Source organism: Paenibacillus ottowii, from assembly GCF_006874425.1.
Lineage (GTDB): Bacteria > Bacillota > Bacilli > Paenibacillales > Paenibacillaceae > Paenibacillus > Paenibacillus ottowii.
In genome coordinates this window covers 115,344-230,686 of record NZ_VIJZ01000007.1, presented here as the reverse complement: position 1 = coordinate 230,686, position 115,343 = coordinate 115,344, and the positions used below count along the sequence as shown (strand labels likewise).

Sequence of the window (115,343 nt, the reverse complement as noted above, 5' to 3'; positions counted from 1 at the left end):
GCGGGCAGGGCGGTAGCTCTCAGTGGTATCCTCATGGGCAAAGCAGCGGTCAGGGCGGTAGCTCTCAGTGGCCTTCTCATGGGCAAAGCGGTGGTCAGGGCGGTAGCTCTCAGTGGCCTTCTCATGGGCAAAGCGATGGGCAAGGCGGTAGCTCTCAGTGGCCTTCCGGTGGAACCCGTAGCGCTAATCGTAAAAATCGGAAAAAATAAATATCAGAACCGACCAGAGAGACAGCGCCCGCAGATCAAGGCGCTGTCTTTTGAACGGGTCATTGGCTATTGTTGTTCCACCTTACGGAAATTTTCTAAAACATATTTCCATCAGGCCTTGCTGGCCATGTCTGCAATCTGATAAAGCCATTCTTTACGCGTATGTTCATCAGATTGAGGTACCGACTCGAAAAATAGATGGTACATAACATCAAGTCCGCAATATTCAAATATGCCTTTGTCGGACGTCAAGCGAAGTGCTTGATCCATGCCGTTGCTGGCATATTCCGCATGTGATTTTCCTTGGGTGTTGAGGATAATAGCTTTCTTCCCCTTGAGCAGTCCCATCTGCACCCCGTTTACATATTTGTAAGCAAATCCGTAGGAGAAGACGCGGTCAATATACCCCTTCAATATAGCTGGCATTCCCGTCCACCAAATCGGATAAATAAAGGTGATCACGTCCGCCCATTGCAAGAACCTCTGTTCCCGCACAATATCTTCTCCAATTCCTCCAATGATCTCGCTACTGCTGAGTACAGGTTGAAAGCCGATATCATATAGATCGCGAACGACTACATCATGTCCTTTTTGCTTTAGCCCCTTTACTGCTGTAGTCAATATTGCATGATTAAAGCTTTCCCCAGACGGATGTGCGTAAATAATAAGATGTTTCATTCTTTCTCTCCTCCATTTGCTAACAAAGTGAGTGATTGATCAATTACAAAACTGTGTATTCCTTCAATGAACTGAATATGCTAAATTAATAGTTCCAATTAAGATACGTCCTGAGTAAACTTGAGCGGTATCCTGCTTATGAATATTACACTCGGTTTATTGGTTAGTGATTGATCAATCACAAATTGATTGATCTCAGTATAGTTTATTCCTTTTTACATGGCAAGTAGAAAGTGTTTTTTAATTTTTTATAAAAGATTGTAAAAAGGTCTGATCACGGCACTATTTCCTATAGAAATCTAAATTGTCCTCTATAATATGACACCCTGTAGTCATATTATCACTGCTATGATGAGTTTGAAATGATCGCTCACAACATACTCGGCATAGGAGGTTTAAATTACTTTCGCTCGCAATAACGAGGTGTTGATTATGGATAGGGATGACACGAACAATAAAATTTTCAAATAAGAAAGGGGATATGTATATGCCCGCTTATGTTGTTTTTATACGTGAACAGAGTATCGATCAAACTGAACTCCAACTCTATTCTGAGCTGGCACCGACAGGTTTGGCGGGACATTCCGCCAAACCCCTAGCAATGTATGGAGCGTATCAGGTCCTCGAAGGACCCGATATTGAAGGGCTGGCGATTCTGGAGTTCCCTACTTTTGAGGAAGCACAAGCTTGGTACTTTAGCCCAGCCTATCAAACGGCCCTAAAGCATCGACTGCGCGGAGGGCGATATCGAGGTGTCATTGTCGATAGTTTGCAAGGTTCATAAGACAAGTGAACTCGGAATGGAGATACCTAGAGGTACTTCTCAACCACATTGTGGAAATTAGGAGGAATTATTCACATGAGTTTTCAATTAGAAAGCATTTTAAGTGAGTTTAAAGGCAAAAAGGCCTTGGTCACAGGCGGTACCAAAGGAATGGGAGAGGCTATTGCTAAGAGACTTACGGCTGCAGGTGCTACCGTGATAACTACGGCTCGAACTACACCAGTTAATTTAGATGATCCAGACCTGTTTATTCCAGCCGATATTAGTACGCGAGAAGGTGTAGATAAAGTAGTAAACTGTGTTCTGGAGCGCCTAGGCGGTGTAGACATTCTTATCAACAATGTTGGAGGCTCGTCAGCCCCATCCGGGGGTGCTCTTATCTTGACAGACGAGCATTGGCAGCAAACTTTTAACGCCAATCTGTTTGCTGCTGTCCGTCTAGACCGTGGATTGCTGCCGGCTATGGTGGAAAAGGGGTCTGGTGTTATTATTCATATTTCATCCATTCAACGCCGTTTGCCGCTATATGATGCAACATTGGCTTATGCTGCGGCCAAAGCAGCTTTAACTACTTACAGCAAGGGGTTATCCAAGCAGTTTTCGCCTCAAGGTATTCGTATTAATACAGTTGCGCCAGGCTTTATCGAAACGAAGGCAGCACAAAATTTGATTGATCGGATTGCTAAGACGACAGGCGACCGAGAAAGTGCATTAAAGCAACTGATGGACTCGTTAGGAGGCATTCCAATTGGTCGTCCAGGACTACCAGAAGAAGTCGCCGAGCTTGTTGCTTTTCTGGTATCCGACCGGGCCGCTTCAATTACTGGAAGTGAATATAATATTGACGGTGGAACAGTTCCAACGGTCTAAAAATCTAGCCATATAAGCTTGATTCAAATGTTTTCCAGTATAGCACTTGATTTTCATCTGCACTCATGCAGAAAGCGTAAAAAAAGCCTATCGGATGGGTACTCTACGCAGAGCGTATTTTCAATGCCCATCCGATAGGCTTTCATATAACTACTTACCGTTTAATAATGACCAGCTTGGTTTCCAGCATTTCTTCCATGGCATACTTTACGCCTTCGCGTCCGGTGCCACTTTGCTTCACACCGCCATACGGCATATGGTCGACACGGAAGCTTGGAATATCATTAATCACCACGCCGCCAACCTCAAGCTTGTCCGCTGCATCCAGCGCGGTCGCGATATCACGAGTGTAAATTCCTGCCTGCAGACCATAGATGGAATCATTTACATGGCTTATAGCCTCATCTATAGAGCTAACGGAATGAATCAGCACAAGCGGGGCAAACACTTCGCGGCAGGACACCTTGGAAGTCGGGTCCACATCAAGCAATACGGTCGGCTCCAAAATCCCTCCTTCGGCATGACCACCCAGAGCAATCCTCGCGCCTGCTTGAACTGCTTCCTCCAGCCACTCACGAACACGCTCAACATCCTTGGCTGAGATGAGCGCCGATACGTCCGTGTCCGGATCTAACGGATCTCCCGTTTTTAACCGTCGAGTCGCTTCTATAAACCGCGATACAAAGGGATCATACAATTCATCAACAACGTAAATACGTTGAACTGAAATACATACCTGCCCCTGATTGGCAAAGGCTCCACTCACACAACGGTCTATGATGGCTTCCACATCCGTATCACGGTCAATAATAACAGCCGCGTTGGACCCCAGCTCCAGCGTAACCCGCTTCAAGCCAGCCTTGGAGCGAATTTCTGTACCGACCGCCGGACTACCAGTGAAGGTGATATAGCTGACGCGTGGATCAGTGACCAGTACGTCGCCAATTGTTTTGCCATCGCCGCTGATCACGTTAAGAGCCCCTGCTGGCAATCCAGCTTGCTCCAGCAGCTCCGCGATCAAGTAAGCCGACAGCGGTGTCTGCTCCGCAGGCTTCAATACGACCGTATTGCCCGCTGCCAGCGCAGGGCCCACTTTATGAGCGACCAAGTTCATCGGAAAGTTAAATGGTGTAATCGCTCCTACTACCCCGACCGGTTCCTTGAGCGTGTAGGCCATCCGGCCCTCGCCGCCCGGTGCAGCATCCAGCGGAATAGTTTCCCCGTGGATGCGCTTGGCTTCTTCGGCTGCGAACTTATAGGTTTGCACGGTCCGATCTACTTCGGCGAGCGCAGCCTTCCATGGCTTGGACGCTTCGCGTGCAATGATACGCGCTGCATCGTCTCGCCGCTCTTCCAGCAGGTCAGCCAGCTTCTCCAAAATAGCTGACCGTTGGTGCGCTGGCATGGCCCGCATCTGTGCGCGTGCATCCGATGCTGCCAGAATTGCGGCCTTGGCATCTTCGGCAGTAGCCTCTGCTACTTCAGCAATGACTTCCCCGGTATACGGTGACTTTAGCGTCATATAAGATGAAGCTGTTTTCCATTCACCACCAATAAATAACTGCTGCTGCATGCTGATCTCCTCCTTTTTCTCTATATCAATGCTCCATTTAACTGCTATTTTACCGTCAGCACCGGACAAGGTGCATGCTGAATCACATAATGACTCACGCTACCCAAAATCAGCTCCGTAACAAGTCCTTGTCCACGGGTTCCCATAATGATCAGATCTGCCTTTTCCTGCTGTGCAGTCTCGCAAATAATACTCGCCGGATCACCATGACCCGCCAACATACGGTATGAAATGCCCTCGTCCTTCAAATAGTCGGCTGCAGGCTCCAGGATATGGCGACCTTCCTCCTCGATCCGCTCCTCCACATCAATCCCAACCGGGGGTTCATTCATGGACAAAGCCGGATTTACATGCAATACGGTCAGATGCGAATCCCCCTGAAGCTGCTTGGCCAACGTTTTCGCTGACTCCAACGCCTTCATAGCGTGTTCCGAACCATCAATCGCGACCAGAATATGTTTGATTTCGCTCATACTCTTTTCCTCCCCAGAAGATCAATATTAGTGTGCATCTACCTGAATATCCTGCATATGTCGGCGACGTACGATCAGCACAGCTACACCGATCAATACCATCAATGCTCCGAAGTAAAACGGTGTTTCTGCTGAGTACCACTCTGACAGCTTCCCTGCAAGCCACGGCGAAATAGCCCCGCCTAAAAAGCGCATAAAGCTGTAAGCCGCAGATGCTGTGGAGCGCTCCACTGGAGCGGCCTGCATAACAGCAGTAGTAATCAATGTATTGTTAATTCCCAGAAAAATACCAGCCACAATGACGGCTACAATGACAGTCGTTGGCGAACCTGCTAAAGTCCCGATCGCCATACCCCCTAAATCAATGGCGAACAGTGTCAGCATGACACTAATGGAAGATACCACGCTAAAGCGTGCTTGAATCTTAGGAGCTACAAATACTGAAGTAAAGGCCAGCATAATTCCCCAACCAAAAAACACATAACCCAATCCATGTTCGTCTAAATGCATGACATATGGAGAATACGCCATCAACGTAAAGAATCCAAAGTTATATAACAATGCGACAATGCCGAGCGTGAACAAAGCGGGATAACTCAGTGCTTTGAATGGGTCCGCAATGGAACCTCGTTTTTTAGGCTTTGGAATCGAAGGCAGCATAAACGTAATGAACAAAAATCCGATAACCATCAGTCCGGCTACACCGAAAAATGGGCCGCGCCAGGAAATGGAACCCAGCTCACCGCCTAACAGCGGGCCGACTGAAATCCCAAGTCCCAAGGCCGCTTCATACAAAATAATCGCTTTAGCTGTTCCGGAAGTGGACAGACCTACAATCGCAGACAACGCTGTTGCGATAAACAAAGCGTTCCCCAGCCCCCATCCTGCCCGGTAGCCCACAATTCCACCAACCGTATTGGCCGTGCCACCCAGCCCGGCAAACACAATAATGAATAAAATACCGGTTAATAACGTCCATTTGACACCCAACCGACTAGATACGACGCCCGTAATAAGCATCGCGACGCCCGTCACCAGATTATAGCTGGTAAACAGCAATGACACCTGACTTTTCGTCGCATGAAGCTGATCAGCAATGGCCGGCAGGATTGGATCGACCAATCCCAGACCCATAAACGAAATAACACAGGCAAAGGCGACCGCCCATACGGCTTTGGGCTGAGACAGCAAGCCTGCGCGTTCCTTTAACTCTTCAGGTAATGCATGTTGTGAACTCATAATACAATGTTACCTCCACATCTGAATGTAAGTGTTCTTGTTATGATGGATTGTGATCAAGTTCCTCATCCAAAAGGATCTTGCGTTCACGAACCCTGACCCGCAGCTCTTCCAATTCAGTCTGGAGCATACGGATGCTGTTGATTTTTCCCTCCATTAGTTCCAACTGTTCGTTCAGTGTACGTTCCATATCCTCCAACATCGCCCGTCGCTCGATCGGCTGCAAATGCTCCGTTCGCTCGCGATATTCCTCCCGCTGCCCCTTGAGCATTTCTGCTGCGGTCATGTAACGCTGAAGCTCTTGCAAAGAAAAACCAAGCACTTCCTTGGCACTCACGATCTTTTTTAGTAAATCCACATCCTCCTGCGTATACAGCCGCATATTTCCTTCACTGCGCTGCGGGGAGGGCAACAAGCCGATTTCCTCATAATAACGAATGGTTCGCTTGGTCAAACCACTTTGCTTGGCGACCTCATCAATTTTATACGTAACCATGACACCCACCTTATGAAAAAGATTATATATAAAATATTACGCTTATATAACGTTAACGTCAACGTAAACTTTAAAACAAAAAGAAACCGCCTCTGTGAGAGACGGTTCCTCTTTGGGATTGTATGATCATAGACCCGAAGCATCGGCGTTCAAGTCCATGAATATCACATTAGATGAACAAAGTACGTGTGATGATAACCAGCAAAATGAAGAGCACCAAAATTACCCCAGTGGAAGTCCACATGCCGTAGCCGCCACCGCCACAACCTCTATCTACTTCACCCATCTCAGAATTCCTCCTCCCTCTGTCTCGTTTACAACAAATCGTCCGAAATCAAATTCTCGTACTGCGAATTAGATAACGAATGCTTTGGAAATAATAACGAGCAGAATGAAAAGTACCAGAATCGCTCCTGTAGATGTAAAAGCTCCATAACCAGCGCCTACTCCAGACATGGTGATTCCTCCCTTCATGGTTTACAAAAGCATCTTATGCTTATGCCGCCATCCATGATAGGGACAATTGCCGAGCCTGTCGCCCAAATGTGGGTGGAGATATATAATTCAGTTAATCTCCAGATGCGAGCATGCCATGATACAGGAGACTTCGTGCCTGCTTGGCTAGTACAGATGGGCTTTCACGTCCAGGCAGCAACTTCGTTAACGTCAGCCGTTCAATCAAGCCGATCACACATTCTGCTGTCAGTTCAGGGTCCAGCTCCTCACGACAGGAACCCCAGCGTTGGGCCGCCAGCAGATGCTTCTTGATGTGCTCCGCCATCTCTGCCTTGATGTGTACTGAGTCTGCTGCCTGGTAAAATCCGACACGAGTGATTGCCGGATTATTAGACAACATGCGAAAAATAGCTTCCAGAAAAGCTTGTCCCCGTCTCAAAACTTCAGCCTCGCTGAAGTCCGGGCCAATCTTCATGCTTTGTACCGTCTCATTCACTAAGGTACGGAAGCTCTTCACAAGCTCCTTATACATTTGTTCCTTGCTTTCAAAATGAATATAAAAATCCGGCTGCGTCAATCCTGCACGCGCCGCAATCGAACTTACCTTTGTTTGGTAAAACCCCGTCTGAGCGAACTCTTCAGCCCCTGCTTCTAGTAACAACCGCCGACTTTCCCGACTTCTGACTCCAGCTCTCATCACGGTCTTGCCCCCTTACACCACAAATCTATCGTATTATAAAATTCCTTTGCAGTAAGAACAATGGGCTTGAGGATGATATATACCTTTCCTTCAAAAGTCCTAATGCAGAAGGACTGAAAGTTTTGGAAAATCGAGGGTATCCCCTTTGAGGTATAATTAACCAATTAGACGGATGAGCGAGCAAAAATGAGCATATCGAAATCAAATTTTTACATCGGCATCGGCATTATACATATGTATCAATGATGAGGGCCATATTTACGCATCATTTCAATTGTTGTCAGATCATCATCCAGTCCCCGTTGGTGCAAACCATTGATAATCTGCTGACGTTCCTCCCCTTTAACATTTTGGCCAAATTTAAACTTGGCAGTCCACTCATGCGGGACGATCTTGATCAGAGCGACCCCTTTCAAACGTGAAGCATACCGTGAATCGCTGGCATCGATCAGATCATAACCGCCTTCCGGTTGCAGCTTTCTCATAAAAATGGAAAATGCCGATGCCTTTTCCTCCAAATCCACTACTTGCTCTGCATGACCACGCACGGTAATACTTTTAAAAAATGAAGTCGCCGGACATGCCATATGTTCATCGGTAAAATAAGACGGAATGAGCGCATACTCTTTGGCTGCTGAAAAAGTGACTCTATTGTCCTCCTTCATTCGTTCCATCTTTTCTCCAGCACGGCTGCCATGAATATAAAAAACGCCATTCCCATAAGCGAAATTCAAAGGAACTACACGCGGAAAACCATCCTCGCTGTTCATGCCTAAAAATCCGAAACTGACCTCGTTCAGAAACTCCTCTATTTCCTCTTGTTCGGCCACCGTAAATTCTTTTCTTCTCATAGCTATCTCTCCTTCCATCTATTGACCAATGATATATTTCAGATTATGTTGAAAATGGATTATTAAAAAGACCCAATATGAATGAAAATGACTGGACCAATCTAAGGAGAAAAGTATGGATATTACGATAGCTTATCAGCGTACGCTTCAAAAATATCATTTAAAATACTTGGCATTGTATCACGCTCTTCGAGAGGGAATTCTGACTGGCTCCCTTGCCAGTGGTACGCGCCTGCCTTCCAGTCGTGATCTGGCGGTGATGTATGGAATTTCGCGCGGGAGTGTTAAAGAAGCATACGATATGCTGCTGGCTGAAGGATATGTAAATTCGGTAGTAGGCAGAGGAACCTTTGTTATGGAACAGACTGCAATGCTGCCAGACGAATCTCGAATCAACCTGCAGAACCAAAACCCGCCTATTGCAAAACAAAAAGTCCCTGCTCTGTCAGCATGGGGACAACGAATAATGCAGCTCGAAAAAGAACGAGCCTTATACTCGACTCCTGTGTCTGCTACGGATCGAGACGATGCGCACCAGCCTATGATTTCTTTTCAAGCCGATGAAGTTGTATTGGAGGGCAGCTCACAGATCGCATGGAAAAGTGCATTGGCTGCCGCTGGCAAGGACTTGCAGAAGCCTTCGGATGATTCGACGCCTGCACCAGTGAACGGTGATCAATGGCTGCGTGAAGCGATTTGCCAGCATGTTGGCAGAACACGCGGAATTACGGCCACACCGGATCAAGTCGTATTATGCAGCGGTTCCATGGAAGCGATCACGCTGCTAACTCAGCTGCTTATTCATGAACAAGATAACATTGTACTGGAGAATCCCTGTTATTCCGGCATCTATCGTGCAGTTACCGCCTCAGGCGGACGGATACACGCTGCTGAACTAGATCAGCAGGGACTTATTCCACAGGATTGGGATGCCAAGCTCCTGTTCGTTACGCCTGGACGGCAGTTTCCAACCGGTGCTGTACTGCCATTAACACGCCGACAGCATATTTTGCAATGGGCGGCATCCAAGGGGGCGTGGATCATTGAGGATGATTATGACAGTGAATTCCGCTGGGCAGGACGTCCCATCGAACCGTTAAAAGCACTGGATCGCGCAGAATGTGTCATCTATGTTGGTTCCTTTTCCAAAAGTATGTTCAGCAGCCTTCGACTCGGGTATGCCATCCTGCCAGTTGAATTGGCGCAAGCGCTGACTGCAGCCAAACGACTATACGATCCCCTGCCGCCTGCCCGCTTGGAGCAGCGCGCGCTGGCACGTTTTATGATGCGCGGAGACTACGTTCGTCATTTACGGCGGATGACTCGAATATACAGATCACGCTATGACGTATTCCAGCATGAAATCCAGCCGTTAAGTGAGCTGTTTCACTGGCATCAGACTGATTGCGGTCTGCACGCCTATGCGATCTGGAAGTATGGGTCTGCCCAGTATCATCATTTCATGCAGTCAGCACGATTTTACGGAGTCACATGGCGTGATGCCGCTGATTACCAGCTAACACCAGGGCCTCCCTCAGCCTGCTTTAACTTTGCTCACATAACGGAGCAGCAAATTATCGAAGGTGTTAAGCGCCTGCGCCAGACCTGGGACAGTATCAAACATAGGATCATGGAGCTCAGCTGAGGCTTTAGAAGGGGACTTCATTTGCACTTTGTATATAGCAAATTAGACTAACGATAAAGAAGAATTGCCCTTCCCACTCCCTTACTTTTTCATATGATGCTAGTAATCTAAAAGAATTGGAGTGAGAGAAATGGCAGTTAGTCCGCTTTGTAAACGGTTTGCCGCTATATTAAAGGCAACCCCTCAAGTCGTTAACGGAGTTTGTACTGCTTCTAATGTCAGAAATAACATTAAGCCGATCATTTTAGGGAAAAAGACCAAATCCTTTCTTGCCATACCGCAAGCTTTTTCTTTCGAAAGTATTGGCCGCAACGGAAAAGGATTATGTCTTGGTGAAACCGTGATTTTGACCGCAGAAATTAATCCGTTTATTTCCCGGCTTCGCAAACATGGTGTCAAAGTGACAGCACTGCACAACCACTGGCTATTCGATAACCCCAATCTTTGGTACATCCACTTCGAAAAAGTAGAAAAGCCGCTTGTTTTCGCCGCAGAAGTGCGTGACGCGCTTAATGTCTTAACGACGAAGATTGTACGGCCGGTGGTTACAAAGAAATAAGCTATCAATAAATGCAAGAGATCCGCTTAGGCGGATCTCAGATTGTCGAGAAACCCCGTCATTTTGAGACGTGGGTTTCTTTTTCACATCATAATGCTCTGGTCTCTGGAGAAGCAGGGGGGGTTACCCCTGTTTCTCCTGGCGATCTAGGTGGATCGCCATCTTCTTCATGTTCTGCACGGCTGCCGTCATAAGGCTTTGTTCCCTGACGTTTGGAAGACCGCGCAAACGGCAATAGCGAAACCCATGGAGCTCTTTGGCATCCGCGAAGCTTCGCTCAATCGTCTCTTTTCGTTTGCGGTACAGCTTTTTACCAGATGGGCTCAGCCGGTTGCTCCGTACCCACTCTTTGCTGTCTTCCCAGACATGCCGAGTCACCACTTTGCGGTGGTTTCGAGACTGGGTACACTGACTTAGCAGTGGGCAATGCTGGCACTGAGCTGGGTCAGAGGCATACTGCCGGTATCCCTTTCGGTCCGTCGTTCGGTAGTGCAGTTCCTGTTGGGCTGGGCATCTATACACACTGCGTTTGGCATCGTATTCAAACTTCCATTTCGGAAACAGTCCTTGTCTGGGATGGAATCTTCGGTGAGCAATCACGGCAAAAATCTTTCGGTTCTGCAAACCTCGGCAAATCGGCGTCGTTAAATAACCTGAATCTAGTGCAACAGCTTCTACTTGAAAACCAAAACGTTCTCTTTGGCGATCCAAACGGGACAAATAGGGGACAGAATCATGTACATTTCCCGGCGTCACATGCACATCCGTAATCAGATTGTACTTCATATCCACCGTGCGGTGGTCCAGATAGAAGAAGCCTTCGGGCTTGCCATCACGGATCATATAGCCGCTGTCCGGGTCTGTTTTGCTCACTTTAATTTCTTTTTCTTCGTTCACTTCCTCTCGGGATTTTAAGGCTTTTTTCCGTGGTTTTTCCGGTCATCCTTCACCGCTTCGTTCAGCTCGCCCATATAGTCTTTGGTATTCTGCAACACTTGTTCTTTGGTGTACTGGTGCCTGTTAGCATTGGCTTTGACGTGTGTGGAATCGGTGACGAGAACACGCCCACCCACCATTCGGTGAGAGATCGCCTGCAGCACAATTTCATCGAAGATATCTTGAAAGATCGTGATGTCTTTAAAGCGAGTGCGACGATTCCAGCTAATCGTCGTATGGTCCGGAACTTTATCCGTTAAGCCCAACCCCAGAAACCAACGATAAGCTAGGTTCGTCTGAATTTCTCGCTCGAGTTGCCGTTCTGAGCGAATGCCATAGAAATAACCGAGAAAGATCATTTTAAACAATACGGTAGGATCAATGGCAGGACGCCCGTTGTCTGCACAATACAGTGGTCGAACTTTATCATCGATAAACGAAAAATCGATATACTTATCTACTTTGCGGAGCAAGTGATCTTGAGGAACCAGATCTTCGATGGAAACAAATTCGTAGGATTGTTGTTTTTCGCGGTTGGAACGTAGCATATCAACACCATCCGTTCTACAATAGTTACCTATATTATACAACATTAACGCGGTGTCGTCTTAAACAAAATTAACATAAAATAGGCTGTCGAGACTTTCTCGACAGCCTGAGATCCGCTTAGGCGGATCTTTTTTTGTTATGGATGGAACATAGGACAGAACAGATTAATATTCTACATTAGCCCATTTATCTATAAGGAGAGCTGTATGAAAAACAAATTAATCTATGATTATATTGTTGTAGGAACAGGCCCTGCGGGTGCTGTAATAGCGAAAACCCTTACGGATGATATGCAAACATCGGTTCTTGTGCTGGAAGCAGGGGAAAATAACGATAAGGACAAACCCATTAGGGACTCTACCTTTGCCCCGGAGCTGGAGGAACAATTTTCCCCTGAATACTTTTGGCAAGGGGAAGGCATTCCACAAAATGGAGTAGACGGTCGGTCATTCGAATGGACCACAGGACGGCTGCTAGGCGGCAGGTACGTATGATGTACTCATAGACGGCACCAAAACCGGCTCAGTCACAGCCGTTAAAAATGCTGCGACTATAGCCAGACTGAATATCGGTACAGCAGCCAACTACGATATCCGTATTCAGCCCAGTTCAGGCAATCCGGCTCCCGCCGGAGACATTATAGCCCATTATGAATTTAACGAAACGGCCGGATCAACCGCAGCCGATTCATCAGGTTATAGACAGCAGGCCAGTGTACATGGCGGCTCGTGGGGTGCGGGGCGGAATGGCAATGCTCTGCGGCTTAATGGCATAAACGCCTATGCCAGCCTGCCCAGCGGAATAGTTAGCAGCATTAATGACTTTACCATTGCCGCATGGGTACGGGTGAACACGCATAATGGCTGGGCTCGTCTGTTTGATTTTGGAGCAGGAACAGATCGGTATATGTTTTTGTCCCCGAAGGCTGAAGGAACAGGTATGCGTTTTGCCATCACTGTCTCAGGGAACGGAGAGGAACAGCAACTGAATGCCCCGGAACTGGCGACAGGTGTCTGGAAGCATGTAGCCGTGACTTTGTCAGGCACTACCGGAATTATGTATGTGGACGGCATAGAGGCGGCACGTAACACGAATATGCCGCTGAAGCCTGGCAGCCTTGGATTGACACATTGGAACTACATTGGGAAATCCCAGTTTGATGATCCTTATCTTAATGGTGCAGTAGATGAGCTGATCATCTACAACAGAGCTCTGACCGCCCAGGAAATCTGGGGCTTGGCCTCGGCAAGCAGCACCCTTACAGCCCATGATGCGGGAGTCCAGGCATATGCTGAAGGGGCTGATTAGAGTGTAAGTATGCTTTTATTTCATGCCATTAACGTTTTAGATTGTGAATGATTTGTATGATGAATGATTTGCATCGTGAAACATTTGCCTCATAAATGATTGGCATTGTGAATTTATTCTTGCTGGTGCTTCCCATCGCCTCCGCCCCGGATTTCTTGAATTCATTCTGTAATCAGGGGAGAAATCCGGGGAGATGATGCTTTCGAAGCATTTAGCTCCGTTTAATGCGGGTCGTTCTTGGTCTTAAGCGAACGAGCTCCTCACTGGTGAGCTGTCTAGTATAGGAGCCAGGGGAAGATCCTGTATTTACCGTGAGCACTTTGCCTGCCCCGCTGGGACGGGCTACTCGTGTGTTAAATACCTGCATGAACCACTGCACCGGAAAGGCTATGGATAAGCGACCATCTGCCGTGCCTGCATAGTTGACCGCAGCTGCATAATTATCAGACTGTCTAAGCCATACAGAGCCGGAATCCCCGGGTAGGGATACAGGAGTCGTACCTCTAATAACCGTCTGGTCTTCGAAGGTCAGCAGGCCCAACTCGCCGCCATAATTGATTTGCAGGTCTGTATAGACCGACTCTACTGTACCATTGACCCGCCCGGTCGTACGTCCTACCTTCTTCAATTTTTCCCCTACACGATAAGCGGTAACATGCCCCGGAATGACTCCTACTGTAGCATAACGCGGATTGAGCAGGTTGTTGCGGGTCGGAAGTGAAAGCGCCACGTCAATCAGGTTTGTTCCGGTGCGATTCAAGCGCACATAACGATACAGCCGTCCTATACGATCCTGGGCAACCGTTCCCCCATCGGCTCCGCCTGGCTGGATTGTAGCCTCCCGATTGTCTGTATTGGAGGGATTGAGGACATGGTTATTGCTAAAAAGATAACGCGTAGCCGGCGCTCCAGTTGGGGCGACGATGAGTCCGGTGGTACCGGAGCCTTCAATCGTCCCGACACTATAGCCGGCGATGACCGGGCGGATGCGCACTTTATAGTCCGTAGCATGAGCTCTGATCTTTCCAGTCTTTACAATTCGAACAGGAACACTCAATTTCTTTCCTAAGGCAGTGGCCGACAGGAGTCCAGTAGAGGCCGACACTAGACGGTCCGTGTACACAATGACAGCGGCTCCCTTTTTGGGATGGGCAGGGTCCCTGTAGCCTACGCCAATGCCGTGGACACCGGACATTTTTAAGACTCGCTTGGCCATCCGCTTTTTCACTTGAAGCGCGGCCGAGAAGGTAGCCAACATCATCATCTCCTTTTACATTCAGATGAAATATTGTATGGCTAAGGCCGCTCTGCGTTCCATGTGTTCTTATAATCACTATTGCAAAGTGATACTTGTTATTGAAAGTCATATGAACATATCCCAAAATATGGTATACTCATTCCCGAAATTGACATCTTATCATTGGATTTTAGGTGTTCAAGGAGGTACTTCATGTTCTTAACGATATTGACCTACAGCATACAAGCAATTGCAATTTTACTGATTATCTTTGCATGGGTGAGAAAAAACAAAAAGAACATAGGCCGTGGATCACTTTCACTGCTTTTATCTCTTCTTGGTCTAGCTGCTTCTTACAAACTTGGCAATTACACGTTTGGGGATCAGTTGTTTTCCTTTTTAGGCTTGCCCGCATGGTCTAATCGTGTTGACAATACTGGATTTCACTACAGCCTTCTACTATCCAGTATTTTTTTCATTCCCAGTATAATCATTGGATATAAAAATCCTACAGATTTTGGAGCTCTAATGGGAAAATGGATTTCTGGTATTTATCTATTTGTAATCATCATTTCGCTTTTACTTTTTATGATAAGTAATTTCTTGAAGTAACGTTGGATGTGCTGTTAATCCAAAACAAAAGCCTCCCTATAAACAAGGAAGGCTTTTTTAGCGATGAAAAGCACACCTTATCCCTTAACCGCTCCCTCTGCAATGCCTTCCATAATGAATTTCTGAAAAAAGGCATAGATCAGGATCACCGGGATGGAGGTCAGCACAAGTGCGGCCAAAATAAGCGACCAATCCTTGTTGTACTCTCCAAACAGCATATTGGTCGAAAGAATCAGAGTGTAATGGTTCACATCCGTCAACATCAAAAGCGGAAGCAAAAAGTCATTCCAAATCCACAGGAAATCCAAAATAGCAATCGTGACGGTAATCGGCAGCAGTAAAGGAAATATAATGCGGAAGAACGTTTGGAACTCATTGCACCCGTCCATTTGCGCGGATTCCTCCAGCTCACGCGGAATGGATTTGACGAATCCGTGATATAAAAAGATTGCCATGTTCACACCCAAGCCGATATAGATTAGAGCCAAGCCATACGTACTGCCTTGAACAGACAAATCCTTTGCCATCCGTGTAAGCGGTATCATTATGGAGTGAAACGGTACCAGCATGGAGGCGACAAACAGGAAGAAAATCGCGTTACTTAGTTTTCCACTGGTACGAGACAGCTTGTAGCCTGCCAATGCAGAACAGACCACGATCCCGCCAATGCCGATAAAAGAAATAATCGTAGAATTTAAAGCGCTGTTCAGCAGATGGATCTGTTGAAAGGCCTGTCTATAATTTTCAAAGTGAAGCTTCGTCGGCAGCGCCGTAAAGGATGCAAACATCTCGCCCTGTGTTTTAAACGAATTAATGACCGCCATGTAGATCGGGAAGAAGGACACGACTGCGCCCATGCACAGCAACAGCGTGATCAGCAAGGAATTAGCCTTTTTCAGCCTCATGCCTCCACCTCCCTCTTCTTCATGACTCGCAGCTGGATCAGAGTAAAGATGAGCACAATGGCAAACAAAATAACGGACTTAGCGCTCGCATAGCCATAACGGAAGTTGTTGGAGAACGCCTCTTCATAAATGTTCATCGTAATCACCTGTGTGCTGCGTCCCGGTCCTCCGCCAGTCAGTCCATACACGACCTCATACACCTTGAAGGCACCGTTGAGTGTCAGGAAGAAACAGATCGTAATCGCGTGGGTAATCATCGGCAACGTCACACTTCGCAATGTCTGAAAAGCATTCGCCCCGTCAATAATAGCGGCCTCCTTCAAGCTCTGCGGTACCCCCTGAAGCGCAGCCAGATAGATGATCATCATATATCCCACACCATTCCAGAGCGAGACAATAATGATAGAAAAGAAAGATACCTTCGGATCGCCCAGCCAGGATTGACCTAAAAAGGCGATGGCCGTCTTTTCAGCAATTTGCGGCAGCACGGAGGAGAAAACGAATGTCCACATAAATGCGCTAATAATGGTACTGATCATATTAGGCATAAAAAAGATCGTCCGAAAAAATCCTTTGCTGCGTGTGCGTGACTCAATCAACACTGCCAGTACCAGCGCAAGCGCATTTTGCAGTACGATCATAACCAATACGTATTTAAGTGTAAACCACAGGGAGTTAAGAAAGTCGGGGTCTTCCTTCAAAGATTCCACAAAATTTCCCAAGCCGATAAAATTGTAATTGGGATTCAATCCGTTCCAGTCTGTAAAGCTGTAGTACATGCCGCTGATCGTTGGAATGAGCAGGAAGATGGCGTAAAAGATCAGTGCCGGGGCAGTAAATGCCAGCAGCATGACGTATTTTTTGTAGATTTTAAAAGGCATGGAGTCTCTCCCTCCCGATGTCATTCTGTAGGTTACCGTCTACTTGTTCACTTTGTTATACGATTTCCATGCCTTATCCAGCGCCTTAATGACGTCATCCTGCGAGAGCTGGCCAGCATAATAGGATTGGAGCGATTTGCCTGCCTCGTCCTTGACCGCCTGCGGGATGGATGGATCTTGGTACGACTTGCCTGCTTTCACATATTCGGTAGCGTCATTAACCCAAGGATAGCTTTTAAATGTATGCACTTTGGAGATGGGATTAAATTTCAATGCTTCATAGAATGCGCTGGAATCCTTGTCGTCCAACACATAGTTAACAAAGTCGAGCGCAACCTCCTTATTCTTGCTTGAAGAGGATACGGCCAGCGAAGTCGAAGTGGACAGATTGATCAAGGTCGCATTCGGATCGTCATTGATCGGCAATGGTGCCACCCCAAAATCCATCTTCGGATCAGATTTTAAAATCGTTTCCGCAAACCACGGTCCCTGAATCCACATCGCCGCTTTACCTGAAGCAAATGCTGCTGATCCATCATCCCCGCCGATTTCCAGCGCCTTGTCTGTACCATTACTGTTCACCAGATCAATAATATCGAACATGCTCTTCATTTCGGAAAAAGAACCTTTGTCCTGATTCATCCGTTCGATAAAATCCTTATTCTGTGTGTTCATCATCGCACCTGCTGTGAGCGGCACAAACAGCTGTGGAATCCAGGATTCCTTGTAAGACAACAGGAATGGTGTCACATGATTCGCTTTCAGCTTTTCGACCACAGCCTTCATTTCGGTCAACGTTCCCGGCGGCTTCAAGTCCAAATCCTTAAATATTTTTTTATTGTATAAATAACCCCATGAAATTGTTTCCAAAGGAACCGCTACGACTTTGCCGTCTTTCGTCGTCACCGAAGGCTTCACACTGTCCATTAATTTGCTGACAAACGGCTGACCGGACAAGTCCTCCAAATAACCCGCTTTATAAAACGGAGGAATTTCATTCACCGCATGCAACGCGAATACGTCTGGTGCATCGTTGGAAGCGAGTCTTGTTTTCAAAATTTGCGCAGCATTGTCCGCAGGCGGCATCTCCAGTTGAACGGTAACGTCGATATTTTTATCTTTCTTTTCTTTGGCTATAAATGCATTAATGTATTTATCGTAGTGCTCCTTCAAACGGGGCTGAGCAATAAACATTTTGAGATTTACAGTTTTGCCGTCTCCACCGGAACCACTGCTGTCGCTGCCTGAAGAATTCGCTCCACATCCGGCCAACAACGTGCCAACCAGCATCGTACTCAATACACCTTTCCACATTTTCATGCAAAATGACCTCCCTAAGTTGAAAATTTCATCTTGTATACGCTTTCATTATAGGGTGGAAGGTCGCTTCTGCCATTGGACACCCTTAGCTTATTGGATTGGATTTTTTTAAACTTCCTTTCTCATTTCACCGGGGGCCATGCCAAAATGCTTTTTAAATACGCGATAAAAATAAGACACATCCTCATACCCAGCCATCTCTGCAACGGCTTTGATTGAAATCTGTTTATTGGCCAGCCATTCCCGTGCCTTTTCCATTCTCCGCTCTACAATATAGTCCGTTACATTCTGACCGTACTCCTGCTTGAATACCTTGCTCATATACTCTTTGCTCACAAAAAAGTTTTTCGCCAACTGCTCCAGTGTGATCGGCCCAGCAAAGTGACTATCGATATACCGCCGTACCTCCTCCAAATTCAGTTTATTTTTGTATTTCCGCTGTCGAATGAGCTGATCCAGTTCTTGAGCATAACATGACGATACGAATTCCAGTGCATGTTCTACAGAGGATAGGGCAGCCTGTGCAAGCGGAAATCCTCCCGTTGCCGTAGAAGTATCCAGCCCATTATCCGTCGCCAGCTCTTTCAGCAGAGAAAGCAGCTCCTGCACCAATCGGCCTAGCATATGTGGACTTGGTGCTCCATAGCTCTCCAGCTCCTGTACAACCTGACTGCAGGTTAAGATGACTCCGTCACGATTCAGCTCATTAAAATAAAGACGCAGCAGTTGCTTATACTGGGTTAACCTGTGAAAAAACTCATAATCCAGCTCTGTCGCTTCCTGCTGCTGTTCGGCTCCCTTGACCTCCAGATCGGTTTTGCATTTGAGCAGCACCGCATTTAGCTCGGCCGGATTGACAGGCTTAAGCAAATAATCGACAGCCTTGTAGCGGATCGCATGTTTGGCATATGCAAAGTCATCATATCCGCTCACGACAATGATTTTCACATCCGGACATTGGCTATTTAGCGCTTGCAGCAGCTCTACTCCGTCCGCACCTGGCATGTGCATATCCGTAATCACAATGTGGGGAGCTAACTCCCCGACCAGCCTAAATGCCTCGTCTCCGTCCTCAGCTTCACCTACCACCACCATTCCAAGCTTTTCCCATGTACCAAATGTCTTCAAAATATCGCAGTTCCACGGCTCATCGTCAACGATTAATACTCTGATCATACTTTGCCCTCCTCTGCTGAGGTGAATGGAATACGGATAGTGACACATGTACCGACTCCCTGCTCACTATCTATAGTCACTCCGTAATACACTCCAAAATTCATCTGTATGCGTGAAGCCACATTGCTTAATCCGATATGACTGCCCTGCGCCCAAATTGGTTCCTCCGATGCGTTTTCCAGCTTAGCCCGAACTTTCTCCAGCTTGTCCGGGGGCATACCGTTACCGTTATCGCTGACCGTAATGCACACTTCTTCCTTCATAATTTCCACGCGGATTGCCATTCGCCACGCCCCTGCCTTGCGATCAAGACCATGCTGAAACGCATTTTCCAACAATGGTTGAAGCGATAGCTTGGGCAAACGAATATCCATCGCCTGCTCTTCGGTCTCCACCTGAAACACTAATCTTTGAGGAAAACGACGCTGCTGGATACGCATATAATGCCCCACATGGTCAAGTTCTGCACGTAGTGAGGCCATATCCTGAGGCTCCCGTACCACGTAACGGAACATCTCACTCAGCGAACGAATGACTTCATAGGTATCCTCCGGCTTTTGCGAAAACACCATACTTCCGATCATTTGCAGCGTATTTTGCAGAAAATGCGGATGAATCTGCGCCTGAAGCGCTTTCAATTCAGCCGTCTTTTTTTGCAAATTGATACGGTATTCCGTCTGGATATGCTGGCGGATTCGGCCTGCCATCCCATGCAGACTTCTTTCCAGCAGCCCTATCTCATCCGGCCGTGTACTTGGCTTTCCAACTGGCCCTGTAATCATATCCAGCTCCTGCACCGAACGCGCCAATTGAACAATGGGGCGTGCGGTTCGCCATGCGATGAAAACGGCGATACAGATCGAAACCAGGATTGAAATCACGCCTACGACGATACCATACAGCATGGTTGAAAAGGCACTGTGGTTAATGGAGGAAGTCGGTACGATTTTGACCAGTTTCAATCCAGCCACATCCAGATCATTGTAGAATACATAATGTTCGGCAGTTTGAAGCATCCCGGGACCCGGCTTAACATCACGAAGAGCTGTCAGTACTCCTGCAGGAGGAGGCGACTGACGAGCTTGCGCTGGATACATGACCCTGCCATCCCCATCTGTAATCAACACCTGATGCTGATCCCCTCGTCCCAGCAGACCCAGCGTCTGATCGAATTGTGACCATAGCACCTCCAATGAAATAGCCCCCGTCTGCTTATGATCTTCAAAACGCCGAATACTGCGTGTCAGTGTAAAGCGTTCGGGATCAGTAGAGCTTGGGCGAATCGAATAATCCTTGTTCGCTTGCCACATCTCAGCGTACTGCGGAGGAATACCGCCCACTGCCGCAATATCATTTTGCATACTATTGAAGGTAAACAGGGTTTGCGATTGTTTCAAATACAGCTGAATACCGATGACATGACTCCCGGCTGAATAATACACATTCGCCAGCGTATTTAACATTTTTCGCTGGGCATTAAATTGGCTGGAAAGATTGTCAGGCTCTCGTTCATTCAAATAATCGCTTAGATCGGGGCTGATCTGAATGCTGTAAATCAGATGATTCAGACGATCTAACTGGTCGCTGATATAAATGCCCGTCCATTTCATATTGGACATGTTCGTTTCAACCACTTCGGTTTCCATAGACGATCTGCTTTTCTCCGCAGCCAGCACCGTAACAGCAATGACCGGCAGCACAGATAAAACAATCATCGTCAAAATTAGCTTGAGCTGAATACTGCGTCGATACGGGGCAGTCAGCGCCCGGAACCAGTGGGCTGCTCGGGTTGGCATAGCGATGCACTCCTCTATTCAGCTATATGCGAAAACGCCCCGCAATTCGCAGGGGCGCTTCATATGCCGGATTTTCCGGTGGGGTACCTATGGATCTTTTACGCTTCTTCGATAATTATAACACTCCAAGGCTTCAATTGGAGTAATTGTCCTTGGGTAACCGTCTTCTCTCCGATCAGTTCCTTGCCGTCTCCATGCGGATACACCACCAAGCCTGCCTGTTCGGAATAGTTAAAATAGTACCGGATCGTTCGCCCCAAATCATTCGTACCAGATTTAACAATGATCGGATAAGAAGCTTCCTGATCCAGCCCCCACACGCCTGCCTTTTTGGCTACAGAGCTTAATAATTCGCGGATGACCGCCGAACTGACAATACAGCCGATGTAGGTCGCCGTTCCCTGACCATAACGATTTTGCGTTATCGCGGCATATTGGCCCCAATGCGGGTGATCGTAATAGGCTAATACTTCGGCAGTCGTCGGCGTTATTAGCTCCATCCACGTAGTTACCTGATTGTCCTCTGCTGCCACTTCAAAAGGATTATCCTTGAGCGTCACATTTTTCGGCTCCACAAACAGGCTGTAATGAATACCACACGCTTCGCTAATCACGCCCGGCTGCCGCGATGTTCTCACCTGCACATGTTCGTCGGTAAATCCGCTGCGGGAGGTGTATACTACATGACCGCCTTGTTCGACGTATCGATTCAGCTTTTCCAGCAGTGCATCTGGCGCAGAATAGAGACTCGGAACGATCAGGAGATCATAGTCCTCAAACGATTCCGCACCCGGATGGACAATATCTGTCCCAATATTCAGTTTGTACAACTCATCATACAAACAGCGTACGATGTCATTGTAATTCAGTGGGCTGTTCATATTAAACTTGAACCAGTTAATGGATGTCAACGCTTCGTTGCTAACCAGGATAGCTGTTTTATTTTTCTTTTTTAGATTGACCAGGTGCGTGGACAGTCTTGCAAAGTCCTTCCCTATCGTCTTTGCTTCCTCATACACAGGATTCGGTTCAAAATCATGGCTAAGCAGACCCTTCCAGTAGGTTTCGAAGGAATTATGAATGGAATGCCAGTGCCAGTAAGCTACCATATTGGCCCCGGAAGCCAGATGACTGAACGCTTGCAGACGCAATTGTCCCGGATAAGGAACCCAGTGGGTAAACGCCTGCGCCTCCGTTTCCAGCACTAAGTAATTATTCTGTTTTGTCGAACGTGCCACATCACCGCCAAAAGAGATTTCTATTCCAGTCAAATCATCTTGTGATGGATGGTAAATATCGACCCCTGTCACATCAAATGCTTGAGAAGCTGCAAAGTGATCCACATCCGGCTGGATTCCAAAAGAATGACCTCTCCACTCAAAATCAAAATTTTGCGTAACAAATTGGTCTTCCCGCTTATATTCATTGACAATCGCGACCTGCCAGGCCAGGAAGTCCGTCACCAGCTTGCGCTGGAACTGGGAAAAGGCCGCGCCCAAGCTTCCATTAATCGTTCCGACCACCGAAGGGAAGTCCTCCCAGCTATTGATGCGATTGCTCCAGTAATCCAGTCCAAATTTGCGGTTCAGCTCCTCCAGTGATTCAAACCGCTCCCGCAAATACTTTACAAACTGTAATTGCACATTGGGACCGCTCGTATGGTAATGCTTCGTCTCATTGTCTGTCTGATAGCCAATAACCGCCGGATGCTGGCTCACTCGTCCAATTAGCTTGCGTATGATTCGCTCAGCATGGAACAGGTACACCGGGTTCGTAATGTCCATAATCTGACGAGCCCCGTATTTGCCTGGTCCCTGAGGCGTCGTTGCCAATACATCGGGATGCTCCTTCACCAGCCATGTGGGTACGGCATAGGTGGGCGTGCCTACAATGACCTCAATACCAGCCTTATGCATAGCGTCCAATACCCGATCCACAGAGGTGAAATCAAATACTCCGTTCTGCGGTTCATGCGTACTCCAAGTGGATTCGGCAATCCGCACCACATTGATTCCCGCATCCTTCATCATTTGGATATCTTGGTCCAAACGGTCATAAGGCATATATTCATCATAATAAGCAACACCGTACAATAGCTTTTCCATCGAGTCGTCCTCCAATAAGTTTAAAGCTCCCTGATTACAATATGGTACCGCTTCCAAAAATACTATATATAATCGATTTTTTTAAGTAAAAGCATGTAGCAGAACACTTGTAAGCGCTCTTTTATTATAGCTAAATGTTAGGTACAATGAGATTGTCTAAGCGGTGTAAAATTTGCCCTAATCGAAGGTGATCTGATGATATTAAATCCAGATGTCGATCCAGCTCTATTTCATGATTGCCAATGGCTGCCCATTATCGACTGGAATGTGAAATTTTTTGGCGCTCATATTCATCGGGTTAAAGCGGATTGGTGCATGCCTGAGGAGTCTCATATTGGTTTTGAAATTGCACTCATTTTGGAAGGTCGTCAGGAAACCATTATGGAGAATAACGTATACTCGGTTGGAAAGGGTGATATTTTAATGATTCCGCCGGGATTTAAGCATGTGAGTCAGTGTGTATCCCCGGATGGAATGTATTATTTTAGCACCCATTTTAATGTCGATGATCCACTGTTCCGTCAAGAAATGATTAAGAATAATCAGCTCTTTTTCCCGGCAGGCACTGAAACCAATACCAAGCTGCAAAAGGTCGTTCATAGCTGGATCAGCATGGTGCGTGAGAGCGGAGAATATACGACAGCGGACCGCTTTCGCATGCAGATTGCCTTGTTCGAGCTGTTCGGGATATTCTCGCAAATGATCTCTACGGGATGGGAGCCCGGAATTGCACCTTCATCCGTTCAATATGCCAAGGCCATTATGGAGGCTATTCAATCGAGGTTCAAGCCTTATCGGGAGGATGAATCTGGCGAGCAGACGTTCCGGCTTGAAGATGTGGCGGCTTCCCTCGGGATCAGTCCAGGCTATGCCCAGGAAGTGTTCCGCAAAGTTTACGGCTATTCGCCACGTCACTATCTATCGGAGACCAAGCTACATGAGGCCAAGGTACTGATCCAGCAGCCCAATCTGCCGCTAAACAAGGTAGCTTCCCTGCTGGGATACTCCAGTCTGGCTCATTTCAGCAGGCAATTCAAGCGCTGGACAGGCGTCAGCCCGCTTAAATACCGCCAGACGTTAAAACCAATTACGGATGAGCAAAGAAACTACACGTAGGTTATCCTTCAAATCACAGTCTGATATCTCCTATGTGCTGATGTACTACATACATCATCCCCATCAGGAATAAGGCCAATCCCAAGTAACCGATTCCGAATTTCCACCGTGATGCAGCGGGGACTTCGTAATATTTATTATTTTCAAATGGAATATAGTCAATCTCACACAGCAATCTGAGCTGGTATGCATCCGGTGTCGGTATATGTTCTACCCCGTTCAGCCATACATTTTGGACAAGACACTGCTGCGGCAACAGAAGCGTATGCTCCACATCCAGACTTTCCATATATACTGTTACGTATTGCTGCCCCTCCAGATCTGAGTAGGTATTAAAGGATAGTCTGCGCGTATGCTCCGGTCCAGGTAGCGGATATCCTTGCTCATACAAATGCTGTACGTTAACCAGCGGCTTTTGTAATAGCGTTTGGATTTTGATATCTTCTTTATTGCGTTTGACATATTTTTTGTATAAATCATAGGCGAATAGTGCCCAAATAAAGAAAAATAAAATGGATTTCAAATACACAATTACTACAATCCCACCCAATAGACCCACCAGCCATAACCAGCGTGTCACTGCTGTAGAAATCCGTCCACCGTCGAGCGGGTGAATCGGCAGCAAATTAATCAGATTCAGGAAAAAACCGACATATGCCAGCGCGTATAGTAGCGGACTTTCTGTTGCGTAGGCTCCTGCGTATACCGCCATAGCTCCAACCGTGCCCAATAACGGCCCGCCCATAGCCACATAAGCCTCTGTCTGGGCATCCAAGGGATGTCGTTTCATGGTAATCAGTGCCCCGAGAAAAGGAATAAATAACGGCGTCGACACTGGAAGCCCCTTGTGCTTGGCAGCCAATACATGCCCCAGCTCATGCACAAATAACAACAACACAAATCCGACCGCAAATCCCCACGGGTATATGATCGCATACGCGCCAATCGTAAACGCCATAGAGATCAGCGCACCACCAAATTTACTGAATTTTAAAAGAGCAAGCAACGACTTGCCTTTTAGCAGGAGCAATGCTGCTGCACTGCCAAGATACCATTTGGAGGAGCCGGATTTGGAATCGGTCTTATTGTCTTCTTTTTGCAAAAGTACCTGTCTCCTTTCTCTATCACTTCCATTGTATCCTGCAATGTGCAGCTTGTAAAAACTTCTCTAACTCACAGATAAGCGAACTGGGGAAGCCATGTAACGCGCTGGGTGTCCATAAGCAAGAAGAAGGACTGCCCGACATATAATATAGCTGTAGCCACCTGGAAGACTTTGGTTCAATGACGGACCAAGGCCTGCTTTTTTTCTGTCCTCTCTCCTTGTTCGTAAAGTTGCATTCCGTACTCAAGTGTCCTTCCCCCTGTCTGTTCTGTTATCATGTAGAAAACGGAATAACTCAGGAAAGGATTACGAACCATGAGTTTTGAACTTACCCGGCGAGCGATCAGACAACTATGCAGTCAATCTGCTTACGACGACGGGGATGCCTATTACCGGGCCAAAAAGGTGGCCTTTACACAGATAGATCACAATGAAGGTGTGTACGAAGCTACAGTCAAAGAAAGCGGCTTTTATGCGGTTGCTGTATTGATTCGGCCCAACGGAAACATACGCGCCGAATGCACCTGTAGCTCATTTCAGACCACCGGACGATATTGCAAACATATTGCCGCTGTTCTCCTTAACGCCTATGATATGCGGCGTGGAAAAAGTGTGTCCGTACGTTCCTATGTCTCCAAACTTCATCCCGGCACTGCTCCCGATCCAGCAGGAAGTATAGGTTCAGACGAGATGTACACATCTACAGATAACCCAAATGAACACACAACCAGAATGTCACGGTCCTCTGGCATTTCACAAGGCGATCTCCATTTAACCGACAGTATGTTAAAACTATTCGGGCGCAAGAGACCGCTTCGCAGCACACCTGCGCTGCTGGATACTCGCGCAATTCTGGATTTTCAGTTTGTTATCCGTCCGTTTGCCTACGGTTACCAAAAATACATGTTTGGCGTGGAAATGAAGGCCGGGCCCAAACGATTATACATCGTTCAGAAAATCCGCCCGTTTCTGGACAGTATCGACCGCGGAGATAGCTATATGTTCACGAAAAGCTTCACCTACGAGCCTGAGCTATACCGCTTCCGAATTGAACATGACGCGATTCTCCAGCAGTTATCCCAGGTATGCTACCAGGAGCGCATGATTCGGGAAACCTCAGGCACGTATTCATCCTCCGGAAGTCATATGAGCGGCGAGCGAATGCTTCTCATTCCGCCTGCGGCTTGGGATAAGCTGCTCCCCTTGCTGACAGCAGCGCAAGGTGTCTATTTTGAAATTCACGGAAACATGAGCGAGGGTATCCCCCAGTCTGATCTAATGCTTCCGCTGCAATTTGAATTTGATGAGACCGAAGCCACAAGTGAAGGCTATCAGCTAAGTATTCAAGGATTGGATGACTTGACCGTCATGGAGGACTACGGTGTCGTCATTGCCGATGGCAAGCTTGTCAAGCAGAAGGCTGATTCCATACGGCGTTTGTCCGAGCTGAAACGGATGGTCGAAGTACACCACAGACGAAAAGTTCAGATTGCGCCAGAGCAGATGGAAGCTTTTATGGATAAGGTCGTGCCTGGGTTAATGAAGCTCGGACGTGTCCATATGACACGTGCTGTCTCAGAGCGAGTCACACAGCAGCCGCTAAAAGCCAAGCTGTATCTGGATCGGGTAAGAGACAAGCTGCTGGCAGGACTAGAATTCCAATATGGGGATATTATCATCAACCCATTGGAAACAGATGCACGAACACCAGGTAACGACCGCATTTTGATACGTGATGGGGAACAGGAGCAGCGAATTTTGGAACTGATGGAGCATAGCTCCTTTGCCAGAACAGACAGCGGATATTTTATGGAAGATGAAGATGCAGAGTATGACTTTTTGTACCATACGGTTCCACAATTGGAAAAGTTGCTGGATGTCTATGCCACAGGTGCAGTCAAGGCGAAAATTAATAATACACTGCCTGTCCCAAGAATACGGGCGGAGTGGGATGAACGCACGGATTGGCTTGAATTTAAATTTGATATTGAGGGTATACCGGAATCGGAAATTCGCAAGCTACTCCAATCGTTGGAAGAAAAACAGAGATATCACCGTCTGCCGAATGGTGCCTTGCTGCCGCTGGAAACAGAGGAGTACAAGGAATTAATTCGGTTCATGAACGAAACAGGTATCCGCAAAAGCGATCTGGATGCAGCGCAAATTCGAATCCCGGTTACGCAGGGTCTGTATTTAATTGATCCTAATGATCATGTGAAAAACCTGACCTTGGGCAAAACCTTTCGCCAATTATTGGAAAATATACGCAACCCTGATCATCTCGACTTTCCCGTACCCAGCACGCTTGCTCCAATCTTGAGGGATTATCAGGTCTACGGTTTTCAATGGCTCAAGACCTTGGCACATTACCGTTTTGGGGGCATTTTGGCAGATGATATGGGGCTGGGCAAAACACTGCAAAGCATTGCCTTCCTCGTCTCCGTATTGCCAGAGATTCGCAGTCAACAGCTTCCAGCCATGGTCGTATCCCCTGCATCGCTGGTGTACAATTGGCGGAATGAACTGGAGAAATTCGCCCCGCATATCCGCGTCATTATTGCCGATGGCAGCCCTGAAGAACGGGGCCGGATTATACGGGATGCTGCCAGTTATGACGTTATTATTACTTCCTACCCGCTGCTGCGGCGCGAGGCAGATATGTATAGTAAGCCATCGTTTCATACGCTTATTCTGGACGAGGCACAAGCGTTCAAGAATCATGCCACTCAGACGGCACAGGCTGTTAAGGATGTACAAGCCCGCTACCGCTTTGCCCTGACAGGAACACCGATCGAGAATACGCTGGAAGAGTTGTGGTCCATCTTCGACGTTGTATTTCCTGCGCTATTTCCCGGCGGAAAAAGAGCGTTTCACAACCTGCCTCGAAATGTGATTGCCAAGCGGGTTCGTCCGTTCCTGCTGCGCCGTCTGAAAAGCGATGTTCTTAAGGAACTGCCGGAAAAAATCGAATCCGTGCAGGTATCACGGCTTCTGCCGGAACAGAAAAAGCTATACACGGCTTATCTGGCCAAGCTACAGCATGAAACGTTGAAGCATCTCAACGAAGAAGGCTTTCAGAAAAACCGGATCAAAATCCTCGCAGGTCTAACCCGGCTTCGTCAGCTCTGCTGTCATCCGGGGTTGTTCATCGAAGGATATACAGGCAGCTCAGCCAAATTCGAGCAACTGCTGGAGATTGTTACGGAATGTCTCAGCTCCGGGAAGCGGATGCTTATTTTTTCACAGTTCACCACGATGCTTCAAATGGTCGGACGCGAGCTTTCCCGTGAAGGGGTTCCCTACTTTTACCTGGATGGACAGACTCCCGCCCCCGAACGAGTCGAGCTGTGCAGTCGCTTTAACGAAGGAGAACGCGAACTGTTCCTGATTTCCCTCAAGGCAGGAGGTACGGGTCTGAACCTCACTGGCGCAGATACCGTCATTTTGTATGACCTGTGGTGGAATCCCGCTGTAGAGGAGCAGGCTACCAACCGCGCACACCGAATGGGCCAGAAAAAAGTCGTGCAGGTTATTCGGCTCGTCGCCCAAGGTACGGTAGAGGACAAAATGTATGAGCTACAGCAAAAAAAGAAAAACCTGATCGACCAGGTCATTCAACCAGGGCAAGAAAGCCTTTCAGCGCTGACCGAGCTGGAGATTCGTGAGCTGCTCATGATCTAAACAGCTCTTCCACAATTATTTTTATGATTCTGAAAATTCAAATACCAAAAGGTCCAATGAGGGTGGAAATCTTCCCGCATTGGACCTTTTCTTGTTCCATATGTGATTGTACTTACTGCTCAAACTGATTCATCCAGTTTGAGCACTCTAGGCTCAATGGGAACCAGATTAGATTCAATCTGGGCGCGTTGAGGCTCGTACCATTCAGGCAGCATCAGCTTGCGTCCCAACTCATACAGCTCCTCATCCACGGTAAATCCGGGCGGATCGGTTGCGATCTCGAATAAAATACCACCTTGCTCGCGGAAGTATACGGCATTGAAGTATTGACGATCTACAATGCCACTGGTCCCAAAACCATGCTGGCGAACCCATTCGTTCCATACTTGATGTTCTGTATCATCCTGCGCGCGCCACGCAATATGATGAACCGTACCGGCGCCGCCATTCCCCCACGGTACATCTTTGACCGGAATGTCGATCAGATTGCCCAAATCCCCTGTCGTCTGATAACGGATATAGCCTGTATCTGCGTCTTCTCCGATGAGCGTCATGCCCAGAACATTCTCCAGCACGCTTTGGGTATGCTTGGAATCCGCACTATAGAGCACGGCTCCTCCAAAACCCTTGATCGCTTTATCTGTAGGCACGCCTCCGGCTGTCCACGTGTTCACTGGCCCTTTTTCCCGCTCCACCAGCTCCAGATGCAAGCCCTCATTGTCTCGAAACTGGATAAATGACTCGCCAAAACGAGTAGCTTTTGTGAAGGACACCTTCAAGCTGTGTAGACGGTTCTCCCAGTAATCCAGCGAGCCCGGCGGCACGACATATGTCGTAATCCCGACCTGTCCGCCTCCAATCTTGCCCCTGCGTGTACCCGGAGCCGGAAAAAAGGTAATGATCGTGCCCGGGCTGCCTTCTTCATTCCCAAAATACAAATGGTATACTTCTGGAGCGTCAAAGTTGATTGTCTTTTTGATCAATCTCAAACCAAGCACACCTGCGTAAAAGTCAACATTGCCCTGCGGATCGCCTGCAAAGGACGTAATATGGTGGATTCCAGCGGTTTTCAAAGACATCTCAGTCACTCCCTAATGAACATAATGATTTACAAAATTCAAAATCCATTGTAGCTAACAAACTGTCCAACGGGCTTGCGGTACCCTCTTGCCCGCTGACCCGATTCGTCCTCTTTCCCCAGGGTGATCATCATCACAGGCACAAATTGCTCTGGAATATTCAATACCTCCTGCACCTTCGCCGGGTCAAAACCGATCATCGGACATGTATCCCAGCCTTTGTCCTTGGCAATCAACATCAATTGCATAGCCGACAGGCTGGCATTACGGATCGCTTCTTCTCTTTGGAAGACAGGTCCCCGCTCGCGATAAAACTGAGTCACCGATTCTACTGTGCTATCATATTCCTGCTTGCTCAGGACACCCAAGTTCAGGAACCCTTCGTTGAGATCAGCTACCTTGGTATAAGCCTCTGTATCACCCAGCACTATAATAGTGGCCGAAGAGGTTAATATTTTATACTGCTTACTTGCCTCATCATGCAGTCTTTGTTTGATCTCTGCATCCTGCACGACGATATAACGCGCATGCTGTAAATTAAAAGCCGATGGAGCAAACTTCACCAGCTGGAATATCTCTTCCAGTTCTTTTGCATCTATAGTAACATCAGGAATAAATTTAGAAGCCGATCTTCTCTCTTGAATAACATTCACCAGTTCGCTCATATTCAGGTCCACTCCTTGATATTATTTTCAAATAATTTATCTTTAAATTAAGAATATATCTTTCGTTGTTTTCTGTCAAGTAAAACTATAAAAGTGTTATATAAGGGCTTCACCAGCCCTTTACAGATCGGTTGACCGTATCCTCATCGTAATCGCTTCGCGTTGCGCTTTGGTTAAGTTCTTGAAGACCAGCTCATACGAATGATCGATCATGCTATACAAATCCTCCAACGGGAAGCTGTCATCAACCTCTACCGTATTCCAATGCTTTTTGTTCAAATGATAGCCTGGTTTAATTGCCTTGTTCTGCTCACGCAGGTTTTCCGCAATGACCGGATCACATTTTAAGGATACATGGCTAATACCATCTTTTTTAGTCAGGAGGGCAAACATCTTGCCCCCTACTTTGAGTACTAGGAGATCAGCACCAAATGGATAATCCTTAACGGCCTCTTTTTGACTCAAACCATAGGCTACAATTTTCTCAAACACCAGCCTTCTCTCCTCTGTTCCAAGTTGTTTGTTCTACGAATCTACCTAATTGCGCCCTATTATATCATCTTCATACGCTCCATATACACTAAGTCCGTGCTACATTTAGGGGAACTGTGCTAAAGGTAGCGCCTATTTTTAATCTAGGGTAAGAAACTAGCGTATTACATTCATTCAGCTTCACGACTCCTTTATTTTCAGAGCTGGATCTTCTCAAGCTCGTCGATTACGATTTATCATGAGGCGGCATCTGACGATGCTGCCTTTTTTGCTTTTAAAATCATGGAATTTTCATGAAAATAAAAGTATTTTCCTCTTAATTCACTTCATCCCCCTTTAATCATCCATGTAAAAAAGTGTTTTATTTATATAAGCTTATACGGAAGCGAAAGCTTTTTTAAGCGACGAAAAATAAATAAAGGAGATTTTTTTCGTGAACTCAAACACTGCTCTTATAAGAAAAGGCGGTGCAAATGTGTCGTCTTCCAAACGTCTCCCGTGGGTCGGGTTGCTGGCTTTAGCCATGGCGGGATTCATCTGCATTCTTACGGAAAGCCTGCCTGCTGGATTACTGCCGCAAATTGCACAGGATCTCGGGGTCACAGAAGCTCTTGCCGGACAATTGGTCACTCTGTATGCGGTTGGATCTCTTCTGGCCGCCATTCCTTTGACAACGGCTACCCGTGGGTGGAGGCGCCGACCGCTTCTGCTGCTGTGCATCATCGGCTTTCTTGTATTTAACACCATCACCGCGTTATCTTCCGTTTATGTGCTGACGCTTGTCGCGCGTTTCTTCGCAGGTGTCTCAGCAGGTGTTCTGTGGGGGATGACGGCCGGTTATGCGCGGCGCATGGTGCCTGATTCGCTGAAAGGAAGAGCGATGGCCGTAGCCATGGTCGGCACCCCGCTGGCATTGGCGCTGGGCGTTCCGCTTGGTACTTTTTTCGGAACATATACAGGATGGCGTCTCATTTTCGGAGCTGTATCATTACTGACAGCAGTCCTTATTGGCTGGGTGCTCTGGAAGGTGCCTGATTATGCAGGTGAGCCTGCCGGTGATCAACTCCCTTTTCACAAGGTTTTCCTGATTCCCGGTGTACGGACGATTCTGTTTGTCGTTTTGGCATGGGTACTAGCTCATAATATTTTGTACACTTATATTGCACCGTATCTTGCGAAAACCGCGTTTGCTCAGCGAGTGGATTTGGTTCTTCTTATTTTCGGAATTACCTCGGTAGTCGGCATTTGGGTGATAGGCTTGCTGATTGACCGTTTTCTAAGAATACTGGTTTTAATCAGCATCACAGGATTTGCTTTGGCTTCTGCAGCCTTGGGAATCGGAATAAATCAACCTGCAATCATCATTCTTGGTGTTACAGCGTGGGGGCTTACATTTGGCGGTGCAGCCACTTTACTACAAACAGCAATAGCACAAGCTGGGGGAAAAAGCGCAGATATAGCCCAATCGATGCTGGTTACTGCATGGAATGTGGCAATCGGCGGAGGAGGCATTATCGGCGGGTTGCTTCTCGAACTGCTTGGAGCCAGATTTCTGCCGGGCTCATTAATCATCCTGCTGCTTCCCTCTTTGCTTGCAGTTTGGCTAGCTAAAAAGCATGGCTTTCCTTCCTAAAGGAATCCATGAGTATGTGTAACATAAGCAAAAAAATGAATCCGCTGCATGGCGGATTCATTTTTTTGGGATTAAAGAATTACATTTTATGCGAGCAAATTCGTTTCTCCAATGAGATTTTTATAAGCGATCGGTGAAGACATTACGATCAGAGTCGTATAGGTTCCGTATTGATCGCACCGATTTTCAAACTCTTCCAGCTCCTGAGTTGTTTCCGTGAGGACCTTCAATAAATAATTATGCTCTCCGCTTATCCGATAACATTCCGTGACCTCCGGTGATGAACGACAAAAATCAAGGAAAGGATAGCAATTCCGGGTCCGAACAAGCATATAGGCTGTGCATTGCTTACCCACTTTTTGCGAAGAAATGACGGCTCGGTATTCCTCGATAACCCCCTTTTCTTCCATGCGTTTTACACGTTCCGTTACGGCTGGCTGAGACAGTCCCACCAGCTTTCCTAAATCTGTCATTGATAATCTCGCCTGGTTCTGCAGATGGAGCAGGATGTTTTTATCGATTTCGTCCAAAAAAATCGACTCCTTTGTTTTAAAAGTTATTTCTTCTAAATACCTTTAGAATCATCGAAAATTTCTTTATTTAACTTGTTTGTTTTATGCAAGACGGAAGAAATTATTTATATAATAAACACACTTGCTATAAATAATCAAGTAAATTACAGTAGGAGAGGATGAGAAGCATGAGAAAAATAGATCTGGAATTGCTGCATAAAAGCGTCAATGAGGTAATAGACCACACACTTGAGGAAAAAAGGATCGTGGGTACCGTCGTCCAAATTGCATTAGGCGGAAACCTTGTTTACAACAGACCTGCTGGTTGGGCCGACCGCGAGCAGAAACGATCGATGCAGGAGAATGCTTTGTTTAGATATGCTTCGGTAACCAAGCCGATCGTGTCAACGGCAGCCTTAGTATTAATTTCGCAAGGGAGATTGCAGTTAAACGATCTGGTGGAAAAATGGTTGCCCGCCTTTCGTCCCAAACTGCCAAACGGAAAATATGCCTCCATGACCGTTCACCATCTGATGACGCATACCGCCGGCTTCACCTACCGTTTCTTCCAGGAAGAAACGGGAACTTATGAGCTTGCCGGGGTATCGGACGGCATGGATTTGGCGGGAATTACACTTGAAGAGAATCTGCAAAGACTCGCTTCTGCCCCGCTTCTATATGAGCCGGGGAAAATGTGGAGGTATTCCATAGCAACAGACGTGCTCGGAGCGGTCATCGAAAAGGTAACTGGAATGCCGCTAAGTGAAGCTGTACGGTTGCTTGTAACTCATCCGCTTTCCATGATGGACACGGATTTCAAGGCCGTGGATACGGACAGATTGACCACGGCTTACGCAGACAGCGCTGGAGAGCCCCGACGCTTGCAGGATTTTGATACCGTTCCTTTCGTGGAAGGGACGGCCGGATTCCTCCTTTCACCCAACAGGTTTACCGATAAGACAGCTTATCCTTCCGGAGGAGCCGGCATGATTGGCAGCGCAGGAGACTTTCTTAAACTGCTGGAAGCTTTGCGGCAGGGAGGACATCCGATTCTGCCGAGGGCTCTTGTCGCAGAAATGACAACCAATCAAATTGGTAACCTTGTGATGCCCTATTGGCCGGGAAGAGGCTTTGGCCTTGGTTTCACGCTGCTTAAAGACCCAGCGGATGCCAATACACCAGAATCGCCGGGAACGTGGCGGATGGGCGGTACCTATGGTCACTCCTGGTTTGTTGATCCGAGTGAGGAGCTTAGTGTTGTAGCGTTCACCAATACAGCACTTGAAGGAATGTCAGGCAGGTTTACAACGGATCTGTGCGAATCTGTCTACAAAGGTATTCGAGGAGTTAAGTAAAGGGTAAAAACGTTATCTTCTTTATACATTTATAAAGCAAAAAGGGCCCCGTCGACCAATTAAGGTTATCGGGGCCTTTGCCGATGCTTTCAGACTGCACGCTCGGTACTTCCGATCTGTGTAAAATTGTAAGCATTACGAATAAACTCAATATAGTCAAAGAGCGTTAACCTGTCAACACGAAAAACGGACGCTGTCCTTGAAGAGACGGCATCCGTGTGAATATAAGAAGCGCTTTAGATCGAAAAGCTCGTTTTCTTCAATTCTTCCGTGCTGAACAGAATATCGTAATCCTTGATGTCTTCCCGCCGAACAAATTGCTCCGCAACTTTCCAAACAGACGCCTCATCGGGTCCATGAATCATGGCGTATAAATTATACGGCCAATCGGGGTGTGCCCGGCGCTTGTAGCAGTGGCTGACTTCCGAATAACCAGCCAGCCTTTTTCCTGCCTCAGGTATATGCTCCTCAGGAAGTACGCAGATGAATAGGCCATTGGCTGAAAATCCCGCTTCCCTATGCTTTAGAACGGCTCCGATTCGTTTGAGTGCTCCTCCTGCCTGCAGCGCCTGCAAGCGCAGAAACACCTCTTCCAAGCTGCAACCTGTCTTATTGGCAATCTCGGTATACGGTTCAGTTGACAACGGAAGATCTCCCTGCAGTTCGCGGATCAGCTGCAAATCCGTTATTTCTATTTTGCATGGTTCCTGTTTGGAAGTTGCGACTCCATTCAAGTTCGGGCTGGGTGTAATGGCTGATGCATCAGCCTTTTCTTCCATATTCAAGAAGACTTTTAGTTTGAATAATTGCTCGGAGGGAAACTCATATAGCAGCGCCCCGCCCGCCGCTTCACGGATCGTTTCAAGAATAGCCCCCCGTTCTTCCTCGGTCCGGGAAGTCAGCGTGAACCACATATTGAGCCTGCTGCGCCGGCGGTAGTTATGGGTTACGCCTCTATACCTGTTGACGACAGCAGCGGTCTGGTAAAAAAGTTCCTCCCTGACTGCCATCGCATACAAACAGCCTCTAAATCCCAGTCCCGCCGGATTAAACACCCCGCCGATCCGCCGGATAAATCCCTCTTTCTTCAGCCTTTCAAGCCTTGGAAGCACATCTTCCTGGCGCAATTCCAGTTCCTCCGCAATGGCATTCCAAGGGCGTCTGACCAGAGGAAGCCCGATTTGCAGCCGATTCAGCAGCTTCCGGTCGTTCGAATCCAGGTCCACTGTTCCCACCTCCCCAGCTTACAGCGCTGCCGATCTTTTGTAACACCACGGCTCTTCGGCCATGAAATTGCCGCCGCTGTAATAGTACGATCTCGCCCGGCAGCCGCCACAAATACCCACATCGGGACAGGAGCCGCATTCTCCTTCATATTTCTTGAAGTCCCTTAAATCCCGAAACACCGGATTGTCCCGCCATATTTCATCAAAAGGCTGCTCGCGAACATTCCCCACCTTGACCGGCAGGTACGGACAAATATGCACCTCGCCACTCGGCAGCACCGAACAATAGGAGATCCCGGCCAGACAACCGCGCGTGTACCGCATTTCCAGCCCCATGCTCTTGGCAAGCGGCATGAACTGGGGAGCGCATGTCGGTTTGATTTCAAGGGATGTTGATTTCTGTTTGGACAGAACACTGCGCAGAACCGAGTAATACCGTTCCCGCTTCAGCCCGTCTTCTTCGATATGGACGGCCCGTCCGGTCGGGACGAGAAAGAACGGATGCAGAGAGGATACATGAAGCTCCTCGGCAAGCTGGGCAACCTGTACGAAATCATCCATATTGCCCTCGGTCAGCGTCATGTTAATCTGCACTCTCAGCCCGGCTTCCTGGGCATAACGGATGCCCTCCAATGCTTGCTGCCAGCCTTCCGGCGCATTCCTGAACCGGTTGTGATACTCGGGCGTGGCGCTGTCTATGCTGATCGCAATGCCCCCCAGACCCGCTTTTTTCAGCTCCGCAGCTTTGGCGGCGGTTAGAAGCGTGCCGTTGCTGCCAAGTGCGGGACGAAGGCCGATAGACGAGGCATACGCGATCAATTCGCAGAGATCTTCACGGATCAAGGGCTCGCCACCGCTGAATATGAGAAGCTTGAATCCGGCCTGCTTGATCTGATCAATGAGCCGGATGCCTTCCTCCGTGGTTAGCTGGTTTTCTACAGACGATGTCGGCCCCGAGTCGCGATAGCAGTGTTCGCAGTATAAATTGCATTTCTTGGTCACATTCCAGGAAACGAGCATGCGTATTCAGCCTTCCTTTCCAGTGTTATACGATTCCAATTTCACGGTCACTTAAATAACAGGATGGGTCCTCCGCCCAGAAATCACCGCTTACCGAAGCCCGGGCTCGGAAATTCCCGTTACAGATATCCAGCCAATTGCATTCTCTACAGCGTCCCTTTAGCAGCGATTTACGGTCGCGCAGGCCGACCATTAGCGGATGAGCGGCATCACGCCAAATCTCGCTGAATTTCTGCTTGCGGATATTGCCGATTTCGATATCTCTCGTGAACTGATCGGGATAGACGTTGCCGTGCCAATCCACGCAGCCGATGGCTATTCCAGAACGGTTGCCGCCGTTTCTCTGAAGCAAGCCAAGCAGTTCTGCCGCGCGCTCCGGGTCGTGCTCCATCATCCGCTGGTATAAGTAAACGCCATCCGCATGATTATCAACGGTGAGCAATTCCACCGGTTGGCCTTTGCCATACAGGTCCATCGCTTTAGCCATAATCCGGTCAAGAGCATGCCGGGATTGTTCATGGGTAACATCCTCTTGCTGCAGAGCGCTCCCGCGGCCGGAATAGACGAGATGGTAGAAGCAGGCTCGAGGGATATTTTCCCGCTCGATCAAATCAAGGACTCCATCCAAGTCTTCATATGTATGTCTGCTGATCGTGAACCGGACCCCTACCTTCTGGCCGATGGCCAAGCAGTTTCGGATACCCTGGAGCGCCTGCTTAAAGGCTCCTTTTCGCCCGCGAAATTCATCATGGCGCTCTTCCAGCCCATCCAGGCTTACACCGACATATTTAACCCCTGCTTCTTTTAGCATCTTCGCTCTGTCCATGGTAATCAATGTGCCATTGGTCGATACTACCGGCCGAAGTCCTTTGCTTGACGCATAAGAAATCAGCTCATAAATATCTTTGCGGATCAGAGGCTCTCCACCGGAAAAAAGCAGTACCGGCACCTGGAAGGCGGCCAGATTATCAATAAACCCCTTAGCTTCCTCCGTCGACATTTCATCGGGATCGTGGGCAGGACAGGCATTCGCATAACAATGTTTACAGGTTAAGTTGCAAGCCCGTGTCGAATTCCATACGACGACAGGCCCTCTGCCGGCGGAAACGCCATGCGGTTTGTGTCCCGGCTTAATGGTATAACGAAGGTCATCGCCTTCTCCCTTCATACCAGTAAGTAGTTTCGTTACATTAATCATTTCCGTACCCTCATCTCCCTATAATTAGATACCCGTTCTTTTTATCTTAAAATAACTTGTGAGAATAAGGATATGCGCTATTATCTTGCTCTTGCGCCGCATTAATGCTTGGGTCTGCAATAAGAAGAAGCGCCTGACGGCGTCTTATTAGAGCTTATGCTTCCGAAGTAGCGATATGAGTATCGCTTTTAGGTACATTTACCCGCAATGCTGCGGGTATCAAAAAGGCCGTGGCTGAAATGATTTTTTCTTATAGCTGAAAAAGTGCTAGGTGGACTTTGCTATTCATTCAGAAATGGAAGCTCATACGCTAAAAACGATGGATTCCTTAAGGCCGGAGATGATGTCTTCCATGCAACGCGATATGCAGAAAAATCTACCGATTAAAGGTCTATGAGAGTTTGTTGGACACAACTAACATTTAGAAAACTGATGAATACCTGCCGTTGAATACGAAGTAGGTGGCCATCCGAAAAAAGAGCATATCCTTCTATGATGAAGGATATACTCTGGATTTTCCTATACCTGTCCTCTGCATGCTTGCTCAAGCCCCTGAAGTAATGCTTCCAGCTCCTGTCTGGTTTCAGCATTTGTAATGATGCCTTCTTGATTCAGCTTTAATGTGATATGTGGAATAATGACCTTTCCATTTTCCACAATCTCTGCGTTGATCATTTGCAATGTGAGCAGCAGCGAAGCATGAGCCAGGTTGCCACCCATAGGGGACGGTGAGGCGCTAATGACTGCTGTGGGCTTATTTACAAATTCACCTGAAGATACGAGCCAATCCAAGGCATTTTTCAAAGCACCTGGCACACCATTCCCATATTCGGGCGTACAGATCAGCACTCCATCAGCTTGTTTCAATTGCTCCCGAAGTTCTCTTACGGAAGCTGGTCCCTCCTCTACATCCAAGTCAGGATTAAAATGGGGCAGGTTCCCCAAACCGTCATATACCGTGAATGTTATATTTTCAGAAGCCAGTCCAATAGTAGCCTTCATAAGTGCGGTATTGGAAGACTTTTGACGAAGACTCCCCGATATAGCCAATATCTTAATCTTCTGTTCCATACATATCATCTCGTTTCTTTTAACTTGATCTAATCTTGATACTCAGTGTACTACAGTCAACGCCAGGAAAATCAAAAAAATGCCTGCGGCTTCGCAGGCATTTGTGATCAAGCATCCATAATCATTATTATATTCGCATCGTGTAGTACTATATTAGGTATCCTTCTCTTGTTTGCGTTGTACCCCGATCAGGTCAAGGAAGAAAACAAACAACGGGATACCTACAATCAACCCCCACACCCCAATCAGGTGCTCAGAGAAAATCAATACAACAAAGGTGAAGAAGATCGGTAAATTGGTTTTGGATGACATCAGTTTCGGGTTCAGGAAATAGGCTTCAATCGCATGAATCACCACGATTAGAATAACCAAATAAATCACATAATTGATTCCCCCGACGCTAAACGCAATCAGACCGAGCGGGATCAGGGAAATGAACACACCCGCCACGGGCACCAATCCCAACAGGAATATAATGAGCGCGAGGCCGAGCAGATTGGGGAAGCCCATAATCCAGAGAGCTGTTGTCGTCAATATACAGTTGATGAGTGAAATCAACAGTTGAGCTTCCAGCACCTTCCCGAAGGTTCCCAGAAACATGCGCCCAAAATGACCCACTTCCTTGAAGAACCAACCCAGCTTACTATCCGCAAACGTAGCTGTAAAGCGTGTAATATAGGACTTTTCCATCAGGAAGAACAAGCTCAAAATAATCGATACCAGCAGTTGTGTTCCCAGCTGGCTGATTTTCATTACCGCATTCCAGCCAGGCTCAAATAACCGCTGAACATTGAGCGTGTCCATAAATTCAATAATCGTTTCATTCCATTGGTTACGGTCCGGATACATATACGCCTGCTGAATCATTAGATATACCTGCTTGACCTGTACGCTGATTAGCGGCACCATTCGATACACTCCCCACACGATAATCAGGATCAGCAACCCGTATACCAGCAGCAGCACGATCATAGGCGGCACATTGGCGAACCGCTTGATCAGCTTGTTCACACCGTTATATATACTGCCAATCAGGATCGTAAGCAGCAGTGTTAACAAAATAATATTCATCATGCTTCTTAACATGAAGAGCAGTAAAACGATTATCGCAAGAACAGCTCCCCGCCTGACGCCTGCATGATTCATCCAGTTTCTTACCATTCGTCTTTATTCCCTCTCTCCTACTTGACTGTCACCCTTGCAATCTTCCCCGGCATTAACTTTCTCTCTTTAACAATTTACTGTTAGCAATTAATAGAGAACCTACCATGACTAGGATAGCAATGGACCACCAGAATGTATTTTGAGCATCATCATGGTCCACAATAATGAGCCTGATGACGGCCGTAATCCCAATATAGATGAAATAACGTAATGGAAAATGAAAATTGGTTTTAAAGTACTTAACGATTAATGCAATGAATTCAAAATACAAGAAAAATACAAGCAGCTCTTCCGTGAATTCATAGTAATTTTTGTCGGCTTCTGTATACAAGAACACATATGAAAATATGGACCATGTTTCTTTTAGAAGTAAGAAGCTTAGAACCAATCCGACTAAAAACAGCGAGATATTCAAGATCATTTGCAAAAAAACAGGTAACTTTTTAATATACTTCATTAATACATTCAATACAGATCCCCTCACTGGTTGTACAGGTTCTTTTATATATTATCGGCGCAATACGTGAAAAATGCTACATTACTTTTGCGGCTACCTTACTGAAAGTTTATATTCGCTCCGGCAACATAACCAATCGAGATAAAAATCAGTGTCCATACCAGAGAACCAGCGCTGGCCACCAGCATATATTTTCGGACAGGCATCGCACTCAGCCCTGACAAATAGCTTGTTGCATGTCTGACTCCTGGAATAAAGTAACCGAACAAAATGGTCCACAATCCGAAACGCGCAAACCAGCCCTTTACCCGTGCAAACCGCTTCGGTGTCAGTCCTACCCACTTGCCGTGCTTATCTACGAGCGGCTGCCCCAGCTTTTTGCCTAGCGTGTAACTGATCATCATCCCGGTCATTGCTCCAATGAAACTCACTAATATAGATACGGAATAATTCAGTACCATGATAGAGGATAGATAGCCGACAAACACCATAATAATTTCATCAGGAACAGGCAGCCCAATAATTCCAAGGGCAAGAAGTGCAAAAATAGCGATATATCCGTATTGTGTAATCATGCTGATGGCCCATTCCATAGGAACGCCACCTCCTGACCGATTATTTTTTGAAGGACGGGAAGGGAATACGGCTAACCATCAGGAATGACAGCACTACCATGAGTACCAGCAACAACTCCGGCTTCAAATGCTCACTCCATAAAAACACAAGGGACAAAATCACACCCGCAGCCGTTATGGGCATACCCACAAAACCTTTGCTAAAAGCCATCAGGTTGAATCTCGCCAACCTCACCGCACCGCATATCACAAACAACACAGCTACAAACGGTCCTATCCAATGAGTATCACCGAGCCTGTACAGCAAGATTAGAAAGGCAGGAGCAACTCCAAATGAGACCACATCCGCCAGCGAATCAAGCTGCTTGCCAAAATCACTGGAGCAATGCAGCAGCCTGGCCAGCAAACCATCCAGTACATCCCATAAGGCAGCCACCACTACGAGGGTAAAGGCGGTCATATATTGCTCATGAATCGTAAAATACAGGGATAGGACCCCGGCCCCCAGATTTGCAAGCGTGCAAAGCGAGGGCAACCAATTCCATTTCATTTCGTTAACTCCTTTGCCATAACTTAGCCTCCGAATATAACGACAAAACGGACGCCGTCCTTGGTATTCTCCGCCTTATAGCGGAATTCATGTAAATCCAGAATCCGTTTAACAATCGACAGCCCGAGTCCTGTCCCACCTGTCTGGCGGCTACGAGACAGCTCAGCCCGGTAGAAACGATTCCAGATCAGCTCTAGCTGATCGTCCGGGATAGTCTCGCCCTTATTTTCGATGGAAAACGTATTGACTTCCCCATAACCTTCGATACGAATCGTGATGGAGCTTCCTTCCTCGGCATGCCGTATGGCGTTGACAACAAAGTTGATAATCACCTGTTCCATCCATGCTATATCGGCATGAATCGGCAGCTCATTGGCAGGAATAATGACCACTTCCAGCTTCTTCTCCTTCAACAGGTGGAAGAGCTTATCCACGACCTCCTCCACTAGCTCACTCAAGATGAAGGTCGCCTTGCGAAGCTTAAGGGTTCCAGATTCCAATTTGGCAAGGTCCAGCATATCCTTGACCAATCGCTCCATTTTGTCCGCTTCCTCTACAATGACTTTCATATAATGATCCTGCTTCCCGGCGCTAACCCCATCTTGTAGTCCTTCCGCAAATCCTTTGATGATACTTAGCGGGGTTTTCAGTTCATGAGAAGCATTGGCAAAAAAGTCTTGTTGCACAGCCTCCATCCGCTGCTTCTGTTCCATGTCCTCGACCAATTGCTGATTAGCCTCCTGAAGCTCGCGTAAAGCTGTGTCCAGGTTCTGGGACAGGGTATACATGCTGTAGGACAGACTGCCCAGCTCATCATTTTGCCGAATTGGTGTATGGGCTGTAAAATCGAGCTTGGCCATCCGCTTGGCGGTATTATTCAAAGTAATGAGCGGACGGGTTACCATTCGGGAATAGAACAGGGACAAAATCAAAATGAGTGCAAATCCGCCGATCCCCAGGTACAGATAAAACCAGCGTAAAGCCTCATTCGTCTCACTGATTTCCTGCAATGACGTCACAGTGAACAGGAGATCAATCTCGCCTGTGCTCTGACGAACGGGATGGACGATAACTGCATTGCGTACCCCTGTCCAAGGTTCCGTCCACTCTTCCTCCAACACCTCAAAATTTTTAAGCCTCCTCAGATGATCCTGGGATAAAGGAAACCATTCCTCCAGCGCACTAAACAGTAAACCTTGTCGCTGACTCCAGGTTTTCAGATCCGGCAGTACAATCTCTGTCACCGTACCGGACAACCTTACACCGTTATCTGTGCCTGTCTCTTCCGAGGTCGATCCTATTTTTTTGAAACCAAGCTTCTGTATGCCTGTTGGATAAATAAAATTGGCAGAAGAGATGCCATCGGTTCCCAGCACATCACCCTCCACAGTGACTTGATCACCAGGCTGAATCCGGGCAGCTCTCAGCTCATCTCCGTACTCATTCATAAACAAGGACAGCGATATTTTAACGATTTTACCATCAGCTTTTCTGAGATTGATATGAAACGCATCATCCAGCTTTACCTTGCCGTCCAGCGTTACAATCGCCAACTGGTTTTTATTTTGAAGCATAAAACGAGCCGCCTCACGCGAAACCTTGCCCGATCCCCAGGCCTCCTGGACATAACTTTGAGCGAAGCTTTGCAAGCGGCTTTCCACACGCCCAATCTTCTGCTGCTGATAAAAATTTTCAAAAAACAGCAACTGACTTAAAATCACCATGCCGTAAAAACACAGGAAAAATACAACCGTCATAATGAACAACTTAAAGGTAACTCCCCGTTTGTTCATTCTTCCTCCTCAAACCTGTAGCCTGTGCCAAACACCGTGCGGATATGGCGTGATTCACGTCCCAGCTTACTTCTCAGCTTTTTGATATGCGTATCAACAACTCGTGTATCCCCTTCAAAATCGATCCCCCATACCCGGTTCAGTATGGCATCCCGTGAAACAACAATGCCTTTATTATGTATAAGCAGCCGCAGCAACTCATACTCCTTTGGCGTCAGCTCAACTTCTGCCTGCTCCACCTCAAGCCGATGAGCCATCGTGTTGAGCATAGCGTTGCCGAACCGCAAAATATGCGACTCCGGCTGTACATGTCCCTCCACCCGTTTCATCAGGGCGTTCGCGCGGGCAATCAGCACCTTGGGGCTGAAAGGCTTGGTCACGTAGTCATCTGCCCCCAGCTCAAAGCCCAATATTTTATCATCATCCCCGGATTTGGCCGTTAGCAAAATAATCGGCACCCCTGAACGGCTGCGTACCTGACGGCATACTTCCCAACCATCCAGCTCAGGCATCATAATATCGAGTATGATCAGGTCCGGCTCAACCGATTCAAACCAGAGGAGCGCATCTTTTCCATTACCTGCTTCATAGACTTCCCAATGATTTTGTTTAAAATAATCCGCAATGACTTCACGAATACGTATTTCATCCTCCACGAGAAGAACTCTTTTATTCAATCGACTTCCCTCTTTCGGTCATTCTAGGACCATAGCTTATCAAAGAGATGTGTACTTTATGTGTACTTTATGTGTTCTTAACACTTCTTAATCTACAAAAACTTCTCATCCGCAAATTCCACCTTGGATTAGGGCAAATTTGTCTTGGTTCAGACCATCTCTTCCCCTATGATCCTACCCTATAATATGTAGAGAAACAAAAAGCCTGAACAGGAGGGTAACATATGAACAATCCAACCATTCAGTGGTTTTCCACTTCCCAAGCTGATGCTTGGCAATCCCTAGCCCATCATTTGACCGAAACCCAGGAGAGTGCCAACCTAACCCTTACGGGAGAAACATACCAGCTTGTAGAAGGCTTTGGCGGCTGTTTTAATGAATTGGGCTATGTGGCCCTGAATCATTTGGACAGCGAAAAACGAGCTCAGGTGCTTCATGCTCTCTTTCACCCGGAGGGCGAGCACAAATTCACAATATGCCGTCTTCCTATTGGAGCGAGTGACTACGCGCTGGAATGGTACAGTCACAATGAAACGGATGGCGACATGGAGATGAAGCACTTTTCCATTGAGCGCGATCAGCAATATCTCATACCTTTTATCCGTGAAGCGTTACAGCTCAATCCGGACTTGAAGCTGTTCGCCTCACCCTGGAGCCCACCGACATGGATGAAATCACCCAAAGCCTACAATTACGGAACGCTGCGCTGGGAAAAGGATATTTTAAAAGCGTATGCATTATACTTTGTCAAATTTGTTCAGGCATACCGCGAGGCAGGTATTACCATTCATCAGGTTCATGTTCAAAATGAAGTTATTGCCGATCAAAAATTTCCTTCCTGTGTATGGACCGGGGAGCAGCTGCGTGAATTTATTCGCGATTATTTGGGTCCTGCTTTTGAGGAGCACGGATTGGATACGGAAATTTGGCTGGGTACCATTAACGCCCCTGATCCGTGGGAGGAATTAACGAAAAAGACGTCGACCGGATTTGATGAATATGCCCACACCGTGTTGAGTGACCCTGAGGCCTACAAATATATTAAAGGGGTAGGCTACCAGTGGGCAGGCAAACATGCCATTCAGCGCACCGTATCCAGCTATCCTGAGCTGCGTTACATGCAAACCGAAAATGAATGCGGGAACGGAGAAAACTCTTGGGACTACGCCAAATATGTGTATAACCTGTATCAGCACTACTTCACCAATGGGGTGAACGCTTATATTTACTGGAATATGATTTTGGAGCCGAAAGGCAAGAGCACATGGGGCTGGGAGCAAAATTCGATGATCACCGTTGATCCAGCGGATCGAAAACCTCTTTTGAACCCGGAATATTACGTGATGAAGCACTTTTCTCATTTTGTATTACCAGGGGCCAGACGAATTGGAATTCGAGGTTCCTGGGCTGGAAATGCGGTTGCCTTTCAAAATACAGACGGGCAAAGAGTTCTCGTCATCGCTAACCCGTTCAAGGAATCTCGTGTGCTGAATCTGTCTGCCGGAGAAACAACGCACCGTTTGGAGCTGGAGCCCGAGTCCTTTAACACCATTGTTATTTCTGCTTAACCATCGTAGATTTCTGGAAGCTTCCAACTGGTGCACATCATCAGATTGTGATTTCAATCGATCCGTATCCAAACGTATGCTTAGTTTCCAAAATGGATGTATCTCCTTTTGCGAAACTGTCGTTATACATAGTATACTTGGAATAACTACGGACAGGAGGTCGATGAACATCACAACTGTAAAAGACCGGATTGATTTGAAGCTGATTAATTGTGATAAAGAATTGACCCTCGCGGTCATCGGTGGCAAATGGAAGCTGATTATTTTGTGGCATCTGGGTATGGAGGGCACCAAGCGGTTCGGTGAACTGAAGAAGCTGATTCCCCATATTACGCAAAAAATGCTGACTAACCAATTACGCGAGCTGGAAGAAGATCAACTCATTCTGCGTAAAGTCTATCCCGTCGTTCCTCCACATGTGGAATATTCGCTCACGGAGCATGGAGAAAGCTTAATTCCGGTACTGAAAGCGATGTACGATTGGGGATCTAACTATCGCGAGAACGTGATCTGGAAAGAAGAAGAAGCGGTTCAGGAAGTCACAACCGTGTGATCCCTCATGATCAATTCACTCTCCAATAAACGTAAAAAAAGTCTGGACTGTTCATCACAGCCCAGGCTTTTTTATGTTCATCAGCAATGTTCGATTACATTTGCAGCTTCCCTGCACGAATATCGTCTGTCATTCCAGCATAAGGTGCTTGGGAAATCAATTTTTCGTTGTTCACACCTGCATTTTCGACAAAGGTAATATCTGCAAATTCAGGAACCACATACTTCGGATAGGTTTCATATTTTTCACGTGATTCCTCCATCAGTGGAATAAAATCATTTTGGTAGCGCACCGTGATTTCCGGATGCTCATGAACCCATTTAGGGAAGAAAATAATACCATGCATTCGTTTTTCCTCAGGCATGAAGTTCAAGGAAACGTCGGTGCCTGTCGGTTCGGTCCACGATACTTTATACACATTCTCTACCAGCTTCACCAGATTGACCTTCTGATCACGTACCCAGCGTCCACCGACCATGCCGCTATGAATGCGATAATCAATCGTATCCTCATTTTTAATATATATTTCGTACTCCCAACCATTCTCATAGGTGTAAATCATGTGACTGCCGATAAACTTGTCCATCTTGCATCCTTCTTTCCTTATTATGAGTTTGTGAATTGAACAAGACACCAAAACAATAAACAATTCATTTAAACATGTAAATATAAACATGTTTTTAGTTACATACAAATTGTAACGCTGTGATATACTATTGTCAAATACCCATTGCGAGGAGCACTACGTTGAAACGCACATTAAAATATGCCATTTTGGGTCTGGTTCACAAAGAGGAAATGAGCGGCTACGATATTACGAGCCAATTCAAGCAGGAAATCGGCCAATTTTGGAGTGCCAAGCACAGTCAGATTTATCCCGAGCTCAAAAGGCTGACTGACGAGGGACTTATTGAATATCGCACCTCCATTACAGGAGCCAAGTTGGAAAAAAAGCTGTACTGCATTACTGCCAAAGGAACCCAGGAGCTGACTGATTGGCTGCTAAGCCCTAAAGAGCTGCCGGAAACCGAAAAGGATGAGTTTATGCTCATGCTATATTTCTCAGCAGCCATCCCCAAGGAAGAAAGCAAGCGCTTGTTCGAGGATCAGATAGTCAAACGTGAAGAAAAACTGGAATATTTGTACGAAAGTAAAAAGTCCCTCCAACGGCTGGACGAGAACCTTCATGTGCCCGGCTCTGGTCAATTCGGTCATTATTTGGTGCTGAGTCGTGCCATTAACCGGGAAGAAAGCTATATTATATGGCTGAAAGAAACACTGGCCTTGTTTGAAGAATAGTAATTGCAAAAAGCCATTTCAGCAAAGCAGGATTGTCCCCTGCCAGCGAAATGGCTGCTTTTGTTATACTATTATTCCGCCCGTATCTTGGAGGCTCCATAGTCTTCAATGTGAATATCCGTGCTGACCTGTACCGGAATCGTGCTAAAGGTATTATCCCAATCCGCTTTGACCCTGCGCCATACTTGAGGATGCTGAATTCGCAGGGCTTCTCCGAAGCCCCCAACATCAGCCCGCAGTGCATGCATTTTGGCTACGGTTTGTTCTGCTAATGAGTTGACTTTCTCCTGTAAAATACTCTCTTGTTTCCCAAGCAGCCGGTTACTGCCCAAATCTTCATTTAGACTAAAACTTTCCGAAAGCCGTCCCTCTGAAGTCATTCGTACGCGAAAGGATATGTCCCCCCCTTGTACGGTGGCCTTAATGCTGCTTTTCGCCTTTTTGATTTCGTATACGATATTTTTCCTAGTCTTGGGATCAATCGCCTTCAATGTCCCCCCGCTCAGTTCTCCTCTCATCCACATGAGCCCTTCGACCTCAGATTCATTCAGAAAACCACCGTAGGTTTGCGTCTTTCCCTTGATAACTCCCGCACCCGCCAGCTTGATTCCCTTCTCTCCCGTAATGACATTAGGCAGAATAAAACTGCTTTTGGCCCTCATCGGTCCGATCACTTTGGCCAATGCCATCGGCTTTGCCAGCCGCGAATTTCGTTTGCGGCTTACAAAGACATCCTTTAAGACATAAGCCGGGATTTGGCCCGGGATGCTCTCCTGAAGCGCATCACCTGCCTTATCCGTACTAATCAGCAGCTGGACGCTCGGCCGGATGTCATTATCGCTTAAAAAAAAGTTAAGCAGCTCATAAATCGGAATCTTTCGAAGCAGACTGGAGCTGATAATAACGGTTTTCAAATGATATCCGATAGGAGGGCGGTTGGTCCGTAATGCAATTTCTCTTATGATTTCAAAAACAGAATCCCCCGTTTCCGTAATATTGAAAAATTTTTTTTTTTGTGAAGAAGACCTGTCGGAGCCTCCGCTTTCCTCTGGAATGATAAATTGAAAGGTTCCCGTAATTACCTCTTTTCTCGGATAATCGCCTCCTTTCTGTTTGATTTGCTCTTCTTGCGGAGAAGGCTCTGCCACATCCATAGCAATACCTGTCTCCAGGTTCAAATCCTCCACCGGAGAGCTACTCCAACAGCCTGAAAGTGTACTGCATATCAGGATAACTGCCATTCCAAATATTCCAAATCGAACGCTCTTCATGACCCTAATCCTCTCCAGCGAGAAATCAACAGCAATGGCAAGGGAAGCAGTGAGAACAAAAGGAAAGCTCCATTCCCCAGGATCGTTCCAAAAGAAAACAACTCATTGAGGTTTCTGGGTATTTGGGATATAAGGTAAATGAACGGGAGCAAGAAAAACAGAACCTTGGCATAAGAGACATTCAAAATCTGCGACACCCCGATCGATGCGCAATATAAACCGATACTGAAAGTGTTGAAAATTTGCATAATCCAGATGGACAATAATAGGGATTCAAACCTTTCAAGTACGAGATACTCCACCTCAAAGCTACGGGCCAAATCCAGAAAAGGCCAAGTTCTAGTCACGACTCCTTCCACTGAAAAGGCCCCAATGCACAGGATCAAGGTGGCTGTATAAAAACTGACCGCAATTCCAAGCGCCCATCCGATCGCCTTGGTTGCCTTTTCCGGTTTTTCCATACGGCAAAGCACGATAAGCAGACACTCAACTCCTGTTAAGGTCAGGGCAGTCGCCTTAATCGTTTTAAGTACTGGCATCACACCCTCTGATAGAACAGGACGCAAGTTATTCAATTCAAAAACATTGAGTCCCAGTAAGCAAATCAACAAAAAGATCGCTGCCGTAATCGGAAAAATAACTTGGCATATCCTCCCTAATACACCTATCCCCCCCATACACAAATACAAGGAGACCCACATAAAAGGGGCTGAAATGGCCCATGCCGGGGTCCCTTCAAGCAGAAAAAACGCCGTTACCTCTTCTACCGACCGAATTTCGTATGCAGCAATACAAACAAAATAAATGACGATCACCACGCCAATTCCTTTTCCAATGCCCTTGCCTGTTATTTGTTGAACGTACTGGTAAAATGTACTGTCGGGAAATCGCTGACTCAGTTTAATAATGATCCATCCGAGCAGAAAGTTTGCAGCCCCGGCTAAAATGATAGATATCCACACATCCGGTGTTTTTGCAACTTCAACTGCTACTCTCGGCAGGGTAAGCAATCCGGCAGCCAGCATAAAGCTAACTACAATTGCCGTCGTTTGCAATGTTGTAATATGGTCCATTTTTTTTCCGCGAGCCATTCTGTCCCCTCCTATATTGAACTCATCCTCGTCGCTTCGGGTCTTTATGCTTTAAAAAAATGGGTCTATTTTTCATAAACTGAAACGGTGCCCGCAGGAGGAAATCCTTCCAGTCCTTCAACGAACGGGGGGCCATCAGACTAAGGAACGGAACGCCAAAGCTTTGCAATTTAGCCAGATGAATACTAAGCATCAGAAAACACATGATGACTCCATACAACCCGAAGAGGGCTGCCGCGAACATGACTGCAAAACGGAGAATACGCATGGAAATGCCGGCACTGTATACAGGTGTAGTAAAAGAAGAGATGGCTGTAATTGCTACCACAATAACCAGAATCGGGCTTACAATCCCGGCATTGACAGCTGCCTGTCCAATAATCAGACCGCCGACAATCCCCATGGCCGGACCAATGGGTTTGGGCAGCCGAATCCCCGCTTCCCGCAAAATCTCGATGGCAATCTCCATTATCAGCGCTTCAATAAGCGTGGAAAAGGGAACTCCCTGTCTTGCACTAATAATGGAAATGACCAGCTTGGTCGGAATCAGTCCGGGATGAAACGAGATAAAGGAAATATAGAGAGCCGGGGTGAACAAAGATAACGAAGTTGCCAGGAAGCGAAGAGATCGAATCAGCGACCCCGGTATCCATCGTTCATAGTAATCTTCAGGAGACTGGAACATCATCCCGTACGTGACGGGCACAATGAGCGCAAAGGGCGTGCCATCCAGCAGAATTGCCACACGTCCCTCCAGCAACGCGGCCATGACCCGATCCGGTCTCTCTGTATTCTGAATATGCACAAACGGGCTAAGAAAATTATCCTCGATAAGCTGTTCTACATAGCCCGACTCCAGCACCTCATCCATATCAATAGTCATAATCCGCCGCTTTACCTCATCTACAAGCTCAGAATCAGCGATATCTCTGAAATACACCACCATTAGTTGCTTCCCCACTCTTTTACCGACTTTAAAGGATAACATCGCCAGTTCCGTACTTTCCCCATGTCTACGAAGCATTGCCGTGTTATCGCTGAGTGTCTCCGTAAAACCGATTCGCGGTCCTCGCAGCACAGACTCTGATACAGGCTCTTCAACTGCTCGATTATTCCCCTTGGGTGTACCCAGCACAAAAGCGCCCCGTATACCTTCAACGATGAGGATCACTGAACCAAACAACACCTTTCGCAAAGCGAACTGTACATCGTACGTACATTCCGTCTCCGACACGAGCATGACCTGGCGAATAATCATATCTCGAAGCGCTTCTCCTCGTGCAAGCTCCTTGTCCTTTTGCTCGGATCTCCCCCAATCCATCAGCGGCTTTAAAATGTTCTGATCCATACCCACCTTGTCCGTTAAGCCGTCCACAAAAAAAAGGGTACATGCAGCATCCAAATTCCCTAAAAAAATAGGGCGTTCATTCACGTCCGCCATATCCGTGGCTGCTTGTCTCATTTTATCCACATTAGCTTGGTAGTCTGCGGTAAAGGCTTCCCCTTGCTTCTCTTCTGCAAGGGTATTCTGATCTGCATGTTTCGAACGATCCTGTTCCTCCAGCAGCTTCAATCGCTCCCTGCGTCTACTTTCCCGGCCATCCAAATTTTTGATTAGCTGTACCGCCAAGAAGATAAGCAAAGGCACAAGGAACAAAAATAAGGCCTCGATCCACACAGTCCAATTGGGCATGTGTTGTATGATTGCCTTCCACACATTCATTCCTCCTTGAATTCCACCCGATTTGTATATAGATTTACCTGGATTAGAAAAAAGATGCATGAAAGATGAGGCAGATGGAACAAATTTCTTTACTCATAAAAGGAATAAAAAGGTGAATTTGATAGATGAGCTGTATTGCAAAAATGGAAATCCATGATAATATCTATTCATTCTATGACTAATGTCACAAATTTGTTGAATTCGTGGTCCATTATTCGAATCTAAAAGGAGTTGTAGGTATGAAGAATCATTTTTGGAAAAAAGCCGCCGTATTGAGTCTGCTGGCGGTGATTTTGTTAGGAGGAACGGCGATCAGTCCCAAACAGGCTAAAGCATCGTCCGAGCCTTATATGGGGGAAATTACGATGTACCCGTACACGTTCGCTCCTAAGGGCTGGCTAAAATGCGAGGGCCAGCTGTTGCCCATTGCTCAGTATTCAGCATTATACAGTCTACTCGGCAATAATTTTGGCGGTGATGGAGTGCGTACATTTGCATTGCCTGACTTGCGCGGAGCTTCTCCGATGCCGAATGTAGATTATTACATTTCTACCGAAGGGCTATACCCGTCCCGCCCATAATATGAATACGTTCAATGGTGTGTTATTTAACGAAGAAGAGGTGATAGCGTGCTCGAAGGCAATAACTTCACACGCAATAAATTAAACCCCTACCGTGTGCTGGTCCCACTTATGCCGTTGATCGGCGGTGCGTTCTTGCTTATAGGGACGAATGAAGCCCATGCTGCCGGTTGGGAAAATGTAGTGCTTAACAAACCAACTACATCCAGCGGTTACACCCAGCCCTATGATCCCTCCAAGGCTGTGGATGGATCAATTGAACCAACAAGTCGCTGGTATCAGGCGAGCAATAGCGAGAAATGGATCCAGGTAGATTTGAGAGACTGGTATATCGTAGATCGATACGTTGTTACAGGTATGGGGGTCCATTACGGGTGGAACGATCAACGTGATCCGTACAGTTTCCGATTACAGACGAGCAGCAACGGCAGTAATTGGGTGACTGTGGATACCGTGCAGAATAACGGGAGTTCTAATCTTCAAAAGAGCATCACTCCTGTAACTGCACGATATCTGCGATTATATATTGACCAAGGAAATGCCAGAAACAATCAATGGGCTTCCATCATGGAGTTCGCAGCCTATGGGGAGCAATTACCCGTACCCCAGGCTCCGGGTCATTTTACAGGTACTAAAAATGGAAATACGGTAGAGTTAAGCTGGGATGCCGTTCCTTATGCAACTTCCTACAAAGTCGTGCGTGATGGTATAACGCTCTATACAGGCAACTTAACCCAGTTCAAAGACACTTCAGCATTGCCACCAGGTGAAGCAGTCTACACCGTTCAGGCTGTGAATGCTAAGGGGGAGAGCACTTCCTCCGAGGTTAAAGTGAACATTCTGACCGATGCCGAGAAAGTCGCACAGGCCAAAGCCGCCCTTGCTTTAGGCTTCTCCCCTGGAGACACAGTGGATTCAGTATCCCAAAAGCTGACATTGCCACTCACGGGGTTGAATGATGCGACGGTGAGCTGGAGTTCGGATACTCCTGCCGTCATTACGAACGAAGGAACTGTAATACGCCCGCGGTACGATCTGGGTGATCAAAAGGTAAAACTGACAGCAACGATTACAAAAGGAACCGCCTCGGATACCCAAACTTTTGAAGTTACCGTTTCGAAGATGACTGCTCAAGATACATTAAATCAAGCAGCAGATGCCCTATCGCTGGGTGATTTGTCTGCGGTACAAGACAATGTATCACTCCCTTTATCCGGTTATGGTGGAGTGCAGATCGAATGGTCCTCGTCCAAACCTCTTGTCATTGAAGTAGATGGAACACTCACCAGACCTTCCTATAGTAGTGGAGATACGGATGTTACCCTAACGGCTACCCTGCAACTTGCAGGCTTAACGAAAACAAAGGATTTTACTGCACACGTACTCCGTCTGCCGATGAGCGACACGGAAGCCGTGGATGCAGCATATAAAGCACTTGAACTGCCGATCACGACAGTAACCGGAGACGTATATTTGCCCAAAGATGCTTTGAATGGTGTTCAGGTGTCATGGTCGTCGAGCCAGCCGCAGTTCCTGGATCATACTGGACATGTCACCTTCCCGACCTACGTACAGGGCGATCAGAACATCACGCTTGAAGCGGTTGTGTCAAGAGGCGGAGTGGAGCTTCGAAAAACCTTTAGCCTGCTCGTAGCCGCATTACCTGTAAGTGCTGATGAGGCAGTGAATTTGGCGGCAAATACACTAAATCTGGATTACCCGCAAGGGATTAAGGATTCTATCGCCCTGCCTCGTACAGGGGCATTCGACACCCGAATCGACTGGTCCTCGGATCAACCGGATATCCTCAGTGACAGCGGTCAGGTAAATCGGCCTAAATATACTGACGGTGATAAGAATGTACAGTTAATTGCTATGATTTCTAAAGGTATAGCTTCTGTCCAAAGAACATTCACGATTACCGTGCTGAAAGCTTTGCCGAATACACCTTATGTACGATTGAACGGCAATAATCCAATTGTGCTGGAAACTGGCGACACCTTCACTGATCCGGGAGCCAGTGTACTGGACAGCGTATACGGCAATATTCTGATTCCCGAACTTTCAGGTACCGGCAATGTCGATACCAACGTACCTGGCGAATACGTATTAAACTATGCTTATAGCGATAATGGAGGCTGGACGGCAGAGCCAGCAGAACGCCGTATAAACGTGCTGCCCCGTGCTGTTGTGGCCAGAGCAGGCAATGAGGATATCGCCTCTGTGATTGTTACAGGTGCTTTACCGCGCGCCCGGCTTGAGCTATACAATGCTCAGCAGGAGCTTATAGCGGAAGGAATCGCTTCGAGTGAGGGAAAATATATATTTTCACCTGTATTCGAGGGAACCAGCTATTATGTACTGCAGAGCCCAAACGGCATGAAGAGCGCTCCTTCTAGGCTAGTGTATCCGCAAGGCTTAACTGCACAGCGTGTTGCGGATTCCATCACAAGCATACCTGCCCCTACAACAAGTGATACATTGCTTAGGTTGCCTGCTGTACCTGATGGCTTCCTTGTGGCCATTAGCAGTAGCAGTCAGCCAGACATCGTGCGTACGGACGGGACTATTTTTAAAGCAGATACTCCTTCCATTGTAACTGTCATACTGGATGTGATGAAGGTAAGCGATGGTTCTCATGCTTTAACACAAGCCATGGAAGTCACCGTCCCCGCCAAAGTGAGTGTGGATACTGGCAAGTCTAATAAAGATAAAACTGAGGAGCAGGATCTGTCTACTGCCGAACAACATTTAGAATTCTCCGAACAAGGAAAAACGGTCTCCCTCTTTGTTCCTTCGGCGGCATTTCTGGACGAACAGATCCAACAAGCACTTCGCGAGGGCAAGGCATACGCTGATATTCGCTTGGAGCAGGAAAAGCAATTGAGTCGTATTCTCCTGACTCATTCTGTACTGAATAAATGGGATCGGATTGGAGCCTCGGTGATCTCTCGATATGGAACACTGATGCTATCGAGTGACACGCTAGCCAGTATGGGCGCTTCAGGCCAGCAAGACGTCACCCTATCATTCCAGCAGGCAGATCAGCAATTCCGCGATTGGGCTGAACAGCAATCCAATCTAAAGCTGATCGGGCAGGCTGTAGAAATTAAAGGTACCGTGACAGGGACTGCGTCCATCGTTCTGCCGCTGGATAGCGAATCCTCAAGTGAATTGCAGAATCTGAAACCCCAATTCTCCGTTCTTGTGAGGTATGAAAATGGTGAGCATGAGGTTCTAAAAGGCACTTCTGTGATGAATGCACAAGGAATTTTATCGGGAGTGAGTGTGAATACACCTCGGTTAGGTACCTTTGCCGTTGCCGTTTCTACGGATGCGTCTCAGATGGATCAGACCCATGCACAAAATGACCCCATCCTTTCGTCAGACTCGCAAGAGCCAGCTCAGGTATGGCCAGACCTACAAGATCACTGGGCAGCGAAGTCCCTACAATCTCTTGCAGCCAAAGGCTGGATGCAGGGCTATAAAGACGGCAACATGCGCCCTGAACGTGCGGTAAGCCGGGCAGAATTTGTAGCCGTATTGATTAGAGCTTTAGGAACAACTGGAGACGAGAGCCCGTCTACCTCATTTACAGATATGAAGGGACACTGGGCTGGATCAGCCGTGGAAACTGCACACCGTCAGGGATGGATTCAAGGACTAACCGCCCAGACGTTCGGGCCTGATGAGAGCCTTACCCGTGAACAGGCGATGGTGATCCTGTCATATGTGATGCAGAATCAGACATCTGTTTCCGGCCCTACAGGATTGCAATCCTACAAGGATAATCAGCAGATTTCTTCCTGGTCCTCCACAGCATTCGAAAATGCCATAGGTTCGGGTTGGATCAGCGGTTATCCTGATGGAACGCTCAAACCGAAAACCGCCATTAGCAGAGGCGAGATGGCTGAATTGCTGGTACGTATTTTCAAATAAAGCTGTTGAACACGTATAAATCTAATAGACTACACATGAAAGCGCGGTCCCAAGCTATTTGGGGACCGCGTTTTGTTATCGATATTTTATAAAGCGATGCTTGTGCATTCACCCTTTTTACTTCCATAAATATATTATGAATATCAGCAAAACGGGGCGATTAACCATCTGTCACCTCTACAGCAGGAAGAATGAGGAGGAGATATTTGAGCATGAAACATAAAAGATCGTTCAGGTTCAGTGGATCTTCAAAAAAAGACGAAGATCGCAGACCCACAAGAGCAAATAGAAATATCGAAGCGCTTCTCAAGCTTATTAATGAATTAACCTCGATCGTCCCCCTTCTATTCGCAAACCCTTCTGCAGCTAATGTATCTTTATTACAACAGCTTTTAAGGCAATTGCTGGCTCTGACGAAAAGCTTGAGACTTAGGGGTGGGGGAAAGGCAGATTTACTGGCAGCCTTGGAGCTTGCTATTGTAGCTTTAGAAGCCAAGCCTTTCTCCCCGATCAGCGTAGGGACTACATTACAGCAACTGCTGGATGCCCTATTGTCCATCGTTTTACAGGAATCCCTCAATCCAACGCTTAAAGACAGTTTAATCCGTGCCATCAGAACTGCGGGAACGACAGTTAGCAACGCATTAAGTAAACCGTATTTATCAGGGAATCCCGGCCCACAAGGGCCTCCCGGGCTCCCTGGGCCTGTAGGGGCAGCTGGACCTGCCGGAGCTGAAGGTCCTGCCGGACCTGCTGGGCCACCGGGACCCGCTGGACCTGTGGGTCCCGCCGGACCTGCCGGGCCTGTCGGAGCCGCAGGTCCTATCGGGGCCGCTGGACCTGAGGGGCCTGCTGGACCTGCCGGGGGTGTGACAGGCGCCACAGGCGCTACGGGCGCAGATGGCTTGGTCGGGCCAGTTGGAGCCACCGGACCGACTGGCGCTGATGGCCTGCCAGGCGCGGTTGGTGCGGCCGGGCCTGCTGGGCCCACAGGAACGACTGGCGCTGATGGCCTGCCAGGCGCGGTTGGTGCGGCCGGGCCTGCTGGGCCCACAGGACCGACTGGCGCTGATGGCCTGCCAGGCGCGGTTGGTGCGGCCGGGCCTGCTGGCGCCACGGGGGCAACAGGTGCTGACGGAGCTATCGGAGCCACAGGCGTTACTGGAGCCACAGGCTCGGGAGCAATCATTCCGTTCGCTTCGGGTGGACCGGCAATTTTGACGACCGTTGCCGGCGGGCTAGTTGGAACTACAAGTTTAATCGGCTTTGGAAGCTCGGCAACAGGGATAAGCCTCGTAAGTGGAACCATTGACCTCACAGGTACACTTGTAGGACCACTTATTAACTTTGCTTTCTCCGTTCCACGGGATGGTGTGATCACATCCATTGCCGGATATTTCAGCAATACGGTTGCACTAAACCTCGCCGGTTCATCTATAAGCATCACTGCCCAGTTGTTCAGTTCCCCAACACCTAATAACACCTTTATAGCTGTTCCCGGAGCTGGCGCTACATTGACCCCTCCACTGACTGGCAATATTGCTTTAGGAACGACTTCTAGTGGGATTGCTACTGGATTGGCTATCCCCGTAACCGCGCAAACCCGTCTGCTTATGGTTTTCTCTGCCACTGCGACAGGTGCCTCCCTCGTCAATACCGTGGTGGGTTACGCAAGTGCAGGTGTCACTATTACCTGATCCAAAACAAAAAGGGCCCCGCAGAATTGTTGAAGTGCACCCCTTAGAATAGACATTGGAAAAACCCCCGGGTTTAGCCGATGAAATTCTAGGGGGTGTATTTTTATGGGACAAAAGTTTAAGACCTATTCAATTGCACTGAAAAAAGAGGCGATTCGCCTTCACATCGAAGAGAAATGGACATATCGCCGAATCACGGAGCACTTGGAGATTCAGGATGCAGATCGTGTGAAAAAGTGGATGAGGAAATTTAGAGAGCGGGGAGAGTATGGACTTCTAGATGGACGGGGACGTCGGAAGCAATATGTGAGTCAGGATCGGTATGTGCAAAACCTGAAACGGGAGAATGAGTTGCTAAAAAAGTGCTTAGTAGCCTGGAAGGAGGAAGCAAACAAGAGAGATATCAGATCATGGAAAAGGTAGCCGCATACGGAGATATTCAGAAACTCTCTCACGTGTTTGGTGTGTCCCGAAGTGGGTATTACGCCTATTTAAAACGTAAACGAAAAGATCGCGATGCAAAGGCAAAGAAACAGGTGCTTCAAATTTATCAGCGATACGAAGGGAAATATGGCTATCGGCAGCTTCAGTTGTTCCTTTGGCAAGATCATGGAATTTGGATGAACCACAAGAAGGTGCTTCGTCTTATGCAAATGCTCGGTATTCAATCCCGAATTCGTCGCAAACGACGCTTCATAAGTTCGTATGCCCCTGCTCAGCGTGTAGCAGAGAACCGCCTGAAACGGAATTTCACTGCGGAAAAGCCTAATCAGAAATGGGTAACTGACATTACCCAGTATCGTGTTGGAGAGCGCTGGGTATATCTATCGGCAATCAAGGATCTGTTTAATAACGAGATCGTGGCTTACGAAATCAGCGAACGCAACGACAATGAACTCGTGCTCCGCACATTCAGCAAAGCGTTTGCTAAGCAGAAAGACGCTTACCAGGACATGCTACCCAATGGTTGGCGCCCAAATCAGCATGTCTCGTCGAGGAAATTGTTATGACAATGCCTCGCTGGAGAGTTTCTTCTCGCATCTCAAAACGGAAGGACTCTACCCTTATCATATCCGAACGGTTACCGAAGCACAAAGCAAAATCGAGAAATATATTCGTTTTTATAACCGAAAACGGCCACAACGAAAACTAAAAAAACTGGCGCCGATAGAGTACCGACGCCAGTTTGCCGCCTAGGGGCTTTTTTCAATGTCTACAAAATGGGGTCATGACCATTGTTCCTGTCGAGCCCTTTTTATGCATTCCCTCAAGGGAATTAAACCGTTTCAAGCGATATTTTCACTACTTCTCCCTCTTCACAGACGGCGAACGTTTTAATTTGTCCATGGTCAGGCTCTTGAACGAGGCCTGTTTGCAAATCAATTTTCCAGTCATACAAAGGATCATAAATATAATGACCAGATACTATTGCCTCTGTAAGAGGACCACCTTTGGGGTGAGGATTACTATTTTCAACAGCATACAGCTTATTCTCCGAAGTGCGGAAAACAGCAATTTCAGCACCTTTGACGTGGATAGTGCGTCCTATTCTGATCGGAAAATCCTTACTATGACCGACAACAAGCCATTCGGCATTCTTGATCATTTGCTTGCTCGCTTCCTTCCTCAGGCATTTTAGATGCAATTTTACACAATAGACGGAGTGACAGCCTCAAATAGATTTTTGCGTGTATCCTCATCATGGATGATCTTTTTCCATGGGTCTTCGACCTGTTGTAATGCAAATTCAACGCGTTCTACTAAAGCTTGTCGATTAGCTGTATCGTTTACGACAGCCTTCTGAACCTCTTCCAGACCGATCCGTTCCACCCACTCGGAGGTACGTTCCAGATATTGCCCTGTTTCGCGGTAGAATTGCATCACGGCTCCTACAATATCAATCAGTTCAGCGTCGGTTTTTACTTTACAGAGTGAATCAGCCAACCGTGCTTTAATACCGCCGTTTCCACCGATAAAGATCTCCCAGCCCCCATCGTTGCCTACGATTCCGATATCTTTCGTACATGATTCCGCACAGTTGCGTGGACAACCATTAACCGCTAATTTAAATTTTGCCGGGAAATCCAATCGTTCGAATTTCCGTTCCAGCACTTCGCCCATGCCCATCGAGTCCTGTGTACCAAAACGGCAAAATTGCGATCCAACACATGTTTTCACCGTACGAAGCGACTTCGCGTACGCATATCCCGAAGGCATATCGAGTTCTTCCCACACTTTAGGCAGATCTTCTTTACGGACACCAATCAAATCCAGCCGTTGTCCCCCAGTTACTTTGACAACTTTTACATTGTATTTAAGCGATACATCAGCTATTTTCTTCAAATCTTCTGGAGTCGTTACACCACCGTACATTCTTGGCACCACTGTAAACGTTCCATCCTTTTGAATGTTCGCGTGCAATCGCTCATTTACAAACCGGGAATCTCCCTCATTTTCATAAGTATCAGGATTAATCATACCCAAGTAATAATTCAGCGCTGGACGGCATTTGGAGCATCCTTCATCATTATGCCAGCCGAGTACATTCATCACTTCACGCGTAGTGGTCAGCCCTTTGGTTTTGATTGCTTCAACAATCTCGTCCCGGCTCAAGGTTGTGCAACCACATATTCCCTGCTTGGCTGATGTTTTGAAGCTGTCTCCAAGAACATATTGCAAAATTTGCTCAACAACGGGCTTACATCCTCCGCAAGAACGCGTAGCTCCAGTACATGCCTTAATTTCATCCACGGTGGTTAGTCCATTTTCATTGATTGCTTCCACAATTGCCTTTTTAGTCACACCGTTACAGCCGCAGACAATTTCATCGTCCGCCATGGTTTCAACGGATGACGTTTTCGCCCCGTGATTGCCGCATCCAGTACCCATGATCTGTCCATAGATCTCATCTGTCATTTCCGTTTGCTGACGCACATATTTTTGCAGACTAGCAGATTCACTCACATCGCCGAACAGTACAGTACCAACAATTTTATTATCACGAAGCAGTATCTTTTTGTATGTTCGCTTCCACTCATCCTTCGCTACAATCGCCGTATGTTCAGGCTGGGTTATGAATTCGCCAGCTGAGAAAACATCTACCCCTGAAATTTTAAGCTTGGTGGAAACTACCGATCCTGCATAGCCTTCAGTATCCACGCCTGCCAAATGCTTGGCAATCACACTTCCCTGTTCAAACAGCGGAGCTACCAGACCGTAGCAGATTCCACGGTGCTCAACACATTCCCCTACAGCGTATACATCCGGCATGGAGGTTCTCATGAAATCATCGACCACAATCCCGCGGTTCGTTTCCATACCACTTTCTTTAGCTACCTGGATATTAGGTTTAATCCCGACGGCCATTACAACCAAATCTGCTTCCAGCTCGCTTCCATCCGAGAAGCGCAGTCCTTGTACCCGATCTTGACCGTACACTTCCGCAGTTTGCATTTGCATAGCAAACTTGATTCCCTGGCGTTCCAGTTCTGCTTTCAACATCGCAGAGGCTTCCCGGTCCAACTGACGTTCCATCAAATCTTCCATTAGATGAACGACCGTAACATCCATCCCGAGATTGACCAAGCCTTTAGCTGCCTCCAGCCCCAACAGACCTCCACCAATAACAGCTGCCTTCTTATAGGTCTTCGCCGCCTCCAGCATGGCCGAGCAATCTGCGATATCCCGGAAACCAATGACGCCTGGTAACTCTTTGCCCGGAATAGGTAGAATAAACGATTGTGAACCAGTGGCAATCAAAGCCACATCGTAATCAATTTCCAGTCCATCTTCGGTGTGAATCTTCTTGTGCTCACCGTCGATGCTTTTAACCATTTTTCCTGTATATAAAGTAATCCCTTGATCCGCATACCATTGCAAATCGTTCAGTATGATATCATCTATTGTTTTACTACCTTCCAGCACATAAGAGAGCATGATCCTGTTATAGTTCGGATGCGGTTCACTCCCCAGAACTGTAATTTCGTACTTATCTGTTAATTTTAAAATTTGTTCGACCGTATTGATACCAGCCATCCCGTTCCCTATAATCACAAGCTTTTGTTTACTGTTTATCATATACCGGTTCCTCCATTCATTCGACGATACTCCCTATCCGACGACATCTCCTACGTTCCTATGAAATTCTGTTTATGCTTCTATTTTAATACAGCAGATAGGTCTATATGTGATTGGGATCACAATGTAGTTAAAATTATAAATAATTAGGGTTTTCCCTATTTCACTTCAAGGGATAATGGTAAGAGTCGGTAATGATAGAAGTATCATCGAACAAATCTATTTGCCCTGAAAGTCAAAAAGGAACCCCTCTTCTTAAGAAGAGGGGTGGGGTCAGCTTAAAAGTCGGATTTTCTCTCTTCACCGTGGGAACGTCTGGCAAAATCGACGAATTGAAATTTGTCCAGCCGATGCCTTGATTCGGTGTACTGGAACAATGTCGTGTCTTCCAGATAAACATAGTTACGTACTACAACCACATGAGTATAGTTCAGGAGGTCCATCAGCCTACGGTCTTCTTCATCTGCATCTTCTACAGAAACGACCTTTTTGGCATAACTGATTGGAAGATGGAGTTCTCCCTCCAGATATTCATAGATGGATTCCCGGCTAATGTCCTCGGTAAGCACGGGTACAATGTCTGAGCGAAAGTAGTCTTTATCCAGTATGACGCATTCACCTTCAATTTCACGTGCACGAATGACTTTCCAGACCCAATACTTGTCTTTGTCAATCTCCAGATGAGCAGCTATATCATCTGGAACGGGAATCAACTGATTTTCATGAACAATGGTTTGTGATTTGCGCCCAATCCGCTCAGACATTTCTTTAAAACTGACCAATCCTCCTATCGGAAAATCCATCCGTCCGATATCCAGAACAAAAGATCCTTTGGCCTTTATTTTATGGATATACCCATTTTGTGCAAGCAAATGAAGTGCCTTACGCACGGTCTCACGAGAAGTGTTATACTCCCGGGCCAGTTCATTTTCAGAGGGCATTTTCGAGCCTGGAGCCAATGCGCCTGTCTGAATTCGTCCCGAGTATTCTTGATAAATTTGCAAAAATATATTCTTAGTCAATTTTCATCACCACGTTAATTGTAGCATTCTTTCACTGACCAAGTTACTAAAAAAGGCTAGCAGGACGGATCTGACTTAATTCGTATGGTCCGATGAAGAATTCAAATGAATTCTCATTAAGACATATTGCAGATTGTTCGCCTCGCCCGGCAATTCTTCAATTGATTCAATCATACTCTGCCCGTCAGGGACAATAATCGGTGTAATAATAGGATACCCCGATTTCTGGATCAGCTGACGGTCAAATTCCATCAGAAGCTGGCCCTGCTCCACGGTTTGACCTGTCTCCACATGCATGGTGAATCCTTCTCCCTTTAACGACACCGTGTTGATTCCTACATGTACCAGAATCTGCACACCTGTCGGATGCTCCAAAATCAAGGCATGCTTGCTTTTCACCATGATGTGAATGACCGTCCCACTGAAAGGGGCTAGAATCCGGCCATCCTGCGGTTGCACTGCAATACCTTGCCCCATCTGCCGTTCGGCAAAAGCCGGATCAGGAACCTGCTCCAATGGCACCACATGCCCCAGTACCGGAGTCTTTACTTCCAGCACATTCAGTGCAGAATGGCGGCGGCTCGAATCTGTCTGTACGGAGTCGTTAGCTGGTGTCGTAGCTGGTGTCTGACGGCGCTTATTTAGCAGTTTCCCATACATGAAGGTTAAAGCGAACGGCACAATTAATACGATTGCCATCCCGACGAAGAATACTCCCCAGTTGTTTGGGAAAATAGACAAGAAACCCGGAATCCCTCCTACACCAATGGAAGAAGCCATTACATGATTTACAGTAAGCAGGATACCTGCGATACCGGAACCGACCATTGCGAATACAAACGGATATTTATACCGGATATTCACCCCGAAAATAGCAGGTTCAGTTACACCGAGAAATGCAGACACGGAAGAGGTAAGAGCCAATCCTTTTCCCTTTTGCTCCTTCAATACCAGCATCATTGCCAATGCTCCGGCACCTTGAGCGATATTGGACAGCGCCAGCATCGGCCATAAGAACGTGCCACCCTGCGTACCAATTAATTGCACGTCCACCGCCAGGAAAGTATGATGCATTCCCGTGATCACGAGCAAGGAGTAAAAGCCTCCATAAATCAGGCCACCCAGCGCAGGAGCCAAATCGAAAACGTATACAAGACCAGACGTAATTGCATTACCAATCATAAAAGTAACTGGACCGATCACTGTAAAAGCAAGAAATCCTGTGATTAGTAATGTAATCGGTGCTACGAGCAACAGCTTAAATGAATCCGCTATCTTTTTATTGAGGAATTTCTCAATCTGTGCGAGCACGTAAGCGGATACTAAAACGGGTAAAACCTGTCCTTGATAACCAATCTTGTTCACTTGCCAACCAAACAAATCCCACACCGGAACGGTTCCTTTGGTAACAGCATCCGCATAACTGTATGCACTTAGCAGATCCGGATGAACCAGAATCAAGCCCAGTACAATCCCGAGTAAAGGACTACCGCCAAACCGGACAACAGCCGACCATCCAATCAAGGCAGGTAGAAATGTAAATGCGGTGCTGGCAATGGTATTAATAATTGCTGCAAAGTCAGTCCATTGAGGATAGACCTGAACCAGAGACATTCCTTCGAAAAAGATCCCTTTGCCTGTCAAAATATTATTTATGCCAAGCAATAAACCTGCAGTCACGATCGCGGGCAAAATGGGAATAAAGATATCTGCCAGCGTCTTGATGGCACGCTGAATCGGGTTTTGTTTTTTACTAGCCGCATTTTTGACATCGTCCTTAGAAGCCCGGCTGCCTCCTGTAATGGAGATCATTTCGTCATATACCTTATCGACCAGACCTGGACCAATCACGACCTGATACTGTCCTTGTGAAGAAAATTGACCTTTGACCAGATCATTTTGTTCGAGTGCTTCTTTATCGACCAGCTTATCATCATACAGGGCAAATCGCAGACGAGTTACGCAATGCGTAGAGGCCTCTATGTTGTCTTTACCACCAACGGCTTTTATAATGTCTTCCACCTGTGCTCTTTCAATCGCCATCTAGTCCACTCCCTCGACGTTTGCTCATTTTTAAAGCAGCCACCCGGCTTAAAATGAATGTACTACCGGGGGACTACTAGACATTTTCATACGATTCACTAAGGTTAGCGAACAATCCACATATAGGAAGCGTACGGAGTCAAAGAGACCACCTGATTTAGCTTCGGAGTATGCTGGGTATTCCCGCTTAAAAGCTCAGCCGCATCCAGCCCTTTATTTTCTATAGATGAATAAAATGAATCCGGTATACGGAATTGTACATCCTGCCCGCTAAAATTAGAGATGACGATCAAAGTCTCTTGTTCATTGCTGCGTTGATAGGCATAGACCTGAGGATGAGCTTCATCCAAGCGTTGATAAGTCCCATCGGTAATAACCTGTACCGTCTTACGCAGATGAATCAGCTTACGATAATGATTGTAGATCGAGTTCGGGTCCTCTAACTGAGACTGAACGTTGATCTGCGGATATCGTTCATCTACCTTTATCCAAGGTGTACCTGTAGTGAATCCCGCATTGCGAGTGTTATCCCACTGCATCGGTGTTCTTGAATTATCACGGGACCGCTCTCGAATGATATCCAAGGCTTCCTCTGCACTTTTGCCCTGCTCCTGTAAGATACGATACATATTCAGAGATTCAACATCTCGAAATTCTTCAATATCTGACCACTGCGGATTAGCCATACCAATCTCTTCACCTTGGAATATATAAGGTGTTCCCTGAAGTCCATGTAGCGTGGTGGCCAGTAGCTTGGCACTTTCCGCATGATATTCGCTATCATCCAAAAAGCGAGAGATCGCTCTTGGCTGATCATGATTGTTAAAAAACAATGCACTCCAGCCGCCACCCTGTTGCATGCCAATTTGCCAATCCGAGAATAGCTTTTTCAGCTTTTCAAAATCATAAGGCATGAGTTCCCACTTTTGCCCGTTTGGATAATCCACCTTCAAATGATGAAAATTAAAGGTCATGGATAATTCTTTTCTGTCTGGATTGGAATAACGGATGCAGTGATCCAGTGAGGTGGAGGACATCTCCCCTACCGTGACGCTGTTATACACTGAAAATACTTTCTCATGTAATTCATGAAGATATTCATGCACATGCGGACCATCCGTATAATATTTACGCCCGTCCCCAGGAGCCGTGCTTCCATCGTCGTTCGAGAATTGCTGATCTTTGGAGATCAAATTAATGACATCGAGCCGGAAGCCACTAACTCCCTTCTCTGCCCAAAATTCCAGTACATCAACAACTTCCTGACGGACTTTGGGATTTTCCCAGTTTAAATCCGCCTGAGTCTTATCAAACAGGGTTAGGAAATATTGGTTTGTGGCCTCATCATACTGCCAAGCTGGTCCACCAAATTTGGAAATCCAGTTATTCGGAGACCCTCCATCAGGTGCTGGGTCACGCCAGATATAATAGTCTCTATATTCACTATCCTTAGAATGCCGTGCCTTCTGAAACCAGACATGTTCTGTTGAAGAATGGTTAACCACGATGTCGATCATCAAGTGCATCCCACGTGTTCGAATTTCCTGGCTCAATTCTTCAAAATCCTGCATTGTTCCATAGTCAGGATTAATCCGGCAATAATCGGCTACATCGTACCCGTTATCACGCTGTGGCGAGACATATACAGGCTGCAACCAGATAATATCAACACCCAGTCCTTGCAGATAATCCAGCTTTTGTGTCAGTCCTTTTATATCACCGGTTCCTTTGCCTGTCGTATCGTTAAAACTTTTGGGATAAACCTGATAAACGACTGATTTGCGCCACCAGTCCTGATCTTGAGGAATTAAAGCCTTGTTCATTGCTTCCATCCATGCTCATTCCTTTCTTGCGAAATGAAGTAGCGTAAAAGATTTTAGTATAACGCTTTCAACTTCTTGTATATACAAGATTAAATCATGTATATACAAGTTGTCAATATACTTTGTTTATTAAGGTAATACCCGTTTTAGAACTGGGCGATCAGAAAACTACCCCATATTTTCCCGATTGTATTTCATGACTCTTTGAATGAACTCAGTTCACACGAAAAAGGCTCCTGCCTATAAGTCAGGAACCTCTCTTTTTCTATGAGAAATACGGTATTTATTTATATTTATATCCAGATGGATAGCGCACTATAAAGGAGCAATAAGGCCATTATGATATTGAAGGAGCGCTCATACTTATTCAAGAAACGTTGAAACATGGCGCCGAAAACCGCCCAGCACATAACAGCTGCAAAACCAATGCAGGTCAGAAGTAACGATATCATAAACAGTGTCATATACGACGCATCATAAGGCATTACAAACGTTGAAATGACCGTAATACCGTACAAAATGATTTTTAAATTGATAAATTGCAGCAGCAACCCTGATTTGAAGGAATACCCTTCATTAGGGTCATTGTCCTTCGTAGTAGGTTTGCTCTTCGCTATTTTTACTGCCAGATAAAGCATGTACAGACTACCGAGAACATTCATCCAGACCTTGACCCGAGGCAAGAAATGATACAACGCAAGATTAAAATAGCAGGCTAACAGCATAATAGCAAAGCATCCTGCTGTTACCCCCAGTAAGAATGGAAATGCTCTCTTCAAACCTAACCGCCTGGCACTGTCTAATGACATAATATTGTTGGGGCCTGGCGTAAAGCTGGTAACAAGTGCATACGACAAAAATGGAATAAACGGCATGCCATAATCAACTCCAGTGTGCTATAATTGAATAAAATGTACGTTTAAGCGTACGTTTGTACTTCATGATTGTACATTATGTTCTTTATATAGCACAATAGGGAGCAAAAAAATAATGGAGCCTATTAATTTGATTTTAAGTAAAAATTTAAAACATTTAAGAAATGAAAGAAAATTAAGCTTAGACAAATTAGCTGAACTCACTGGGATCAGTAAAACGATGCTCGGCCAGATTGAACGGGGAGAATCGAATCCCTCGATTACAACGGTGTGGAAAATTGCGAACGGCTTGAAAATATCATTCACAGCCCTGATAAGCGAACCGCCTGCCGATGCCGTAGTCGTTCCTAAAAGCAAAGTACAAGTGCTTGAAGAAAGCAACCACTATCGTTTGTATCCGTTTTTCCCCTATGAAGGAAACCGAAATTTTGAGGTCTATACCGTAGAGATTGAAACAGGCGGGGAACTGAGTTCTGCCCCACACCGTGAGGGTACTGAAGAATTTATTACCGTCTTTGAGGGTGAAATGGTGGTAAAAGTCAGCGAAGAAACGTACACAGTGAAAGCTGGGGATTCGATCCGCTTTAAGGCAGACCGTCCACACATATACTATAATTTAGGAGAAACGCTGGTAAGGATGAATATGATCATTTATTACTCTGTATAGTTCAAATCCTTGAAGAGCATACCTGTGAAAGTCCTTAAATTTAAAAGATCCTATTAAAACAAGGACTCTTTTAATAGGATCTTCGGTATAAATCAGTTAGCCTGTATGTTATTCAGGAGACGGCAACTTGCTTAATTATCCGTGCCGGATTCCCGGCTACGATCATATGATCTGGCACATCCTTGGTTACTACCGCTCCTGATGCCACTACAACGTTATTCCCTATCGTAACACCGGGATTAATAATCGCCCTGCCGCCAATCCATACATTGTTGCCAATCGTTACAGGCCTTCCATACTCTGGACCCGCAATTCGTTCAAATGGATCAATGGGGTGAGTCGCTGTGTAAATATGGACTCCCGGAGCCAGAAAACAATTATCCCCAATGCGCACTTCGCAAACATCCAAAATGGTACAGTCATAGTTGGCATAGAAATTTTCCCCAACATGAATGTTGTATCCGTAGTCACAGCGGATGTTGGGTTCCATGCTTATATTTTTACCGGTGGAACCGAAAAGCTCCTTAAGTAACTTTTCACGATACTCACTATCCGCCTCAGTCGTCTGATTAAAGAGACGTACACATCTTCTCGCATACGCTCTTTCACTCGCTAATTGAGGATCAGCTGCTACATATAGCTCCCCATCCAGCATCTTTTGTTTTTCCGTTTTCATAGACATGCGACAATCTCCTTTATATTTTAATTTCATTTCTTTTTTCTCATCCCCACGGGCCGGGCAGCACCCGATATCAAACCAGCAACAATAACGCCAATGAGCACAACAATTAAGGCATGCAGGAGTCCCACATGTTCACCTAAGAGCCCTAATCCTGGAGGCCCCACTAAAAAGGCAAGATAACCGATGGTGGCTACGGCCCCTACCCGGATAGCTGCACCACGAGGATCATCTCCAGCAGCTGATAAGCCTACAGGAAAGCCAAGTGAAGCTCCAAGTCCCCATAACAAGATACCCAATCCAGCCAAGAGGTCATGCTGTCCCCAGATCACTAAAATAATACCCACAGCAGCCAGAACAGCACTTCCTTTCAGCACAGGAACGCGACCGAATTTATCCAGTATAAATCCACCTGTGAAGCGTCCAATGGTCATCGCAGCCACGAATAGCCCGTACATATAGGAGCTTGTTAAGGAGTCTACGCCATAACCATCTACCATCGTTAGCGGCAGCCAGTCATTCGCAGCCCCTTCGGCAAACGCCATCCCGAGCATAATGATCCCAATCAGCAGGCTTCGTCGTTCTTTCCAGACAGCAAGCTGAGCCTTGATATTAGATCCACTCTTTTGGGAAGAAACATCCTGTTCTTTACCTGTATCACGGGGCAAATAACGGTACAAATAGAACGTTACTGCGGCAATTATGACGGCTATAGCTCCAAAATGAACCACTACAGGTACGTGTACCGCCGCTGCTCCAGAACCGATGATAGCTCCTGCAAGTGTCCCCATACTAAACGAACCGTGAAAGGCGGGCAAAAGCGTTTTATTCAACTGATTTTCTACCGCAGAACCTTCGACATTAAGAGCTACTTCGGCTGTGCCATAGCCGTTGCCAAAGATGACCAAACCAACAAATACGATGCTCGTAAACGAAAATGCAGCTCCCAATCCTACAATAAGAAAACCAATTACAATCAAAAGCGCACTTCCCAGAATGACTGACCGTCCACCTATACGATAAATAACATTGCCCGCACTAAGGAGGCCCAATAAAGAACCCGCGGCTAACCCAAAAATAATGATCCCCATTTCGGCAGTCGAGGCATGCAAAATATCTCGTATGACAGGCGTGCGGGACACCCAGGAAGCAAAAGCTACACCCGGTAAGGCGAATAAAACAAATAAAATATTACGAACTACCCTAGGATTCATGGAGGGTTCTACTGTCATCGATTAGCTCCTTATCGACACTTTTTATTAAACTTTTAATAAGTAGCATTATAACAAGTTATTCTATTCGCATCCAGCATTAATATCAAAAAAACTTGGCGGTATGCTACGCTGTGAGAGGTAGCTTCCGTTTGTAGAGCTTTATTATTAGAAGCTCTTTCTCTTCCTCCCATGTCGCCCTAATCCGTTCCATTTAGGAAAACATAAATAAAAAACGTCCCTTACTAAGGACGTCCTTTATAAACTGAATCAGTAGTAGCTATTGTTTTCTCGTCTCTTTAGGAATAGATTGGATAACATCTATAGCACTGGATACAATATCATCCAGACCATTTCCAGATGTAAATTGCCAAACTGCCTTAGCAACTCCATCCTTAATTTCAACTACTGTATTACCAGCTGACCAATCATTATGAAAATACATGTATCTGGATGAATCCCCTCTCGGGAAAACGTAAAAATAACTTTGATTAGCACCGGGTTTTTCTAATGAAGAAAGCGATTTGAAGGAGGATTGAACTGGTCCCGATATAGTAGCGAGATGGTTGTAAAGTAAACGTCAAACAACCCCTCAGGTCATTCATAGTGGCACCACTCTTCTGATGTTCCAAAACAGTCAGTGTAAAGCGTTATTGAGAAATCGTGTCTTTAAGAAAATCCGTAAAACTCACTGGGGATCTACCAATCAGGTTTTCCAAAGCAGGATTGGTTTGCGAGAAATCTCCCTGTCGACTTGCCTGAAACATACCCGTAAGTATGCCAACCATCGCTTCCGGCAGTCCTCGGGACATCAAGTGGTTCCGATATTCGTCATCCGACACGACAATTCGCCGAATCGGTCGATCCAAGACCTTGGAAGCAATCGATGCGATTCTATCCATGTCAATCGCTTCATAAGCCGTAAGGTGAGGAGTTATACCGTCATATCTCTGCTCTGTCAGAATTACCGCTGTGGCTTTAGCCAGGTCGGAATGGGCGGTCCAGGCAACAGGACCATCTTCCGGAGCAATCAATTCCCCTGTTTTCAAGGCATCACCCATCCACATTATCGCTGAGGCGGCATAAAAGCCGTTTCGCAGCGACGTGAAAGCTATTCCTGAAGATTTTAGCATCTCTTCTGTAGCAGCATGAACGTTCATAGGGGGGAAATGCGATGTTGCAGATGAAAACATTTGGCTAGTATACAGCAGTCGACTAGCACCAGCTTTCTTTGCAGAGTCGATTGCGGTATGGTGCTGACGAATAGCAACTTCCCCCAAGGAGTGGGACGAGATAATAAGAACTTGTGCTGCTCCCTCAAAGGCATGAAGAAGACTTTCGGAATCATCGAAATTTCCTTGCCGAACACGAACTCCCCGTTCTTTTAAATCCTGTGCCGTGTTCACATCACGGACACTTACACCAATATCCCCGGCAGGAACACGCTTGAGAAGTTCATCTACGACATTCCGACCTAATTTTCCATTCGCTCCTGTAACAACAATCATTTCTACACTCATCCTTTCGTTTGCAAATCAGATAGAGAATTTCTTGTTATACGATTTTGTTTGTGCAATCATAATCGTATAAATGCATGTTCAAAAAAGTCGGGAAGCACACACAAACAGATCAAGGTGTTTATTTTAAAATCGGCGAAGCGTACATTTCTAGTTACGAGAGCAAGATTTAAAAACCAACGCAGAAGTGTGCAGTGGATTTTTAGTAACTTTTTGAACAATCTCCTACATAAAAGATAAAAGGATTGGGTTGTCCAAACAACCTGCAAAAAGCTGTTTTTGTTGTGTTCCCAACATTCTTGTCCTTTTGTCTGTTATTTGAGTTCAGAAGAAAGAGGGGGTAAAATGTCGGTAAATCCCGAGGATCCGCGTGTTAAAAGAACCCGTCAATTGTTCGTGCAGGCTTTTAACGATTTGGTTGAGAAAAAGAGAAACGTTTATTCCATTTCTGTGCACGATATCACGAATCAAGCAACCGTAAATCGAACAACGTTTTATGCGCATTTTCAGGATAAATATGATTTTCTTGAATATTGGATGATGGAAAAGTTCCAAATGACTATAAGGAATAGACTGCCGAAAGAAACAAGATGCAATGCGGACAATTTGCGAATCCTTATTCAAACCATATTCGATTTTCTTTTGCGGTTTCAACAGTGTAGTACGCCGGGAGACAAGCAGTTTGAAGCGATGTTTGAAAATACCATGCATCAGGGTCTTCATCGACTCCTGCTTAAAAGGATAAATGAAGTGGACACACAGGGCTTTTCTGAGGGAAAATTGGAGGCTATGGCGCTCGTTATCAGTTGGGGCATATTCGGATCGGCTTTGCAGTGGAGTCGGAACCCTCAAGATCGCTCAGTAGAAACTATGTTTGAAGAAGTCATTGAGGTGATATCGGTCAATTTATCCCCTTTTTGGGAGCAAATAACCGGCTAAAGATATGCCCTCGTTGACCCAGCGTGTTGAAACTTCAACAGTATTGTCCATCCGTTTGTTTCAACTTCATAGTAAAAGCGCCTCCTTGATGGTGTTAGGGATTTCCCCGTCGACAAACCTATCATACCGAGGCGCTCTTTTTTGGCCAAGTCCATTTCTTAGACTATACGTAAAATACCCCCCACCTTTATTATCGGCGTGAGTAGCATGAACCAGTTTCCCATTCTTCCCCTGGCCTACTTTTCCTGCTCACCGATCGGGCAGCCAGCCTGCCGTAAATGGCAGTTTGATTATTGTAGCTTACTTGATTTTGTAGCTTGGACTGACGATTTCTCCATCCTCTACAATTAAATCCTCTTGTTTTTGTGCTTTTCCTTCAAAGAAATTATCTAAAATAGCTTTTGTTCCAATTTCAATACGGTGTTGAGCTTCCAAAGTCATACCAGAGTAATGGATTGTCATTGCTTGTTTGGGCATTGTTCTCCAAGGATGATCAGCGGCAGCAGGTTGTGGATACCAAACGTCACCAGCATAACCAGCCAAATGTCCGGATTTCAATGAGTCCACGAGAGCAGCTGTATCCATAATTCTTCCGCGTGCTGTATTAACGATATAAGAGCCTTGTTTGGTTCTATCCAGAACATCACGGTTGAAAAGCGTATCTGTTTTGTCTGTCAATGGAGAATGAATCGTGATAATATCACTTGTTTCTACCAGTTTGTTGAAGGAAACATATTTTACACCCAATTGGGCTTCCAAATCTTTACGACGGTATGGATCGTTGTAAATCAGTTTCACATCGAATGGATGCAGACGAGCAGCAACACGTTGTCCGATACGTCCAAATCCAAAGATACCAACTGTTTTCCCTTCGAGGTCGTGTGCATAAGCACCAATTTTAGGCAAGTTCCACTCCCCATTTACTGCTTGTTGGTGTCCGCCAATAAAGTTACGGAGCAATATCAGGATTTGCATTACAGTATGTTCAGCAACACTTACAACGTTACTGCCAGTTACTTCTGCAACCGTAATATTTCTTGCTGCGCAAGCTTCAAGATCAAAGTGGTCGGAGCCTATACCAGCTGTTACAGCTAATTCGAGGTTTGGAGAACGATTAATGAGCTCTTTTGTTAGGTAAGCAGGGTAGAACGGACTACAAATAAAAATGGACATGTCTGCTAAGTGAGGTTCCAAAGACTCCTTTGCGTCGCTTAATGTAACGAATTCATGACCTTTGCTTGCAAAGTACTCGTGCAGGTTATAAGCTCGCTCAACATTAAACAAATACCCTGGAGATGGTTCTGGCAACTCTACTACCGGTGGCAATACTGCTACAATTTTCATAAACATGTTCCTCCTTAGAATGATGTTAGTTTGATGGGGTTAATATAAAAAAACCACCATCATTTTGGTCAAAAGGATAGCAGTTGCTGATCCTTTTATCCAAAATGATGGTGGTTAGTTACCAAGCACATAAGTACCGTATACCATCCACCTGTCATATGGAAAACGTATTTTTCGTTCCATCTATGGACCGTTCAAAAACAAATATAGATACAACTTCATCTTTCTCTAGATCTACATCTGTAAAAAGCTTTACAAATTTCGCCCCTACCAGGTTCTCCATATCAATAGGGGTGAGCTCACTGTACAGTTCTTTTATCATGTGAGTTCGCGCATGCCAGATCATATTCCGTCCTTCTTCAGATCGGCTGATAAATCGCTCTACCGGGCTTAGGCATCCACTCATATGAGCAATCACCCAATTCCTAGTGAAAGTTACCTTGATCTTTTCAGGACCTTTTCCAATTTGATCCTTACGATAGGTTCGAATGAGGTTGGCAAATTGTTGTTCAAGCTTCTGTATAAGTTCACTCATACAGGTCACCTTCAATATAATGTTTTACCTGTTTCTGTAAACAATTGTTTTATAAAGGTAATACTATATCATAACTAGCAAAATGTAAATACACCTATGTAATTTTCTTAACCGGATTACCATGAGAGTAATAAAAGAGAAAAGATGCAACTTTGACACCTGTTTGGGAATAGATTTTTAGACTGAGCCCAATAAATGAAAAGAAAGCAAGGCCAATCGTTTATATTTCCCCTCAATGCCTCCCTATCTCCCATTTGAGAGCTGTTTTTTGTTTAAATCTCCTTCAACACTATTTGGAAGCAAAACGTTTTGCGAACGCCACACACAATACGACACCCATATTTACAAAAAAGATGGGCCAGCCAATGGATTCATGTAAAACAAGTGCCGAGAGTAATAAGCCAAAGAACGGCTGGAGGAGTTGAAGTTGACTAACTGCTGCTATACCTCCCTGAGCGAGACCACGATACCAAAACACGAAACCAATAAGCATACTGAATAAGGAAACATAAGCAAGGCTCAAGAATGAAGAAGCATGGATATGATCCCAAGATGGAGGCATCTGATCAAGCGAAAGCAACAACATAACAGGTAGCGAAATGAAGAGTGCCCAAGAGATGACTTGCCATCCCCCCAGTCTCCGTGAAAGACGTGCTCCTTCTGCATAACCATAACCACACACTATAATAGATGCCAGCATTAGCCCATCACCGATCGGTGAAGATGTTGCTCCATTTGCTAAAGCGAACCCTGCTACAAGGCAGCTCCCTAAAGTTGATAATACCCAAAATATTGGCTGCGGACGTTCACCGCCTCGCAGTACGCCAAAAATCGCAGTTGAGAGCGGCAGAAGCCCAATATAAATAATCGCATGCGCGGATGTGACATATTGAAGGGCAAGGGCTGTCAGCAGGGGGAACCCCACTACCACACAAAGTGCTACTAACATTAGCGGAAGAATTTCGTTTCGAACAGGACGTTGTTGCCTGAAGATAAGGAGTAGTCCCCCCGCCAGCACTCCAGCAATTGCAGCGCGACATACCGTGAGGAACAAAGGATCAAAATCCATTACAGCCAAACGCGTTGCCGGTAGGGAACCACTGAAAAATAATACACCTAAGAATCCGTTGATCCATCCATTTGTCGTTTTGTTCATTCTGTCCACCCCAGATTTACTTTTGTACGCTAAACTGTATTATAATAAGCACAGAGTTTGGTGTATATTTAGAAAAAACACATCTGTAAGGGTACAGATCACCATACGTGGGGTACAGCTATGACAAATAAAAAGCAATTCATTATGAATAGTATCCGCTCGGATATCATCAATGGCCTTTATAAACCGGGTCAGAAATTGCCTTCTATCCGAAAGCAGAGTCAGGAATTTGATTGTAGTCTTAATACAATTATTAGGGTGTATCAGGAACTTGAACAGGAATATCTAATCTATTCACGCCCTAAGAGTGGTTACTTTGTGGTAGCTCAGGAAGTACTTTCACCCTTGATACAAAAAAAACGAATCGATTTTACATCAGCCGCACCGGACCCCTCATCTATATCCCAAATGGACTTTCGACAATGTTTGAACAAAGCAATGGAACTATTTGAGGATTCTATTTTCACATACCCTGATCCGCAAGGATTACTATCCCTACGTCAGGAAATTGTGAAGCTATTTCATAAGCAACAAGTCTTTTCTTCGGAACAGAAAGTGTTCATATTCTCAGGCGCCCAGCAGATGCTCCACCTTCTAGCCGGGATGCCTTTTCCAAATGGAAAAACGAACATTTTGGTTGAGCAGCCAACCTATTGGGGAATGCTGTCTGCATTAAAGGCACAAAATCAAACCGTTATCGGAATCGAAAGAACGCCTAACGGAATTGACTGGGCAACTTTGGAGCGCCATTTTCAAAGCAACATGATAAAGTTTTTCTATACGATTCCGCGGTTCCATAATCCTATAGGCACATCCTATACACCCGAAGAAAAACAGAGAATAGCGGAGCTCGCTCAGGCGTACGACGTTTACATTGTAGAGGATGATTATCTAGCTGATTTGGAAACAGACACCAAGGCCGATCCAATTTGGGCATATCATTGCTCCAGTCATGTCATTTATCTTCGAAGCTTTTCTAAAGTAATGTTACCCGGACTAAGACTTGCTGCCGCAGTAGTACCCAATTCATTAATCCCACTACTTCATCTGTATAAACACACAGCCGATCTGAGTACTTCTGTTCTATCACAGGGTGTATTGGAAATTTTCATAAAGTCAGGAATGTATGATCATCATGCAAAACACATGAAATCTTTGTATAATCATCGAATAAGCAAATTAAAAGAAATATCAAGCAAAATACTACCCAAAGAGCTCTTATATTCTATTCCGTTCAGTGGGGGTCTCTTTTCTGCAATGAATCTCCCAAACATTAACAGAGAGGAATTAGTTAAGAAATTAAACAATCGCGGGATTGATGTCCTACCGACAGACCAGCAATTCCTTTCATCTTTTCCTAAAATGGACCTGTTACGTCTTAGTATTATACGGACAGATGAAACGGCTATCGAAGAAGGAATCCGAATCATTGCTGAAGAGTTGGAGCATTGCAAAATTACGAGAAGTCCCCAAAAACCGTTCTCTTGGATCTAGAAATAATCATCTCCCTCGAAGGATGTTCAAGAAATACATGATCTCTTTCGAATTGATCTCTTTCAAACTACAGATTAAGACTGTTCTTGCAAACGAAAAAGGGCGCTGATTCACGCCCTTTTTTGTTTTAATTATTCAGTTATTTTCAATCTAATTTCTCCCTGTAACGCACCATCTGCTGATGCTTGCAGCACCAACTCACCAGCCACATCCCCGGATTGCACAATCACAAGACATCTTCCTCTGTGTGTTCGTCTCCCTTGCCCCTGGTAGGATTCCTCACTGGTGAGATCGCCATTGTCTATTCCAAGGATACAGCCATCACCATGCAGTTCAAAGCTCAAATTAACATCCTGGTTGGGTACAACAATTCTCTGTTGATCTATAACCGTTACTTCCACATGGGATATTTCATGCCCATCAGCGGGTAAAGTCGTCCGATCAGCCTCCAGTTTTAGAGCATAAGGAAGCCCGGCAGTGGTCAGTTCATGCTCACAAACCTGCTGATTCCCGTTGCGACCTATCACCCGGATTTTACCTGGTGTATAGGGTAATTCCCATAGAATTAAATGATTAGGGTAATCAGCCAATTTCCTCTCACCGTATGATTCCTCGTTCACGATCAATTCTACGCGCTCACAATTGGTGAAGGTAACCAACCGTATCAGTTTTCCTGCATATTCAGGGAATGTCCAGTGATCTTCCATAGCCGGCGATTTCCAGTGCATTGTCCATGTCGGATTATATTCCGATTTCATATGATCGTTAAATGCGGCTATGTGTACAACGGGTTGATCAGACCATAGACTTTGCTGGAGATAAGATACGGGTTTGAATACATGCTCATAGGAAAGAGATTTCCATTTATCAAAAGCCTCATCAACTACCAGGAAGCCCATCGGATCACATAAATCTAATAATTCGGGTGCCATAGGGTTGTGAGCAAAACGGATCGAGTTACAGCCCATTTCCTTCAGCTTCTCCAGCCTTCTCTTCATGGCTGTATCATGGTAAGCCGCCCCCAGACAGCCTAAATCATGGTGAATGCACACTCCCTTCAGCTTCAAGCTGCTTCCATTCAGCAATAATCCCGTTTGAGAATCGAGGATCACTTCTCTTATGCCAAAAGGGGTACGATAACGATCCACCTCAGTATTGCCGCAATAGATTGTCGTTTGGGCTTCATAGAGCACTGGATGGTCCGGTGACCATAATTCTGGCTCTAAAACTCGTGTTTCCTGCTCCATTTCTTCTGATGCTAAGCCTGCAAGAGTTACTCTTTTTTCAATTTTTCCTTTTACTTCTCCCTCTGAATCCAGTATTTCAGTCATAATCGTACACCCTACGGCATGCTCATGATGGTTGCTGACCTGAATTCTGGCACTCACCTTGGCTTCATCTGGCGAAATTTCAGGCGTAGTAATAGTAGTCCCCCATTCGGTGATGTGAAGATAATCGGTATAAATCAGCCCGACATTACGATAAATCCCGGCCCCTGAATACCATCTGTCAGGTGGTAGAAGCGTATTATCCACTTTGACAGCGATCACGTTTTCCCACAAAATGCCCATTGAGCCAAACTTCGCTGTTACTGTGAACACCGTCGAATTGTATGTATACACGCTGCTTTGGAGAGGAGGGCTTCACATTAAAATGCTTTCTGTACCATCCGACAGCCCACCTGGGCAAATAAGCCTGATTGCCGCCATACGGCATATCTGGATCAAAGGATTTTTCAATACTCCAATCATGAGGAAGATGAAGGCTCCGCCAATGCCCATCGTTATAGTCTGTCTTCTCAGCACCTGTGTAGTTACCCTCTACGAATTTCCAATCTGTTCTGAACGGCATAATCACTCTGCTTCCCATTATTTTGCCTCCATTTCATAAAGTAGATGAACGGATATAAACAACAGTGCGGGATGATCATCATCATAGGTATGTTATCGCTTACAATATCTGAAACACGGGGCGGTCCTCAACAAAATAGACGGGGAGCATTGGAAATTGGGTGGAAAGTGTATCGGCAAGATACTTCATACCAGGCACTTCGCTTTCAGCATGTCCCAGCATGATCAGCGCTTTATTTTTCCCTTGATAAACAGCGTCTTTCACATATTCTGGTGTTTCCCATTCGGGCCCTTCACCAGCAATAATCAGGTCCACATGTTCATGTAGAAATAAGGGTATGGCCAGTTCACCACCTCCCCGATATCCGACTAAGATTCCCACTCGCTCACATGGCATGGATACCTCGCCAGCTACTCGTACATAACGAATATGAAGTTTGGCTTTTATATATTCAGCGATTTCTTTCACTTGCATAGCCGGAATAGTCAAGATGGCGGAAGAAGGCTGCTGTTTCACAACGTAAGGGTGCCAATCAAGCGCCTGAAGAAGTCCAACCATCACTCCATCCGGTTGATAACGGTGTATGGTGTCATGAAAACGATAAATCCCTACACCTGAGTCAGCGACCAGGCGAGATTTGTGCAAATAGACGGGATCATGAAGTAAACATTCCCGCATCTCGTGATGGCTATAATAAATACCTTCATGCGTAATGATAAAATTCGCGCCAAGAGAAATAGCTTGCTCTATCACATATTGCGATGCACAAAAAGCGGTTACAATTCCCTGGATCTCAGTATTTCTAAGCTCTGGGTCAAGCAAATCTACGCTTGTATCGGGTGTGTCTATTCCCTTTGTCAGATGAATCACCATCTGCCCCATAGTCATGGTCATACACGTATCCCTCCCCATAAAAATATGTGTCCATTGTACCATTTTATTCTATTATGGGATTTATTATTTCTATCAAAAACAGCCAGTTCCAAGGGAACTAGCTGTTTTACGAATGCATCTATTTTTTATTTCAGAACTCCCAAAAGGGAGTCGATTCGTTCTTTTGCTCCTTGCCAAGATGCCATGACCGGAAACTCATATTGCTCTCTTGCTCTCAAATTCCATGGATGAGGAATGCAAAGCACCTTCTTCCCCTCCTCCAGTGCAGGCACTAGATTATGGGGACCATCATCAATCAGGAGATCATAGTTAATCAGATTCTTTCGTTTACAAGGGAAAAAGTTCTCGATCGGGATGAATGGCATATGCCTTTGAAGCCAATTCCATTTCTCCACGACGGTTTTCGGTTCTGCTGCTGTCACAATAATGACATCAAAAGCATTGCAAAGCTTCTCCATTTCTTCTACGACATACTCGTCATACAGTTCAAGTTCCTCAAACAAACCCGGTCGTCCATAAAATACATCATGTGTGCTTTTGGGATGACGTAGATGATCGGTATTCCAATCTAACATGTCTTCATAACGAAGCGGATGAGTGGGGAATTCACTATTGTTATGGTATATAGCCCGTTTGACGAGATGACAGATCGTATCGTCCATATCGACTGCTATGATTGGTTTTCTCATCATCTGCTCCTATCCATTCTGTTAAAAGTATTACGAGAATATCATACAACAATTTAATACCATGGTGAAGCTGGGCATGGACTATACCATCGATACCTGACATGACTTCTGATAACCAACCAAACATATTGTTAGGTTTCTATATAAAAAAAATATAATATAAATAAATTAGTTATTATTTATTTTGTGAAACATAACTAATATACTAACAAATAAATCAAGTAAATAGATCATACTAGACAGGATAATCATAATAAAACCTTTAAAAACTCCACTCAAATAAGAAATTCATACAGGAACACTCCAAAAACAAAAATAAATTAAAAAAATCAATTGAATAACATAATCGCAAATGATAGAATAACAAAAAATAACCATCAACAAACATGAAAGCGCTTCATAATGTGTTTAACTTACTGCTATTTACATACTTGCATACCTACTCCACCTCTATCTAGCAGAAAGTTGAATAATATATTTTAGGGAGGAATAAAAGTGAAAGCATTGTTAAGAAAAGCTTTATTGTCTGGACTCGCTGGTCTGCTTATCATGATTGGTTTGGGGGGATTCATCTCCAAGGCGCAAGCTGCTTCAGGGTTTTATGTAAACGGTACCAAACTGTATGATTCTACAGGCAAACCGTTTGTTATGAGAGGCGTCAATCATGCTCACACGTGGTACAAGAACGATCTTAATACTGCCATCCCTGCTATTGCCAAGACAGGTGCTAATACAGTCCGGATTGTCCTTTCCAACGGAACCCAATACACCAAAGATGATATAAACTCCGTAAAAAATATTATCTCCCTAGTCACAAGTTATAAAATGATTCCTGTACTTGAGGTTCATGACGCTACAGGTAAAGACGACTATGCGTCTTTGGATGCGGCTGTGAATTACTGGATTAGTATAAAAGATGCCCTGATCGGCAAGGAAGATCGGGTTATCGTGAACATTGCAAACGAATGGTATGGCTCTTGGAACGGAGGCGGTTGGGCAGATGGGTATAAGCAAGCGATTCCCAAGTTGAGAAACGCAGGTATCAAAAATACGCTCATCGTCGATTGTGCGGGCTGGGGACAATATCCTCAATCTATCAATGACTTCGGTAAATCTGTATTTGCAGCTGATGCTTTGAAGAATACGGTATTCTCCATCCATATGTATGAGTTTGCTGGTAAAGATGTTCAAACGGTTCGAACCAATATTGATAACGTTCTGAATCAAGGACTCCCTTTGATTATTGGTGAATTTGGCGGTTACCATCAGGGAGCAGACGTCGACGAGACAGAAATCATGAGATACGGCCAATCTAAAAGCGTAGGCTGGTTAGCCTGGTCCTGGTATGGCAATAGCTCCAACCTTAATTATCTTGATCTTGTGACAGGACCTAACGGCAATCTGACCGATTGGGGCCGTACCGTGGTAGAGGGAGCCAATGGGATCAAAGAAACATCGAGAAAAGCAGGTATCTTCTAAAAGTACCCGCTATGCGTCTCTGAACTTACACTTCCTGGGTTATACGGTAATTCGGAATACGCTCAGTTTACAATCACCTGATCTGTTGATCCATAGATGAGCTCCCCCTACATCGATCATTTACGGATCAAAAGGCACGTCTATACTTAAGTTCAAAAAAGGAAGTTTTGTATGCTCGTAACGTTGAATCGAAGATTAAATGCAGCTATGCCGTTAATCACACCCATCAGCATCCTCATCGGCGTCCTGATCGGTACGCCGTTGTCCCAATATACCGGGCTTTCTCCCTGGCTGTTTGCCTTCATGACCTTCGCGTGCAGCATCGGCATGGGGTTCAAGGATTTTATCCATGTGATCAAGCATCCTGGTCCGCTGATCGCCTGTCTGTTTATTCTTCACCTCGCCATGCCGCTTCTCGCTATGTTGCTTGGGCATCTGGCTTTCAATAATGATCTTCATACGATTACTGGGCTGATTCTTGGTGCAGCTATCCCTACCGGCATTTCCAGCTTTGTATGGGTCAATATCTACAAAGGCAATACAGCGCTGACCTTGGCGATCATTCTGATCGATACAATTTTGGCCCCATTCGCCGTACCTGGCATCATGTCTCTGCTGATCGGAGCGAATGTGCAGCTCGACACCTGGGCAATGATGCAGAGCCTATTCTGGATGATTGTCGTTCCTTCATTAATCGGCATGGTGTTAAACGAATGGACTAAAGGGCAGATTACGCAGGTGTGGGGACCTCGGCTGGGGCCGTTCTCCAAGCTGGCTATGGCTTCTTGTCGTCATGATTAACGGATCTGTCATCGCACCTTATCTGGTCGATTTTAATCTTAAGCTTGTCGGCGTATGCCTCTCCATCATTATCCTTGCCTCTACTGGATATGCGATTGGTTATCTCATATCAGGGCTGATGCGCTGGAATAATGCAGACCGTACAGCGCTTGTCTTCAATGGCGGCATGCGCAATATTAGCGCCGGGGCCGTGCTTACCATCACCTACTTCCCGGCTCCGGTAGCGCTGCCTGTGGTGCTCGCAATGATTTTCCAGCAATCCACAGCATCCCTGGTCGGATTTCTGCTGAGTCGCCGTGACCGTGCCAACGCTAAGAATAAGCGCAGTACGGTCTCTGCTTCTTAAAATCGGAGCGATTCCAATGATCAATAAAAGAAGCCGCCAACATGGCGGCTTCTTTATGATTACCTGTATCAATCCTCACTCATTACCTTATTTAGTTTTTCATAAACAGACAATAAAGACTCTCTTTCTTCTTCAGCTAGGTTTTCAAATAGTTCTCTTCTAAGCTGTCGTCCTTCTTCCTGCGCTTTATTTAGCATTTCGGCCCCAGCGTCAGTTATTTACAGGTACACAATCCGTCGGTCCTCCTCATCCGCCACTCGTAAAGCCAATTCTTTTTTTACAAGCATTCCAGATAAGTGGGTTAATGTCGGAGGAGTAGCCCGAATAACCTGGCCAGATATCCATTTCCAGTAAAGTGAAGCCTAATGTTATTGGGCAGAAAAACCACCGTCAATTACAAGCTCCGATCCCGTAATGTATGAAGACTCGTCCGAAGCCAAAAACAGAGCAGCGTTAGCTACATCCTCAGGCCGACCCAGTCACTGCAATGGAGTCGCTTGAATTAAGTGGGTAAGCATTTCTTTGATGAGTGAGAAAACTAAATCATATTGAGGGAGTTCAATGGATTAATATTCAACTAAAATCCAAACTCTGTTACTCTTTCAAGCCACTCACGCATAAGTGACTCAAATAATAGAGCCTGTTCAATCTGAAGATTATGACCTGCTCGATCTAGAATGGCAAAGGTTGCTCTAGGATAATTGTCTAAAATTCTGAAAGCGTCTATGTAGCCAACGACTGCATCTTGTCGCCCAAGAGTAAATACTGTTGGTTTATCAAAAACTAATTCATCTATATTGGTGGAAAAGCCATAGTTTCTTTGAATCTTGCTAAGAAAATCGTAGTCAGCGATCTTACAACCTGCCACGATCTCTTCAGAATACCTTTTCCAATTATATTCATCGAGAACGACTTGATTGGCGCTAAAATCACTTATTTGCTCTTCACTTAACGTATCCATAAACTCGCGATCACTATGAACAACAAAATGCTCGGGAAGTATTCTTCTTTTGTGTTCAGGAATAATTAATGGACAAATCAGTGCGGCTCCACCAATACGATCTTTATGTCTATTAATTATGCCTCTCGTAATATAACCACCGTAAGATTCGCCTGCTATGAGATAATCTTGATTTGGGACAAGAGTTTCAATGAAATTTATAACTGCTTCTAGCATATCATCTGAATTACATATTTGATCGTAATCCTTTGTTTGTCCCATTCCAGGCAAATCAAGATAGATACGACGCCAACCGGGGATATCTTCAAATATCGGTTCCATACACCCACTCATTAACCGATGGTCTGGTGTAAAACCATGGATCATTATAATCGGTTTACCTGTACCCATTTCCTCGTAATATATATTGGCATTCTTGACTTTACAATATGGCATACAGACTCCTCCAAAATTGAGTTATTTATAATATTTTCACACTAAAGTAGAATCTACAATGTTTTATCAAGCAAACCAGATCTTCGTTTCCGTCTCGTTTTTATTATATAAGCATGCATAATATATGTAAAGAACACTCGTTCGCCATTCTTATTTTCGGAGTTAAACTAACTTGCTATTTTATTATTCATCACTAAATAAAGCAGGAAATCCCTGATTCATCGATGTTTCTGACGAACCAAGGTCTCAACTATAATGATTACTCACAGTGTGTGGTGTCATAATTAATGAGAAAACAACAAGCTGAATATATGATAATTCAACGATCATTTTCATAATTAGTGAGAACTCATTGACTCGAAGTTATTCGGTCCACCCTAATTTTTCAAATTTTCTGAGAATAAACTCTAAAAATGCGTATCTATACAATTAATAAGAAGTTGTACTACTTCTTCATTGTCAATTGTTAGCGAATAATAATGTTTTAGACTAAACAAAAAAGAACTAGACTGAGATCAATAAAGTTATAGACTGAGATCAATAAATTTATAGACTGGCGATGCGTGGCCTGCATGCGCAGCTGAGTTTTCGCCCCCAACTCTTCCGGAATGATGTCAGCTTCGCGATCGACGCGCTAGCGACGGTGGCCGGTGTTCTCATAAAGGAGTTCCTTAAATTTTGCTTCCCCCAACAGAACATCACTGGATTTTCCCGGTGCTGGTCAGTGTCAATGATGCTGCCAACTGAATGTTTAGTGCAAACAAAAACAGCTCCTGCATCTGCAGGAGCCATCCTCTGAACGGACACAATTATCTTTTGTGTATTCCTTTGCGCTGACGATAAGAGCTACTATGTTTTCTCCCCGCTTTGGAATACATGAATTAGGGATATCCTGTCAATTTCATTTATTTAAAGATACGTTATTTTTTTATTATTACAGAAAGATCCCCTTCAAAAATTTTTTGAGTCGTATGATTAAAAGTAGATAAATTCACAGTTACAATCCCTGTATTCTTTCGGTTATCTTCTAGATTAATGACTTCAACAACTACATGTAACTCATCATCAGGGTATACAGGTTTTATAAATCGGATGTTATCCATAGCAGTACCAGCCACTACATCCTCACCGTATAAACCACACTCTACCCATAGTTTAAATGTTAGGGCTAATGTTTGGATTCCTGAAGCAATAATTCCTCCAAACATGCCTTCCTGAGTTTTCTTCTCATCCAAATGCATGTACTGAGGGTCAAATTCAGATGCGAATTCCATAATTTTTTCTTTGGTTACTCTTATAGAATCAGTCTCGAACCGCTGCCCTATAAAGAATTCATTAAACTTCATATTACACCTCTCGAAATGGATACTTATACATAATGACTTCCGCAAAATTTAATTGTCAATAAGAAATTTATCTTTAGCTAGTATGTTTTTTGGTGCTTTTTGGCTTGGTCAATTCGAAGCTATGATGCACCATATCGTGAATTTCATCTTCTGGCAGATCACCATCTAATATTACTATATTCCAATGTTCCTTGTTCATGTGATAACCAGGCTTTACCTCTTTAAACGCTTTTCGCAAAAAATAAGCATGAGCTGATGATACTTGCTCATTTGTCTTTTATTAAATACTTACTAAGTACACAACTTCATTTTTTTTCAATAAACCATCCATAAAACAGAAGCCGCCCTCAAAGGTTGTTATCGAATTTCCTTTGAGGGCGACTATTGTCCATCTACCTATGTTAAATCTCTAAGAGTTACAGCATTCCAACACAAACGGATTGCACCACTAACGCTCTCACTGCCTAACTCGAAGATTCCATGTAGATGGGCCTTCAGCATATAAACAAATGTCCCGTAATGCATCTGCACCATCATTTTCTGATTCATCGGGATAAATAACTTCTCCTGAATAGCTTCTTGATATAACTCGTTCATTGGCGCACACCAGCCGCTGGTGTAGACTTCTTGCTTTACCTCTTCGTAAATAATAAGGCGAGAACGAATACTGCTTAATAAATTGAACGCCCTGAGGATATTGTTTCCCAAGTTCGATAACCCGATTCCAACCAAATCAAACTTTTCACGAATCGTTGTGCCCTTAAGCAAGCCTTCTCGCACATTATTACAAATTATTGATGTAGTTGAGAGGGACTGACTTTTTGAATTTGAACAAGTATATCAAACGTTTTACCTAATGATATATCAACAGTTTTTGGTATAGCAGGGCCTTCTTTAGTTATTCCAGCGAAAATTTGATGTTGTTCGTTTAACCAAGTTTTTGTCACTCCGTTCGCCTTACGTAAATCAATAAAAAATTGACCTTTTTTGACCTGTCCAAAAATGTAATTATAACTGTTTGGATCATCTGATTTTAATATTCCATATGGGCCAAATTCACCGTCATTATTATAGACATTATATTGCCCTTTATAAACAGATGTACCAATAGATACATACCGTTCTCCATAATATTCTGCTAAATGCTGCCCAGCTACTTTAGGGTATATAAATGGAATCATATTTGTTTTCGAAACGTGTCCATTATGTCCCCAAACTATGGTTTTCCCTAAATGTTCTTCAGTCCACTTCGCATTTTCATACATTGCAATATCATGTTTCAAATAAAAATCCGATGGTTTATCAGGGGATGTTCCTCCTAACATTGTAGTAAACTGTTCAATAATACGAGCATTTTGTTTTATCCATGCGAATTCTTTGGATTTTCCGTTTAGATCACTTTTATTTTGTTCTAATAAAGCACTGATTTGTTTAGCATCTGCAATATACTTTTCTTTTTCTTCTTTCGTAAGGCTCTCAAAAGTATTCATATCCTTTGTTACAGGAATAAGACCTTTTATCTTCTCTTCTACTCTAGGCACAAGATCTGAATTGTTTCTTTTTATATATTCTATTATATTATTATAAACATTCTCGTTTACTGATTGAATGTCCATCCCAATGATACGCACTTTAGATTTATGTTTTGGATTAGCATTATATTGTCGAATCCAACTAAGTAGATCTAACATTTCTTTTGTGTTAAATACAGGTGATAGATGTTGGCTTGGGTTTCCCTTACCAGTAAGAACATATCGATCAAGCTCCAAAGCTCTGTCCCATCCCTCTTCTAAAACTAAGTTGATGAATCCCTTTTCAGATACTAAATAATTAACAATGCGTTGTTTCATTGTAAAAACTTCATGAGCCCCATGCGTAGCTTCACCTAAACCTACAATTGAAGCTGAACCTACCATATTCTTAAGTGGTTTTAAATCATTAAAAGATGCAGTTGGATTAGTTGTTTTTAAAGGCTTTGCATGCATTTCTAACCATTCCGTTATTTGATTTGTATTGTAGGGAACTGTAACAGAAACTCCTGTTTTCGAGTCTGCATAAGTACTTCCTACAAAATTAGTCAGTATCATAGCAAAAACACCAAGTGCAATAATCATTTTCTTTTTCATAATACCCTCCTAAAATACTTATTTGTTAGTTTTTTCGACATGCTCTAAGGAGCCCAGTTTAAACCATTGTTTTCCTTTTTGCCTACTTGCTAAATTCAGCAAGTAAAATATTTTTAAATGGATCAGGACTATCAGCTTTAAAGCTGTTCAAATTGACGACCAATGTATGCTTGCCTCCAAGTGTGCCACCAGCAAAAGTGGTAAACCCTAGAACTCTACCTTTGTGTCCCCATATCGAGACACCGTTTGGAAGCTTAGTTTCAAAGATCCCAAGACCATATCCGGTTCCTTCTCTATCTGTAGGAACTGTAGTAAGCATTTGTTTTAGTTGCTGTTCCTTCAGTAATTTACCACTGAGTAAGTAAGAGAAGAATTTGTTTAAATCGTCAGCAGTAGAAATCATATCTCCATCCGAGCTACCTGGGTTAATATAAGTAACGTCTTTTAGCTCACTTGCTCCGTCTAGTTGGAAATAGCCACGGGCATGCTTGGTGCCTGGAATCACACTTGAATTGCCAGGTAGGAATGTATTTGACAAATCAAGCGGTTCAATAATCCGATTTTCAACCTCTTCCGCATAGCTGTTTCCAGTTACTTTTTCAATAAGGATCCCCAGTATTACGTATCCTGTGTTTGAATAAGACCAACCCTTTCCTGGGGCAAAGTCTGGGGGAAGAGAAATCCCCATCTTTACGAATTCTTCAGCCGTATACGATTTTTTTGTATCCGTATAATCAAAGTCTTTTGAATTTACATAGTCAGCGATACCACTTGTATGATTCAATATCTGCCGGATAGTAATTTGGTTACCATCATATCCGTTTCCTTGAATGACACCAGGCAACCATTTTTCAATGGAGTCGTCTAGATTCAAGCGGTTCTCTTCAGATAATTGAAGTAGAACTGTTGCAATGAATGTCTTCGTTACACTACCAATGCGAAAGCGAAAATCTGTTTTCATTGGTTTCTTGGTGCTCAGGTCCGCTAACCCAGCGGCATAACTCCATGTTTTTCCGCCCTTAGAAGTTTTAGCAAGTATCCCAGGATATCCAAGTTGCAATGTATCCCGCATTGCCTCTTTGACGGAATTACGTTCACTTTGAGTGCTTGTTTGTAACGGACTAGATACATTTTGAATGGACTCCGCTTTTACAATTGAGGTTGGTGTTGTGTATAACAGAGAACTTCCAGCCATTAAAAGGACTAAACCTGTAGATGCAATTTGACAATGCTTTTTCATAAAGATATTCTTCTCCTCTATTCATATTGTATCGGTAGTTATTTGCTGTTTTAGGGCAAGAGTGGATTTGCAATTATCTTTACTCATTATTATTTTCACAAACGCTATTGTGTCCTAACAAACGGTAAATTCCTTTTTTTCATATCATACACAATGAAAATCCCCCCTCCTCATTTATTGTTAATGTGTTAAACTGCCTCTGTGATTCTAAGTGTTTTTCTGTCATATACGGTAGTGTCAAAATGTCACGCTATATAAATCCTAATATTGTTCGGAGTGAATAACTCAATTCAATCGCTTGCATCTTTATTTCTAGGGGGTAACTCACTCTCGTTGCCAACGTAAAAACACCTCCAAGGTTATCTCCATATCTTACGACATGGCTTGATTCTCTTGAAGGTGTTTTGATTTGTCTCACGTAATGGAGTCAGCCCCCGTGCTCATCGGGCTTTTTATTAAATACTTATTAACAAGAGGTATCTTGTTATCCGTCATTAATAATGAGTATACAGCTTTAATAAATACTCATTTCTCATCAATTATGAAATTTTTTCTCATTTAATCTGAAAGTTTTCTCACTAATTATGACACCACACACAAAGTTCTCTCAAATTTCTTAAATCTTATAAGCCTTCATCGCTTTTCTTAGCTCTTTGAATGAAGGTCGTTTGCCATACATCAAGACACCCGTACGGTAGATCTTGGCAGCCAGCCAGCCAAAGAACAGGATGGACGCGAACAGAATGGCAAGTGACAACCAAATTTCCAGCAGGCTCGCCCGTTCCAGTCCGATGCGTAGCAACATGACGGTCGGAGAAAAGAAGGGAATGTATCCGGCCACCTTAATGAAAATCGTATCAGGTGCTGCGATATTAAAGATTCCGATGTAAAAAGCTGCGAGTGACAGCACGGTAATTGGCATAATGGCCTGTCCCAACTCCTCGGTACGGCTAACAATGGAGCCCACCGCGGCGAACAGTACTGCATATAGAAAGTAGCCAAGGATGTAAAAAATGAGACCATATCCTAGCACCGCGATATTCAGTTGCGACAAATCCAGCCCGGCAGAGCTAAGGATCGCATTATTATGTGGCAGCATAAGATTGGCACAGACAACGGCTGCAAAAACAGCAATTTGCAGCAGACCCACTAGGAAGATACCGATAATCTTCCCAAACATTTGAGTCAACGGCGACACACTTGTGATAAGAATCTCCATAATACGTGAGCTTTTTTCCGATGTAACTTCTGCGGCGATCATATTCCCCGTCATCATGGAAGAGGTGAAGAACAAAATCATCAGTACATACACCAAACCATAGTTAATCGTTGAGGTTTCTTTTTCCTTTGTCCCTACAGTTCCCCCTCCTTCAGATGGACTGTCTACTTCTCTGCTATCCACTATTACAGGTGTACTGATCTCACGAATTTGATCACTGGTCAATGATTTATCACCCACAATAGCCTTGACCTTTGCTTCCTGAAGTCCCGTTTGCACCAACGTGGTTACAGCCGGAGACGGTTTTTTTTCTACAGAGACGTACTCCACTTTGGGAAACGTGTCTCCCTTGGCGGCAGGCTCTGTGAACTGCACGTACCCTTGCAGCTTTCCATTCTTCAAGGCTTGCTGCATTGCTGGCGCTTGTACGCTGTCATAACGTACCCAGACGGCTGCCGGGTTGGATTGCACCTTGGTAAACTGTTCCAGCTGTCTCGCCACTTCTGTCTGGTTCCCGGCAATCAGACCCAAACGTTGATGCTCGGTTGCCGTTGTGTTGGAACCTCCGGCTCCTTCTCCTTTAAACAAGGAAATGATATACGGCAGATTCATGCCCAGTGTGATGAGCAAGGCCAATACCAGTGTCGTAATGATAAAAGATTTGGTCCTCGCCTTCTGACGAAACGTAAAACCGATCACTGTGCCCAGTCTATTCATGGGAATCTCCCACCTCTCTTATGAAAATTTCATTGAGCGTAGGTTCCTTGATCTCAAAATGTTCCACATCCGTTTGTCCCAACGCTGTTTGCAAAATTAACTTCGCCGTATCCGGCTGCTCAATATGCAGCATCCAGCCACGATCCATACGCTCTACACGGAGTACGCCGGGCAGCTGTTCCAGTCCGTTCACTTCACCTGTAGTGATGAGACGAACTTTTTCACGTGGGTAGCGGCCCTTGATCTCTTGCACACTTCCTTGCACTACGGTATTCGAGCGATGCAAAATCGTAATATGCCGGCACAGTTCCTCTACATGCTCCATGCGGTGGGTTGAGAATAAAATTGCAGCCCCCTCGTCCCTCAGTTCTTTCACCGTCTCCTTAAGCAATTCAACATTTACCGGGTCCAATCCACTGAAGGCCTCATCCAAAATGAGCAGCGTCGGGCGATGCACAACCGCAGCAATAAAGCCCATTTTCTGCTGATTTCCCTTAGATAGCTCCTCAATCCGCTTATCGTAATATTCTGGCACTCCAAAACGTTCCAGCCAGTAGCGCAGACTTTGGTCCGCCTCCTTGGCCGACATTCCACGCAGCCTGCCCAAGTAGTTAATCTGCTCGTTTACCTTCACCTTGGGGTACAGCCCACGCTCTTCAGGCAAATAGCCCATTGTCCGCTGAAGCTCCTTGCCGTAGGGCTTGCCCTCATATTGGATGCTACCCCCGTCAGGGTAAATCAGGCCGAGCACCATGCGCATCGTTGTCGTTTTGCCTGCTCCATTGCCTCCCAGCAGTCCGTAAATCTCGCCGCCGTTCACATTCAGCGATATTCCGTTTACTGCTGTATGATTCCCATATTGCTTCACGACCTTTTCCAATTCCAGCATGCTCATGATTGCTCCATCCCTTCTTTCTTTATGAATGTCTCAGCATTCGCAGATATTTGTCCTGCAGACCAATATACTAAAATATCATCCAGCTCCAGACGCCGCACACGGATGGGGCGAATCCCCGCCTGTTCCAATATAGCACTGGTCTCCCCGGCGGCCAGCGTTATAATTCGCTGTAAATTCCCATCACTCTCCGTCTCTACAACTCCCGGAAGCTCCGATGCCTCCTCGGGTGTACCTTCAAACCACATTTCCTTGCTATTTTCGAGTAGATGATCTTTTTCCAGCTTGCCAAGCAGCCTGCCATCGTGCATCAAAACAATGTAATCCGCCAAACGCTTGATCTCGTCCATGATATGGGTAGCAATAATGATCGTCGTTTTGCCGTTCTTCATACAATCCCGCAGTTCCTCCAGCATGATTTTCCAGGCAAAAGGATCTAAACCCGATGAAGGCTCATCCAGCAGCAACACACGAGGGTGCGGCGCCAAGGCAGCAGCCAGTTCGAATTTCCGGCGTTGTCCCTTGGACATACGCGATAATTTCGTATGTGCTGGAACCTGAAAACGGTCCATTAACCGCTGAAAACGTGTTTCGTCCCAGCCGGGATACCACAAGGCTCGAAAAGCCGCTGCTGCTTCTGCCGTTAATCGATCCTCCTCGCGAACCGGCTGCTCCGGTATATACCCAACCCATTGTCGTGTATCTGCCGGCATACCATTAGGGTAGGCTTGACCGAACCAACGAATCTCACCGGAATCCGGATGAATAAGCTGAGTTAGCAAGTGAATCAATGTGCTTTTCCCTGATCCGTTATGTCCAGTCAAGGCGACCACATATCCTGGTTCAACCGTTAGATTAATCGGCCCAATCTTCCGGTCACCCCGGGTTTTAAAGACCTGGCTCATCTCAATAATCGGTACTTTCCTCTGTATTTCCATAGGAACTTCCACATGATTGCTCACAGCTGTCACTCCTTCACCTGGACTTCATACCTTCTTTTCACCATTTCTGCGAAAAGCTCCAATAATTCCTGCTCTGTCATCTGTACAGCGATGCCTGTGGCAATCGCCGTTTCCAATGCCTCAGTCACCGCTTTAAGGCGGTAACCTGAGCGCATATCATCCTCGACCAGAGCTACGAAGGTGCCCGTTCCCTGCCGGGTACGAAGCAAGCCTTCGTTCTCTAAATCCTGATAGACCCGCCGGACGGTGATTACACTGCAACGGAGCGTCCCCGCAAACTCACGAATGGAGGGAAGCAGCGTTCCCGCTGCAATCTGTCCGGTTACAATGAGTGAACGAAGCTGCTTTTCAATCTGTGCATACAGCGGTTCCGCGCTATTCTCATCAATTTGCACTGGAATATTCACCTGCTCTCCCTCCCTTTTTAGTTATTTTTGTATACATACGACTAAGTTAAGTCCCGTTTCATGAGCTTGCGCTGTGTCACCCGATAGGACACGAACATTCCAAAGGCTCCTGCTAGCAATGCTCCCCACATTACCGGAGACAAGAGCATCCATTCCTTACTATAAGATGCCGTTATCAGCACCAGATTGGCCCCACAGACTCGAACTATAATCGTAACTATTCCGCACATGATCATGACGACAATGGATAGCCAGAAGTACTCTTTTCCTCTCTTCAGAAATTCCAAATGAATATAGATGGCTTGAATGAGCATTCCGTAGCCTATCCATGTCAGAGCAAACGATACAAAGAAACCTGTGCTGGCATATATCCGAAGCGTACCTGACAACGTAAACAAAAGAGTAAAAAATATCACACTATTCACAACAAACGCCAATACCCCTTGCTGAATTCGGCTCATAATTACAGCTTTCATCGGTATAGGCAAGGTGCGGAAAAAAGCTAACATGTGCGTATAGGAATCTTCCTGCAAATATTTGAACGCTCGACGGTTATAAAAGAATCCCAAAAACGGAATCAACGCCAGCATAATGAAATCAGCTACTGGGCTCAAGGCTACATGCTCACCCCATTGCACACTTACCGCAAAACTCATGGTAAACCCCAAATACGCAATAAATAGCAACGTCCATAGTGCTGCATATGGATTCTTGCGAAAATCCTGACGGGTAATCATCCATGCCTGCTTCATGATCGTCATTTTCTTATCCTGATCCCTTCTGCACTACCTGTGTAATAACGACCTCGTTCGCTCTTCATTTCGAAGTGTTACCACAGTGTCTCCAGTGTTATTACTGTATATATCTTTATACACAGTATATAAACCAAGATTTACCGTTGTCAACCACCCGAACAAAATTGTGCGTACAATCACAATAGCTCGTTTGAGCCTATGCTACTCTGTAAATGAAAAACGTTCTCAATCAAGGGGATGAACAAATGGATCAAATACTGCATTGGGATGAGTCCATATTTAACCTTGTTAATCGTTATCCTGAAGTGAAAGACATTATGGTAGAACTGGGTTTTCACGATATTGCCAAGCCTGGCATGCTTCAAACCGCAGGACGTTTTATGACACTGTCCAAAGGAATTGCGTTAAAGAAAATAAGTATGGAAACTGTGCAGCAGACGTTTATGCAACATGGTTTTATCATTCAAAAATAAAGGAGTTAACCATCATGAGCGAGCTCATTAACAACCGGGAACATACAGCACAGGAATTAACGGAGCGTCAACGAACCTTGAAGGAAATTATAAAAGAACTACATGCCGGGAAAAGCGTGGAGGAAGTCAAAGCGCGTTTTGCAGAGGCCGTTGGCGGAGTAAGCGTGGCGGAAATTTCAGCTATGGAGCATGCCTTGATGACCGAGGAGGGAATCCCGGTGTCGGAAGTCCAACGCCTCTGTTCCGTTCATACGTCGATATTCAAGGGCTCTATTGAGGATATTCACCGTCCTTCAGGACCGGAGGAACAACCGGGGCATCCTGTCCACACCTTCAAGCTGGAAAATCGTGAGATCGAACGGCTGGTCAATTTTAAGCTGGCATTGCATGCAGAGCAATTTCAAAAGGAAGACAGTCCTAAGGTGATTTACAAGTTGCTGGAGGATTTAAGTCTGCTAATGGATCTCGACAAGCACTATAGCCGCAAAGAGAATCTGGTCTTTCCTTATCTTGAACGCTATGGAATCTTTGGTCCAACCAAAGTGATGTGGGGGGTGGACGACGGGATTCGCGCCGCCATCAAGGATGCAAAACAGCTGCTCACTGAGTATAACGGGGATCGTGAACAGATTGGGCAGGCACTTGCCCATATCATGAGCGAAGTGAATGAAATGATATTCAAGGAAGAGAATATTTTGCTGCCGATGGCACTCAGTAAGCTGACCGAGGATGAATGGCTAAAAATAGCCCGGGAAAGCGAGGAAATCGGTTTCTGTCTGACCGCTCCTGAACGTGAATGGATACCTGAACGGGCAAAGGACCCCGTAGAAGCCCTTGAGCAAACAGAAGGCACTTCCGCTACTCCGCAAGGGTTCGTGCGATTCGAAACAGGAATTGTATCTGTACAACAATTGGAACTGCTGTTGAATCATCTGCCTGTTGACCTGACCTTTATCGATGAAAATGATGTTGTTCGCTATTTCTCTCATGGTAAAGAACGGATTTTTGCCCGTACCAAGGCCGTCATTGGTCGTACCGTACAAAATTGCCACCCGCCGCAAAGTGTGCATGTTGTTGAGAAACTGCTGGAGGATTTTAAAGCCGGTCGCAAGGATGTTGAAGATTTTTGGATTCCAATCAAGGACAAATTTGTCTACATCCGCTACTTTGCTATTCGTGATGCCGAAGGACGCTATCTGGGAACGCTGGAATTCACGCAAAATATCGCTCCTATTCGCGCCTTGGAAGGACAAAAGCGTATACTATCCGAGTAGCAACCAGCCGTAAGCCACCATGTTCAGGTTTTTGTCGCCCATATTTATAATATGCTGTTCTACTACAGGTTTGGCCCCCAGCCTTTCATAAAAAGTACATGCTGGATTATCAGCCAGCACCCACACCATAACAGAGTGAATATCCATACTATTAAAATGTTGAAGCAAGCGTAAAAATAGCCTCTTGCCCAGCCCTAAACTATGGTATTCACTCGAAACATAAAGAGCCGTTATCTCCCCCCCATATGGGGGATATTCCCCTGACATTTCCGGACCTCCACTCACGAATCCGATAATCTCCCCCTCCTCATTTTCAGCAACATATACGAGATGGCCGTCTTCAGTAGAAAGATTCGTATTCCACAGTTCTGTTCTTTGCTCATAGGAAAGCCGCTCCAGAACCTCGGCAGGCATGATATCTTTGTACGTCGTTCTCCAGCAGTCTACATGCACTTTGGCGATGTCTTCGGCATCTGATATTGTCGCTTCCCTGATCGTCATGTTGATTCCACTCCTAGTTTCCAAATATTATTGCCTCCTATTATACCGACGATCCAAATCTCGATCTATGATTTATAACAAGAAGCTCATTGTTTGGTGAAGTGGATATGCTATTCTAAAAAACTTACCAAGAGAGTCTTATGCACACGACCCGCACATTGGACTCCCTATGGCACAATACTCTTTTACGAGGTCAAAATATAAGGACCGTTTTTTGTAATCGCAATCGTGTGCTCGTATTGAGCACCCCAACTGCCGTCTGCTGTGCTGATGGTCCAGCCATCATCCCCCCAGAGCACCGCGCCTTCGGGTCCGAGGGTAAATACCGGCTCAATGGTAATCACCATCCCTTCGCGCAGCGGCAATCCCGTTCTAGCACGGCCGTAGTGGAGAACGTCCGGCGGCTCATGCATGTGGCGCCCGATCCCATGCCCGATCAGAGATTTGACGTTACCGTACCGTCGCCATCTTGCCGCTTTTTCCACCGCATGCCCGATATCCCCTAAGGTCTTGCCCGGGCGGGCAACTTCGATGCCTTGCATCAGCGCCTTATGGGTCTGTCGTAGCAACTTGGCTACCGGCCGGCTGATGTTACCCACTGCATAGGTCCATCCCCGATCAGCCAGCCACCCATCCTTGTTGACCACAATGTCGATGGTCACAATATCCCCATCATGAAGCACCCGCTGCGAGGGAAAGCCATGACATACCACCTCATTGACCGAAGCGCAGGTAGCATAAGGGAACCCCTTATAGCCCTTTTGCTCGGGCGTGGCACCACGCTTGCGTAGAAATTGCTCCACCCAAGCATCAATTTCAAGCGTTGTGATTCCCGGAAGAATACGACTTTCCAGCGTACGATGGCAATCTGCCAAAATACGTCCGGCCTCCCTCATATAGCCGATTTCCTCCGGTGTTCGTATCGCTACTTCTATTGGAATCCGCCTCCTTTGTACATACAAATCACTAAACCTATCCCATTGTATGCAAGACGGACACAAAAAAACCGTCTCCTCTGCGGATAGACGGTTTATAAAAGTCGTGTTTCTAGTTGTTCAGTAAGCGAACCCTTAAGATACTGAAGAATTTATGCGGCCGAGTTCGTTTTCCACCACCATGGTCAACTCTTCCTCATACCCTCCTGTTATCCGGTATTTTCGCACATATTCCTTTACAAATTTTTTGGGATCCTTAGGCCGGAAAATTCGAGTCATTTCCCGCAGACTTTCCTTAACTTCATTGTGACCTTTCGTTGCCATGTAACTCCCTCCCAAAACGTTGAAAATAAGTGCTCCGTTGAAGAGAATGCCGAAAAGTATTGATGTCCTTATGCAGTGAAGTAGTATGTCTAGTGCAGCTTAGGTCGGGAATGCCTGATGCGAGGCATGTACCTGACACTATTATTAACCCATTTTCGTTTGGCTGAATCACTACCCCATTATACCATATTCAAATACAGCTTTCAGCTTTCCAGTAAATTTACATTGATTTCACCTATCTTTTACGCTTCATAGCATTTGGAGGTCTCAAATTAGCAACTGTATAGAGGTATACCTTATTTATCGGCTTTTGGAGCGTATGTGTTTGGGGTAAAATAAATAAACATAGCAAGGGAGGGAAAAGGATGAGCCGTAATGCTCCGCTGTTCACTGCACCTGTTGCCCGGCTGTCTGCGCTGAACCTCGGAACTTGTGAAGAGGAAGGCATCAATGCCTCCCTACTGGATCAGACAGATCACGAAATCCTAGCCAAATTTCCGAAAATGCACAGCTTCCTGCTGCTTCGCCACGGCAAGCTGATCTGGGAACGCTATTACAACGGTCATGAGGCAAGCGCTTTGAATGATTTGCGTTCCGCAACCAAAAGCTTCACCTCCACGCTCGTCGGCATTGCTATGGCGCGCGGGGATATGCCCGGACCCGAGACAGCTGTGCATAAGTTGATTCCTGAGTATTTACCCCAGCGGAAGGATACACTGCTAGAACGGATTACGATTCGTCATCTGCTGACTATGACGTCAGGCTTGTATTGGCAGACAGGCAAAAAGCTCGGTGAAGCTTTTATCCACCGTTTTCATCGCAGTAAAAGCTGGCCGTCCTTTGCCCTACGGTTACCTGTACAAGAGGATCAAATCGGCGTATTCCAATATCGCAGTGTGGATTCGCATCTGTTGTCCGTACTGCTCACCCGTTGCTGTGGGATTGATGCCTATACGTATGCTCTCCAGCATTTATTCGGACCGTTAGGTTTCGGGAAAAGTGGTTGGGCACAAGATCCAGAGGGCTACACCATGGGCCACATTGGTCTGTTTCTGACGTCGCGAGACATGGCTAAATTCGGCGATTGCTGCCTTCATCAGGGCATTTGGAATGGGAGAGAATTGATTCCAGCCGATTGGCTGCATCAGGCGACGCAGCGACAGGTTGAAGGCTATCCGGAATTTGGAGATTACGGATTCCAATGGTGGACTGGACGACTCCACGGTATAGACTATGCGTGTGCGCACGGACATGGAGGACAGCAAATTTATCTGATACCGGAGGCGAACGCAGTCGTGGTGTTTACAGCAGACAGCAAGGTGAGCCGCTGGAAAAACCCACGAACATTGCTAGAGCGTTTCGTTTTGCCTGCCATATCCTCCCTCAACTTGGAACGTTCCTGAAATGAGCTTCATGTGCTTATTGAATATAGGGGGCTAAACAATCATGGAAGTCTCATCACCAAAAATTCTAATATTATACGCCAGCTACGGGGAAGGCCATGTCCAGGCCGCTCGGGCAATCATGGATAGTTTGCGAAGACTCGGACACTGCGAGGTACAACTACTCGATCTGATGGCTGAATCTCATCCATGGCTGAATGGGCTGACCAAATTTGTATATATGCAAAGCTTCAAAACCATTCCACAGCTATACGGCTGGGTCTATAACATCACGCGCGGTATGCAGGCTAAATCGGCCTTTGGCCATGTACTGCATTCATTCGGAATGCGTCAGCTTGCTCTCACACTGAAAAAGGAGTTGCCGGATCTTGTGATCCATACCTTCCCGCAGCTTGCTCTCCCGGCGTTGCGCCGCAAAATGGGCATGAATTTGCCGATTGTCAATGTGGTTACAGATTTCGACCTGCATGGGCGCTGGCTACATCCTGATATTGATCGCTATTATGTAGCCACTGAGGATCTTCAGCAGGAAGCCGCGCAGCGGGGAATCCCTATCGAACGTATAGCCGCGACGGGGATTCCGATTCACGCTTCTTTTTATAACCTATCTGCCGACGAAGTCCCTGATCAGCCACAGACAATCTCACCGTTACAGACTGAGAGGACCACACTGCTCATTATGGCAGGCGCCTACGGTGTGTTATCCGGCATACTGGATATCTGTCGTCATTTGAGCCGCCTTCCGCAGCTACGACTGCTGATCGTCTGCGGACGCAACCAGCAATTGAAAGCAGAATTGGATGCGCTATATGCAGACCATCCAGACATCTATACCTACGGATTCGTGGACTACGTTCCAGCACTTATGCGAGCAAGTAATCTGGTGATTACAAAACCTGGCGGTATCACGCTCTCAGAAAGCATCGCATCTGGTTTGCCTATCCTGGTGTTCAAACCCGTACCTGGTCAGGAACTAAATAATGCTCTGTATCTGCAGCAAAAAGGAGCTGCCCGCATTGCTCGCACCACGGAGGAACTGATTCAGCATTGTCTGGATCTGATCTCCACGCCCTCTCTTGCTGAGGAAATGAAGCAGGCGATTGAGTCACTTCGCAAACCTCATCCCGCAGACCAGATTGCCGAAGACATTTTGCAGCAGCTTGTGGATAAAAGAACCTCTGTCCGGACAAATTAACGAGGAATAAGCCAGACGGAGGGGATACCAATGGAACACAAAGGAAAGGATTTACTCCCACTTACGGGTGAAAAGGTAGAAGTGGATGGTATTTATGTGGATGAGGATGGACATGAGCAACATTTGCACAGAGGCCAGCACTTCCCCGCTGATGTTGTTTTGGGTACTTCCGAGTGGAAAATGACCGAATACGCCTTTGATAACCATCACGAAGGACGTACCGATGAACGACTTATCCCCAAAGAGGATGACGAGAATAAAATGGGTAAAATCACACATCCACGCCGCCATTTACAACGCGGTGACCGATAATTGAGGTAGTATATCCACACTTACTCTCAATATGTTGATAATCTGTGGACAAACTGTGTACAAAGTATGAATAATCGTAATATTGTCTACAGATTGTGCACAATTTGTGTATAAACCATGTTATTTTTGTGGATAAATATTTATATGCGGTGGATAAAGTATGTACAATATGTGCAAAACATGTGCATAACCGTTTAAAAGGCTGGACGAATCCTTTTCGTTCAGCCTTTTTCGTATTTTTATACACATTCTCTAATTTGAGGAGTATCCTATCCTGCTGCTGGATGATGTGTTGTCCGAGTTATCTGTCGAGATCGGGTATGATCGAAAGGGAACATCGCTCGCAGTACGATGAGTTGCCCAAAAGGGACTCTATCACTTTAATGGAGACTAATCGAAAACTCGCACATGGCGCATGGAGGAGTGTAGGGTGTAAAATGGAAACGGGAACGAACAGAGTCAAAAGAGGAATTACTGACATGTAAAAAGAGTAGGGGTGATCCGAATGGCATCTATTAAAATCCTTTCACTTAATGTCGGCATGCCCAAGCAGATTCGTTTTAATCAGAAGGACGTTGCTACCGGGATATTCAAGTCGGCCACAGATGAACATCTGTATTTATCTTATCTAAACTTCGAAGGGGATGGGCAGGGCGATCTAGTTCATCACGGGGGTAAAGAGAAAGCTGTATGCGTCTATCCCTACGAACACTATTCGTTCTGGGAAAATGAATTGCAGAGACCGCTCGATTACGGCGCGTTCGGGGAAAATTTAACGACAAAGGGTTTGCTCGAAGCCGACGTTTGCATTGGAGACGTCTTTAAGCTTGGCAAAGCAATCGTTCAAGTTAGCCAGCCGAGACAGCCTTGCTACAAGTTGTCCATCAAGTACGGCGTACCGGACATGCCCTTGAAGGTACAGCAAACAGGCTACACGGGATTCTACTTCCGCGTTTTGGAAGAGGGCGTTGCATCTAAAGCTGACGAACTATCCCTCCTTCATCGCCATCCGAAAGCAATTACGGTTTCATTTGCCAATCGAATTATGCATCAAGAAAAGGATCATATCGAGGGTATTAAACAAATCCTCGAAGTGGAAGAATTGTCCGTAAGCTGGCGAAAGACGTTTCTAAAACGTTTGGCGGGAACCGAAACGGATTCTCGGGAAAGACTATCAGGCAATTTGTAAGGTGGAAGTGGTTCAATGAGTTAGTGTAGAGCCAACTTTTTTACCGAGATCGGGCATATCCTTCAATCCTGTCCTCATAGCTTGTATAGTACGGAGACTTAGCTTTGAATCATTTATAAAGGAGGATATGCCTGACATGTCAGTCTATAAGTCTTCCACAGGATTGGATGAAAATATAGCAGCTGTCCTGTGCTATTTGTTCTCATTTATTGGCGCGCTGGCCTTTGTCATGCTGGAGAAGAAAAGCCGATTTGTATTATTTCACGCACTGCAATCCATACTTTTTTTTGCAGCCCTCATGATCGGACATGTGCTGGTCGGATTCATTCCGCTACTCGGTCCTTTCCTTGCTTCCCTGCTAACACTGGTTAGCCTTGCTTTGTGGATTATCCTGTTAATTCGTGCGGGACAAGGAAAATGGCTTAAGCTTCCCTGGGTAGGAGATTTGGCTCTTCATCAAGCCCGGCAGTTATGAAAATAGCAAAAAACCTTGATCCTCAGCAAGGACTCAAGGTTTTTTTCGTTGGTCTTGTCATATATGAACGTATCCCAGCTTATCTGGATTGACCATCAAATAAAAATGTTGAATATGCTCCCCGTCAGGTGCCAGCCTGAGACATAGAGTTTCCTTCACTTCGCCGTCTTTCAGAAATGCCAGCTGAACCTCACCATTGATGACGGTGTAGACCACATCTCGTTCTCGTAAAACGGTTAATACCCGACGAGAGGTCAACAAGGCGAGAACGCCTTTGCGTACAACCATCGGCCTCATCACGGTATGCACCTTACCTCCACCATCTGATACAAATACAGGCTGTTCAGCCAGTAGCTCCAGCATAGCAGTGACATCGTAGGCGAGAAAGGCGGCTGTAAACCGTTCCAGCAGTTTTACCCGCGAAGAGTTATTTATGTGAGGACGGCTTGGAGCTTCGGAAGCAGCTTCTCCGGAAGATAGAATACGACGGGAACGACTGAACAACTGACGACAATTGCTCTCGGTCTTTCCCAGTAATTCCGCAATTTCTTTATAGTCATATTGAAAAGCTTCTCTCAGCACAAAAACAGCCCGCTCTATCGGTTTTAGCTGCTCCAATAGAACCAGAAATGCGTAAGATATCATATCTTTACGTTCTAACCAATCAGCAGGGAGGTCTGCACTCTCACCTAGCGGCTCCGGTAGCCACTGTCCTACATACGTCTCTCTTTGCTTACGCGCAGAATTCAGTAGATTCAGACACCGATTCATCGTCATTTTGGCTACATAGGCTTTAGGATTCTGTATATCACTTAGGGGCTTATTCTCCAGCTCGACAAAGCAGTCTTGAACGACATCCTCGGCATCCGTAACCGTTCCAAGCATGCGATAAGCAATGGCAAAAGAATATTTGCGATATTTTTGATACAGCTCCTCCAGACTTACATCCACCGATTCCACCGATTCTTGTTCAATCCCTTGTTCTTTGCCAGTCAAAGCGTAGCCCCCTGTTCATTAAAGACTGCCTGGATACATCCCGGTCGCGATGGCAATCCGGTTCCAGCTGTTGATCACATTAATGGCAGTGATCAAATCTAAGTACTCTTCCTCTGTAAAATGTTCTCTGACACGATTATACAAGTCTGCAGGTACCCCTTGCACTGAGATATGAGTGACCGCCTCAGCTAATTCGAGCATAGCACGTTCTTTTTCCGTGAACAAAGGAACCTCCCGCCATAAAGCAAGCTGCAAAATATGGTCAGCATAATCCCCTAGTTTTAGCAAATCCTTTGCATGCATATCGAGACAATAGGAACAGCCATTGATTTGCGATACTCTAATTTTCAGCAGTTCGTACAATACTTTGTCTGTAAAACGACCGGAAATATACTTTTCCATCTCCATCATTGCCTTGAACGTACTTGGACTCACTGCTCTGTGGTTAAATCTTAAACTCACGATACATCGCCTCCATTATTGGTTTACATACAGAAGACAAATGAACATGTGATTTTGTGACAAAGTGCAATATATCAATTTGGAATTGCCCTCAATTGATAGAGCATGTATTATAGATAAATGATTTTATGCAAAGAAGGTGAGCACTCATATGAACGGAAAAGGTTTTATTAAAGAATTTAAAGAATTCGCTGTACGGGGTAACGTGATTGACCTCGCGGTCGGTGTTATCATTGGTGGAGCGTTTGGCAAGATTGTCACTTCTGTGGTAAACGATATTATTATGCCTCCGATTGGTAAACTCTTGGGCGGTATGAATTTCCCAGACCTATATGTAGCTTTACAAGCCGCTGATCCTCTAAATGCTGACGGTACACGCAAAACTCTAGCGCAAGCCAAGGAAGCAGGAATTGCGGTCCTTGCCTATGGTCAGTTTATCAATGTCCTGCTGGACTTCCTCATCGTGGCCTTCTGTGTGTTCATGCTGGTCAAAGGGATTAACATGCTGAAGCGCAAAGAGCAGGAAAAGCCTCCTCAGGAAAAAACGATCAAGGAGTGCCCGCATTGCCTGTCCGAAATCCCTATAGCTGCTACTCGATGCGCACATTGCACTTCCAAGCTAGAGGGATTCGTTGAAGCACGCTGACACAACCCGCACTCCTATGAAGACAACAAACGGCTTAAGACGGTGTATCGTCTTAAGCCGTTTTTAGCATGGCTCAAAAAATATTAGTTGAAGTTAGTGATAATTCCCCGCGGTCTGACAGGCAAACCTTCTGCGTACAGATGGGAGACATCACCGAAGCCAATGCAACGGGGAACTGCCCATTCCTTGGAGCGTTCATCAAACAAGATGGTAGTTACGGAGCTAGGCGGCATCCAAAAACCGGACCAGACCAAAGCCAACGGTAGTTCCAACAGATGTGCAAGCCAGGTTAGCCCGAAGCCGCCATGACAAAATACGGCTACCCTGTCTTCCGTGTGCTTCAAAATTCGGTACCTGCCCTCTACCCGTTCAAAGCCTTGCCGCTTCAAAAATTCATCAGAATGAACCTTCAGCCGCTCGAAGGTTTCGGGACTTTGCGTCCCTTGGTAATAGGATATTTGCTTCCAAGAGTCATGAGTCGGCAGAGGCAGCTCAGACCGAATCACTTCACCAGGCAAATCCCAATGGGAAAGACGGCCGTATGGAGTTTCCTCCAGCTTTAGGGCTAGCTCCTGCGTCCAGTCTTCCACTTCATAAGTCATACCGAGAGAGTCGGCGGTGTAGCGCATCGTATCCAATGCCCGTCCCATGGGTGAGACGTAAATACGGTCCAGACCGTGACTGGACAGCCGTTTGGCCAGTGCCTGGGCCTCCAAATGTCCCTCTGGCGTGATGGTATTGTTAGGATAATCGGGGTCTGCATGTCGGATAATATACAATCTCATCATTGGTTCTCCGTTCCTAAGAATGGCGACAGGATCGCTTGATCTCATTCCAGCAATTAGCTCTCCTGATCTTTAATTAATGTTTATTCAGCAAATTTTCCAAAATCGCGCGCAAATCCCTGTCTTCATGGTAAACTTCCTCACCCGTATCCAGCTCAATAACCCGGATATATGTATAGTTGGCTCTGGCATCGACTGGTTTAAAAATCAATTCCTCCGGATTGTCTGGACGCACATCATAGCCCATATTTTTGAACATATCTGTTATTTGATCAATCCCCGGCTTGCCTCCACTTTCCAGCATAATCAACCCGCGCAGTTCTTTGGGCTCCTCTGGATGCATAACTCGGAAATGTACAATACATTCCATGTAAAATCGCTCCTTTCCATCATAAACCTATGTTATGGCGCAAATCCCCATGTTCCCAGCATACCCCAAAAACTACTCCACATTCCACATCGACCATCATATCGTCGAAGCGGAAAACACGTTATACTGTAAGGTAGACTTTGATTTTCCGCTTATGATAAGGAGGAACCACGATGACTAGCGAGCTTCTGGATATCTATGACGATGAGGACAACCCCCTGGGTACGGCCTCCCGACAAGAAGCACATGCCGAGGGATACTGGCACCATACCTTTCACTGCTGGCTGGCACGCGACACTTCGACAGGTCGCCGCTTGCTATTCCAACAGCGTCAGGATACAAAGGACACCTTTCCCGGATACTATGATATTACAGCAGCCGGACATTTGACTTCAGGCGAAGATATGTCTCAGGCGGCTCGCGAGCTGGAGGAAGAACTGGGTATTCATGTTCCCTTTACCTCCTTAACACCGCTGATGACCGTTCGATATGAAAGTAAAGGCACCGCCCAGGGCATCTCTTTCTGGGATCGGGAGGTCAGCTCGGTGTTTGGACTGCTGTCCAAACAGCCCCTGGAAGCCTACAGTCTTCAGCAGGAAGAAGTTGCCGGACTGTACGAGGCAGACCTTGACCAGGCACTGGCCCTGTTTGAAGGCCATATTCCATTTATTGAAGCCCAAGGTATTACGTCGGGGCCGCACCCGGAAAGAACTCGCCGCCTGATTACACCAGATCAATTCGTGCCTCACAAAGCAGGCTACATTACAGCTATATGCCGGGCTCTGATGGAACTTCCCTCACAGTAGTCTTTATGCTATTCTCCGGCTGACATATATTTGCCGATAATGCCTTCATACCGCCAGCCATACCGGGTCGACAGCTCGCTGCCCATATCATGCTCCAGCTCATACAGAATAAGATCCTGAGCAAAATGATCCAGCAGCAAACCTGTCATCACCGGATGCTCGGTTATAAGCGCCTGTGTCGGGCAATTCTCTCCCCGCATCCCCAGCATGCACCAACGCCGATCAATAACAAAAGAAAACTTGCGCCCTGACGGTTCCTGAACTTCCGTACCAGACGTACCGGGTAGCCACGGTTCAAGCATACTTTCACCGTTGTCACAGGACCATAGCAGACGCACACCCCGACTCTCGGCGTTTTTCAACGCTTCTCGCAGCAATTCTGCTTCCTCGCGCCACAAATTCAACACAATCTCGTGCTTGGCTCGCTCCAACTCACGTGTCAGACTTTCCAGTACCTTCCGGTCACCTTCCACGTTATAAAAGGTCGGTTGAGTTGGTTCTGTTCGTGGCATTTCCTTCTCCACCGCCAGCAGGGATGCCCGCATCTGCCCTTCGATTATCCGGGTCAGCTCACCCGGCGGCAGCATGCTGTAGCGTACAGGCTCTCCCGCGCTGGTTCTGAGGTATCCCTGTCCGGCCAAACGCTGCAAAGCTGCGTACACGTTGGAACGCGATGCCCCTAGACGCTTAGCCACTTCATACCCGGAAGCCGCATTTTGTCTCGAAAGCTCGACCATCACTTTGGCTTCCATCTCCGTAAAACCCAGATTCCGCAGATGTTGCAGCAAACGCTCCATATGTTCTGTTCCCCCTATGCTGCCCGGCGTTATGTCTGTGCCCTGCGGCAGCCTGTTCGGCTGCGTCAAATCTGTTCAGCTCCACAGCGCGGGCACCATTTGGAGCCTTTAGGTAATTCCGCTGTGCAGATTTGGCATTTTACATTTTCGCGTATTTGTGTAGACGTCATTGTTGGCTTCTCACCCAAGGAATTATTGGCCTTCCAATATCGAATGCGCTCGTCCAGCTCCTCTTGACGCTCGCGCTCACGTTCCAGTTCTTCAAGACGACGGTGTTCTTTCTCCAGTTCTTCCTGACGACGGCGCTCCCACTCTTCGTCGAACGCTGCTTTTTCTTCTGGAGTAAAATCAGATACCGTGTAATTGCGATCTAATCCCGTTGGATCATGCGTTTCATGCTGCTCATCCTGTTCATGCCGATCGATGACTTCATCTTCTGCATACTCCATGTAAGCAGGCGCAGCATCCTTCACTGCCTCTGACTTGCGCAGATCAAAAGAATAGGCGTCTGCCGGCACTTCCTCCCGCACAGCCGCTACCTGCTTGGAGGCTGTCTGCCTTTCATTCAGCTTGCGTCCGCATTTGGGGCAAAAGTTTGCATCCATCGGCACAACTGCACCACAGGTACATAAATGGGCGTTTTTTAATTCTGCAATTCTGCTGCGCAGCTCATCAATTTCATCCTGAAGCTCATCACAAGCTGTGGATAGCTGTGTCATCTCAGTTTCAGCCATGGACATATCGGATGCCCGGTAGCCCTCGTAAAAGATTTGACCCATTCGTAAGAAATGTACATCCATTTCCTGCTGAATCGTTGTAATTTGTGAATTGATCTTACTAATCTCGACAGCATGCTGCGCCTTTTCTGTTGCGCGATTAGCGCCTTCCTTTATACGTTGAATCAGCTTCATCTTCATTTCCTCCCATATCCAGCCGGATTTCACTGTACCGTCCGTATATCCCAAAGTTTTTTTCTGTTGGCAAGCCTCGAACTCCTGTATAATGGAATGCGGTCCTATCGCCTGTTTGAAGACTATAGGCATTGGCGTCAGCCTATTAACGTTCTGACGCTCCAGCTCTAGATCCGCATAATTCAGCACCATTTTAGTCCATAGTCTTGTTCTTTTCATCAACTCAAGCTGACTAGAACTCTATCATACCAAAAACTACCCCCATTTGTGAAAATGGAAGATTTTAAGAACGAAAGGGGTTTCAGGATCATGAACCCAAATCCTGCATTTTACCCCCGACCCATCGGGGTTCCTTATTCAACGACGATCCCTCAGGCACGTCGAGCTTCTATGGATACCAGTATAACGCTGGTGCCCGACACCGACCAAGACGCGACTTTTTTCCGTGCTATAGAGAACGCGGGCATTCATCTGAACCGCCCGCAAATTCAGGCCGTACGCCACGGTAAAGGCCCGCTTCTGACCCTCGCAGGGGCTGGCTGCGGCAAAACCACGGTGCTGGCGGCCCGTGCAGGCTACCTTATGGCGATGCGCGATGTTCCTGCATCGTCCATCCTGCTGGTGACCTTCACCAGCAAGGCCGCTGCCGAAATGAAGCTGCGCATCGCCGGATTACCCGGTGTGCGCCCTTCCGCTGCACGTGCAGTACAGGCGCGTACCTTCCACTCGTTCGCTTTGGCGATGTTGCGTCATCGCGGCGTGCAAGACGAAGTGTTCGGTGAAACGCAGGCTCAGCATACCGTCATGAAAATGATGCTGCGCCAGCTTGGACTGAGCGAGGCTTTCCAGCCGGAAAGCCTGTTGTCCGCCCTCTCCGCCTGGAAGGCGGAGGGTCGTAGCGCAGACGAGCTGCCGGAAACCATCCGCGAGGAAGCGGATGCCAAGCGTGCCATGCTCGCCTATGAAACGTGGAAACGAGAGCGCAATAAAATGGATTTTGACGATATTCTGCTGCGTGCCTCCGCGCTGCTGCGTGACCCGGATGTGCTTCAGCCGCTTCAACGGCGTTTTTCTTATATCATGGTCGATGAATTTCAGGATACGAATGCCTTGCAATATGATATGGTGCAGCGATTGGCCGCGAGGCATCGCAATCTGATGGTCGTCGGAGATGATGACCAGACGATCTATACCTTTAACGGCGCACGCCAGGAATCCATTCTGGAGTTTGATAAGGTCTATAAAGATGCAAAGGTCATTACCCTTGATATCAATTATCGCAGTGATGCGCGCATTTTGGGGTTGGGCTCCAACATCGTCGCTAAAAATGTCCATCGACGCTCCAAACGTCTTGCGGCTGCTGGTCGTGAGGGCTTGCCACCACAGTTTGCGACTCCATCCGGACCTGAGGAAGAAGCGGAACATATTGTTACTCATCTACTCCAGCAGGTAGAGGAAGGCCGGCTTCAATACCGCGATATCGCCATTTTGCACCGAACGGCCAGCGGAAGCCGATCTATTTTTGAGCAATTGATTATGCGGGATGTTCCATTTATTCAGTACGGAGCAGGCGCCGTGTTTTACGATCAGTCTCTGATTCGTCCTTTAATGGACCACTTGCGTCTGTCGCTGAACCCACGGCGAATGGAATCCATTCCAAGCACGCTTGGACCGCTGTATGTCTCCCGTGAGGCTGGGATGGAATGGATTATGCGCGAAGAGAAACAGCAGGCTAAAAAATACCCGTTAATCCACCTTAGCCGCTGGGATCGACTACGTGATTTTCAGCGTGAACAGGTGAAAGAACGCATTCGTCTGATTCGCAGTCTCGCTACTATGAAGCCAGCCTATGCCATTCAGGAAATGCGGCGTGTCTTTTATGACAAATATTTGGAAAGTGGCGACACGGGCGCATGGACGCATTATAAGGAAACGATGCAAGAAAGTCTGGAGGAGCTTGAAACGGCAGCCAAGCGATTTGACACCGTGGAGGCATTCGTCAGCTTTGCGGACGAGCTTTCGGAGCGCCACCGCCAAATGGAATCGCTCCGCAGAGAGGAAGACAGCGATGCTGTTCGGCTCATGACGATCCACCGTGCCAAGGGATTGGAGTTCCCTTGCGTATATTGGATCGGGGCCAGCGAAGGCATCCTGCCGCACAGCTCCGCCCTACACAGCGAGCTGCCGGAGGATCGCCGGGCAGGTGCCGCCCCCGCAACAGCTGTGGATAACGAGGCGGCGCTGGAAGAAGAGCGCCGTCTCGCTTACGTGGCCGTCACCCGGGCGAAGGAGCTGCTATACATCACCTCCCCCGCCTCCAATCACGGCAAGCCTGCCGCCGTTTCGCGCTTCCTGCTGGAAGCCTATGGGGTCACCCCTGAGGCTTCCAAACCAGAAACGCGCCGCAGCAGCTTTGGCCAACCCAAGGTTTCCGGGTATGGCAGCCGGAGCGGCGGCGGTGCGACAGCGTCTGGGACCGCAACCCGCGTGAGCAGCAGGCCGGGATCAGCCTCAGCCGCTACTACAGCACGGACGACCTCGGCGACAGCTAGGTCACAGACTGAGCCACGCGTCAATGTGCCTGTGTGGAAATGCACGGACGCCGCCTGCAAGGCATGGATGCGGCGCGACACCGTAGGTGGACGCCGCGCAAATTCGGCGAGTGCAGGCACGCCGCCAGTGTGTCCGCTCTGTTCTTCCCCCATGACGGAGGGAACACGCAGTATCCCTGCCAGATGAGTGCGAGACGTGTAGCTAGATGGAGCTGCACTTCACTGTTCCCGTCATTTAGTCCGATTAGTGCAGATCTATAATGAGGATCAAAAAAGGCATTGTCGTTCATTTTTCAGCAGCCTGACGAAAATAAATTTTAGACAGACTAAATAAAATAAAAAACGGTAGACTAGGATATGAAAATAAAATCCTAATCTGCCGTTTTTTAATATATCATTTTATCTAAGGAACCCTTCATTCATTCCAGATAAAATTTCGTTGATGACTAAATTCTAAAAGAGAGAGGAAACTTAATGAAACTTTCAGGAAATACAATACTCATTACCGGTGGAAGTACTGGAATTGGATTAGCTTTTGCAGAACGATTTTTAAAAGCTGGAAATAAAGTCATTGTTTCTGGACGGCGTGAACATGTACTTCAACAAGCAAAAGAGGAATTGCCTAACCTCATTACTCATGTAAGTGATTTGAATATGGAGTCCGAGCGTATAGCATTGTCGGAGTGGGTAACTGCCAACTATCCAGAAGTAAATGTGTTAGTTAACAACGCTGGTATCCAACAACGTTTTAATGTGTTAAAAACGGATGCAAAAAACAATTGGGATTATTTCAGCAAAGAAATTACCACTAACATTGAAGCACCTTTCCATCTATCCATGCTATTCGCTCCATATTTTGCAGCAAAAGAAGAGGCGACTATCATTAACGTCACTTCTGGGTTAGCTTTTACGCCGTTTGTGATTGCTCCGATTTATTCAGCAACAAAAGCAGCCCTTCATTCATTTACAATCAGCCTAAGACACCAGCTTTCTGATACGTCCGTAGAGGTAATTGAAGTTGTCCCGCCAGCAGTGAATACAGATTTAGGTGGAGCAGGGTTGCATACGCATGGAGAACCGTTAGCTGACTTCGCAGATGGAATTTTCAAAGGATTAGCAGAGGGAAAAATAGAAATCGGATATGGTACCTCTGTGCCTCGCTTACGCATGTCACGAGATGAAGTCGACGAACACGTAGAAAATATGTATAAGGCAACGAAAAATTCAATAGAATAGCTCGCTTATAGGGCTGTCCTTTTGCGGGATTGCCCTTTTTTCACTTCGCTTTTTATTGATTTACCTTGTAGATTGACTGGCACGTTATTCATCATTTCCAAATCTCATTTCTCACGATTCGCCCTTATCAAAATAATCATCTGGCAAATGCAGTTCTCGCAAACAACCGATAAATTTTTCCTTGAAATTCGGATTCCTTTTATATTCCGACCATACCGACTTATAATAAGGCAGCAACTTCACATGTGGAATAATGCCCCAGTATAAAATCGAGTTTTTCAGAACCTGCGGGTCGCCTCCCTTCAACATCTGTTCAATAATCTGCCAGCTTTCCAGCTTGTTCTCGCAACTGCGCGTGGCATAGATGGCCGTGGTTTGCATGTTCAGGTCGGCATGACACAGAAAAGGCGCAAAGTTCTGGAGCGTGATTGCATCGTAATCCTCCAAGATATACCCTGCATAACGCAACGTTTCTACGTCGCGAATCCTGTCAAGTCTTTGCAAGATCAGTGGAATGGATTCCGTTAAATTCGCTGTTTTATTGGATGCGTGTAGAATCATTAAAGCTTGCGAAAACTCTTCATATTCATCCGATTGCAACAGCTCCAGAAGATATTTTCCACCCGTGTCAAAAGAAGTTTTACAGATTAGCCGAATGGCTGTGGCCCGATTTTTTGGGCTTTGCTCCGCAATATTTTTCAGAAAACCAAGGGTTGGCTGCGAGACTTTCTTAAACTTGAACATAGCCTCAAGTGCTTTGGCTTGGGTTTCTTCGTTTGGAGTGCTCTGGTAAATCTGGATCAGCGCATTCTCATCGCCTGGCATTCGACTGCCAAACCACCCGATATCATAATCCAGAATAATTTCATCCAGCCAGCGCTCATACCAGTCCAGAAAGCTATCTTCATAGACAAAGAAAAAAGGATGATCAGGATAAAAACCGGAGGTGTACATAATTCTCCCCCTGTGTTTGCCTTCAAGTACGAGATACATGTCGTATTCGCAACCTTGGGTGCCTATGCACAACATGCCGCCCAGCACCTTATTACGGGCGTCGTCGTATTCTTTATCAGGGATGTCCTCATCCGAGGTCAGGGGTTCCGTCAGGTGGTTCCATTCCTCTTTGGTCATCGCAGGATACAGAACGGATTTTGCAAGGAGTGCCTGGCGCTCGGTGTAAGAAGTTGCCTTTTCAATTGAAAAAATTCCATAATAGGGTCCGGCGCCTCCATTGCCGATATTCGTTAAAAACTGTGCGTAAGGCTCAGGAAGGGTAACTTGATTATAAGCTTGCCAGTCCGCCAGCGCTTTGGCTGTAAGCTTCTCATTGACCTTATATTGATGTGAGGATGCTCCAAACACCGAGAAATCCGTGTCTTGGCGCATGGCCTGATCCAGTTTGTTTTTTATTCGATCCAGTTGCGTTTCGTTCTTCCCAAACCACAATGGAAAGTGATCACGCATAAAATGAGTTAACGTATCCTCTAAATTTTGATGCTGTTTCATATATTGAAACAACATGTCCGACGTAAGCACGATTTTAGAGTCTTCGATACTAATAATCCAAGACGGTGGCTCCTCAGGACTATAACTAAATTCAGTAACGATGCCGTATGCTACACCTAGTTTATCCATTCTCTTATGTAAAATTTGATGGATATCACCAGTCAGTTGATGAATATTAATATCATTCTGTTCCAGAGCCTTCTTCCTCCTTCGTTGGTACTTCTCAATCGACTCGCGACATCCGGCCTAGTTCGTCAACCACTAGATAGTTTAAAATCAACCATCGTCTGTTCAGCCGTAACCTCATAGCCTAAGCTTTTGTAAAGATGTACAGCAACTTGGTTCTCCTTCAGCACTCCCAGATAGACATCTGATGCAAGCGCCCTGCCCAGCTTAGTGAGTTGACTCGTTAAGTGCTTTGCTAGTCCTTTTCCTCTGTAAGCAGGGCTTGTATATATGTTTCCAAGCTCCACAAGCTTAGAATCATAAAAGTGGAAGCCGCCTGCGGCAATCAAATGACCGCATTCCTTGATCCCAAAGAAAGGATATTGTTCGAGTTCGCTTCTCACAAAAAATTTCATGCCCCCATTTTGTAAAAAATCCACTATATCTGAAACCTCATTTTCCCTAATTAACTCAGCCAAGTTAGAATCAAGCAGTTTCGATTGATCCATATGCTTCATTGTTAAGAAACGTTGTGGGTTACCGGTTATGAGCCCATGCGACTGAAAAAGTTGTAGGTCACGATCACACAGAATTGTACCACAAACGGAATTTTGCCTAAGTTGAATGGTTTCCTTCGTAAAAGCAATAAGAGCTTTAAAGTTAAGGTTTTCTCGGTTTAGGCAGTGGAAGGAAAATGCAGGGAAGGAGAGTCCGCAAAAGTATGCCAAAACCGCCGTCAGCTTGTCTTCTACATATTGACCTACGAATTTAGCCTGTTCTTTACGTTGAGTTAAATAGCTATAGAACAACAAATGTTGGTCTCTATGGATTGGGTCCGTTAATTGATTAATAGCTTCGTCGGTAAGCAATCGATGAGAAATCATGTATTAGTCCCTTTCATTGCCATATGGGTAGTATTCCTATTGGCATGATACCACAAATTAAAACGATCCTTTTGACTTATCCCATATAGCCTTAACATCCGGGGTTATAACATTTCAAAAAATATGAGGATTATTTACCATCGGAGTATTAAAATCCATAATTTAAGGATGATTTTTTCCGAAATTCATTGT

At 46.0% G+C, this 115,343-nt stretch carries 109 protein-coding genes and 4 pseudogenes (1 of these 113 only partly in view); 38 read left to right on the top strand and 75 right to left on the bottom strand.

Translation table 11 applies throughout. From position 1 onward, the window contains the following. Positions 1-351, top strand: partial view of a hypothetical protein gene (locus tag FKV70_RS17600; protein ID WP_142613666.1) — the 3' portion only. 135 nt of this gene lie to the left of the window's left edge; only the last 351 of its 486 coding nucleotides appear in the window; its start codon lies off the left edge, out of view; its stop codon occupies positions 349-351. On the opposite strand, the gene FKV70_RS17595 is transcribed toward FKV70_RS17600, so the two are convergent. Further along, complete coding sequence (locus FKV70_RS17595) at positions 321-887, bottom strand: NAD(P)H-dependent oxidoreductase (protein ID WP_142613665.1); 567 nt, start codon at positions 885-887, stop codon at positions 321-323. The genes FKV70_RS17600 and FKV70_RS17595 overlap by 31 nt on opposite strands. 487 nt (positions 888-1,374) lie before the next feature. Here FKV70_RS17595 and FKV70_RS17590 point away from each other — a divergent pair, with 487 nt between their 5' ends. Both FKV70_RS17590 and FKV70_RS17585 read left to right on the top strand, forming a co-directional pair. Continuing rightward, positions 1,375-1,671, top strand: a complete 297-nt coding sequence (locus FKV70_RS17590) for a DUF1330 domain-containing protein (RefSeq protein WP_142613664.1) — start codon at positions 1,375-1,377, stop codon at positions 1,669-1,671. Between the two features lie 75 nt (positions 1,672-1,746). Continuing rightward, positions 1,747-2,541 carry an SDR family oxidoreductase gene (locus FKV70_RS17585; RefSeq protein WP_142613663.1) on the top strand — a complete coding sequence of 265 codons (795 nt, stop codon included), beginning with the start codon at positions 1,747-1,749 and terminating at the stop codon, positions 2,539-2,541. Positions 2,542-2,695: 154 nt separating this feature from the next. On the opposite strand, the gene FKV70_RS17580 is transcribed toward FKV70_RS17585, so the two are convergent. The 7 genes from FKV70_RS17580 to FKV70_RS17555 all read right to left on the bottom strand — a co-directional run bounded on the left by FKV70_RS17580 (position 2,696) and on the right by FKV70_RS17555 (position 8,329). Next, positions 2,696-4,114 (bottom strand): aldehyde dehydrogenase family protein, encoded by a 1,419-nt coding sequence (locus tag FKV70_RS17580; RefSeq protein WP_142613662.1) that lies wholly within the window; start codon positions 4,112-4,114, stop codon positions 2,696-2,698. A 44-nt stretch (positions 4,115-4,158) separates the two neighbouring features. Further along, positions 4,159-4,587, bottom strand: a complete 429-nt coding sequence (locus FKV70_RS17575) for a universal stress protein (RefSeq protein WP_142613661.1) — start codon at positions 4,585-4,587, stop codon at positions 4,159-4,161. Positions 4,588-4,614: 27 nt separating this feature from the next. Next, positions 4,615-5,826 carry an MFS transporter gene (locus FKV70_RS17570; protein WP_142613660.1) on the bottom strand — a complete coding sequence of 404 codons (1,212 nt, stop codon included), beginning with the start codon at positions 5,824-5,826 and terminating at the stop codon, positions 4,615-4,617. Between the two features lie 40 nt (positions 5,827-5,866). After that, positions 5,867-6,322: a MerR family transcriptional regulator gene (locus FKV70_RS17565; protein ID WP_063211455.1), complete on the bottom strand. Its 456-nt coding sequence runs from the start codon at positions 6,320-6,322 to the stop codon at positions 5,867-5,869. 354 nt (positions 6,323-6,676) lie between these two features. Next, a complete protein-coding gene (locus FKV70_RS26275) occupies positions 6,677-6,778 on the bottom strand; it encodes a hypothetical protein (protein ID WP_014599460.1) in 102 nt (33 codons plus the stop codon). A gap of 112 nt (positions 6,779-6,890) precedes the next feature. After that, entirely contained in the window at positions 6,891-7,475 is a 585-nt protein-coding gene (locus FKV70_RS17560) for a TetR/AcrR family transcriptional regulator (RefSeq protein WP_142613731.1), read from the bottom strand. Positions 7,476-7,717: 242 nt separating this feature from the next. Further along, complete coding sequence (locus tag FKV70_RS17555; RefSeq protein WP_142613659.1) at positions 7,718-8,329, bottom strand: pyridoxamine 5'-phosphate oxidase family protein; 612 nt, start codon at positions 8,327-8,329, stop codon at positions 7,718-7,720. Between the two features lie 115 nt (positions 8,330-8,444). Between FKV70_RS17555 and pdxR the strand changes: the two genes are divergently transcribed. Both pdxR and FKV70_RS17545 read left to right on the top strand, forming a co-directional pair. Then, a complete protein-coding gene (pdxR, locus tag FKV70_RS17550) occupies positions 8,445-9,974 on the top strand; it encodes a MocR-like pyridoxine biosynthesis transcription factor PdxR (protein WP_063211449.1) in 1,530 nt (509 codons plus the stop codon). 130 nt (positions 9,975-10,104) lie between these two features. Then, a complete protein-coding gene (locus tag FKV70_RS17545) occupies positions 10,105-10,533 on the top strand; it encodes a DUF1259 domain-containing protein (protein ID WP_063211447.1) in 429 nt (142 codons plus the stop codon). A 123-nt stretch (positions 10,534-10,656) separates the two neighbouring features. On the opposite strand, the gene FKV70_RS17540 is transcribed toward FKV70_RS17545, so the two are convergent. Then, a protein-coding gene (locus tag FKV70_RS17540; RefSeq protein WP_142613658.1) for an IS1182 family transposase occupies positions 10,657-12,017 on the bottom strand; the annotation gives its coding sequence in 2 pieces (ribosomal slippage) (positions 10,657-11,447 and positions 11,447-12,017; 1,362 coding nt in all). 207 nt (positions 12,018-12,224) lie between these two features. Here FKV70_RS17540 and FKV70_RS17535 point away from each other — a divergent pair. The 3 genes and pseudogenes from FKV70_RS17535 to FKV70_RS26700 all read left to right on the top strand — a co-directional run. Further along, a pseudogene (locus FKV70_RS17535) lies at positions 12,225-12,500 on the top strand (GMC family oxidoreductase); the annotation flags it as partial. Positions 12,501-12,667: 167 nt separating this feature from the next. Next, on the top strand, positions 12,668-12,793 hold the full coding sequence (locus FKV70_RS26935; RefSeq protein ID WP_280115089.1) for a hypothetical protein: 126 nt from the start codon (positions 12,668-12,670) through the stop codon (positions 12,791-12,793). Continuing rightward, positions 12,775-13,326, top strand: coding sequence for a LamG domain-containing protein (locus tag FKV70_RS26700; protein WP_341873592.1), 552 nt, complete (start codon positions 12,775-12,777; stop codon positions 13,324-13,326). Before FKV70_RS26935 ends, FKV70_RS26700 begins: the two co-directional genes overlap by 19 nt. A 211-nt stretch (positions 13,327-13,537) precedes the next feature. Here the strand turns inward: FKV70_RS26700 and FKV70_RS17525 are convergent, their stop codons facing one another. Beyond that, positions 13,538-14,584, bottom strand: coding sequence for a hypothetical protein (locus FKV70_RS17525; protein ID WP_142613656.1), 1,047 nt, complete (start codon positions 14,582-14,584; stop codon positions 13,538-13,540). Between the two features lie 192 nt (positions 14,585-14,776). Between FKV70_RS17525 and FKV70_RS17520 the strand changes: the two genes are divergently transcribed. Next, positions 14,777-15,175 carry a hypothetical protein gene (locus FKV70_RS17520; protein WP_142613655.1) on the top strand — a complete coding sequence of 133 codons (399 nt, stop codon included), beginning with the start codon at positions 14,777-14,779 and terminating at the stop codon, positions 15,173-15,175. A gap of 77 nt (positions 15,176-15,252) precedes the next feature. On the opposite strand, the gene FKV70_RS17515 is transcribed toward FKV70_RS17520, so the two are convergent. The 6 genes from FKV70_RS17515 to FKV70_RS17490 all read right to left on the bottom strand — a co-directional run bounded on the left by FKV70_RS17515 (position 15,253) and on the right by FKV70_RS17490 (position 23,358). Continuing rightward, positions 15,253-16,080 (bottom strand): carbohydrate ABC transporter permease, encoded by an 828-nt coding sequence (locus FKV70_RS17515; protein ID WP_142613654.1) that lies wholly within the window; start codon positions 16,078-16,080, stop codon positions 15,253-15,255. Then, positions 16,077-16,961, bottom strand: a complete 885-nt coding sequence (locus FKV70_RS17510; RefSeq protein ID WP_063211440.1) for a carbohydrate ABC transporter permease — start codon at positions 16,959-16,961, stop codon at positions 16,077-16,079. Before FKV70_RS17510 ends, FKV70_RS17515 begins: the two co-directional genes overlap by 4 nt. Before the next feature lie 39 nt (positions 16,962-17,000). Beyond that, entirely contained in the window at positions 17,001-18,281 is a 1,281-nt protein-coding gene (locus FKV70_RS17505; protein ID WP_142613653.1) for an ABC transporter substrate-binding protein, read from the bottom strand. Positions 18,282-18,389: 108 nt separating this feature from the next. Further along, positions 18,390-19,457, bottom strand: coding sequence for a response regulator transcription factor (locus FKV70_RS17500; protein WP_142613652.1), 1,068 nt, complete (start codon positions 19,455-19,457; stop codon positions 18,390-18,392). Next, a complete protein-coding gene (locus tag FKV70_RS17495) occupies positions 19,454-21,253 on the bottom strand; it encodes a sensor histidine kinase (protein ID WP_142613651.1) in 1,800 nt (599 codons plus the stop codon). The genes FKV70_RS17500 and FKV70_RS17495 overlap by 4 nt, the downstream gene beginning before the upstream one ends. 98 nt (positions 21,254-21,351) lie before the next feature. Further along, positions 21,352-23,358 carry a beta-galactosidase gene (locus FKV70_RS17490; protein ID WP_142613650.1) on the bottom strand — a complete coding sequence of 669 codons (2,007 nt, stop codon included), beginning with the start codon at positions 23,356-23,358 and terminating at the stop codon, positions 21,352-21,354. Between the two features lie 195 nt (positions 23,359-23,553). On the opposite strand from FKV70_RS17490, the gene FKV70_RS17485 reads away from it, so the two are divergent. After that, complete coding sequence (locus FKV70_RS17485; RefSeq protein ID WP_142613649.1) at positions 23,554-24,474, top strand: AraC family transcriptional regulator; 921 nt, start codon at positions 23,554-23,556, stop codon at positions 24,472-24,474. Between the two features lie 13 nt (positions 24,475-24,487). On the opposite strand, the gene FKV70_RS17480 is transcribed toward FKV70_RS17485, so the two are convergent. Next, positions 24,488-25,576 carry a site-2 protease family protein gene (locus tag FKV70_RS17480; RefSeq protein WP_142613648.1) on the bottom strand — a complete coding sequence of 363 codons (1,089 nt, stop codon included), beginning with the start codon at positions 25,574-25,576 and terminating at the stop codon, positions 24,488-24,490. A 318-nt stretch (positions 25,577-25,894) separates the two neighbouring features. Between FKV70_RS17480 and FKV70_RS17475 the strand changes: the two genes are divergently transcribed. Then, on the top strand, positions 25,895-29,260 hold the full coding sequence (locus tag FKV70_RS17475; protein WP_142613647.1) for a DEAD/DEAH box helicase: 3,366 nt from the start codon (positions 25,895-25,897) through the stop codon (positions 29,258-29,260). A 119-nt stretch (positions 29,261-29,379) separates the two neighbouring features. Here the strand turns inward: FKV70_RS17475 and FKV70_RS17470 are convergent, their stop codons facing one another. The 3 genes from FKV70_RS17470 to FKV70_RS17460 all read right to left on the bottom strand — a co-directional run bounded on the left by FKV70_RS17470 (position 29,380) and on the right by FKV70_RS17460 (position 31,496). Beyond that, positions 29,380-30,339 (bottom strand): ring-cleaving dioxygenase, encoded by a 960-nt coding sequence (locus FKV70_RS17470; RefSeq protein ID WP_142613646.1) that lies wholly within the window; start codon positions 30,337-30,339, stop codon positions 29,380-29,382. Between the two features lie 38 nt (positions 30,340-30,377). Next, entirely contained in the window at positions 30,378-31,004 is a 627-nt protein-coding gene (locus tag FKV70_RS17465) for a nitroreductase family protein (RefSeq protein ID WP_063211416.1), read from the bottom strand. A gap of 120 nt (positions 31,005-31,124) precedes the next feature. Next, a complete protein-coding gene (locus FKV70_RS17460; protein ID WP_142613645.1) occupies positions 31,125-31,496 on the bottom strand; it encodes an MmcQ/YjbR family DNA-binding protein in 372 nt (123 codons plus the stop codon). A gap of 433 nt (positions 31,497-31,929) precedes the next feature. Between FKV70_RS17460 and FKV70_RS17455 the strand changes: the two genes are divergently transcribed. Beyond that, positions 31,930-33,129, top strand: a complete 1,200-nt coding sequence (locus tag FKV70_RS17455; protein WP_142613644.1) for an MFS transporter — start codon at positions 31,930-31,932, stop codon at positions 33,127-33,129. 86 nt (positions 33,130-33,215) lie between these two features. Here FKV70_RS17455 and FKV70_RS17450 read toward each other — a convergent pair whose 3' ends face one another. After that, positions 33,216-33,659, bottom strand: a complete 444-nt coding sequence (locus tag FKV70_RS17450; protein WP_142613643.1) for an Lrp/AsnC family transcriptional regulator — start codon at positions 33,657-33,659, stop codon at positions 33,216-33,218. A 170-nt stretch (positions 33,660-33,829) separates the two neighbouring features. Here FKV70_RS17450 and FKV70_RS17445 point away from each other — a divergent pair, with 170 nt between their 5' ends. Beyond that, positions 33,830-34,996: a serine hydrolase domain-containing protein gene (locus FKV70_RS17445; RefSeq protein WP_142613642.1), complete on the top strand. Its 1,167-nt coding sequence runs from the start codon at positions 33,830-33,832 to the stop codon at positions 34,994-34,996. Between the two features lie 236 nt (positions 34,997-35,232). Here the strand turns inward: FKV70_RS17445 and ahbB are convergent, their stop codons facing one another. The 10 genes from ahbB to FKV70_RS17390 form a co-directional block, all read right to left on the bottom strand. Then, complete coding sequence (ahbB, locus tag FKV70_RS17440; RefSeq protein ID WP_162305674.1) at positions 35,233-36,222, bottom strand: siroheme decarboxylase subunit beta; 990 nt, start codon at positions 36,220-36,222, stop codon at positions 35,233-35,235. An 18-nt stretch (positions 36,223-36,240) separates the two neighbouring features. Then, complete coding sequence (locus FKV70_RS17435; RefSeq protein WP_142613640.1) at positions 36,241-37,242, bottom strand: radical SAM/SPASM domain-containing protein; 1,002 nt, start codon at positions 37,240-37,242, stop codon at positions 36,241-36,243. A 25-nt stretch (positions 37,243-37,267) separates the two neighbouring features. After that, positions 37,268-38,440 (bottom strand): radical SAM/SPASM domain-containing protein, encoded by a 1,173-nt coding sequence (locus FKV70_RS17430; protein ID WP_142613639.1) that lies wholly within the window; start codon positions 38,438-38,440, stop codon positions 37,268-37,270. Positions 38,441-38,959: 519 nt separating this feature from the next. Continuing rightward, positions 38,960-39,520 carry an NADPH-dependent FMN reductase gene (locus FKV70_RS17420; protein WP_142613638.1) on the bottom strand — a complete coding sequence of 187 codons (561 nt, stop codon included), beginning with the start codon at positions 39,518-39,520 and terminating at the stop codon, positions 38,960-38,962. A gap of 144 nt (positions 39,521-39,664) precedes the next feature. Beyond that, positions 39,665-40,672, bottom strand: a complete 1,008-nt coding sequence (locus FKV70_RS17415; protein WP_142613637.1) for an AI-2E family transporter — start codon at positions 40,670-40,672, stop codon at positions 39,665-39,667. A gap of 55 nt (positions 40,673-40,727) precedes the next feature. Next, positions 40,728-41,144: a phosphate-starvation-inducible protein PsiE gene (gene psiE, locus FKV70_RS17410; protein ID WP_142613636.1), complete on the bottom strand. Its 417-nt coding sequence runs from the start codon at positions 41,142-41,144 to the stop codon at positions 40,728-40,730. Positions 41,145-41,230: 86 nt separating this feature from the next. Further along, entirely contained in the window at positions 41,231-41,725 is a 495-nt protein-coding gene (locus FKV70_RS17405) for a DedA family protein (RefSeq protein WP_142613635.1), read from the bottom strand. A gap of 22 nt (positions 41,726-41,747) precedes the next feature. After that, a complete protein-coding gene (pssA, locus tag FKV70_RS17400) occupies positions 41,748-42,257 on the bottom strand; it encodes a CDP-diacylglycerol--serine O-phosphatidyltransferase (protein WP_142613634.1) in 510 nt (169 codons plus the stop codon). Between the two features lie 23 nt (positions 42,258-42,280). Next, a complete protein-coding gene (locus tag FKV70_RS17395; protein ID WP_142613633.1) occupies positions 42,281-44,050 on the bottom strand; it encodes a sensor histidine kinase in 1,770 nt (589 codons plus the stop codon). Continuing rightward, complete coding sequence (locus FKV70_RS17390; protein WP_142613632.1) at positions 44,047-44,727, bottom strand: response regulator transcription factor; 681 nt, start codon at positions 44,725-44,727, stop codon at positions 44,047-44,049. The genes FKV70_RS17395 and FKV70_RS17390 overlap by 4 nt, the downstream gene beginning before the upstream one ends. 224 nt (positions 44,728-44,951) lie before the next feature. Here FKV70_RS17390 and FKV70_RS17385 point away from each other — a divergent pair, with 224 nt between their 5' ends. Together FKV70_RS17385 and FKV70_RS17380 are read left to right on the top strand one after the other, a co-directional pair. After that, a complete protein-coding gene (locus FKV70_RS17385; protein WP_142613631.1) occupies positions 44,952-46,295 on the top strand; it encodes a glycoside hydrolase family 30 protein in 1,344 nt (447 codons plus the stop codon). Between the two features lie 163 nt (positions 46,296-46,458). Beyond that, positions 46,459-46,848, top strand: coding sequence for a winged helix-turn-helix transcriptional regulator (locus FKV70_RS17380; RefSeq protein ID WP_142613630.1), 390 nt, complete (start codon positions 46,459-46,461; stop codon positions 46,846-46,848). Positions 46,849-46,942: 94 nt separating this feature from the next. Here the strand turns inward: FKV70_RS17380 and FKV70_RS17375 are convergent, their stop codons facing one another. Next, on the bottom strand, positions 46,943-47,434 hold the full coding sequence (locus FKV70_RS17375) for a phenolic acid decarboxylase (protein WP_142613629.1): 492 nt from the start codon (positions 47,432-47,434) through the stop codon (positions 46,943-46,945). 161 nt (positions 47,435-47,595) lie between these two features. On the opposite strand from FKV70_RS17375, the gene FKV70_RS17370 reads away from it, so the two are divergent. Beyond that, the gene (locus tag FKV70_RS17370) at positions 47,596-48,147 is read left to right on the top strand and encodes a PadR family transcriptional regulator (RefSeq protein WP_142613628.1); all 552 of its coding nucleotides are present in this window, start codon (positions 47,596-47,598) and stop codon (positions 48,145-48,147) included. 71 nt (positions 48,148-48,218) lie between these two features. Here the strand turns inward: FKV70_RS17370 and FKV70_RS17365 are convergent, their stop codons facing one another. From FKV70_RS17365 to FKV70_RS17355, 3 genes are read right to left on the bottom strand one after another with little or no spacing between them, the layout of a single operon-like run. Beyond that, complete coding sequence (locus tag FKV70_RS17365; RefSeq protein ID WP_142613627.1) at positions 48,219-49,418, bottom strand: Ger(x)C family spore germination protein; 1,200 nt, start codon at positions 49,416-49,418, stop codon at positions 48,219-48,221. Continuing rightward, the gene (locus FKV70_RS17360) at positions 49,415-50,509 is read right to left on the bottom strand and encodes a GerAB/ArcD/ProY family transporter (RefSeq protein WP_142613626.1); all 1,095 of its coding nucleotides are present in this window, start codon (positions 50,507-50,509) and stop codon (positions 49,415-49,417) included. Before FKV70_RS17360 ends, FKV70_RS17365 begins: the two co-directional genes overlap by 4 nt. Before the next feature lie 22 nt (positions 50,510-50,531). Further along, entirely contained in the window at positions 50,532-52,232 is a 1,701-nt protein-coding gene (locus FKV70_RS17355) for a spore germination protein (RefSeq protein WP_425280364.1), read from the bottom strand. Positions 52,233-52,471: 239 nt separating this feature from the next. Here FKV70_RS17355 and FKV70_RS17350 point away from each other — a divergent pair, with 239 nt between their 5' ends. From FKV70_RS17350 to FKV70_RS27125, 6 genes are all read left to right on the top strand, one after another. Further along, entirely contained in the window at positions 52,472-52,813 is a 342-nt protein-coding gene (locus FKV70_RS17350; protein ID WP_142613624.1) for a phage tail protein, read from the top strand. A gap of 48 nt (positions 52,814-52,861) precedes the next feature. After that, positions 52,862-56,752, top strand: coding sequence for an immunoglobulin-like domain-containing protein (locus tag FKV70_RS17345; RefSeq protein WP_142613623.1), 3,891 nt, complete (start codon positions 52,862-52,864; stop codon positions 56,750-56,752). Between the two features lie 212 nt (positions 56,753-56,964). Further along, the gene (locus FKV70_RS17340) at positions 56,965-58,449 is read left to right on the top strand and encodes an exosporium glycoprotein BclB-related protein (protein WP_142613622.1); all 1,485 of its coding nucleotides are present in this window, start codon (positions 56,965-56,967) and stop codon (positions 58,447-58,449) included. Positions 58,450-58,554: 105 nt separating this feature from the next. Beyond that, positions 58,555-58,872 (top strand): transposase, encoded by a 318-nt coding sequence (locus tag FKV70_RS17335; RefSeq protein ID WP_244310777.1) that lies wholly within the window; start codon positions 58,555-58,557, stop codon positions 58,870-58,872. Continuing rightward, positions 58,860-59,459, top strand: a complete 600-nt coding sequence (locus FKV70_RS17330; protein WP_142613621.1) for an IS3 family transposase — start codon at positions 58,860-58,862, stop codon at positions 59,457-59,459. Before FKV70_RS17335 ends, FKV70_RS17330 begins: the two co-directional genes overlap by 13 nt. Further along, positions 59,341-59,646: an IS3 family transposase gene (locus FKV70_RS27125; RefSeq protein ID WP_142613620.1), complete on the top strand. Its 306-nt coding sequence runs from the start codon at positions 59,341-59,343 to the stop codon at positions 59,644-59,646. The genes FKV70_RS17330 and FKV70_RS27125 overlap by 119 nt, the downstream gene beginning before the upstream one ends. A 79-nt stretch (positions 59,647-59,725) precedes the next feature. Here FKV70_RS27125 and nirD read toward each other — a convergent pair whose 3' ends face one another. From nirD to FKV70_RS17295, 6 genes are all read right to left on the bottom strand, one after another. Next, positions 59,726-60,055, bottom strand: a complete 330-nt coding sequence (nirD, locus tag FKV70_RS17320; RefSeq protein WP_013369303.1) for a nitrite reductase small subunit NirD — start codon at positions 60,053-60,055, stop codon at positions 59,726-59,728. Positions 60,056-60,096: 41 nt separating this feature from the next. Continuing rightward, a complete protein-coding gene (nirB, locus tag FKV70_RS17315; RefSeq protein ID WP_142613619.1) occupies positions 60,097-62,526 on the bottom strand; it encodes a nitrite reductase large subunit NirB in 2,430 nt (809 codons plus the stop codon). A 278-nt stretch (positions 62,527-62,804) separates the two neighbouring features. After that, a complete protein-coding gene (gene treR / locus FKV70_RS17310) occupies positions 62,805-63,548 on the bottom strand; it encodes a trehalose operon repressor (protein ID WP_063211369.1) in 744 nt (247 codons plus the stop codon). Positions 63,549-63,623: 75 nt separating this feature from the next. Continuing rightward, complete coding sequence (treP, locus tag FKV70_RS17305; protein WP_142613618.1) at positions 63,624-65,591, bottom strand: PTS system trehalose-specific EIIBC component; 1,968 nt, start codon at positions 65,589-65,591, stop codon at positions 63,624-63,626. 104 nt (positions 65,592-65,695) lie between these two features. Further along, positions 65,696-67,423 (bottom strand): alpha,alpha-phosphotrehalase, encoded by a 1,728-nt coding sequence (gene treC / locus FKV70_RS17300; RefSeq protein WP_142613617.1) that lies wholly within the window; start codon positions 67,421-67,423, stop codon positions 65,696-65,698. 284 nt (positions 67,424-67,707) lie between these two features. Continuing rightward, positions 67,708-68,289 carry a LysE family transporter gene (locus FKV70_RS17295; RefSeq protein ID WP_142613616.1) on the bottom strand — a complete coding sequence of 194 codons (582 nt, stop codon included), beginning with the start codon at positions 68,287-68,289 and terminating at the stop codon, positions 67,708-67,710. Positions 68,290-68,404: 115 nt separating this feature from the next. On the opposite strand from FKV70_RS17295, the gene FKV70_RS17290 reads away from it, so the two are divergent. Then, positions 68,405-68,956 (top strand): helix-turn-helix domain-containing protein, encoded by a 552-nt coding sequence (locus FKV70_RS17290; RefSeq protein ID WP_208738418.1) that lies wholly within the window; start codon positions 68,405-68,407, stop codon positions 68,954-68,956. 112 nt (positions 68,957-69,068) lie between these two features. Here FKV70_RS17290 and FKV70_RS17285 read toward each other — a convergent pair whose 3' ends face one another. The 4 genes from FKV70_RS17285 to FKV70_RS17270 form a co-directional block, all read right to left on the bottom strand. After that, entirely contained in the window at positions 69,069-69,638 is a 570-nt protein-coding gene (locus FKV70_RS17285) for a sugar O-acetyltransferase (RefSeq protein ID WP_142613614.1), read from the bottom strand. A gap of 26 nt (positions 69,639-69,664) precedes the next feature. Beyond that, positions 69,665-70,867, bottom strand: coding sequence for an MFS transporter (locus tag FKV70_RS17280; RefSeq protein WP_244310776.1), 1,203 nt, complete (start codon positions 70,865-70,867; stop codon positions 69,665-69,667). Between the two features lie 259 nt (positions 70,868-71,126). Beyond that, positions 71,127-71,291, bottom strand: coding sequence for a hypothetical protein (locus FKV70_RS26695; protein WP_244310775.1), 165 nt, complete (start codon positions 71,289-71,291; stop codon positions 71,127-71,129). 205 nt (positions 71,292-71,496) lie between these two features. Further along, positions 71,497-72,354: an SDR family oxidoreductase gene (locus FKV70_RS17270; RefSeq protein ID WP_064796638.1), complete on the bottom strand. Its 858-nt coding sequence runs from the start codon at positions 72,352-72,354 to the stop codon at positions 71,497-71,499. 354 nt (positions 72,355-72,708) lie between these two features. Here FKV70_RS17270 and FKV70_RS17265 point away from each other — a divergent pair, with 354 nt between their 5' ends. Next, positions 72,709-73,302 (top strand): hypothetical protein, encoded by a 594-nt coding sequence (locus FKV70_RS17265; protein WP_064796639.1) that lies wholly within the window; start codon positions 72,709-72,711, stop codon positions 73,300-73,302. Positions 73,303-73,602: 300 nt separating this feature from the next. On the opposite strand, the gene FKV70_RS17260 is transcribed toward FKV70_RS17265, so the two are convergent. The 3 genes from FKV70_RS17260 to FKV70_RS17250 all read right to left on the bottom strand — a co-directional run bounded on the left by FKV70_RS17260 (position 73,603) and on the right by FKV70_RS17250 (position 76,337). Continuing rightward, the gene (locus FKV70_RS17260; RefSeq protein WP_142613613.1) at positions 73,603-74,646 is read right to left on the bottom strand and encodes an NAD-dependent formate dehydrogenase; all 1,044 of its coding nucleotides are present in this window, start codon (positions 74,644-74,646) and stop codon (positions 73,603-73,605) included. Positions 74,647-74,800: 154 nt separating this feature from the next. Further along, positions 74,801-75,181 (bottom strand): Na-translocating system protein MpsC family protein, encoded by a 381-nt coding sequence (locus FKV70_RS17255; RefSeq protein ID WP_142613612.1) that lies wholly within the window; start codon positions 75,179-75,181, stop codon positions 74,801-74,803. A 289-nt stretch (positions 75,182-75,470) separates the two neighbouring features. Next, positions 75,471-76,337: a DMT family transporter gene (locus FKV70_RS17250; RefSeq protein WP_142613611.1), complete on the bottom strand. Its 867-nt coding sequence runs from the start codon at positions 76,335-76,337 to the stop codon at positions 75,471-75,473. Positions 76,338-76,457: 120 nt separating this feature from the next. Between FKV70_RS17250 and FKV70_RS17245 the strand changes: the two genes are divergently transcribed. Continuing rightward, the gene (locus tag FKV70_RS17245; RefSeq protein WP_142613610.1) at positions 76,458-77,831 is read left to right on the top strand and encodes an aminotransferase-like domain-containing protein; all 1,374 of its coding nucleotides are present in this window, start codon (positions 76,458-76,460) and stop codon (positions 77,829-77,831) included. Between the two features lie 131 nt (positions 77,832-77,962). Here the strand turns inward: FKV70_RS17245 and FKV70_RS17240 are convergent, their stop codons facing one another. From FKV70_RS17240 to FKV70_RS17230, 4 genes are all read right to left on the bottom strand, one after another. Beyond that, the gene (locus FKV70_RS17240) at positions 77,963-79,402 is read right to left on the bottom strand and encodes a DUF4982 domain-containing protein (protein WP_244310774.1); all 1,440 of its coding nucleotides are present in this window, start codon (positions 79,400-79,402) and stop codon (positions 77,963-77,965) included. Continuing rightward, complete coding sequence (locus tag FKV70_RS26690; protein ID WP_244310773.1) at positions 79,359-79,700, bottom strand: glycosyl hydrolase 2 galactose-binding domain-containing protein; 342 nt, start codon at positions 79,698-79,700, stop codon at positions 79,359-79,361. The genes FKV70_RS17240 and FKV70_RS26690 overlap by 44 nt, the downstream gene beginning before the upstream one ends. 81 nt (positions 79,701-79,781) lie before the next feature. Next, positions 79,782-80,576, bottom strand: a complete 795-nt coding sequence (locus FKV70_RS17235; protein ID WP_142613609.1) for a Nif3-like dinuclear metal center hexameric protein — start codon at positions 80,574-80,576, stop codon at positions 79,782-79,784. A gap of 125 nt (positions 80,577-80,701) precedes the next feature. Beyond that, complete coding sequence (locus tag FKV70_RS17230) at positions 80,702-81,265, bottom strand: 5' nucleotidase, NT5C type (RefSeq protein WP_064796644.1); 564 nt, start codon at positions 81,263-81,265, stop codon at positions 80,702-80,704. A gap of 495 nt (positions 81,266-81,760) precedes the next feature. Here FKV70_RS17230 and FKV70_RS17225 point away from each other — a divergent pair, with 495 nt between their 5' ends. Together FKV70_RS17225 and FKV70_RS17220 are read left to right on the top strand one after the other, a co-directional pair. Then, positions 81,761-82,744 carry a glycoside hydrolase family 5 protein gene (locus FKV70_RS17225; RefSeq protein WP_142613608.1) on the top strand — a complete coding sequence of 328 codons (984 nt, stop codon included), beginning with the start codon at positions 81,761-81,763 and terminating at the stop codon, positions 82,742-82,744. Positions 82,745-82,915: 171 nt separating this feature from the next. Beyond that, positions 82,916-83,891, top strand: a pseudogene (locus FKV70_RS17220) (bile acid:sodium symporter family protein). A gap of 368 nt (positions 83,892-84,259) precedes the next feature. On the opposite strand, the pseudogene FKV70_RS17215 reads toward FKV70_RS17220, so the two are convergent. The 12 genes and pseudogenes from FKV70_RS17215 to FKV70_RS17160 form a co-directional block, all read right to left on the bottom strand. Further along, positions 84,260-84,415 (bottom strand): annotated as a pseudogene (locus tag FKV70_RS17215) (SDR family oxidoreductase); the annotation flags it as partial. Between the two features lie 53 nt (positions 84,416-84,468). Beyond that, positions 84,469-85,287, bottom strand: coding sequence for an alpha/beta fold hydrolase (locus FKV70_RS17210; RefSeq protein ID WP_142613607.1), 819 nt, complete (start codon positions 85,285-85,287; stop codon positions 84,469-84,471). Between the two features lie 920 nt (positions 85,288-86,207). Next, positions 86,208-86,633, bottom strand: coding sequence for a MaoC family dehydratase (locus FKV70_RS17205; RefSeq protein ID WP_142613606.1), 426 nt, complete (start codon positions 86,631-86,633; stop codon positions 86,208-86,210). Positions 86,634-86,706: 73 nt separating this feature from the next. Continuing rightward, positions 86,707-86,880, bottom strand: a pseudogene (locus FKV70_RS17200) (MmcQ/YjbR family DNA-binding protein); the annotation flags it as partial. Between the two features lie 149 nt (positions 86,881-87,029). Further along, a complete protein-coding gene (locus FKV70_RS17195; protein ID WP_142613605.1) occupies positions 87,030-87,401 on the bottom strand; it encodes a hypothetical protein in 372 nt (123 codons plus the stop codon). 23 nt (positions 87,402-87,424) lie between these two features. Next, entirely contained in the window at positions 87,425-88,759 is a 1,335-nt protein-coding gene (locus FKV70_RS17190) for an erythromycin esterase family protein (RefSeq protein ID WP_142613604.1), read from the bottom strand. An 82-nt stretch (positions 88,760-88,841) separates the two neighbouring features. Then, the gene (locus FKV70_RS17185) at positions 88,842-89,999 is read right to left on the bottom strand and encodes a serine hydrolase domain-containing protein (RefSeq protein ID WP_142613603.1); all 1,158 of its coding nucleotides are present in this window, start codon (positions 89,997-89,999) and stop codon (positions 88,842-88,844) included. A 616-nt stretch (positions 90,000-90,615) separates the two neighbouring features. Then, positions 90,616-91,935 carry an ABC transporter permease gene (locus tag FKV70_RS17180; protein WP_142613602.1) on the bottom strand — a complete coding sequence of 440 codons (1,320 nt, stop codon included), beginning with the start codon at positions 91,933-91,935 and terminating at the stop codon, positions 90,616-90,618. Further along, positions 91,928-92,830: an ABC transporter ATP-binding protein gene (locus FKV70_RS17175; RefSeq protein ID WP_142613601.1), complete on the bottom strand. Its 903-nt coding sequence runs from the start codon at positions 92,828-92,830 to the stop codon at positions 91,928-91,930. The genes FKV70_RS17180 and FKV70_RS17175 overlap by 8 nt, the downstream gene beginning before the upstream one ends. Further along, entirely contained in the window at positions 92,827-93,792 is a 966-nt protein-coding gene (locus FKV70_RS17170) for an ABC transporter ATP-binding protein (RefSeq protein WP_081276792.1), read from the bottom strand. Before FKV70_RS17170 ends, FKV70_RS17175 begins: the two co-directional genes overlap by 4 nt. Before the next feature lie 5 nt (positions 93,793-93,797). Continuing rightward, the gene (locus FKV70_RS17165; RefSeq protein ID WP_013369244.1) at positions 93,798-94,199 is read right to left on the bottom strand and encodes a GntR family transcriptional regulator; all 402 of its coding nucleotides are present in this window, start codon (positions 94,197-94,199) and stop codon (positions 93,798-93,800) included. A 41-nt stretch (positions 94,200-94,240) separates the two neighbouring features. After that, entirely contained in the window at positions 94,241-94,960 is a 720-nt protein-coding gene (locus FKV70_RS17160; RefSeq protein WP_142613600.1) for a hypothetical protein, read from the bottom strand. A gap of 239 nt (positions 94,961-95,199) precedes the next feature. Between FKV70_RS17160 and FKV70_RS17155 the strand changes: the two genes are divergently transcribed. Next, positions 95,200-95,427 carry a DUF1858 domain-containing protein gene (locus tag FKV70_RS17155; protein ID WP_142613599.1) on the top strand — a complete coding sequence of 76 codons (228 nt, stop codon included), beginning with the start codon at positions 95,200-95,202 and terminating at the stop codon, positions 95,425-95,427. A gap of 14 nt (positions 95,428-95,441) precedes the next feature. Continuing rightward, on the top strand, positions 95,442-96,701 hold the full coding sequence (locus FKV70_RS17150) for a DUF438 domain-containing protein (RefSeq protein ID WP_142613598.1): 1,260 nt from the start codon (positions 95,442-95,444) through the stop codon (positions 96,699-96,701). On the opposite strand, the gene FKV70_RS17145 is transcribed toward FKV70_RS17150, so the two are convergent. From FKV70_RS17145 to FKV70_RS17135, 3 genes are all read right to left on the bottom strand, one after another. Next, entirely contained in the window at positions 96,690-97,202 is a 513-nt protein-coding gene (locus FKV70_RS17145; RefSeq protein ID WP_142613729.1) for a GNAT family N-acetyltransferase, read from the bottom strand. The two genes, FKV70_RS17150 and FKV70_RS17145, sit on opposite strands and share 12 nt — an antisense overlap. Positions 97,203-97,387: 185 nt before the next feature. Then, entirely contained in the window at positions 97,388-98,137 is a 750-nt protein-coding gene (map, locus tag FKV70_RS17140; RefSeq protein WP_064796781.1) for a type I methionyl aminopeptidase, read from the bottom strand. A gap of 135 nt (positions 98,138-98,272) precedes the next feature. Beyond that, the gene (locus FKV70_RS17135) at positions 98,273-98,461 is read right to left on the bottom strand and encodes a hypothetical protein (protein ID WP_007428354.1); all 189 of its coding nucleotides are present in this window, start codon (positions 98,459-98,461) and stop codon (positions 98,273-98,275) included. A gap of 365 nt (positions 98,462-98,826) precedes the next feature. On the opposite strand from FKV70_RS17135, the gene FKV70_RS17130 reads away from it, so the two are divergent. From FKV70_RS17130 to FKV70_RS17110, 5 genes are all read left to right on the top strand, one after another. Beyond that, complete coding sequence (locus FKV70_RS17130) at positions 98,827-99,864, top strand: serine hydrolase domain-containing protein (RefSeq protein ID WP_142613597.1); 1,038 nt, start codon at positions 98,827-98,829, stop codon at positions 99,862-99,864. Between the two features lie 43 nt (positions 99,865-99,907). Then, a complete protein-coding gene (locus FKV70_RS17125) occupies positions 99,908-101,059 on the top strand; it encodes an MGDG synthase family glycosyltransferase (protein ID WP_142613596.1) in 1,152 nt (383 codons plus the stop codon). A 30-nt stretch (positions 101,060-101,089) separates the two neighbouring features. Then, positions 101,090-101,371, top strand: coding sequence for a hypothetical protein (locus tag FKV70_RS17120; RefSeq protein WP_063211316.1), 282 nt, complete (start codon positions 101,090-101,092; stop codon positions 101,369-101,371). A 505-nt stretch (positions 101,372-101,876) separates the two neighbouring features. Further along, positions 101,877-102,560 carry an MOSC domain-containing protein gene (locus FKV70_RS17115; RefSeq protein WP_142613595.1) on the top strand — a complete coding sequence of 228 codons (684 nt, stop codon included), beginning with the start codon at positions 101,877-101,879 and terminating at the stop codon, positions 102,558-102,560. Between the two features lie 136 nt (positions 102,561-102,696). Further along, positions 102,697-103,035, top strand: coding sequence for a DUF4870 domain-containing protein (locus tag FKV70_RS17110; protein WP_064796655.1), 339 nt, complete (start codon positions 102,697-102,699; stop codon positions 103,033-103,035). A 57-nt stretch (positions 103,036-103,092) separates the two neighbouring features. Here the strand turns inward: FKV70_RS17110 and FKV70_RS17105 are convergent, their stop codons facing one another. Together FKV70_RS17105 and FKV70_RS17100 are read right to left on the bottom strand one after the other, a co-directional pair. Beyond that, positions 103,093-104,031 (bottom strand): sigma-70 family RNA polymerase sigma factor, encoded by a 939-nt coding sequence (locus tag FKV70_RS17105; RefSeq protein WP_142613594.1) that lies wholly within the window; start codon positions 104,029-104,031, stop codon positions 103,093-103,095. 18 nt (positions 104,032-104,049) lie between these two features. Continuing rightward, the gene (locus FKV70_RS17100; protein WP_064796657.1) at positions 104,050-104,493 is read right to left on the bottom strand and encodes a carboxymuconolactone decarboxylase family protein; all 444 of its coding nucleotides are present in this window, start codon (positions 104,491-104,493) and stop codon (positions 104,050-104,052) included. A 151-nt stretch (positions 104,494-104,644) separates the two neighbouring features. Between FKV70_RS17100 and mscL the strand changes: the two genes are divergently transcribed. After that, positions 104,645-105,139 (top strand): large conductance mechanosensitive channel protein MscL, encoded by a 495-nt coding sequence (gene mscL, locus FKV70_RS17095; protein ID WP_064796658.1) that lies wholly within the window; start codon positions 104,645-104,647, stop codon positions 105,137-105,139. A gap of 83 nt (positions 105,140-105,222) precedes the next feature. Here the strand turns inward: mscL and FKV70_RS17090 are convergent, their stop codons facing one another. Together FKV70_RS17090 and FKV70_RS17085 are read right to left on the bottom strand one after the other, a co-directional pair. Beyond that, positions 105,223-105,924, bottom strand: a complete 702-nt coding sequence (locus tag FKV70_RS17090; RefSeq protein WP_142613593.1) for a histidine phosphatase family protein — start codon at positions 105,922-105,924, stop codon at positions 105,223-105,225. Between the two features lie 76 nt (positions 105,925-106,000). Then, positions 106,001-106,294: a hypothetical protein gene (locus FKV70_RS17085; RefSeq protein WP_063211304.1), complete on the bottom strand. Its 294-nt coding sequence runs from the start codon at positions 106,292-106,294 to the stop codon at positions 106,001-106,003. 173 nt (positions 106,295-106,467) lie between these two features. Here FKV70_RS17085 and FKV70_RS17080 point away from each other — a divergent pair, with 173 nt between their 5' ends. Then, positions 106,468-107,100 (top strand): NUDIX hydrolase, encoded by a 633-nt coding sequence (locus FKV70_RS17080; RefSeq protein WP_142613592.1) that lies wholly within the window; start codon positions 106,468-106,470, stop codon positions 107,098-107,100. 8 nt (positions 107,101-107,108) lie between these two features. Here the strand turns inward: FKV70_RS17080 and FKV70_RS17075 are convergent, their stop codons facing one another. Continuing rightward, positions 107,109-107,897 (bottom strand): TrmB family transcriptional regulator, encoded by a 789-nt coding sequence (locus FKV70_RS17075; RefSeq protein WP_142613728.1) that lies wholly within the window; start codon positions 107,895-107,897, stop codon positions 107,109-107,111. 65 nt (positions 107,898-107,962) lie between these two features. After that, entirely contained in the window at positions 107,963-108,808 is an 846-nt protein-coding gene (locus FKV70_RS17070; RefSeq protein ID WP_063211630.1) for a zinc ribbon domain-containing protein, read from the bottom strand. A gap of 309 nt (positions 108,809-109,117) precedes the next feature. On the opposite strand from FKV70_RS17070, the gene FKV70_RS17065 reads away from it, so the two are divergent. Both FKV70_RS17065 and FKV70_RS17060 read left to right on the top strand, forming a co-directional pair. Beyond that, positions 109,118-111,547, top strand: a complete 2,430-nt coding sequence (locus tag FKV70_RS17065; protein WP_142613591.1) for a UvrD-helicase domain-containing protein — start codon at positions 109,118-109,120, stop codon at positions 111,545-111,547. Positions 111,548-111,834: 287 nt separating this feature from the next. Then, positions 111,835-112,596 carry an SDR family oxidoreductase gene (locus tag FKV70_RS17060; protein WP_142613590.1) on the top strand — a complete coding sequence of 254 codons (762 nt, stop codon included), beginning with the start codon at positions 111,835-111,837 and terminating at the stop codon, positions 112,594-112,596. Between the two features lie 111 nt (positions 112,597-112,707). Here the strand turns inward: FKV70_RS17060 and FKV70_RS17055 are convergent, their stop codons facing one another. Then, positions 112,708-114,042: an SMI1/KNR4 family protein gene (locus tag FKV70_RS17055; RefSeq protein WP_142613727.1), complete on the bottom strand. Its 1,335-nt coding sequence runs from the start codon at positions 114,040-114,042 to the stop codon at positions 112,708-112,710. Positions 114,043-114,356: 314 nt separating this feature from the next. Further along, positions 114,357-115,151, bottom strand: a complete 795-nt coding sequence (locus tag FKV70_RS17045; RefSeq protein ID WP_142613589.1) for a GNAT family N-acetyltransferase — start codon at positions 115,149-115,151, stop codon at positions 114,357-114,359. Positions 115,152-115,343: the final 192 nt, after the last annotated feature.

Bases quoted from the DNA above. Each gene is read 5' to 3' on its own strand.
- FKV70_RS17065 (WP_142613591.1), top strand. From the start codon at position 109,118: ATGAACCCAAATCCTGCATTTTACCCCCGACCCATCGGGGTTCCTTAT.
- FKV70_RS17545 (WP_063211447.1), top strand. From the start codon at position 10,105: ATGGCAGTTAGTCCGCTTTGTAAACGGTTTGCCGCTATATTAAAGGCA.
- FKV70_RS17415 (WP_142613637.1), bottom strand. From the start codon at position 40,672: ATGGTAAGAAACTGGATGAATCATGCAGGCGTCAGGCGGGGAGCTGTT.
- nirB (WP_142613619.1), bottom strand. From the start codon at position 62,526: ATGATAAACAGTAAACAAAAGCTTGTGATTATAGGGAACGGGATGGCT.
- FKV70_RS17125 (WP_142613596.1), top strand. From the start codon at position 99,908: ATGGAAGTCTCATCACCAAAAATTCTAATATTATACGCCAGCTACGGG.
- FKV70_RS17115 (WP_142613595.1), top strand. From the start codon at position 101,877: ATGGCATCTATTAAAATCCTTTCACTTAATGTCGGCATGCCCAAGCAG.
- FKV70_RS17380 (WP_142613630.1), top strand. From the start codon at position 46,459: ATGAACATCACAACTGTAAAAGACCGGATTGATTTGAAGCTGATTAAT.
- FKV70_RS17520 (WP_142613655.1), top strand. From the start codon at position 14,777: ATGTTCTTAACGATATTGACCTACAGCATACAAGCAATTGCAATTTTA.
- FKV70_RS17485 (WP_142613649.1), top strand. From the start codon at position 23,554: ATGATATTAAATCCAGATGTCGATCCAGCTCTATTTCATGATTGCCAA.
- treP (WP_142613618.1), bottom strand. From the start codon at position 65,591: ATGGCGATTGAAAGAGCACAGGTGGAAGACATTATAAAAGCCGTTGGT.
- FKV70_RS17595 (WP_142613665.1), bottom strand. From the start codon at position 887: ATGAAACATCTTATTATTTACGCACATCCGTCTGGGGAAAGCTTTAAT.
- FKV70_RS26275 (WP_014599460.1), bottom strand. From the start codon at position 6,778: ATGTCTGGAGTAGGCGCTGGTTATGGAGCTTTTACATCTACAGGAGCG.
- pssA (WP_142613634.1), bottom strand. From the start codon at position 42,257: ATGAAATGGAATTGGTTGCCCTCGCTTTGCACGCTTGCAAATCTGGGG.
- FKV70_RS17510 (WP_063211440.1), bottom strand. From the start codon at position 16,961: ATGCCTTTTAAAATCTACAAAAAATACGTCATGCTGCTGGCATTTACT.
- FKV70_RS17360 (WP_142613626.1), bottom strand. From the start codon at position 50,509: ATGGCTCGCGGAAAAAAAATGGACCATATTACAACATTGCAAACGACG.
- FKV70_RS17120 (WP_063211316.1), top strand. From the start codon at position 101,090: ATGGAACACAAAGGAAAGGATTTACTCCCACTTACGGGTGAAAAGGTA.
- FKV70_RS17280 (WP_244310776.1), bottom strand. From the start codon at position 70,867: ATGACAGTAGAACCCTCCATGAATCCTAGGGTAGTTCGTAATATTTTA.
- FKV70_RS17270 (WP_064796638.1), bottom strand. From the start codon at position 72,354: ATGATTGTTGTTACAGGAGCGAATGGAAAATTAGGTCGGAATGTCGTA.
- FKV70_RS17240 (WP_244310774.1), bottom strand. From the start codon at position 79,402: ATGGGCATTTTGTGGGAAAACGTGATCGCTGTCAAAGTGGATAATACG.
- FKV70_RS26935 (WP_280115089.1), top strand. From the start codon at position 12,668: ATGAATTTAACGAAACGGCCGGATCAACCGCAGCCGATTCATCAGGTT.
- FKV70_RS17490 (WP_142613650.1), bottom strand. From the start codon at position 23,358: ATGGAAAAGCTATTGTACGGTGTTGCTTATTATGATGAATATATGCCT.
- FKV70_RS17135 (WP_007428354.1), bottom strand. From the start codon at position 98,461: ATGGCAACGAAAGGTCACAATGAAGTTAAGGAAAGTCTGCGGGAAATG.
- FKV70_RS17585 (WP_142613663.1), top strand. From the start codon at position 1,747: ATGAGTTTTCAATTAGAAAGCATTTTAAGTGAGTTTAAAGGCAAAAAG.
- FKV70_RS17470 (WP_142613646.1), bottom strand. From the start codon at position 30,339: ATGTCTTTGAAAACCGCTGGAATCCACCATATTACGTCCTTTGCAGGC.
- FKV70_RS17295 (WP_142613616.1), bottom strand. From the start codon at position 68,289: ATGCCGTTTATTCCATTTTTGTCGTATGCACTTGTTACCAGCTTTACG.
- FKV70_RS17385 (WP_142613631.1), top strand. From the start codon at position 44,952: ATGAACAATCCAACCATTCAGTGGTTTTCCACTTCCCAAGCTGATGCT.
- FKV70_RS17110 (WP_064796655.1), top strand. From the start codon at position 102,697: ATGTCAGTCTATAAGTCTTCCACAGGATTGGATGAAAATATAGCAGCT.
- FKV70_RS17500 (WP_142613652.1), bottom strand. From the start codon at position 19,457: ATGATCAGAGTATTAATCGTTGACGATGAGCCGTGGAACTGCGATATT.
- pdxR (WP_063211449.1), top strand. From the start codon at position 8,445: ATGGATATTACGATAGCTTATCAGCGTACGCTTCAAAAATATCATTTA.
- FKV70_RS17445 (WP_142613642.1), top strand. From the start codon at position 33,830: ATGAGAAAAATAGATCTGGAATTGCTGCATAAAAGCGTCAATGAGGTA.
- FKV70_RS17435 (WP_142613640.1), bottom strand. From the start codon at position 37,242: ATGCTCGTTTCCTGGAATGTGACCAAGAAATGCAATTTATACTGCGAA.
- FKV70_RS17475 (WP_142613647.1), top strand. From the start codon at position 25,895: ATGAGTTTTGAACTTACCCGGCGAGCGATCAGACAACTATGCAGTCAA.
- FKV70_RS17365 (WP_142613627.1), bottom strand. From the start codon at position 49,418: ATGAAGAGCGTTCGATTTGGAATATTTGGAATGGCAGTTATCCTGATA.
- FKV70_RS17430 (WP_142613639.1), bottom strand. From the start codon at position 38,440: ATGATTAATGTAACGAAACTACTTACTGGTATGAAGGGAGAAGGCGAT.
- FKV70_RS17190 (WP_142613604.1), bottom strand. From the start codon at position 88,759: ATGAAAAAGAAAATGATTATTGCACTTGGTGTTTTTGCTATGATACTG.
- FKV70_RS17575 (WP_142613661.1), bottom strand. From the start codon at position 4,587: ATGAGCGAAATCAAACATATTCTGGTCGCGATTGATGGTTCGGAACAC.
- FKV70_RS17150 (WP_142613598.1), top strand. From the start codon at position 95,442: ATGAGCGAGCTCATTAACAACCGGGAACATACAGCACAGGAATTAACG.
- FKV70_RS17590 (WP_142613664.1), top strand. From the start codon at position 1,375: ATGCCCGCTTATGTTGTTTTTATACGTGAACAGAGTATCGATCAAACT.
- nirD (WP_013369303.1), bottom strand. From the start codon at position 60,055: ATGATCAAGAATGCCGAATGGCTTGTTGTCGGTCATAGTAAGGATTTT.
- FKV70_RS17340 (WP_142613622.1), top strand. From the start codon at position 56,965: ATGAAACATAAAAGATCGTTCAGGTTCAGTGGATCTTCAAAAAAAGAC.
- FKV70_RS17580 (WP_142613662.1), bottom strand. From the start codon at position 4,114: ATGCAGCAGCAGTTATTTATTGGTGGTGAATGGAAAACAGCTTCATCT.
- FKV70_RS26695 (WP_244310775.1), bottom strand. From the start codon at position 71,291: ATGTATTTTCATAATGATTGGTCAGCTGGTAATACAGTAGTTGAAATT.
- FKV70_RS17205 (WP_142613606.1), bottom strand. From the start codon at position 86,633: ATGAAGTTTAATGAATTCTTTATAGGGCAGCGGTTCGAGACTGATTCT.
- FKV70_RS26690 (WP_244310773.1), bottom strand. From the start codon at position 79,700: ATGGGAAGCAGAGTGATTATGCCGTTCAGAACAGATTGGAAATTCGTA.
- FKV70_RS17515 (WP_142613654.1), bottom strand. From the start codon at position 16,080: ATGAGGCTGAAAAAGGCTAATTCCTTGCTGATCACGCTGTTGCTGTGC.
- FKV70_RS17565 (WP_063211455.1), bottom strand. From the start codon at position 6,322: ATGGTTACGTATAAAATTGATGAGGTCGCCAAGCAAAGTGGTTTGACC.
- FKV70_RS17175 (WP_142613601.1), bottom strand. From the start codon at position 92,830: ATGAGCATGCTGGAATTGGAAAAGGTCGTGAAGCAATATGGGAATCAT.
- FKV70_RS17465 (WP_063211416.1), bottom strand. From the start codon at position 31,004: ATGAGCGAACTGGTGAATGTTATTCAAGAGAGAAGATCGGCTTCTAAA.
- FKV70_RS17265 (WP_064796639.1), top strand. From the start codon at position 72,709: ATGTCGGTAAATCCCGAGGATCCGCGTGTTAAAAGAACCCGTCAATTG.
- FKV70_RS17350 (WP_142613624.1), top strand. From the start codon at position 52,472: ATGAAGAATCATTTTTGGAAAAAAGCCGCCGTATTGAGTCTGCTGGCG.
- FKV70_RS17290 (WP_208738418.1), top strand. From the start codon at position 68,405: ATGGAGCCTATTAATTTGATTTTAAGTAAAAATTTAAAACATTTAAGA.
- mscL (WP_064796658.1), top strand. From the start codon at position 104,645: ATGAACGGAAAAGGTTTTATTAAAGAATTTAAAGAATTCGCTGTACGG.
- FKV70_RS17560 (WP_142613731.1), bottom strand. From the start codon at position 7,475: ATGAGAGCTGGAGTCAGAAGTCGGGAAAGTCGGCGGTTGTTACTAGAA.
- FKV70_RS27125 (WP_142613620.1), top strand. From the start codon at position 59,341: ATGAACTCGTGCTCCGCACATTCAGCAAAGCGTTTGCTAAGCAGAAAG.
- FKV70_RS17145 (WP_142613729.1), bottom strand. From the start codon at position 97,202: ATGACGATCAGGGAAGCGACAATATCAGATGCCGAAGACATCGCCAAA.
- FKV70_RS17330 (WP_142613621.1), top strand. From the start codon at position 58,860: ATGGAAAAGGTAGCCGCATACGGAGATATTCAGAAACTCTCTCACGTG.
- treC (WP_142613617.1), bottom strand. From the start codon at position 67,423: ATGGAAGCAATGAACAAGGCTTTAATTCCTCAAGATCAGGACTGGTGG.
- FKV70_RS17355 (WP_425280364.1), bottom strand. From the start codon at position 52,232: ATGAATGTGTGGAAGGCAATCATACAACACATGCCCAATTGGACTGTG.
- FKV70_RS17160 (WP_142613600.1), bottom strand. From the start codon at position 94,960: ATGACGATCATGAAGCAGGCATGGATGATTACCCGTCAGGATTTTCGC.
- FKV70_RS17335 (WP_244310777.1), top strand. From the start codon at position 58,555: ATGGGACAAAAGTTTAAGACCTATTCAATTGCACTGAAAAAAGAGGCG.
- FKV70_RS17255 (WP_142613612.1), bottom strand. From the start codon at position 75,181: ATGAGTGAACTTATACAGAAGCTTGAACAACAATTTGCCAACCTCATT.
- FKV70_RS17185 (WP_142613603.1), bottom strand. From the start codon at position 89,999: ATGAAAAAGCATTGTCAAATTGCATCTACAGGTTTAGTCCTTTTAATG.
- FKV70_RS17375 (WP_142613629.1), bottom strand. From the start codon at position 47,434: ATGGACAAGTTTATCGGCAGTCACATGATTTACACCTATGAGAATGGT.
- FKV70_RS17060 (WP_142613590.1), top strand. From the start codon at position 111,835: ATGAAACTTTCAGGAAATACAATACTCATTACCGGTGGAAGTACTGGA.
- FKV70_RS17085 (WP_063211304.1), bottom strand. From the start codon at position 106,294: ATGGAATGTATTGTACATTTCCGAGTTATGCATCCAGAGGAGCCCAAA.
- FKV70_RS17405 (WP_142613635.1), bottom strand. From the start codon at position 41,725: ATGGAATGGGCCATCAGCATGATTACACAATACGGATATATCGCTATT.
- FKV70_RS17555 (WP_142613659.1), bottom strand. From the start codon at position 8,329: ATGAGAAGAAAAGAATTTACGGTGGCCGAACAAGAGGAAATAGAGGAG.
- FKV70_RS17180 (WP_142613602.1), bottom strand. From the start codon at position 91,935: ATGAATAGACTGGGCACAGTGATCGGTTTTACGTTTCGTCAGAAGGCG.
- FKV70_RS17090 (WP_142613593.1), bottom strand. From the start codon at position 105,924: ATGAGATTGTATATTATCCGACATGCAGACCCCGATTATCCTAACAAT.
- FKV70_RS17570 (WP_142613660.1), bottom strand. From the start codon at position 5,826: ATGAGTTCACAACATGCATTACCTGAAGAGTTAAAGGAACGCGCAGGC.
- FKV70_RS17080 (WP_142613592.1), top strand. From the start codon at position 106,468: ATGACTAGCGAGCTTCTGGATATCTATGACGATGAGGACAACCCCCTG.
- FKV70_RS17245 (WP_142613610.1), top strand. From the start codon at position 76,458: ATGACAAATAAAAAGCAATTCATTATGAATAGTATCCGCTCGGATATC.
- FKV70_RS17045 (WP_142613589.1), bottom strand. From the start codon at position 115,151: ATGATTTCTCATCGATTGCTTACCGACGAAGCTATTAATCAATTAACG.
- FKV70_RS17070 (WP_063211630.1), bottom strand. From the start codon at position 108,808: ATGAAGCTGATTCAACGTATAAAGGAAGGCGCTAATCGCGCAACAGAA.
- FKV70_RS17130 (WP_142613597.1), top strand. From the start codon at position 98,827: ATGAGCCGTAATGCTCCGCTGTTCACTGCACCTGTTGCCCGGCTGTCT.
- FKV70_RS17285 (WP_142613614.1), bottom strand. From the start codon at position 69,638: ATGTCTATGAAAACGGAAAAACAAAAGATGCTGGATGGGGAGCTATAT.
- FKV70_RS17525 (WP_142613656.1), bottom strand. From the start codon at position 14,584: ATGTTGGCTACCTTCTCGGCCGCGCTTCAAGTGAAAAAGCGGATGGCC.
- FKV70_RS17505 (WP_142613653.1), bottom strand. From the start codon at position 18,281: ATGAAAATGTGGAAAGGTGTATTGAGTACGATGCTGGTTGGCACGTTG.
- FKV70_RS17075 (WP_142613728.1), bottom strand. From the start codon at position 107,897: ATGGAGCGTTTGCTGCAACATCTGCGGAATCTGGGTTTTACGGAGATG.
- FKV70_RS17260 (WP_142613613.1), bottom strand. From the start codon at position 74,646: ATGAAAATTGTAGCAGTATTGCCACCGGTAGTAGAGTTGCCAGAACCA.
- FKV70_RS17230 (WP_064796644.1), bottom strand. From the start codon at position 81,265: ATGAGAAAACCAATCATAGCAGTCGATATGGACGATACGATCTGTCAT.
- FKV70_RS17155 (WP_142613599.1), top strand. From the start codon at position 95,200: ATGGATCAAATACTGCATTGGGATGAGTCCATATTTAACCTTGTTAAT.
- FKV70_RS17235 (WP_142613609.1), bottom strand. From the start codon at position 80,576: ATGACCATGACTATGGGGCAGATGGTGATTCATCTGACAAAGGGAATA.
- FKV70_RS17250 (WP_142613611.1), bottom strand. From the start codon at position 76,337: ATGAACAAAACGACAAATGGATGGATCAACGGATTCTTAGGTGTATTA.
- FKV70_RS17420 (WP_142613638.1), bottom strand. From the start codon at position 39,520: ATGATATGTATGGAACAGAAGATTAAGATATTGGCTATATCGGGGAGT.
- FKV70_RS17495 (WP_142613651.1), bottom strand. From the start codon at position 21,253: ATGCCAACCCGAGCAGCCCACTGGTTCCGGGCGCTGACTGCCCCGTAT.
- FKV70_RS17210 (WP_142613607.1), bottom strand. From the start codon at position 85,287: ATGCCATATTGTAAAGTCAAGAATGCCAATATATATTACGAGGAAATG.
- FKV70_RS17395 (WP_142613633.1), bottom strand. From the start codon at position 44,050: ATGAACAAACGGGGAGTTACCTTTAAGTTGTTCATTATGACGGTTGTA.